At 76.2% G+C, this 113,925-nt stretch carries 110 protein-coding genes, 5 tRNA genes and 1 other RNA gene (2 of these 116 only partly in view); 55 read left to right on the top strand and 61 right to left on the bottom strand.

The features are described 5' to 3' along the window. The 6 genes in view from cobC to BUE37_RS01590 are tightly spaced (at most 59 nt apart) and all read left to right on the top strand, a layout consistent with a single transcriptional unit that may run on beyond the window. Positions 1-247, top strand: partial view of an Rv2231c family histidinol phosphate aminotransferase CobC gene (gene cobC, locus BUE37_RS01615; RefSeq protein WP_073418212.1) — the end only. The gene continues 1,274 nt to the left of window position 1, outside the view; 247 of the gene's 1,521 nt are visible here — the last part of the coding sequence; the start codon falls outside the window, past its left edge; it ends in the stop codon at positions 245-247. A 29-nt stretch (positions 248-276) separates the two neighbouring features. Further along, on the top strand, positions 277-1,506 hold the full coding sequence (gene cobA, locus BUE37_RS01610; RefSeq protein ID WP_245794234.1) for a uroporphyrinogen-III C-methyltransferase: 1,230 nt from the start codon (positions 277-279) through the stop codon (positions 1,504-1,506). A gap of 10 nt (positions 1,507-1,516) precedes the next feature. After that, entirely contained in the window at positions 1,517-2,236 is a 720-nt protein-coding gene (locus BUE37_RS01605) for an SGNH/GDSL hydrolase family protein (RefSeq protein WP_073418208.1), read from the top strand. A gap of 59 nt (positions 2,237-2,295) precedes the next feature. Next, on the top strand, positions 2,296-3,228 hold the full coding sequence (locus BUE37_RS01600) for an ABC transporter ATP-binding protein (RefSeq protein WP_073418206.1): 933 nt from the start codon (positions 2,296-2,298) through the stop codon (positions 3,226-3,228). Further along, positions 3,225-4,079, top strand: coding sequence for an ABC transporter permease (locus tag BUE37_RS01595; RefSeq protein ID WP_073418204.1), 855 nt, complete (start codon positions 3,225-3,227; stop codon positions 4,077-4,079). Before BUE37_RS01600 ends, BUE37_RS01595 begins: the two co-directional genes overlap by 4 nt. Continuing rightward, positions 4,076-4,345 carry a helix-turn-helix transcriptional regulator gene (locus BUE37_RS01590; protein ID WP_073419454.1) on the top strand — a complete coding sequence of 90 codons (270 nt, stop codon included), beginning with the start codon at positions 4,076-4,078 and terminating at the stop codon, positions 4,343-4,345. The genes BUE37_RS01595 and BUE37_RS01590 overlap by 4 nt, the downstream gene beginning before the upstream one ends. Positions 4,346-4,348: 3 nt before the next feature. Here BUE37_RS01590 and BUE37_RS01585 read toward each other — a convergent pair whose 3' ends face one another. From BUE37_RS01585 to soxR, 4 genes are all read right to left on the bottom strand, one after another. After that, positions 4,349-5,026, bottom strand: coding sequence for a class F sortase (locus tag BUE37_RS01585; RefSeq protein WP_083628158.1), 678 nt, complete (start codon positions 5,024-5,026; stop codon positions 4,349-4,351). Continuing rightward, positions 5,007-5,780, bottom strand: a complete 774-nt coding sequence (locus tag BUE37_RS23595) for a hypothetical protein (RefSeq protein WP_175562771.1) — start codon at positions 5,778-5,780, stop codon at positions 5,007-5,009. The genes BUE37_RS01585 and BUE37_RS23595 overlap by 20 nt, the downstream gene beginning before the upstream one ends. 262 nt (positions 5,781-6,042) lie before the next feature. After that, positions 6,043-6,885 carry a 4,5-DOPA-extradiol-dioxygenase gene (gene ygiD, locus BUE37_RS01575; RefSeq protein WP_073419452.1) on the bottom strand — a complete coding sequence of 281 codons (843 nt, stop codon included), beginning with the start codon at positions 6,883-6,885 and terminating at the stop codon, positions 6,043-6,045. Between the two features lie 49 nt (positions 6,886-6,934). Beyond that, positions 6,935-7,441, bottom strand: coding sequence for a redox-sensitive transcriptional activator SoxR (soxR, locus tag BUE37_RS01570; RefSeq protein WP_073418201.1), 507 nt, complete (start codon positions 7,439-7,441; stop codon positions 6,935-6,937). A 46-nt stretch (positions 7,442-7,487) separates the two neighbouring features. Here soxR and BUE37_RS01565 point away from each other — a divergent pair, with 46 nt between their 5' ends. Further along, positions 7,488-8,183, top strand: a complete 696-nt coding sequence (locus tag BUE37_RS01565) for an SDR family NAD(P)-dependent oxidoreductase (RefSeq protein WP_073418199.1) — start codon at positions 7,488-7,490, stop codon at positions 8,181-8,183. Then, positions 8,180-9,220 carry an S-adenosylmethionine:tRNA ribosyltransferase-isomerase gene (locus BUE37_RS01560; protein ID WP_245794233.1) on the top strand — a complete coding sequence of 347 codons (1,041 nt, stop codon included), beginning with the start codon at positions 8,180-8,182 and terminating at the stop codon, positions 9,218-9,220. Before BUE37_RS01565 ends, BUE37_RS01560 begins: the two co-directional genes overlap by 4 nt. Before the next feature lie 3 nt (positions 9,221-9,223). Here BUE37_RS01560 and BUE37_RS01555 read toward each other — a convergent pair whose 3' ends face one another. Next, positions 9,224-9,928, bottom strand: coding sequence for a (2Fe-2S)-binding protein (locus BUE37_RS01555; RefSeq protein ID WP_245794232.1), 705 nt, complete (start codon positions 9,926-9,928; stop codon positions 9,224-9,226). Positions 9,929-10,063: 135 nt separating this feature from the next. Here BUE37_RS01555 and acs point away from each other — a divergent pair, with 135 nt between their 5' ends. The 3 genes from acs (at position 10,064) to BUE37_RS01540 (ending at position 13,610) form a co-directional block, all read left to right on the top strand. Next, positions 10,064-12,016 (top strand): acetate--CoA ligase, encoded by a 1,953-nt coding sequence (acs, locus tag BUE37_RS01550; protein ID WP_073418197.1) that lies wholly within the window; start codon positions 10,064-10,066, stop codon positions 12,014-12,016. Between the two features lie 134 nt (positions 12,017-12,150). Then, positions 12,151-12,663 carry a phage holin family protein gene (locus BUE37_RS01545; protein WP_073418195.1) on the top strand — a complete coding sequence of 171 codons (513 nt, stop codon included), beginning with the start codon at positions 12,151-12,153 and terminating at the stop codon, positions 12,661-12,663. Next, entirely contained in the window at positions 12,660-13,610 is a 951-nt protein-coding gene (locus BUE37_RS01540; protein WP_083628154.1) for an alpha/beta fold hydrolase, read from the top strand. The genes BUE37_RS01545 and BUE37_RS01540 overlap by 4 nt, the downstream gene beginning before the upstream one ends. Here the strand turns inward: BUE37_RS01540 and BUE37_RS01535 are convergent, their stop codons facing one another. The 5 genes from BUE37_RS01535 to nth are packed head-to-tail and all read right to left on the bottom strand — an operon-like array spanning position 13,611 to position 17,399. Further along, positions 13,611-14,792 (bottom strand): MarP family serine protease, encoded by a 1,182-nt coding sequence (locus tag BUE37_RS01535; RefSeq protein WP_073418192.1) that lies wholly within the window; start codon positions 14,790-14,792, stop codon positions 13,611-13,613. Between the two features lie 3 nt (positions 14,793-14,795). Next, entirely contained in the window at positions 14,796-15,260 is a 465-nt protein-coding gene (locus tag BUE37_RS01530) for a cupredoxin domain-containing protein (protein ID WP_139252785.1), read from the bottom strand. Further along, positions 15,257-16,027: an NUDIX hydrolase gene (locus BUE37_RS01525; RefSeq protein WP_245794231.1), complete on the bottom strand. Its 771-nt coding sequence runs from the start codon at positions 16,025-16,027 to the stop codon at positions 15,257-15,259. The genes BUE37_RS01530 and BUE37_RS01525 overlap by 4 nt, the downstream gene beginning before the upstream one ends. Further along, positions 16,024-16,608 carry a TlpA family protein disulfide reductase gene (locus BUE37_RS01520; protein WP_073418190.1) on the bottom strand — a complete coding sequence of 195 codons (585 nt, stop codon included), beginning with the start codon at positions 16,606-16,608 and terminating at the stop codon, positions 16,024-16,026. The genes BUE37_RS01525 and BUE37_RS01520 overlap by 4 nt, the downstream gene beginning before the upstream one ends. Continuing rightward, positions 16,605-17,399 (bottom strand): endonuclease III, encoded by a 795-nt coding sequence (gene nth, locus BUE37_RS01515; protein WP_073418188.1) that lies wholly within the window; start codon positions 17,397-17,399, stop codon positions 16,605-16,607. The genes BUE37_RS01520 and nth overlap by 4 nt, the downstream gene beginning before the upstream one ends. Positions 17,400-17,492: 93 nt before the next feature. Between nth and BUE37_RS01510 the strand changes: the two genes are divergently transcribed. Both BUE37_RS01510 and BUE37_RS01505 read left to right on the top strand, forming a co-directional pair. Further along, positions 17,493-17,732 (top strand): hypothetical protein, encoded by a 240-nt coding sequence (locus BUE37_RS01510; protein ID WP_083628424.1) that lies wholly within the window; start codon positions 17,493-17,495, stop codon positions 17,730-17,732. A 173-nt stretch (positions 17,733-17,905) separates the two neighbouring features. Further along, positions 17,906-18,580, top strand: coding sequence for a Crp/Fnr family transcriptional regulator (locus tag BUE37_RS01505; protein ID WP_073418184.1), 675 nt, complete (start codon positions 17,906-17,908; stop codon positions 18,578-18,580). Between the two features lie 160 nt (positions 18,581-18,740). Here BUE37_RS01505 and BUE37_RS01500 read toward each other — a convergent pair whose 3' ends face one another. The 3 genes from BUE37_RS01500 to sp36 are packed head-to-tail and all read right to left on the bottom strand — an operon-like array spanning position 18,741 to position 20,189. Then, positions 18,741-19,532: an NUDIX hydrolase gene (locus tag BUE37_RS01500; RefSeq protein WP_073418183.1), complete on the bottom strand. Its 792-nt coding sequence runs from the start codon at positions 19,530-19,532 to the stop codon at positions 18,741-18,743. Beyond that, the gene (locus BUE37_RS01495) at positions 19,529-20,005 is read right to left on the bottom strand and encodes a RidA family protein (protein ID WP_073418181.1); all 477 of its coding nucleotides are present in this window, start codon (positions 20,003-20,005) and stop codon (positions 19,529-19,531) included. The genes BUE37_RS01500 and BUE37_RS01495 overlap by 4 nt, the downstream gene beginning before the upstream one ends. A 10-nt stretch (positions 20,006-20,015) precedes the next feature. Further along, positions 20,016-20,189: a Sp36 family protein gene (gene sp36, locus BUE37_RS23205; protein ID WP_139252784.1), complete on the bottom strand. Its 174-nt coding sequence runs from the start codon at positions 20,187-20,189 to the stop codon at positions 20,016-20,018. Between the two features lie 115 nt (positions 20,190-20,304). Here sp36 and bagA point away from each other — a divergent pair, with 115 nt between their 5' ends. Genes bagA through BUE37_RS01480 form a run of 3 tightly spaced genes read left to right on the top strand, consistent with a single transcriptional unit; the run spans position 20,305 to position 24,856 of the window. Then, on the top strand, positions 20,305-21,261 hold the full coding sequence (gene bagA / locus BUE37_RS01490; RefSeq protein WP_245794230.1) for an ATPase BagA: 957 nt from the start codon (positions 20,305-20,307) through the stop codon (positions 21,259-21,261). Beyond that, positions 21,258-22,484, top strand: a complete 1,227-nt coding sequence (gene bagB, locus BUE37_RS01485) for an ATPase BagB (RefSeq protein WP_073418177.1) — start codon at positions 21,258-21,260, stop codon at positions 22,482-22,484. Before bagA ends, bagB begins: the two co-directional genes overlap by 4 nt. Positions 22,485-22,525: 41 nt before the next feature. Further along, on the top strand, positions 22,526-24,856 hold the full coding sequence (locus BUE37_RS01480; protein ID WP_083628421.1) for a transglycosylase domain-containing protein: 2,331 nt from the start codon (positions 22,526-22,528) through the stop codon (positions 24,854-24,856). Between the two features lie 21 nt (positions 24,857-24,877). Here BUE37_RS01480 and BUE37_RS01475 read toward each other — a convergent pair whose 3' ends face one another. Continuing rightward, on the bottom strand, positions 24,878-25,330 hold the full coding sequence (locus BUE37_RS01475; protein ID WP_073418173.1) for a GatB/YqeY domain-containing protein: 453 nt from the start codon (positions 25,328-25,330) through the stop codon (positions 24,878-24,880). A gap of 70 nt (positions 25,331-25,400) precedes the next feature. On the opposite strand from BUE37_RS01475, the gene BUE37_RS01470 reads away from it, so the two are divergent. The 5 genes from BUE37_RS01470 (at position 25,401) to BUE37_RS01450 (ending at position 30,858) form a co-directional block, all read left to right on the top strand. Then, a complete protein-coding gene (locus BUE37_RS01470) occupies positions 25,401-26,312 on the top strand; it encodes a metallophosphoesterase (RefSeq protein WP_073418171.1) in 912 nt (303 codons plus the stop codon). A 93-nt stretch (positions 26,313-26,405) separates the two neighbouring features. Further along, positions 26,406-26,479: transfer RNA gene (locus tag BUE37_RS01465), tRNA-Pro, on the top strand. A gap of 104 nt (positions 26,480-26,583) precedes the next feature. After that, entirely contained in the window at positions 26,584-27,936 is a 1,353-nt protein-coding gene (locus tag BUE37_RS01460; RefSeq protein ID WP_073418169.1) for a hemolysin family protein, read from the top strand. Further along, complete coding sequence (locus BUE37_RS01455) at positions 27,933-29,057, top strand: hemolysin family protein (protein WP_073418167.1); 1,125 nt, start codon at positions 27,933-27,935, stop codon at positions 29,055-29,057. The genes BUE37_RS01460 and BUE37_RS01455 overlap by 4 nt, the downstream gene beginning before the upstream one ends. A gap of 4 nt (positions 29,058-29,061) precedes the next feature. Next, a complete protein-coding gene (locus BUE37_RS01450; protein ID WP_073419447.1) occupies positions 29,062-30,858 on the top strand; it encodes a S9 family peptidase in 1,797 nt (598 codons plus the stop codon). On the opposite strand, the gene BUE37_RS01445 is transcribed toward BUE37_RS01450, so the two are convergent. From BUE37_RS01445 to BUE37_RS01435, 3 genes are read right to left on the bottom strand one after another with little or no spacing between them, the layout of a single operon-like run. Next, complete coding sequence (locus BUE37_RS01445) at positions 30,791-32,077, bottom strand: glycosyltransferase 87 family protein (protein ID WP_073418165.1); 1,287 nt, start codon at positions 32,075-32,077, stop codon at positions 30,791-30,793. The two genes, BUE37_RS01450 and BUE37_RS01445, sit on opposite strands and share 68 nt — an antisense overlap. Before the next feature lie 7 nt (positions 32,078-32,084). Next, positions 32,085-33,155: an aspartate-semialdehyde dehydrogenase gene (locus BUE37_RS01440; protein WP_073418163.1), complete on the bottom strand. Its 1,071-nt coding sequence runs from the start codon at positions 33,153-33,155 to the stop codon at positions 32,085-32,087. Continuing rightward, positions 33,152-34,420 carry an aspartate kinase gene (locus BUE37_RS01435; RefSeq protein ID WP_073418161.1) on the bottom strand — a complete coding sequence of 423 codons (1,269 nt, stop codon included), beginning with the start codon at positions 34,418-34,420 and terminating at the stop codon, positions 33,152-33,154. The genes BUE37_RS01440 and BUE37_RS01435 overlap by 4 nt, the downstream gene beginning before the upstream one ends. 94 nt (positions 34,421-34,514) lie before the next feature. On the opposite strand from BUE37_RS01435, the gene BUE37_RS01430 reads away from it, so the two are divergent. From BUE37_RS01430 to leuA, 3 genes are all read left to right on the top strand, one after another. Beyond that, positions 34,515-36,107 (top strand): phospholipase D family protein, encoded by a 1,593-nt coding sequence (locus tag BUE37_RS01430; protein ID WP_073418159.1) that lies wholly within the window; start codon positions 34,515-34,517, stop codon positions 36,105-36,107. A 307-nt stretch (positions 36,108-36,414) separates the two neighbouring features. After that, on the top strand, positions 36,415-37,059 hold the full coding sequence (locus tag BUE37_RS23590; RefSeq protein WP_073418157.1) for a helix-turn-helix domain-containing protein: 645 nt from the start codon (positions 36,415-36,417) through the stop codon (positions 37,057-37,059). A gap of 165 nt (positions 37,060-37,224) precedes the next feature. Beyond that, the gene (gene leuA, locus BUE37_RS01420) at positions 37,225-38,961 is read left to right on the top strand and encodes a 2-isopropylmalate synthase (protein WP_175562770.1); all 1,737 of its coding nucleotides are present in this window, start codon (positions 37,225-37,227) and stop codon (positions 38,959-38,961) included. 25 nt (positions 38,962-38,986) lie between these two features. Here leuA and mnhG read toward each other — a convergent pair whose 3' ends face one another. The 8 genes from mnhG to BUE37_RS01380 all read right to left on the bottom strand — a co-directional run bounded on the left by mnhG (position 38,987) and on the right by BUE37_RS01380 (position 47,404). Continuing rightward, positions 38,987-39,397, bottom strand: a complete 411-nt coding sequence (gene mnhG, locus BUE37_RS01415) for a monovalent cation/H(+) antiporter subunit G (protein WP_073418155.1) — start codon at positions 39,395-39,397, stop codon at positions 38,987-38,989. Beyond that, complete coding sequence (locus BUE37_RS01410; RefSeq protein WP_073418153.1) at positions 39,394-39,723, bottom strand: MrpF/PhaF family protein; 330 nt, start codon at positions 39,721-39,723, stop codon at positions 39,394-39,396. The genes mnhG and BUE37_RS01410 overlap by 4 nt, the downstream gene beginning before the upstream one ends. Continuing rightward, complete coding sequence (locus BUE37_RS01405) at positions 39,720-40,295, bottom strand: Na+/H+ antiporter subunit E (protein ID WP_073418151.1); 576 nt, start codon at positions 40,293-40,295, stop codon at positions 39,720-39,722. Before BUE37_RS01405 ends, BUE37_RS01410 begins: the two co-directional genes overlap by 4 nt. Then, entirely contained in the window at positions 40,292-42,007 is a 1,716-nt protein-coding gene (locus BUE37_RS01400) for a Na+/H+ antiporter subunit D (RefSeq protein ID WP_073418149.1), read from the bottom strand. The genes BUE37_RS01405 and BUE37_RS01400 overlap by 4 nt, the downstream gene beginning before the upstream one ends. After that, positions 42,004-42,495, bottom strand: coding sequence for a Na(+)/H(+) antiporter subunit C (locus tag BUE37_RS01395; protein WP_073418147.1), 492 nt, complete (start codon positions 42,493-42,495; stop codon positions 42,004-42,006). The genes BUE37_RS01400 and BUE37_RS01395 overlap by 4 nt, the downstream gene beginning before the upstream one ends. Next, a complete protein-coding gene (locus BUE37_RS01390) occupies positions 42,492-45,368 on the bottom strand; it encodes a Na+/H+ antiporter subunit A (protein WP_073418145.1) in 2,877 nt (958 codons plus the stop codon). The genes BUE37_RS01395 and BUE37_RS01390 overlap by 4 nt, the downstream gene beginning before the upstream one ends. A gap of 204 nt (positions 45,369-45,572) precedes the next feature. Beyond that, positions 45,573-46,232 carry a response regulator gene (locus BUE37_RS01385; protein ID WP_073418143.1) on the bottom strand — a complete coding sequence of 220 codons (660 nt, stop codon included), beginning with the start codon at positions 46,230-46,232 and terminating at the stop codon, positions 45,573-45,575. Further along, the gene (locus tag BUE37_RS01380) at positions 46,229-47,404 is read right to left on the bottom strand and encodes a sensor histidine kinase (RefSeq protein WP_139252783.1); all 1,176 of its coding nucleotides are present in this window, start codon (positions 47,402-47,404) and stop codon (positions 46,229-46,231) included. The genes BUE37_RS01385 and BUE37_RS01380 overlap by 4 nt, the downstream gene beginning before the upstream one ends. 186 nt (positions 47,405-47,590) lie before the next feature. On the opposite strand from BUE37_RS01380, the gene BUE37_RS01375 reads away from it, so the two are divergent. Further along, a complete protein-coding gene (locus BUE37_RS01375) occupies positions 47,591-48,289 on the top strand; it encodes a hypothetical protein (protein ID WP_073418139.1) in 699 nt (232 codons plus the stop codon). An 85-nt stretch (positions 48,290-48,374) separates the two neighbouring features. Here BUE37_RS01375 and BUE37_RS01370 read toward each other — a convergent pair whose 3' ends face one another. Then, a complete protein-coding gene (locus tag BUE37_RS01370; protein WP_073418137.1) occupies positions 48,375-50,195 on the bottom strand; it encodes an ABC-F family ATP-binding cassette domain-containing protein in 1,821 nt (606 codons plus the stop codon). Positions 50,196-50,357: 162 nt separating this feature from the next. On the opposite strand from BUE37_RS01370, the gene BUE37_RS01365 reads away from it, so the two are divergent. From BUE37_RS01365 to BUE37_RS01340, 6 genes are all read left to right on the top strand, one after another. After that, a complete protein-coding gene (locus BUE37_RS01365) occupies positions 50,358-51,113 on the top strand; it encodes a hypothetical protein (RefSeq protein WP_073418135.1) in 756 nt (251 codons plus the stop codon). A gap of 56 nt (positions 51,114-51,169) precedes the next feature. Further along, positions 51,170-52,705, top strand: a complete 1,536-nt coding sequence (locus tag BUE37_RS01360; protein ID WP_073418133.1) for a Mur ligase family protein — start codon at positions 51,170-51,172, stop codon at positions 52,703-52,705. An 83-nt stretch (positions 52,706-52,788) separates the two neighbouring features. Then, complete coding sequence (locus BUE37_RS01355; RefSeq protein ID WP_073418131.1) at positions 52,789-53,793, top strand: pirin family protein; 1,005 nt, start codon at positions 52,789-52,791, stop codon at positions 53,791-53,793. A gap of 79 nt (positions 53,794-53,872) precedes the next feature. Beyond that, positions 53,873-54,784, top strand: a complete 912-nt coding sequence (locus tag BUE37_RS01350; RefSeq protein ID WP_073419445.1) for a DUF5996 family protein — start codon at positions 53,873-53,875, stop codon at positions 54,782-54,784. A 20-nt stretch (positions 54,785-54,804) separates the two neighbouring features. Then, complete coding sequence (locus tag BUE37_RS01345; RefSeq protein WP_073418130.1) at positions 54,805-55,776, top strand: pirin family protein; 972 nt, start codon at positions 54,805-54,807, stop codon at positions 55,774-55,776. Then, positions 55,773-56,198, top strand: coding sequence for a PPOX class F420-dependent oxidoreductase (locus BUE37_RS01340; RefSeq protein ID WP_073418128.1), 426 nt, complete (start codon positions 55,773-55,775; stop codon positions 56,196-56,198). Before BUE37_RS01345 ends, BUE37_RS01340 begins: the two co-directional genes overlap by 4 nt. Before the next feature lie 45 nt (positions 56,199-56,243). On the opposite strand, the gene BUE37_RS01335 is transcribed toward BUE37_RS01340, so the two are convergent. Both BUE37_RS01335 and BUE37_RS01330 read right to left on the bottom strand, forming a co-directional pair. Then, positions 56,244-57,005, bottom strand: coding sequence for a VOC family protein (locus BUE37_RS01335; RefSeq protein WP_073418126.1), 762 nt, complete (start codon positions 57,003-57,005; stop codon positions 56,244-56,246). A 178-nt stretch (positions 57,006-57,183) separates the two neighbouring features. Beyond that, positions 57,184-59,256 carry a TPM domain-containing protein gene (locus tag BUE37_RS01330; protein ID WP_083628150.1) on the bottom strand — a complete coding sequence of 691 codons (2,073 nt, stop codon included), beginning with the start codon at positions 59,254-59,256 and terminating at the stop codon, positions 57,184-57,186. Positions 59,257-59,355: 99 nt separating this feature from the next. Between BUE37_RS01330 and BUE37_RS01325 the strand changes: the two genes are divergently transcribed. Further along, complete coding sequence (locus tag BUE37_RS01325) at positions 59,356-59,712, top strand: Rieske (2Fe-2S) protein (protein WP_073418122.1); 357 nt, start codon at positions 59,356-59,358, stop codon at positions 59,710-59,712. 4 nt (positions 59,713-59,716) lie between these two features. On the opposite strand, the gene BUE37_RS01320 is transcribed toward BUE37_RS01325, so the two are convergent. From BUE37_RS01320 to ffs, 10 genes are all read right to left on the bottom strand, one after another. After that, entirely contained in the window at positions 59,717-60,856 is a 1,140-nt protein-coding gene (locus BUE37_RS01320) for an ABC transporter ATP-binding protein (protein WP_073418120.1), read from the bottom strand. Beyond that, a complete protein-coding gene (locus BUE37_RS01315) occupies positions 60,853-61,932 on the bottom strand; it encodes an ABC transporter ATP-binding protein (protein WP_245794229.1) in 1,080 nt (359 codons plus the stop codon). The genes BUE37_RS01320 and BUE37_RS01315 overlap by 4 nt, the downstream gene beginning before the upstream one ends. After that, positions 61,929-62,870 (bottom strand): ABC transporter permease, encoded by a 942-nt coding sequence (locus tag BUE37_RS01310; RefSeq protein WP_073418118.1) that lies wholly within the window; start codon positions 62,868-62,870, stop codon positions 61,929-61,931. Before BUE37_RS01310 ends, BUE37_RS01315 begins: the two co-directional genes overlap by 4 nt. Then, complete coding sequence (locus BUE37_RS01305) at positions 62,867-63,871, bottom strand: ABC transporter permease (RefSeq protein ID WP_073418116.1); 1,005 nt, start codon at positions 63,869-63,871, stop codon at positions 62,867-62,869. Before BUE37_RS01305 ends, BUE37_RS01310 begins: the two co-directional genes overlap by 4 nt. Before the next feature lie 138 nt (positions 63,872-64,009). Beyond that, positions 64,010-65,716: an ABC transporter substrate-binding protein gene (locus tag BUE37_RS01300; protein ID WP_073418114.1), complete on the bottom strand. Its 1,707-nt coding sequence runs from the start codon at positions 65,714-65,716 to the stop codon at positions 64,010-64,012. A 205-nt stretch (positions 65,717-65,921) separates the two neighbouring features. Next, positions 65,922-66,521, bottom strand: coding sequence for a recombination mediator RecR (gene recR, locus BUE37_RS01295; RefSeq protein WP_073418111.1), 600 nt, complete (start codon positions 66,519-66,521; stop codon positions 65,922-65,924). 50 nt (positions 66,522-66,571) lie between these two features. After that, positions 66,572-66,913 (bottom strand): YbaB/EbfC family nucleoid-associated protein, encoded by a 342-nt coding sequence (locus BUE37_RS01290; RefSeq protein WP_073418109.1) that lies wholly within the window; start codon positions 66,911-66,913, stop codon positions 66,572-66,574. A gap of 56 nt (positions 66,914-66,969) precedes the next feature. Then, positions 66,970-69,351 carry a DNA polymerase III subunit gamma and tau gene (locus BUE37_RS01285; protein WP_073418107.1) on the bottom strand — a complete coding sequence of 794 codons (2,382 nt, stop codon included), beginning with the start codon at positions 69,349-69,351 and terminating at the stop codon, positions 66,970-66,972. Between the two features lie 50 nt (positions 69,352-69,401). Beyond that, on the bottom strand, positions 69,402-70,073 hold the full coding sequence (locus tag BUE37_RS01280; protein WP_073418105.1) for a YceI family protein: 672 nt from the start codon (positions 70,071-70,073) through the stop codon (positions 69,402-69,404). A gap of 118 nt (positions 70,074-70,191) precedes the next feature. After that, positions 70,192-70,287, bottom strand: an RNA gene (gene ffs / locus BUE37_RS01275) — signal recognition particle sRNA small type. A 190-nt stretch (positions 70,288-70,477) separates the two neighbouring features. On the opposite strand from ffs, the gene BUE37_RS01270 reads away from it, so the two are divergent. Then, positions 70,478-71,452 carry a DMT family transporter gene (locus BUE37_RS01270; protein ID WP_073418103.1) on the top strand — a complete coding sequence of 325 codons (975 nt, stop codon included), beginning with the start codon at positions 70,478-70,480 and terminating at the stop codon, positions 71,450-71,452. Between the two features lie 54 nt (positions 71,453-71,506). Here BUE37_RS01270 and BUE37_RS01265 read toward each other — a convergent pair. After that, positions 71,507-71,591, bottom strand: a tRNA-Ser gene (locus BUE37_RS01265). A gap of 140 nt (positions 71,592-71,731) precedes the next feature. On the opposite strand from BUE37_RS01265, the gene BUE37_RS01260 reads away from it, so the two are divergent. Both BUE37_RS01260 and BUE37_RS01255 read left to right on the top strand, forming a co-directional pair. Further along, a complete protein-coding gene (locus BUE37_RS01260) occupies positions 71,732-72,079 on the top strand; it encodes a hypothetical protein (RefSeq protein WP_073418101.1) in 348 nt (115 codons plus the stop codon). Positions 72,080-72,122: 43 nt separating this feature from the next. Further along, on the top strand, positions 72,123-73,859 hold the full coding sequence (locus tag BUE37_RS01255; RefSeq protein WP_073418099.1) for a serine/threonine-protein kinase: 1,737 nt from the start codon (positions 72,123-72,125) through the stop codon (positions 73,857-73,859). Between the two features lie 73 nt (positions 73,860-73,932). Here the strand turns inward: BUE37_RS01255 and BUE37_RS01250 are convergent. From BUE37_RS01250 to BUE37_RS01230, 5 genes are all read right to left on the bottom strand, one after another. Beyond that, positions 73,933-74,020 (bottom strand) — tRNA-Ser (locus tag BUE37_RS01250). 10 nt (positions 74,021-74,030) lie between these two features. Then, complete coding sequence (locus BUE37_RS01245) at positions 74,031-74,534, bottom strand: nucleoside deaminase (protein WP_245794228.1); 504 nt, start codon at positions 74,532-74,534, stop codon at positions 74,031-74,033. Next, positions 74,531-75,169 (bottom strand): HAD-IA family hydrolase, encoded by a 639-nt coding sequence (locus BUE37_RS01240; protein WP_073418097.1) that lies wholly within the window; start codon positions 75,167-75,169, stop codon positions 74,531-74,533. The genes BUE37_RS01245 and BUE37_RS01240 overlap by 4 nt, the downstream gene beginning before the upstream one ends. Further along, positions 75,166-75,672, bottom strand: a complete 507-nt coding sequence (locus BUE37_RS01235) for a tRNA adenosine deaminase-associated protein (protein ID WP_073418095.1) — start codon at positions 75,670-75,672, stop codon at positions 75,166-75,168. Before BUE37_RS01235 ends, BUE37_RS01240 begins: the two co-directional genes overlap by 4 nt. Continuing rightward, positions 75,669-76,331, bottom strand: a complete 663-nt coding sequence (locus tag BUE37_RS01230) for an O-methyltransferase (protein ID WP_073418093.1) — start codon at positions 76,329-76,331, stop codon at positions 75,669-75,671. The genes BUE37_RS01235 and BUE37_RS01230 overlap by 4 nt, the downstream gene beginning before the upstream one ends. A 40-nt stretch (positions 76,332-76,371) precedes the next feature. Between BUE37_RS01230 and BUE37_RS01225 the strand changes: the two genes are divergently transcribed. Genes BUE37_RS01225 through BUE37_RS01215 form a run of 3 tightly spaced genes read left to right on the top strand, consistent with a single transcriptional unit; the run spans position 76,372 to position 78,007 of the window. Beyond that, positions 76,372-76,815, top strand: coding sequence for a PaaI family thioesterase (locus BUE37_RS01225; RefSeq protein WP_073418091.1), 444 nt, complete (start codon positions 76,372-76,374; stop codon positions 76,813-76,815). Then, positions 76,812-77,735: a prephenate dehydrogenase/arogenate dehydrogenase family protein gene (locus tag BUE37_RS01220; RefSeq protein ID WP_245794227.1), complete on the top strand. Its 924-nt coding sequence runs from the start codon at positions 76,812-76,814 to the stop codon at positions 77,733-77,735. The genes BUE37_RS01225 and BUE37_RS01220 overlap by 4 nt, the downstream gene beginning before the upstream one ends. Positions 77,736-77,773: 38 nt before the next feature. Continuing rightward, a complete protein-coding gene (locus tag BUE37_RS01215; RefSeq protein ID WP_073418089.1) occupies positions 77,774-78,007 on the top strand; it encodes a DUF2630 family protein in 234 nt (77 codons plus the stop codon). A gap of 23 nt (positions 78,008-78,030) precedes the next feature. Here the strand turns inward: BUE37_RS01215 and BUE37_RS01210 are convergent, their stop codons facing one another. After that, a complete protein-coding gene (locus BUE37_RS01210; protein ID WP_245794226.1) occupies positions 78,031-79,266 on the bottom strand; it encodes a PucR family transcriptional regulator in 1,236 nt (411 codons plus the stop codon). A gap of 175 nt (positions 79,267-79,441) precedes the next feature. Here BUE37_RS01210 and BUE37_RS01205 point away from each other — a divergent pair, with 175 nt between their 5' ends. From BUE37_RS01205 to BUE37_RS01175, 7 genes are all read left to right on the top strand, one after another. Further along, entirely contained in the window at positions 79,442-80,323 is an 882-nt protein-coding gene (locus BUE37_RS01205) for an ABC transporter ATP-binding protein (protein WP_139252782.1), read from the top strand. After that, complete coding sequence (locus BUE37_RS01200) at positions 80,316-81,107, top strand: ABC transporter ATP-binding protein (RefSeq protein ID WP_073418085.1); 792 nt, start codon at positions 80,316-80,318, stop codon at positions 81,105-81,107. The genes BUE37_RS01205 and BUE37_RS01200 overlap by 8 nt, the downstream gene beginning before the upstream one ends. A gap of 42 nt (positions 81,108-81,149) precedes the next feature. Further along, on the top strand, positions 81,150-82,034 hold the full coding sequence (locus BUE37_RS01195) for a branched-chain amino acid ABC transporter permease (RefSeq protein WP_073418073.1): 885 nt from the start codon (positions 81,150-81,152) through the stop codon (positions 82,032-82,034). Between the two features lie 5 nt (positions 82,035-82,039). After that, entirely contained in the window at positions 82,040-83,203 is a 1,164-nt protein-coding gene (locus BUE37_RS01190) for a branched-chain amino acid ABC transporter permease (protein ID WP_083628417.1), read from the top strand. 94 nt (positions 83,204-83,297) lie between these two features. After that, a complete protein-coding gene (locus BUE37_RS01185; protein WP_073418071.1) occupies positions 83,298-84,641 on the top strand; it encodes an ABC transporter substrate-binding protein in 1,344 nt (447 codons plus the stop codon). Between the two features lie 186 nt (positions 84,642-84,827). Further along, positions 84,828-85,805 carry a UDP-glucuronic acid decarboxylase family protein gene (locus BUE37_RS01180; RefSeq protein WP_073418069.1) on the top strand — a complete coding sequence of 326 codons (978 nt, stop codon included), beginning with the start codon at positions 84,828-84,830 and terminating at the stop codon, positions 85,803-85,805. 131 nt (positions 85,806-85,936) lie between these two features. Beyond that, a complete protein-coding gene (locus tag BUE37_RS01175; RefSeq protein WP_073418066.1) occupies positions 85,937-87,583 on the top strand; it encodes a VWA domain-containing protein in 1,647 nt (548 codons plus the stop codon). Between the two features lie 118 nt (positions 87,584-87,701). Here BUE37_RS01175 and BUE37_RS01170 read toward each other — a convergent pair whose 3' ends face one another. From BUE37_RS01170 to BUE37_RS01130, 9 genes are all read right to left on the bottom strand, one after another. Continuing rightward, positions 87,702-88,538, bottom strand: coding sequence for a glycosyltransferase family 9 protein (locus tag BUE37_RS01170; RefSeq protein ID WP_245794225.1), 837 nt, complete (start codon positions 88,536-88,538; stop codon positions 87,702-87,704). Positions 88,539-88,687: 149 nt separating this feature from the next. Next, positions 88,688-90,052: a D-glycero-beta-D-manno-heptose 1-phosphate adenylyltransferase gene (rfaE2, locus tag BUE37_RS01165; protein ID WP_073418064.1), complete on the bottom strand. Its 1,365-nt coding sequence runs from the start codon at positions 90,050-90,052 to the stop codon at positions 88,688-88,690. After that, on the bottom strand, positions 90,049-90,729 hold the full coding sequence (locus tag BUE37_RS01160) for a D-sedoheptulose-7-phosphate isomerase (protein ID WP_073418062.1): 681 nt from the start codon (positions 90,727-90,729) through the stop codon (positions 90,049-90,051). The genes rfaE2 and BUE37_RS01160 overlap by 4 nt, the downstream gene beginning before the upstream one ends. A 20-nt stretch (positions 90,730-90,749) precedes the next feature. Further along, positions 90,750-91,994, bottom strand: a complete 1,245-nt coding sequence (locus BUE37_RS01155) for a glycosyltransferase (protein ID WP_083628146.1) — start codon at positions 91,992-91,994, stop codon at positions 90,750-90,752. Next, complete coding sequence (locus BUE37_RS01150) at positions 91,991-92,983, bottom strand: glycosyltransferase (RefSeq protein ID WP_073418060.1); 993 nt, start codon at positions 92,981-92,983, stop codon at positions 91,991-91,993. Before BUE37_RS01150 ends, BUE37_RS01155 begins: the two co-directional genes overlap by 4 nt. After that, positions 92,980-94,014: a glycosyltransferase family 9 protein gene (locus BUE37_RS01145; RefSeq protein ID WP_073419438.1), complete on the bottom strand. Its 1,035-nt coding sequence runs from the start codon at positions 94,012-94,014 to the stop codon at positions 92,980-92,982. Before BUE37_RS01145 ends, BUE37_RS01150 begins: the two co-directional genes overlap by 4 nt. Beyond that, positions 94,011-95,501, bottom strand: coding sequence for an HAD-IIIA family hydrolase (locus BUE37_RS01140; RefSeq protein ID WP_073419436.1), 1,491 nt, complete (start codon positions 95,499-95,501; stop codon positions 94,011-94,013). Before BUE37_RS01140 ends, BUE37_RS01145 begins: the two co-directional genes overlap by 4 nt. A 131-nt stretch (positions 95,502-95,632) precedes the next feature. Further along, positions 95,633-96,130 (bottom strand): MarR family winged helix-turn-helix transcriptional regulator, encoded by a 498-nt coding sequence (locus tag BUE37_RS24685; RefSeq protein ID WP_073418059.1) that lies wholly within the window; start codon positions 96,128-96,130, stop codon positions 95,633-95,635. 25 nt (positions 96,131-96,155) lie between these two features. Next, positions 96,156-97,124, bottom strand: a complete 969-nt coding sequence (locus BUE37_RS01130) for a hypothetical protein (protein WP_073418057.1) — start codon at positions 97,122-97,124, stop codon at positions 96,156-96,158. Between the two features lie 299 nt (positions 97,125-97,423). On the opposite strand from BUE37_RS01130, the gene BUE37_RS01125 reads away from it, so the two are divergent. The 3 genes from BUE37_RS01125 to BUE37_RS01115 are packed head-to-tail and all read left to right on the top strand — an operon-like array spanning position 97,424 to position 101,047. Further along, complete coding sequence (locus tag BUE37_RS01125; RefSeq protein ID WP_073419435.1) at positions 97,424-98,740, top strand: alpha-hydroxy-acid oxidizing protein; 1,317 nt, start codon at positions 97,424-97,426, stop codon at positions 98,738-98,740. A 25-nt stretch (positions 98,741-98,765) separates the two neighbouring features. Next, positions 98,766-100,190, top strand: coding sequence for an amino acid permease (locus BUE37_RS01120; protein ID WP_217651093.1), 1,425 nt, complete (start codon positions 98,766-98,768; stop codon positions 100,188-100,190). Further along, complete coding sequence (locus tag BUE37_RS01115) at positions 100,187-101,047, top strand: universal stress protein (RefSeq protein WP_073418055.1); 861 nt, start codon at positions 100,187-100,189, stop codon at positions 101,045-101,047. Before BUE37_RS01120 ends, BUE37_RS01115 begins: the two co-directional genes overlap by 4 nt. Positions 101,048-101,188: 141 nt before the next feature. Here BUE37_RS01115 and BUE37_RS01110 read toward each other — a convergent pair whose 3' ends face one another. Continuing rightward, on the bottom strand, positions 101,189-101,890 hold the full coding sequence (locus BUE37_RS01110) for a MerR family transcriptional regulator (protein ID WP_073418053.1): 702 nt from the start codon (positions 101,888-101,890) through the stop codon (positions 101,189-101,191). A gap of 62 nt (positions 101,891-101,952) precedes the next feature. Between BUE37_RS01110 and BUE37_RS01105 the strand changes: the two genes are divergently transcribed. Continuing rightward, a complete protein-coding gene (locus tag BUE37_RS01105; protein WP_073418051.1) occupies positions 101,953-102,432 on the top strand; it encodes a DUF6194 family protein in 480 nt (159 codons plus the stop codon). Here BUE37_RS01105 and BUE37_RS01100 read toward each other — a convergent pair. The 4 genes from BUE37_RS01100 to BUE37_RS01085 form a co-directional block, all read right to left on the bottom strand. Further along, complete coding sequence (locus BUE37_RS01100; RefSeq protein WP_083628144.1) at positions 102,418-104,943, bottom strand: AMP-binding protein; 2,526 nt, start codon at positions 104,941-104,943, stop codon at positions 102,418-102,420. The two genes, BUE37_RS01105 and BUE37_RS01100, sit on opposite strands and share 15 nt — an antisense overlap. Positions 104,944-105,135: 192 nt before the next feature. Beyond that, positions 105,136-105,208 (bottom strand) — tRNA-Arg (locus BUE37_RS01095). Positions 105,209-105,229: 21 nt separating this feature from the next. Next, a tRNA-Ser gene (locus BUE37_RS01090) sits at positions 105,230-105,318 on the bottom strand. A 96-nt stretch (positions 105,319-105,414) separates the two neighbouring features. Further along, positions 105,415-106,614, bottom strand: a complete 1,200-nt coding sequence (locus BUE37_RS01085; RefSeq protein ID WP_083628142.1) for an MFS transporter — start codon at positions 106,612-106,614, stop codon at positions 105,415-105,417. A 94-nt stretch (positions 106,615-106,708) separates the two neighbouring features. Between BUE37_RS01085 and BUE37_RS01080 the strand changes: the two genes are divergently transcribed. The 6 genes from BUE37_RS01080 (at position 106,709) to BUE37_RS01055 (ending at position 112,458) form a co-directional block, all read left to right on the top strand. Continuing rightward, complete coding sequence (locus BUE37_RS01080; protein WP_073418047.1) at positions 106,709-107,236, top strand: CGNR zinc finger domain-containing protein; 528 nt, start codon at positions 106,709-106,711, stop codon at positions 107,234-107,236. A 34-nt stretch (positions 107,237-107,270) separates the two neighbouring features. Next, the gene (locus BUE37_RS01075) at positions 107,271-108,524 is read left to right on the top strand and encodes a phosphatase PAP2 family protein (protein ID WP_083628140.1); all 1,254 of its coding nucleotides are present in this window, start codon (positions 107,271-107,273) and stop codon (positions 108,522-108,524) included. A gap of 109 nt (positions 108,525-108,633) precedes the next feature. After that, positions 108,634-109,179 carry a DoxX family protein gene (locus BUE37_RS01070; protein WP_083628138.1) on the top strand — a complete coding sequence of 182 codons (546 nt, stop codon included), beginning with the start codon at positions 108,634-108,636 and terminating at the stop codon, positions 109,177-109,179. Further along, positions 109,176-110,228: a PHP domain-containing protein gene (locus BUE37_RS01065; protein WP_217651146.1), complete on the top strand. Its 1,053-nt coding sequence runs from the start codon at positions 109,176-109,178 to the stop codon at positions 110,226-110,228. The genes BUE37_RS01070 and BUE37_RS01065 overlap by 4 nt, the downstream gene beginning before the upstream one ends. A gap of 133 nt (positions 110,229-110,361) precedes the next feature. Continuing rightward, positions 110,362-111,267: a hypothetical protein gene (locus BUE37_RS01060; protein WP_073418045.1), complete on the top strand. Its 906-nt coding sequence runs from the start codon at positions 110,362-110,364 to the stop codon at positions 111,265-111,267. Positions 111,268-111,369: 102 nt separating this feature from the next. After that, on the top strand, positions 111,370-112,458 hold the full coding sequence (locus tag BUE37_RS01055) for a glycosyltransferase family 4 protein (protein ID WP_073418043.1): 1,089 nt from the start codon (positions 111,370-111,372) through the stop codon (positions 112,456-112,458). Here the strand turns inward: BUE37_RS01055 and BUE37_RS01050 are convergent. After that, positions 112,431-113,579, bottom strand: coding sequence for a glycosyltransferase family 4 protein (locus BUE37_RS01050; protein WP_073418041.1), 1,149 nt, complete (start codon positions 113,577-113,579; stop codon positions 112,431-112,433). The two genes, BUE37_RS01055 and BUE37_RS01050, sit on opposite strands and share 28 nt — an antisense overlap. Before the next feature lie 112 nt (positions 113,580-113,691). Then, a protein-coding gene (locus tag BUE37_RS01045; protein WP_139252781.1) for an MATE family efflux transporter crosses the window boundary here: on the bottom strand, positions 113,692-113,925 show its 3' end. Its footprint extends 1,128 nt past the window's final position; the window shows 234 of its 1,362 coding nt (coding positions 1,129-1,362); its start codon lies off the right edge, out of view; it ends in the stop codon at positions 113,692-113,694.

Here is a 113,925-nt window from a genome sequence, read left to right as displayed (position 1 = left end):
CGTCCTGCTGCGCGTGCCCGGCGGGGAGCGGGTGCGCGCCGCGCTGCGCGGGCGCGGCTGGGCGGTGCGCCGCGGGGACACCTTCCCCGGCCTGTCCCCCGACCACCTGCGGGTGGCCGTGCGCGACCCGGGGACCTCGCGTGCGTTCGCCGCGGACCTCGCTGCGATCCTTGACGACGCCGAGCAGTCCCCGGTCCCGACGACGACGACGTCGCAGCAGGCCGCCGTCCCGGAGGAGCACCGCTGAGCGCCACGCCCGTCGACCCCGCGAGCGGGGTGGTCTACCCCGTCGGCCTGCGCCTGCTCGACCGCCGCGTCGTCGTGGTCGGCGGCGGCTCGGTCGCCCACCGCCGGGTGGCCGGGTTGCTCGAGGCCCGCGCCCGGGTGACCGTCGTCAGCCCCGAGGTCACCCCGGCGCTCGAGGCGCTGGTGGAGCCGGGCTCGCTGACCTGGGTGCGCCGCCGCTACGAGCCCGGCGACCTCGACGGCGCCTGGTACGCGGTGGCCGCCACCGACGACCCCGCCGTCAACGCCGCGGTGGCCGAGGAGGCCGAGCGGCTGCGGGTGTTCTGCGCCCGCGCCGACGACCGGTCGGCCTCCAGCGTGTGGACCCCGGCGGTCGGCCGGCAGGGCGACCTGGTGGTCGGCGTGCACGGCGGCGGCGACCCGCAGCGCGCGGTCGGCGTGCGCGACGCCGTCGTCGCCGGCCTCACCGACGGCAGCATCCGTGATCGCGCCGCCCGCGAGCCCGAGGGCGGGCGCACCGGCAGCGTCGTCCTCGTCGGCGGCGGTCCGGGCGACCCCGGGCTGGTCACCGTGCGCGGGCAGCAGGCGGTCGCCCAGGCCGACGTCGTCCTCGCCGACCACCTCGCGCCGCAGGGGCTGCTCGCCTCGCTGCCGCCGGAGGTCGAGGTCATCGACGCCTCGAAGCTGCCCCGCGGCCGGTCGATGGCGCAGGAGCAGATCAACGCGCTGCTCGTGGAGCACGCGCTGGCCGGCAAGCGGGTGGTGCGGCTCAAGGGCGGCGACCCGTTCGTCTTCGGCCGCGGCATGGAGGAGCTCGAGGCCTGCGTCGCCGCGGGCGTGCCGGTGGAGGTCGTGCCCGGCGTGACCAGCGCGATCGGCGTCCCGGGCCTCGCCGGCATCCCGGTCACCCACCGCGGGCTGACCCACGAGTTCGTCGTCGTGTCCGGGCACGTGCCGCCGGGGCACCCGCAGTCGCTGGTCGACTGGCCGGCGCTGGGCCGGCTGCGCGGCACGGTCGTCGTGCTGATGGGCGTCGACACCGCGCCGGCGATCGCCGCGGCGCTGGTCGAGCACGGCCGCGCCCCCGGCACGCCGGTCGCCGTGGTCGCCGACGGCTCGACGCCCACCCAGCGCGTCGTGCGCACGACGCTGGCCGGCCTGGCGCGCACGCTCGCCGACGAGGGCATCCGCCCGCCGGCGGTGTGGGTGGTCGGCGACGTCGTCGGGCTGGCGCCGCGGCTGGACCCGCCGACGGCGTGAGGGCGGCTGCGTGAGGGGCACGGCGCTCGCGCTCGCCCCGCTCCTGCTCGCGCAGGGCGCCGGGGTGCGGCGGCGGACGCCGGTGCTCCCGGAGGCGGCGGGCCCCCGCGCGGGCAGCGTCCCCGGCAGCGTCCCCGGGGAGGGGCCGCCGCTCACCGCGGCGGTGCTCGGCGAGTCCACCGCCGCGGGCGTCGGGGTGGCCCGGCAGGAGGACGCGCTGGCCGGCCGGTTCGCCGCGGCGCTGGCCGCGGCGAGCGGGCGGGAGGTGCGCTGGCGGCTGTCGGCCCGCACCGGCACGACGGCGGCGCAGGCGACGCCGCGGCTGGTGCCGGGGCTCGCCGGGCCGCCGGCCGACGTCGTCCTGGTGGCGCTCGGCGTCAACGACACACTGCGGCTGCGCTCCCCCGCCGCCTGGCTCCGCGACGTCACCGCCCTGCTCGACGCGCTCGCCCCGCTCACCGCACCCGGCGGGGTCACCGTGCTCGCCGGGCTGCCCGACCTCGGCCGCTTCCCCACCCTGCCGCAGCCGCTGCGCGGCGTCCTCGCCCGGCAGGCCCGCGACCTCGACGCCGCGCTGGCCGGGCTGTCGCGGCCCGGGGTCCGGCACGCGCCGGCGCCGCCGCTGGACGGGCCGGGCCTGTTCGCCGACGACGGCTTCCACCCCGGCGCGGCCGCCTGCCGGCTGTGGGCCGACGCGCTGGCGCGGGTCGCGCTCGCCGCGCCGTCGTAGCGTTGCCACTGCGGATGTAGCAGTCCTACTATCTCGCCACCGACAGATCGGAGGCGACGATGCCCCGTCCCGACAGTCCCGACGACCCGGTGGTCGACGTCCGCGGCCTGCGGATGGCCTACGGCACGAACGAGGTGCTGACCGGCGTCGACCTCACCGTCTCCGCGGGCGAGGTGGTCTGCCTGCTCGGCCCCAACGGCGCGGGCAAGACCACGACGATCGAGATCCTGGAGGGCTTCCGCGCCCCCTCGGCGGGCACCGTCCGGGTGCTCGGCAAGGACCCGATGCGGGCCGGCGACGCCTGGCGGGCCCGGGTGGGGGTGGTGCTGCAGTCCTGGCGCGACCACGCCCGCTGGACCCCGCGCCGCCTGCTCACCCAGCTCGGCGACTACTACGCGCCGTACTCCACGCCCGAGCGGCCGCGGCCCTACGAGGTCGGCTGGCTGCTGGACACCGTCGGGCTCACCGAGCACGCCGACCGCAAGATCGTCGGGCTCTCCGGCGGCCAGCGGCGCCGGCTCGACGTCGCGGTGGGCATCATCGGCCGCCCCGAGCTGCTCTTCCTCGACGAGCCGACGGCGGGCTTCGACCCGCAGGCCCGGCGCGACTTCCACGACCTGGTGCACCGGCTGTCCGACCTCGAGGGCACCACGATCCTGCTGACCACGCACGACCTCGCCGAGGCGGAGAAGCTGGCCGACCGGATCCTCATCCTGGCCGGCGGCCGGATCGTCGCCGACGGCAGCGCCGACGAGCTGGGCCGCCAGGTCGCCGGCAGGTCGGAGGTGCGCTGGGCCTGCGGCGCCGAGCGCTTCGTGCACCCGACCGACGACGTCGTCGCCTTCGTCCGGCGCCTGTTCGAGCAGCACGGCGGGGAGCTCACCGACCTCGAGGTGCGGCGGGCGAGCCTCGAGGACACCTACCTGGCCATGGTGCAGCGGTTCGAGTCCGGCGCCCGGACCCGGCCGGTGCTCGAGGAGGTCGTGCGATGAACCCGACCCGGCACGCCATCGGCCTGGGCCTGCGCCGCGGCTGGACGGAGTTCCTGCAGAGCGTCCGCAGCCCGCAGGACCAGGGCTTCTACCTGTTCACGGCGGTCGGCACGGTGCTGCTGCTGTGGTTCAACCGGGACAACGAGATCGGCGACTCGGGGATCTTCTACCCGACCTACGCACTGCCGAGCATCCTCGGCGCCCTGGTGGCCTTCGGGGTGGTCATCGGCCCGGCGTTCGCCCTGGCGATGGAGCGCGAGGACGGCACGCTGCTGCGGCACAAGGCGCTGCCGCACGGCATGCAGGGCTACGTGACCGGGCAGCTCACCTACCACTCGCTGAGCCTGCTGCCCTCGCTGCTGACCATCCTCGTGCCGAGCCTGCTGCTGTTCGACGGGCTCATGTCCGGCGGGGCCGCCGGCTGGCTGACCGTGGCGTGGGTCGTCGTCCTGGGTCTGCTGGCCACGCTGCCGCTCGGCATGGTGCTCGGCTCGGTCGTGCCCGGCACGCAGAAGGTGGGCACCTGGGGGATGCTGCCCATCCTCGTGCTGACCGCGATCTCGGGGATCTTCTTCCCGCTGCAGGCGCTGTGGGGCTGGGTGCAGGGCCTCGCGCAGGTCTTCCCCGTCTACTGGATCGGCCTGGGCCTGCGGTCGGCCTTCCTCCCCGACGCGGCGGTGACCCTCGAGGTGGGCGACTCCTGGCGCACCGGGCTGACGGTGCTGGTGCTCGCCGCCTGGGCCGTGGCCGGCGCGCTGGTCACCCCGCGGGTGCTGCGCCGGATGGCCCGCCGGCAGTCCGGCTCCACGGTCGAGGCGGCCCGCGAGGCGTCGCTGCAGTGGGTGCGGTGAGCGGCGACCGCGACGCGGTCTACAACCGGATCGCCCTCCTGCGCGCCGAGCAGGGGGTGACCCGGCGCGACCTGGCCGACGCGCTCGGCGTGCACTACCAAACGGTCGGCTACCTGGAGCGCGGCGAGTACAACCCCAGCCTGCACCTGGCGCTGCGCATCGCGGAGTTCTTCGGGCTGCCGGTGGAGGTCGTCTTCTCCACCCGGCCGTTCCCGCGGATCAGCGACGCCGCCCGCCCGGCCGATCCCCCCGCCGCGGCCGGCTGACGCTCAGACGACGTCGGCGAAGACGACGGTGTTGTCCTCGCTGGCGCCGGCCTCCTCGTCGTACTCCCCGCCGCAGGTGACCAGCGCGAGGTCGGCGCCCTCCGGATGGCCGTTGAGCGCCTCGGCCAGCGCGGGCGTGGCCTTGTCCAGGCCGGTCACCGGCTCGCCGAGGACCCGCAACCGGAGCACCGCGCCGCCCGCGTCGACGAGCACCACCTCGTCGCCGGCGGCGAGCCCGGGCAGCGGGTCGAAGACGGCGCCGCCGTCCGCCCCGGCGTGGCCGAGCAGGACGGCCATCCGCCCGGAGCCGGGCGCGGGCCCGTCGGACCACCACGACGTCGTCCGCATCGACGCCGGGACCCCGTAGCCGTCGACGGCCTCCCCGGTGAAGGGGTTCTCGTACCGCACGGTGCCGCGGGTCTCGACGGCGGTGTCGACGCCGATGGCCGGAATGGCGATGCGCGCCGGGACGACGGGCCCGTCGGCCGGGGCGCCCGCGGCGGGGAGGGCGGGCACCTCCCCGGTCGCCGGGACGGCCGGGAGGGAGACCGCCGGCGGCGCCGCGGCGTCGGCGGCCGGGCGCCCGGTCCAGACGAACACCCCGGCCCCGGCGAGCAGCACGACGAGGAAGGCCAGCAGCGGCAGCCGCTGGCCGGAGAGCTCACGGGCGACGGACCGCACGGGACCGCACCCGGGAGACGGCGGCGCCGGTGGTGCCGGCGACCAGCACGCCGCCGCCGAGCAGCGCGAGCGGCACGCCGCCGGCGTCGTCGGACCGGGAGGCCGTGACGGTCTCCACGGCCCCGTCGCCGCCGGTCGGTGCGTAGCCCAGGTACCGCACGGGGTGCTCGCCCACCGGCGCCGCGGCGGGCGCGGCCGGTGGCGGCGCCTCGTGCGCCGGCTCCGGCGCGGGCGTCCCGGGAGCGGCCGGCAGCGCGGGCAGGCAGGCCTGGAAGGCGGCGAGCAGCTCCTCGACGTCGGTGGCCACCTGCCCGGCGGCGGGGCCGAGGGGAGCCGGGTCGAGCGCCGCCGGCTGCCCGGACGCGAGCCCGGTCAGCGCGCCCTGCAGCCCCGCGACCAGGTCCTGCACCGCCGCCGCCGGGTCCTGCGACAGCACCCCGTTCAACAGGCCCCGGACGCCGTCGGCCACGCCCTGGACGCAGTGCTCCGGCACGCCGAGGGGGGTGAGCGCGGACTGCAGGCCGGACACGAGCTCCTGCGGGAGGGGCGGCACCGGGCCCTCCTCCTCCGCGGGGGCCGGTCCGGCGGGCGGCTGCTCGCCGGCACCGGCACCGGCGCCGGCGCCGGGCAGCGGCAGCGGCAGGGCGTCGGCGCCGGGGGCCGGCGGCGGGGCGGCGTCGTCCCCGCCCTGCTCCTCCCCGCCCTGCCCGGTGACCGCCTGCTCGAGCGTGGTCCCGACCTCCTCGAGCGGCACGGGAGCGTCTCCGGGTGCGGCCGCGGCCACGCCGGGCACCGCGACGACCGCGGCGGCCAGACCGGTGACGAGCAGCGCCCGGCGGCCGCGCGGCCTGCGGGTCGGGGAGCGGTGCGAGGACGGCGACAACGGGACCCCCAGGGGACGTCAGGACAGGAGCGGCGCTCCCGTCCCGGGGGCAACGACCGTGACATCGATCGGTGACGGACCCCTCCGTCATGCCGGTCCACCGTCACGCTCCGGAGCGAACCGGTGACTCCGCTCAGATGTTGGCGCCGGCCGGCGGTGGCTCGTCCGGCAGCGGCGCGGCGAAGCCGGTGCCCCCGGCTGGGGTCGCGGGCATGCCGACCGTGTACGAGGTCATCGACAGCGAGCCGTACGCGTAGCCGCCCACGAGGACGTCCGCCGTCGTGCCCGTGGCGGCCGCGATGCCGGCCAGGTACAGCAGCGGCAGGAAGTGGTCGGGTGTGGGGACGGCGAGGTCGAAGTCGCGGTGCCCGTCGAGCCGGGTCACCGACGCGGGGTCGGTGAGCAGGCACTCGCGGGCGGCGTCGTCGAAGCGCCGGGCCCAGTCGAAGCCGGCGTCGGGCATGGCCCGGCTGACCCCGCCGAGGTTGTGCACGACGTTGCCGCTGCCGACGACCAGCACGCCGTCCTCGCGCAGCGGCGCGAGCGCCGCGCCCATCTGGAAGTGGTGGTCGGCGCCCTTGAGGGCGTTGATCGACAGCTGCGCCACCGGGACGTCGGCGTCGGGGAAGGCGTGCCGCAGCACCGACCAGGCGCCGTGGTCGATGCCCCAGCTGTCGACGTCGGCGCCCACCCAGGTGGGGGCGACGACGTCGGCCACCTGCTCCTGCAGCTCGGGCAGGCCGGGCGCCGGGTACTCGACGTCGAAGAGCTCCGGCGGGAAGCCGAAGAAGTCGTGGATGGTGCGCGGCTGCGGCATCGCGGTCACCGCCGTGGCGTGCACGTACCAGTGCGCCGACACGACCAGGATCGCGCGCGGGCGCGGGACGGCGCGGCCGAGCGCCGCCCAGGCCTCGGTGTAGCGGTTGCGCTCGAGCGCGTTCATCGGGTTGCCGTGGCCGATGAAGGCAGCGGGCATGACGGTCACTCGGCTCTCCCCCTCCGTCGACGGCGCGCTCCCGACCGGATCATCGCCTCCCCGCCTCCGGAGCGCGAGGGGCGGCCGGGAGGGCGGCCCGCCCGGCCGGGGGCAGTCGGCGCAGCAGCGGGGACAGCCGGCGGGCACCCGGGCCCTCGCGGCCGGCGACGTCGCCGGGGTTGGACAGCGCGCAGGAGCCCAGCGACAGGCAGCCGCAGCCGATGCACGACGTCAGCCCGTCGCGCAACTGCTCCAGCGCGGCGATCTGCGCGTCGAGCCGGTCGCGCCAGTCGCGCGAGAGCCGCTCCCAGTCGCGAGCCGACGGGGTGCGCCCGTCGGGCAGCGAGGCCAGCGCCGCGCGGATCTCCGGCAGCGACAACCCGACGTTCTGGGCCGCGCGGACGAAGGCCAGGCGGCGCAGCACCGAGCGCCGGTAGCGGCGCGCGCCGCCCGGTGTCCGCTCGGCACTGATCAGGCCCTCGGCCTCGTAGTGGCGCAGGGCCGAGTGGGCCAGGCCCGAGCGGGCGGCCACCTCCCCGATCGCGAGCAGCTCCACGGCGCCCCCTTGACCTCAAGTCGACTTCAGGTCAGAGCGTAGCCCCATGACGCCCACCGCCCTGGTCACCGGCGCCTCCCGCGGGCTCGGCCTGGCCCTCACCGCCGCCCTGACGCGCCGCGGCACGCGCGTCGTCGTCGACGCCCGCGACGCCGCCCGGCTCGCGGCCGCCGTCGGCGCCCTCCCCCACCGCGACCTGGTGACCGCGCTGCCCGGCGACATCACCGACCCCGCCCACCGCGCCGCCCTCGCCCGCGCCGCCGGCGACCGGCTCGACCTGCTGGTGCTCAACGCCTCCGCCCTCGGCCCGGCGCCGCTGCCGCGCCTCGCCGACCTCCCGCCCGCCGCGTTCGAGGAGGTGCTGCGGGTGAACGCCGTCGCCCCGCTCGCGCTGGTGCAGGCCGCGCTGCCGGCCCTCGAGCCTGCCTGCGGCACCGTCGTGTCGGTGAGCAGCGACGCCGCCGTCGAGGCCTACGAGGGCTGGGGCGGCTACGGCGCCGGCAAGGCCGCGCTGGACCTGCTCACCGCCGTCCTCGCCGTCGAGCACCCCGGCCTGCGCGTGCTCGCCGTCGACCCCGGCGACATGGCCACCGACATGCACGCCGCCGCCGATCCCGGCGCCGACCCGGCCGATCTGGCCGATCCGGCCGACGTCGCGGCCGCGCTGCTGGACCTGCTCGACGGCGACGTCGCGGGCCCGCGGGTACGGCTGGCCGACCTGACGCCGGCGGCGCGGCCGTGACCGCCGCGGCCGCGTCGCACGCACCGGTGCCGATGGGCTCGGTGGCCACCGGGCCGCCGGAGCGCCGGGGCCTGACCCGCGACGGCGTGCGGCTGCTGGCCGTCCGCCCCGGCAGCCTCACCTCGGCCCGCTTCCGCGACCTGCCCGACCTGCTGGAGCCCGGCGACCTGCTGGTCGTGAACACGTCCGCGACGCTGCCCGCCCGGCTGACCGCCCGCCGCGCCGACGGCTCGCCGACGCCGCTGCACGTGTCGACGACGCTCGACGACGGCTCGTGGGTGGTCGAGGTGCGCCGCCCGGACGACGACGGCCCCGAGACGCGGCTGGAGCCCGGCACCGCGCTCTACCTGCCCGGCGGGGTGCGCCTGGTGCTGCGCGCGGGCTTCCCCGACCCGGGGACGCCCGAGCGGCTGTGGCGTGCGCACGCGACCCCCGCGGTGGCGGTGCCCGCGTACCTGGCGCGGCACGGCGAGCCGGTGCGCTACGGGTACCTGACGGCGCCGGTGGCCCTCGCCGACGTCCGCAACGTCTACGCCACCGAGCCCGGCAGCGCGGAGAACGCCAGCGCCGGGCGCCCGTTCACGGACCGGCTGCTCGTCCGGCTGATGGCCCGCGGCGTCCCGGTGGTCCCGCTGGTGCTGCACGCCGGCGTCTCCAGCCCCGAGGTGTACGAGCCGTCGGCGCCCGAGCGCTACCGCGTCCCGGAGGTCACCGCCCGGCTGGTGACGGCGACGCGGGACGCCGGGCGGCGGGTGGTCGCCGTCGGCACCACCGTCACCCGGGCGCTGGAGACCGTCACCGGCGAGGACGGCGTGACCCGCCCCGGCGAGGGCTGGACCGACCTCGTCCTCGGCCCGGAGCGGCCGGCGCGCGCGGTGACCGGCCTGCTCACCGGGCTGCACGCGCCGGAGGCGAGCCACCTGCAGCTGCTGCGGTCGGTGGCCGGCGGGGACCTGGTGGCCCGCGCCTACCGCGCCGCGGCCGAGGGCGGGTACCTGTGGCACGAGTTCGGCGACTCGATGCTGTTCCTGCCCTGAGCCTCACCAGAGGCCGGCGGCGTCCTCCAGCAGCAGGCGGCGGTGCTCCGGGGCCCGGGCCGGGCAGGCGGTGCACATCGGCTGCCCGGGCAGCCGGACCAGCAGGCAGCAGGAGGCCCGCCGCACGAACCGGGTGCCGCCGACGTCGGTGTACCGCGGCGCGGGCATCGGGTGCCCGACGGCGCCGGCGACGGGCGCGGCCAGCGCGGTCACCGCCGCGACGTCGCCCAGCGCCCGGCCGAGGGCGAGCAGCCGGCCGGCCAGCGAGTCGGTGGCCACCGCCCACAGCGGCCGCTCCCGCATCCCGCCCGCCTCGGCCACCGCCGCGACCGCCGACCCGAGCGAGGCGCGCAGCTCCCCGGCGGGGTCGTCCCCGGCCGGCGCCGACGACACCCCGCCCAGCAGCACGCCGCCGACCTCGTACAGCGTCGTGTCGGCCAGCCGCGCCGACAGCGGGCGCCCGGTGGCCAGGCCCGCGGCCACCGGCGTCAGCAGCACCGCCGACGCCGAGTACCACCACACCGTGGCGAGGGCCCGCCGGTCGGCGCTGCGGTGCCGGGCGCCCAGCGCGGCCACCCGCTCCGCCGTCCACCCGGGGTCGGCCAGCAGGGCCGCCGGGACCCGGCGCGCGGCGGGTGGCGCGAGCAGGCCGAGGCCGGCCGCGCCGGGCACCCGGGCCGCCACCGCCGCCTGCGGTCCGCCGTCCACCGGGCCAGTGTCCGCGAGACCGCCACAGCCCGGCCGCACAGGGCCGCGCCGCGCGGTCCCGGGGGCCCTACGGTGTGTGCTGGCACACGCCGCCCTCCCGGCGGCGGACCAGACCCGAGACGGAGGGAGCCCCACGTGAGCGAGTCGACCGGGCCGGAGGGCCGCCGCTTCCCGGCGCCGCAGCAGCTGGCCGCCGCCGCGAACGTCGGCCCGGACGTGTACGCCGAGGCCGACCGCGACCGCCTGGCCTTCTGGGAGACCCAGGCGCGCCGGCTGAGCTGGGCGCAGGAGTGGGACGAGGTGCTCGACTGGAGCAAGCCGCCGTTCGCCAAGTGGTTCGTCGGCGGGAAGCTCAACGTCGCCTACAACTGCCTCGACCGGCACGTGGAGGCCGGCCACGGCGACCAGGTGGCCTACCACTGGGAGGGCGAGCCCGGCGACACCCGCACGCTCACCTACGCCCAGCTCACCGAGGACGTCTGCCGGGCCGCGAACGCGCTGCTCGAGCTCGGCGTGCAGGCCGGTGACCGCGTCGCCATCTACATGCCGATGATCCCCGAGACGGTCGTCGCGATGCTGGCCTGCGCCCGCATCGGCGCCGTGCACATGGTCGTCTTCGGCGGCTTCTCCGCCGACGCGCTGGCCAGCCGGCTCGACGACGCCGGCGCCGTCCTGGTCATCACCGCCGACGGCGGCTACCGCCGCGGGGCGCCGAGCGCGCTCAAGCCCGCCGTCGACGACGCCGTCGGCCGCAGCCCGGGCGTCCGCAACGTGCTGGTGGTCAAGCGGACCGAGCAGGACGTCGAGTGGACCGAGGGCCGCGACCTGTGGTGGCACGACGTCGTCGACCGGCAGTCGCCGCGGCACACGCCCGAGGCGTTCGACGCCGAGCACCCGCTCTACATCATGTACACCTCGGGCACGACGGCGAAGCCCAAGGGCATCCTGCACACCTCCGGCGGCTACCTCACCCAGGTCGCGTTCACGCACTGGGCGACGTTCGACCTCAAGCCCGACACCGACGTCTACTGGACCGCCGCCGACGTCGGCTGGGTCACCGGCCACAGCTACATCGTCTACGGGCCGCTGGCCAACCGGGCGACGTCGGTGATGTACGAGGGGACGCCGGAGACGCCGCACCGCGGCCGCTGGTTCGAGCTGATCCAGAAGTACGGCGTGACGATCCTCTACACCGCCCCCACGGTGATCCGGACGGTCATGAAGTGGGGCGAGGACATCCCTGCCGGCTTCGACCTGACCTCGCTGCGCCTGCTGGGCTCGGTCGGCGAGCCGATCAACCCCGAGGCGTGGCTCTGGTACCACCAGAACATCGGCGGCGGCCGCTGCCCGATCATGGACACCTGGTGGCAGACCGAGACCGGCGCGCACATGATCACCCCGCTGCCCGGCGTCACCGACCTCGTCCCCGGCTCCGCGCAGCACCCGTTCCCCGGCATCTCCGCGAAGGTCGTCGACGACGAGGGCAACGAGCTCGGCGACGACTCGACCGGCCTGCTGGTGCTCACCGAGCCGTGGCCGTCGATGCTGCGCACCATCTGGGGCGACGACGACCGCTACGTCGACACCTACTGGTCGCGGTTCGGGACGAACGTCTACTTCGCCGGCGACGGCGCCAAGAAGGACGCCGACGGCAACATCTGGCTGCTCGGCCGGGTCGACGACGTCATGAACGTCTCGGGGCACCGCATCTCGACCACCGAGGTCGAGTCCTCGCTGGTGGGCCACCCGACCGTGGCCGAGGCCGCCGTCGTCGGCGCGTCGGACCCGACGACCGGGCAGGGCATCGTCGCCTTCGTGATCCTGCGCGGGTCGGCCGAGGACTCCGGCGAGGACCTCGTGCAGACGCTGCGCAACCACGTCGCCCGGGACATCGGCCCGATCGCCAAGCCGCGGCAGATCATGGTCGTCCAGGAGCTGCCCAAGACGCGGTCCGGGAAGATCATGCGGCGCCTGCTGCGCGACGTCGCGGAGAACCGCGAGCTCGGTGACGTCACCACGCTCACCGACTCCTCGGTCATGAACCTGATCAAGGAGAAGCTCCCCGCGAGCAGCGGCTCCGACGACTGAGCGGGCACCTCGCCGCCCCGGCCTCCCCGCACGATCAGGGGAGGCCGGGGCGCGCGTCCGGCGATCATGGGGGACGATCACCCGCAAGCCGTCGCGAGCGGCCGCCCGCCGAGCCCCACCAGGGAGGAGCCCCCGTGGCCCACAGCGCGTCGTCCACCCAGCCCGCCGGGCGGCATGCCGGCTCCGCCGCCGCCGACGACCCCTCGGTGGGCGCGCTCGTGCAGAGCGCCATGGCCGACGTCTCCACGCTGATCCGCGCGGAGATCGAGCTGGCGAAGTCGGAGATCGGCCGCTCGGCGAAGAAGGCCGGCGTGAGCGTCGGGCTCTTCGCCGCCGCCGGGGTGCTCCTGGCCTTCGCCGGGATCTACCTGTTCGTCACCATCGCCGAGTTCCTGACCTGGCTGGGCCTGCCCCGCTGGGTGTCCTACCTGATCGTCACCGTCGGGCTGCTGCTCGTCGCCGGGGTGGCCGCGCTCATCGGGCTGCGGATGCTCAAGAAGATCGACAAGCCCGAGCGGACGATGGAGTCGCTGCGCGAGCTGCCCGACGTCATGCACCGCGAGGCGCCCGGCGCCCGCCGCCGCGCGCTGCCGACGGTCAGCAACGGGCGCGTCGAGCGGCGCTCCCCCGACACCTACCTGGTCTGAGCGCGGCCGGCGGGCGGCCGGGCGGCGTCCCGGCCGACGAGCGGCCCGACGCCACCAGCGTCCTGCTGCCCGGCCCCTGGCTGCACCGCGACGCCTCGGCCAACGGCGTCCGGCTGCACCTCGCCGAGGCGGGGTCCGGCCCGCTGGTCCTGCTGCTGCACGGGTTCCCGCAGTTCTGGTGGACCTGGCGGGCGCAGCTACCCGCCCTCGCCGACGCCGGCTTCCGCGCCGTCGCGCCCGACCTGCGCGGCTACGGCGCCAGCGACAAACCGCCGCGCGGCTACGACCTGCCCACCGCGGCCGGCGACGTCGCGGCGCTGGTGCGCGCGCTCGGCGAGAAGGACGCCGTCGTCGTCGGCCACGACTGGGGCGGGCTCGTGGCCTGGACGATGGCCGCGCTGCACCCGCGGGTGGTGCGCCGGCTCGTCGTCGTCTCGATGGCCCACCCGCGGCTGCTGCGGGCGGGCCTGCGCGACCGCGCCCAGCGGCGGGCGCTGCGGCACGTGCTCGGCTTCCAGCTGCCGCGGCTGCCCGAGCGGCGGCTCACCCGCGCCGACGACGACCCGGTGGCGGAGTTCCTGCGCAACTGGGCGGGGCCCGGGTGGACGCACACCGCCGACTTCGCCGAGGCCGTCGAGCGCTACCGCTCGGCGGCGCGCATCCCGCAGGCGGCCTACGGGTCGATGGAGTACTTCCGCTGGGCCGGCCGCTCCCAGGTGCGCCCCGACGGTCTGCGCTACGCCCGCCGGATGGCCGCGCCGGTGACCGCGCCGACCCTGCAGCTGCACGGGTCGGCCGACCCGCTGGTGCTGCCGGGCACCGCGCGCGGCTCGGGCCGGTACGTGGCCGGCGCCTACGAGTGGCGGGAGCTGCCGGGCGTCGGCCACTTCCCGCCCGAGGAGGCGGCGGCCGACGTCACCCGCGCGGTCCGCGACTGGGCGCGCTAGTCACTCGCAGGGGCCGGTGTCGGCGGCCGCGGTGGCCGCCGCACCCGCCGTCGCGGCCGGGGCGACCTGCTGCGCGGTGAGCGCGTAGCCGGTGGTCGGGTCGTCGATCGCCGAGGCGAACACGACGCCGATGACCTGGCCGGCCGGGTCGAACAGCGGGCCGCCGGAGTTACCCGAGCGCACGTCGCCGAACAGCGCGTAGACGTCGCGCTGCACCGTCCGGGTGTTGCGGAAGTCGGGGCCGCTGATCGGGCCCTGGTCGCGCACCCGGGCGGCGCCGACGAACAACGGGCCGCCGCCGGGGTAGCCCATGATGATCGCGTCGTCGCCGGTGTCCGAGACGCCCGCGGCGAAGGCCAGCGGCACCTGCGGCAGGTCGGGGACGGCGAGCACGGCGACGTCGACCTCCTCGTCGACGTACACCGGGGTCGCCTCGTACTCCTCGCCCTCCGCCTCGACCACCGGGTCGCTGACGCCGGCGAGCACGTGGGCGTTGGTCATCACCCGGCCCGGCGCGTAGACGAAGCCCGACCCGTCGATCTGCCGCGAGCACGACGGCGCGATGCCGCTGATCTTCACGACCGAGCCGCTGACCTGGCCGACCACCGGGCTGCCGGCCAGCGCCGGGTCGGGCGCGTCGACCTCGCGGGCCTGGGTCGGGGTGAGCGGGTCGAGCACGTCGGGCAGCCCGCGCCGGTCGATGGCCTCGCGCAGCGAGTCGTAGACCGAGCGCACGCTGTCGGGCACCGCCCGGTCCACGGCCTGCACCAGCGCCGACTGGCGCACCTGCCCGGCCACCTGGGGGAACGGCGCGGTGGCCAGCGGGCTGGCCACCATCCACGCGACCAGCAGCACGGCCACCGCCGAGACGACGGCGCCGGCCACCGAGTCGAGCACCTCGGCCGGCTCCCAGGTGACCCGCCGCCGCACGGCCCGGCCGACCGCGCCCGCCAGCACCTGCCCGAGCAGCGCCCCGGCGAGCACCACGACCAGCGCGGCGAACACGCGGGTGACCGGCGTGCTGTCGAGCCGGTCGGCCACCGGGCCGGAGAGCTGGGCGCCGAGCACCGCACCGCCGAGGAACCCGAGGAACGACGTCGCGGAGACCACCAGCCCCTGGCGGAACCCGGAGAAGGCGAAGACCAGGGCGAGGGCGATGAGGAGCAGGTCGACCAGCGACATGGCTCAGCCGCGCACGGTCATGACGCCGACCTGGCCGAGCTGCACGTGGAAGCTGCACTCGAAGGGGTGCTCGCCGGGCGCGGCGACCTCGAACTCGATCGTCTCGGTGGCCCCCGCCGCGAGCAGCGGGATCTCCTCGGCGATCTCCTCGGGGCCCCGGCCGGGCGTGAAGCGGAAGTTGTGCGTGGCCTGGGTGGCGGTGCTCTCGACGGTCAACCGCACCCGCCCCGGCGCCACGGTGAAGGTGTCGGGCACGAAGACGTAGTCGTCCGGCGTCTGGATGGTGACCTCCTGGACGCCGTCCTCGGCGACGGTCACCTGCCCGAGCGAGGCGTCCGGGGTCGACGACGGCGCGGCGGCGCCGCCGTCGTCGGAACCGCAGCCGGCCAGCACGCCGGCGGCGAGCACCGCGCCGGCCAGTGCCGCGGGGGCGCGGCGCGTCCAGATCGCGGTCGTCGGCGTCCTCATCGCCGCGGAACCGTACTTGCCGGGGGCCCGTCCGCCGCGACGTCGGCGACGCTCGGCGCGGCGGCGTCCTCCGCCCCGCCCTCCCCCAGCGAGCCCGGCGCGGCCTCGGGGCGCGGCGCGACGGCCTCCAATGGCCGCACGTCGCGCACGTCCCACGGCCGGGCCAGGCCGGTGGCCTCGAGGATCGCCTCCATCAGCCCGCCGGTGAAGCCCCACACGACCATCCCGGCGACGTCGAACGCCGGGCCGACGTAGCCCGCCGGGTGGCGCACGCGGAACCGGTTGGCCGGGTCGGTGAGGTCGGCGAGCGGCACGCGGGCGACCCGCGCCACCTCGCGCGGGTCGCCGACCACGACGTCGGCGGGCTCGTCCCACCACGCCACCACCGGGACGACGAGGTTGTCGGAGTAGGGCAGGAAGAGCTCGGGCAGCGTGGCGAGCACCCGCACGCCCGCCGGGTCGACGCCGGCCTCCTCCTGGGCCTCGCGCAGCGCCGTGGTGACGGGGTAGTCCTCCCCCGCGTCGGCGCCGCCGCCGGGGAAGGCGGGCTGGCCCGCGTGCGTGCGCAGCCGGGCGGACTTCTCGATGAGCAGGACGTCGGGGCCGCGCGGGCCCTCGCCGAACAGCACGAGGACCGCCGAGCGGCGCGGCGTTCCGGTGACCGACGGGAAGCGGTGGCGCAGCGGCAGGTCGGCGGAGGCGGCCAGGAGCCGCTGCAGCCACCCGGGGAGGTCGGAGGTGTCGGCGCCGGGCAGCACGCCGGTCACAGCTGCACCCCGAGGTGCTCGGCGACCAGCGCCCGCAGCTCGTCGGTCGACGCGACCGGGCCCAGCTTCACGAAGGCCACCGATCCGTCCGCCGCGAGGAACACCGTGTGCGGCAGCCCCTGCAGGCCCAGCGCCGCCGCGACCTCGCCGTCGCGGTCGAAGGCGCCGGGCAGCGTGACGCCCGAGTCGTCGGCGAACGACGCCGCCTGCGGCACGCCGTCCTGGCTGATGACGCCGAGCACGCGGACGCGGTCGCCGCCGAGGTCGGCGAGCTCCTGCACCAGCGGGAGCTCCTCGCGGCAGGGGCCGCACCAGCTGGCCCAGAGGTTCAGCACGGTGGGCACGCCCTGGCCGCGGCCGAGGTCGAGCGTCCCGCCGCTGAAGCACTCGAGGGGTGCGACCCCGGCCAGGTCCCCGGTCGCGGGCTCGTCGGGCTGCTCCGGGCAGGGCGCCAGGTCGGTCTCGGTCGAGGCGACCGTCGCCCGCTGCTCCGGGGCCGGCTCGTCGGCGGAGGCGGTGCAGGCCGACAGGAGGGCGACCGCCCCGAGCAGCAGCGCGGCCGCACGCCGCCCGGCGCTCACTCGGTGTCCGACGCCGCGGGCGTCTTGACCAGCTTCAGCGCCAGCTCCGGGTCGGTGGGGCCGATGCCGTAGGAGGGGCACCAGCGGGCCAGGCCGCACGCCCCGCAGGCCGCCTTCTTGGCGTGGCAGACCCGCCGGCCGTGGAAGATCACGCGGTGGCTGAACATCGTCCAGTCGCGCTTGGGGACCAGCTCGGCGATCTCGGCCTCGACCTTGACCGGGTCCTCCTCGGCGGTCCAGCCGAAGCGGCGCACGAGCCGGCCGAAGTGGGTGTCGACCGTGAGCCCGGGGACGTCGAAGGCGTTGCCCAGGACGACGTTCGCCGTCTTGCGGCCGACGCCGGGCAGCGTCACCAGGTCGGCCATGCGGCCGGGCACCTCGCCGTCGAAGCGCTCGACCAGCGCCTGCGCGAGCCCGAGCACCGAGTTCGCCTTGGCGCGGAAGAAGCCGGTGGGCTTGAGGATCTCCTCGACCTCGGCCCGGTCGGCCGCGGCCAGCGCCACCGGGTCGGGGTAGCGCGCGAACAGCGCCGGCGTCACCTTGTTCACCGTCTTGTCGGTGGTCTGCGCCGACAGGACGGTGGCGACCAGCAGCTCGAAGGCGTTGGTGAAGTCGAGCTCGCAGTGCGCGTCGGGGTGGATGACGGCGAGCTCGCGGGCCATGCGGCGGGCGCGGCGGGTGCGCGCCAGCGGCGTCTCGTCGGGGTCGAACGGCACGGCGGCCGGACGGCGGGCGGGAGCGCGACGCGCCGCGGGGCGCGCGTAGGGCTGCTCGGATACCGGCGAGGACACGCGGTCGAGGGTAGGCGTCACCGGCGACGGTCCCGGGCGCGTGCCACCATGGCGGTGCAGGCCGAAAGCCGGCGACCCGATCGGGAGGTGACCGTGGTCGCACTGATCGTCATCCTGTTCCCGCCGATGGTCATCGCGTTCCTGCTGGTGATGGAGCGCGTGGAGGAACCGCTGCGCCGGCCCACGTCGCCGCGCGAGGTGGCCGAGTTCCTGCAGTCGGCGACGCCGGGTGAGGTCGACACGCTGGCCGCCTCCGGCATCCGCCGGGCCATGGCGCGCTGGCGCCGTCGTCGCCGCTCGCGGGTGCAGAAGAGCACCGAACCGCTGGTCTGAGGGCCGGTCCGGCCCGCGCGGGCGGGGACCGCCGGCCGCCGTCCTCCCCCCGACGGGTCACGTCGCGTCACACCGAACGGGTGACGAGTCGCACAGCCGCCTAGACTCCTCGTGGATGCGGGTGCCTTCGCCCCGCAGGTGGAGCGCGAGACGGTGGGGTGGGACGACACGTGGTGGACGAGGTACTGGCTCAGTCGGGGCTCTTCCAGGGGCTCTCGGAGGAGGCCGTCGACCCGGTCGCCAGCCGTCTGGAGACGATCACGCTGCCCCGCGGCCGGGTGGTGTTCAACGAGGGCGAGCCGGGCGACAGCCTCTACATCGTGTTGAGCGGCAAGATCAAGCTGTCCCGCCGCTCCCCCGACGGCCGCGAGAACGTGCTCGCGGTCATGGGCCCGTCCGACCAGTTCGGTGAGCTGTCGGTCTTCGACCCCGGCCCGCGCACGGCCACGGCCACCGCGGTCACCGACGTGAAGCTGGCCAAGATGCCGCAGTCGGTGCTGCGCCCGTGGATCGAGGCGCACCCGGAGGTCGGCGAGCGGCTCCTGCACGTGCTGGCCCGCCGGCTGCGCCGCACCAACGACTCGGTCGCCGACCTGATCTTCACCGACGTGCCCGGCCGCGTGGCCAAGGCCCTGCTGCAGATGGCCGACCGCTTCGGCAGCCGCGAGGCCGACGGCCTGCGCGTCAAGCACGACCTGACGCAGGAGGAGCTGGCCCAGCTGGTCGGCGCCTCCCGCGAGACGGTGAACAAGGCGCTGGCCGACTTCGTGCACCGCGGCTGGATCCAGCTGCAGGGCAAGTCCGTCGTCGTCCTGGACGAGGACCGCCTCCGCCGCCGCGCGCGATGACACCGCGGTCCTACCGGACCGCACCGCGGCCAGGTGCCGTCCCGGCCTGAGCTGAGCCGCTGCCCGTGTCCCGGTCGGGAGGCCCTCCGGGCCCCCGCGACCGGTCCACACACGAGAGCCCCCGATCCGACAGGACCGGGGGCTCTCGCGTTCGACCGTCCTAGGACGGGAGCGGCACGACCAGGCCGATCCGCGTGCCGTCGGGGAGCTCGGCGAAGCGGCCCTCCGGGGTGCGCACCAGCTCCGGCATGATCGGGTGCAGCGGCTCTGGCGGGCTGCCCGCCAGCGCCGCCGCCACGTCCGCGAACGGGGCGAGCTGGCCGAGCGTGTGGATCGTCGGCGGCAGCATCGGCCGCGTGCCGGCCCGCATCTCCGCCAGCGCGGCCTCCGGCGTCAGCCAGCTGGCCTCGTCGGCCTCGCCGGAGACGTCGCGCGCCTCCTGGCCGACCGGCAGCGCCGCCGCGAAGAAGCGGGTGTCGTAGCGCCGCGGCTCCGCCGGCGGGGTGATCCAGTGCGCGAAGGGCCGCAGCAGGTCCGCGCGCAGCGCGAGGCCGCGGGCCGCCAGCAGCTCGGCGAGCGACAGCTCACGGGTGAGCAGCGCCTGCCGCTGCGTCTCCCACTCGTCGCCCGACACGTCCGGGACGACGTCGCCGCCGGGCTCGCCGGCGAGCAGGACGCCGGCCTCCTCGAACGTCTCGCGCACCGCCGCGCAGACCAGCTCGCGGGCCACCCGCTCGTCGCAGCCGAGCGCCACCGCCCACTCCGCCGGCGAGGGACCGGTCCAGGCGACGTCGGTGTCGCCGTCGCGCGGGTCGACACCGCCGCCCGGGTAGGCGGTCATCCCGCCGGCGAACGGCATGCCGCGGGTGCGCCGCAGCAGGTGGACCTCCAGGCCCGCCCCGCCGTCGCGCAGCAGCAGGACCGTGGCCGCCGGGCGGACCGCCGCGGTCATCCCCTCAGCTCGACGGTCAGCTCGACCTCGACCGGGGCGCCCAGCGGCAGCTCCGCGACACCGACGGCGCTGCGCGCGTGCCGGCCGGCCTCGCCGAACACCTTGCCGAGCAGCTCGCTGGCGCCGTTCACCACGCGCGGCTGGCCGCTGAAGCCCTCCGCGCTGGCCACGTAGCCGACGACGCGGATGACCCGGGCCACCTGGTCGAGGCCGACCAGGTCGTCGACGGCGGCCAGGGCGTTGAGCGCGCAGAGCTTCGCGTCGGCGGCGGCGTCCTCGGGGTCGACCGACCCGCCGACCTTGCCGGTGCGGCGCAGGCCGCCGTCGACGAAGGGCAGCTGGCCGGAGGTGAACACCAGCTGGCCGCAGCGCACGGCCGGGACGTAGGAGGCGACCGGCGCGGCGACCGGGGGCAGCCGGATGCCGAGCTCGGCCAGCCGGGCGTGCCAGCTCTGGGGCTGCGCGGAGGTCATCGCGGCGGCCTCAGGACAGCGGGCGCTTGAGGTACGCGACCGGCTGCTCGGAGCCGGACGGGCCGGGCAGCACGGTGACCAGCTCCCACCCGTCGGTCCCCCACGAGTCGAGGATCGCCTTGGTGTTGTGGATCAGCAGCGGGATGGTGGCGTACTCCCACCTGCGGCGGGCCGGTTCGCTCATGGGGCCCGACGCTAGCGCAGCGGCGGGGGTCCGTCGGCCCGCGGGCGGGCCGACGTTGCGCGGGGCTCCTAGTCTGGACCGGGTGAGCCCCGACCTGCCCGTCCGCTGTCACGTCGTGACCGGGAAGGGCGGGACCGGCAAGACGACGGTCGCCGCCGCCCTGGCCCTGGCCCTGGCCGCCGAGGGGCGGACCGTCCTGCTGGTCGAGTGCGAGGGCCGCCAGGGCATCGCCCAGCTCTTCGACACCCCGCCGCTGCCCTACGAGGAGCGCCGCGTCGCCGTCACCCGCGGCGGCGGGGAGGTGCGCGCGCTGGCGATCGACGTCGAGGAGGCGCTCCTCGAGTACCTCGAGATGTTCTACAACCTCCGCCGCGCCGGCCGGGCGCTGCGCAAGATGGGCGCGGTCGACTTCGCCACCACCATCGCCCCGGGCCTGCGCGACGTGCTGATCACCGGGAAGGTCAAGGAGGCGGTCACCCGCCGGGTCGACGGGCAGCGGGTCTACGACGCCGTCGTCGTCGACGCCCCGCCCACCGGCCGGATCACCCGGTTCCTCAACGTCACCAGCGAGATGGCCGGGCTCGCCCGCTCCGGCCCGATCAAGACCCAGAGCGACGGCGTCATGGCCGTGCTGCGCTCCCCGCAGACGGCGGTGCACCTGGTCACCCTGCTCGAGGACATGCCGGTGCAGGAGACCGCCGACGCCATCGCCGAGCTCGCCGACGCCCAGCTGCCGGTCGGCTCGGTGATCGTGAACATGGCCACGGAGCCCGTCCTGCCGGAGCCGGAGCTCGTCCGGGCCGCCGAGGGCCGGCTCACCGGGGCCGACCTCGTGCCCGGCCTGACGGCCGCCGGCCTGCCCGCCGACGCCGACCTCGCCGACGCGCTGGCCGCCGAGACGGTCGAGCACGCCCGCCGCTGGGCCGCGCAGGACGCGCTGCGCGCCCGCGTCGAGGGCCTGGGCCGCCCGACCGTGGAGCTGCCGCTGCTGCCCGGCCCGATGGACCTCGGCTGCCTGTTCGAGCTGGCCGGCCGCCTCGAGGAGTCCCTCGGCGCGGAGGTGGCCGCGTGAGCGCCGCCCCCGCCGACGGCGCCCGCGCCGGCCGCGCGGCCGGCACACCGCGGCAGGCCCCGGCGATGGACCTGTCGGCCCTCGTCGACGACCCGGACACCCGGATCGTCGTCTGCTGCGGCTCCGGCGGCGTCGGCAAGACGACGACGTCGGCCGCGCTCGCCCTGGCCGCCGCCGAGGCCGGCCGCCGCGTCGTCGTCCTGACCATCGACCCGGCCCGCCGGCTGGCCCAGTCGCTGGGTCTCGTGGAGCTCGACAACGAGCCGCGGCGGGTCGACGTCCCGGGGGCCCCGGGCGAGCTGCACGCGATGATGCTGGACATGAAGCGGACGTTCGACGACATCGTGTCCGCGCACTCGACGCCCGAGCGGGCCGAGCAGATCCTGGCCAACCCCTTCTACCAGACCCTGTCCTCGTCGTTCTCCGGGACGCAGGAGTACATGGCGATGGAGAAGCTCGGCCAGCTGCGGGCGGCCGACACCTGGGACCTGATCGTCGTCGACACGCCCCCGTCGCGGTCCGCGCTGGACTTCCTCGACGCCCCGAACCGGATGAGCCGCTTCCTCGACGGCACGATGATCCGGGTGCTCACCGCGCCCGCGCGGGCCGGCGGGCGGGCCGGGTTCAAGTTCGCGAGCGCCGGGTTCATGCTCTTCACCCGCATCATCAGCAAGGTGCTCGGCGGCCAGCTGCTGCGCGACATCTCCGCGTTCGTCAGCGCCCTGGACACCATGTTCGGCGGGTTCCGCGAGCGGGCCACGGCCACCTACGAGCTGCTGCGCCGGCCCGGCACCTACTTCGTCGTCGTGGCGACGCCGGAGCCCGACGCGCTGCGCGAGGCCTCCTACTTCGTCGACCGGCTCTCGGCCGAGGGCATGCCGCTGGCCGGCCTCGTGCTCAACCGCACCCACCCGCCGGCGGACACGCGGCTGTCGGCCACCCGCGCCGAGGCGGCGGCCGAGGCGGCCGAGGACGACGGGCTGGTGTCCGGCGCGCTGCGGGTGCACGCCGAGCGGATGGCCCTCGCCGCGCGCGAGCAGCGGCTGGCCGACCGGTTCACCAGCGCCCACCCCGAGGTGGCCCTGCGGACCGTCCCGGCGGCGGCCGGCGACGTCCACGACCTCGAGGGCCTGCGGGTCATGGGCGAGGCGCTGACCGGCGCCGACGGCGACACGCCGACGGGCGTGCCGCGCACCCGGGTGCTGCCCGCGCGCCGCGGCTGATCACCGGTCCGGGGGCGGCGCGGCACGTACCCTTCCGGGTGATGTCCGAGGTGTCCCGTGGCCGGGTGCTGGCCAAGCTCGTCGCGATGATCGTGGTGGCCGGCGCGCTGGTCGCCGGCCTGATGCTGCCCTTCGTGGGCGGCACCGGGGTGGTGGCCCGCAACTCCGCCTCGCTGCTCGACGCGCTGCCGGTCGAGCTCACCGACGCGACGCCGGCGGGCAACTCCCGGGTGCTGGCCTCCGACGGGTCGCTGATCACGAACTTCTACGCCAACAACCGCACGGTGGTCACCTCCGACCAGATCGCCGACGTGATGAAGCAGGCCCTCGTCGACATCGAGGACTCCCGCTTCTACGAGCACAACGGCCTCGACGTGCAGGGCACGCTGCGCGCCGCGGTGACCAACCTGTCGGCCGGGTCGGTGCAGGAGGGCGGCTCGACGATCACCCAGCAGCTGGTCAAGCAGACCCTGCTGGAGACCGCCGACAGCGCCGAGGAGCGGACGGCCGCGACCGAGCAGGACGGCGTCGAGGGCCTGTCGCGCAAGCTGCGCGAGGCCCGTCTCGCCCTCGCCCTGGAGGAGACCTATCCCAAGGACGAGATCCTCACCCGCTACCTGAACATCGTGTACTTCGGGCAGGGCGCCTACGGCATCCAGGCCGCCGCCCAGCAGTACTTCAGCGTCAACGCCGTCGACCTCACCCTCCCCCAGGCCGCCATGCTGGCCGGGCTGGTGCAGAGCCCGGCCAACGACGACCCGATCACCAACCCGGAGAACGCCCAGACGCGGCGCAACCAGGTGCTGCAGCGGATGTTCGACCTCGGCCACATCTCCGAGGCCGAGCTGACCGAGATCTCCGCCCAGCCGGTCGCCGTCGCCCCCGGCGTCCGCCCGGCCAACGGCTGCATCGACGCCGCCGTCGGCGGGTTCTTCTGCTCCTACATGCAGGGCTACCTCACCGGCGTCCTCGGGATCACCCAGGAGCAGCTGGACAACGGCGGCCTGACCATCCAGACGACGCTGGACCCGCAGCTGCAGGTGCTCGGCGACCAGGCCGTCCTCAACACCCTGCCGATGGGCGCCGAGCTCGCCGGCATGTTCACCGCCGTGCAGCCGGGCACCGGCGCGGTCCTGGCGATGAGCGTCAACCGCCGCTTCGGCTGCTCCGACCCCGACTGCGAGTCCGTCGTCCTGCACACGGCCGCCAGCAAGGGCGCCGGGTCCACCTACAAGGTCTTCACCGCCGCGGCGGCGCTGGAGGCCGGCATCCCGGCCAACACCGTCATCACGACGCCGGGCAACCAGTACACCTCGCGGGTCTTCCGCGGCCCGGGCTGCAACGACGACGACCGCAACACCACCACCGCGCGCGGCATGTACTGCGTGCAGAACGCCGGCAACTACCCCGACACCCTGGACATGGTCGGCGCGCTGGTCCGCTCCTCCAACACCTACTTCCTCGCCCTGGAGGACCGCCTCGGCAGCGTCGAGGGCCCGGTGCGGATGGCCGAGCGGATGGGCATGACGTTCGACCAGCCCACCCAGAACTCCGCCGACACGATCATCGACGGCAACTTCGGCTCCTTCACCCTCGGCGCCGAGGCCACCAGCCCGCTGGACCTGGCCAACTCCTATGCCACGCTCGGCGCCCAGGGCACCCGCTGCACCCCGGTCCCGGTGGTCCAGGTGCTCGACCGCGCCGGCCAGCCGCTCACCGGGGACGACGGCCAGCCGCTGGTGCGCGGCGACAACTGCACCGCGAACGCGATCCCGGCCAACGTCGCCAACACGCTGAGCCAGATCCTCGTCGGCGACGTCGCCACCCCCGCCGGCACCGGCACCCGGGCCGCCATCGCCGGCCACCAGATCGCCGGCAAGACCGGTACCGCCCAGGGCCGCGACTCCGTCGCCTTCGTCGGGTTCATGCCCGAGTACTCCGCGAGCGTCATGGTCTTCAACCCGAAGGCCCAGCAGGACGTCGGCGGCTACGGCGGCAACTTCCCGGCGACCATCTGGCGCAACGCCATGGCGCCCTACCTCGAGACCCGGCCGACCTCGACGTTCCCGCCGGCCGACCCGGCGCTGATGAACGGCGGCCGCGGGGCCGCCACCCCCGCGCCGGACGCGGGGCAGGTGCCGACCGACCCGGGCGTGGTCGCGCCGGGCACGGCGACCGACGGCGCCCCCGCCGACGGCGGCCCCCAGGGCACCGGCGCGCAGGGCGGCGTCCCCCAGGGCGGGCCCCAGGGCGGCGCCGGCACCGACGGCGGGCGCGACGGCGGTCCCGGTGGGGGCGCGGGCGGCGGGTTCGGCGGAGGTCCCGGCGGGGGTCCCGGCGGCGGTGGTCCCGGCGGTGGCGGCGGGGGCTGACCCCGCCGCGCGGCCGGTCCGTCAGCCGAGCTGGCGGCGGACCTCCGCGGCCACCCGGCCACCCTCGGCCCGGCCCGCGACCGCGGCGTTGGCCGCGCCCATGACCCGGCCCATGTCCTTCATGCCGGTGGCCCCGGTGCGGGTGACCACGTCGGCGACGATCGCGGCGAGGTCGGCGTCGTCGAGCTGGGCCGGCAGGTAGCCGGCGACGACCTCGCCCTCGGCCCGCTCGCGGCCGGCCTGCTCGGCGCGGCCTGCGGAGTCGAACGCCTCGGCGGCCTCCCTGCGGCGCTTGGCCTCGCGGCGCAGCACGCCGAGCACCTCGTCGTCGGACAGCTCCCGGGCCTCCTTGCCGGCGACCTCCTCCGCACTGACCGCGGCGAGCACCATGCGCAGCGTGGCGGTGCGCAGCTCGTCGCGGGACTTCATGGCGGCGGTCAGGTCGGCGCGCAGCTGATCCTTGAGGTCGGACACGCCTCCAGCCTGGCACGACGCCCCCGTCCGCTCGGCGCGGGCCGGTGATCGCCACCCGTACGCTCGGCCCGTGCGCTGGTACACCGCCCTCCCCACGGCCGCCGTCGCGGCGGGTGCCTCGACCGTCGCCTACGCCTCGCTCTACGAGCGCACCCGCTGGACGCTGCGCCGCTTCGACGTCCCGGTGCTCGCCCCCGGCTCGGCGCCGCTGACCGTGTTGCACCTGTCGGACCTGCACATGACCGCCGGGCAGCGCTCGAAGCAGGACTGGGTCGCCGCGCTCGACGGGCTCGAGCCCGACCTCGTCGTCGACACCGGCGACAACCTCGCCGGCCACGACGCCGTCCCGGCCGTGCTGCGCTCGCTGGACCCGCTGCTCGACCGGCCCGGCGTGTTCGTCACCTCGTCCAACGACTACTACGCGCCGCGGCCGAAGAACCCGTTCAGCTACTTCACCCGCACCACGAAGCGGGTGCACGGCGACGAGCTGCCCTGGCGCGGCATGCGCGACGCGTTCACCGGCCGCGGCTGGCTCGACCTGACCAACGCCCGCGGCGAGCTGACCGTCGCCGGGCGGCGGATCTCCTTCGCCGGCCTGGACGACCCGCACCTGAGGCGGGACCGGTACGACGACGTCGCCGGGCCGGCCGACCGCACGGCCGACCTCCGCATCGGCGTCGTCCACTCCCCCGAGCCGCGGGTGCTCGACCGCTTCGTCGCCGACGGCTACGACCTGCTGCTGTGCGGCCACACGCACGGCGGCCAGCTGCGGGTGCCGTTCTACGGGGCGCTGGTCACCAACTGCGGCATCGACCGCGACCGCGCCCGGTGGCTGCACCGGTGGGCCGGCCCCGCGCCGGAGCGCCCGGCGGGCACCTGGCTGCACGTGTCGGCGGGCCTGGGCACCAGTCCCTACGCGCCGGCGCGCTTCGCCTGCCCGCCGGAGGCGACGCTGCTCACGCTGACCGCGCGGGAGCCGTGACGAAGGACCCCGTTGCCCCCCACCCCTCGCACGCTCGGCGCGGGACCCTGCAGCGGGGCCGCCTGAGCTGACAGGTACAGTTCTCCTCACAGCCGGGGTGTGGCGCAGCTTGGTAGCGCGCGTCGTTCGGGACGACGAGGCCGCAGGTTCAAATCCTGTCACCCCGACCCACCACCGAGGGGCCGCCGGAAGGCGGCCCCTCGGTGCGTTCCGGGCCACGTTCCGGGTGCGTTCCGGTTGAGTCCGGGCCGCAGCGGGCACCCGTGCCCTGATGACCGAGTGGTTGCTCCTCCTCGCCGCCGTGGTGCTCACCGCGCTGACCGGCTTCTTCGTCGCCGCCGAGTTCTCGCTCACCACCGTCGACCGCGGCCGCGCCGAGGAGGCCGCCCGCGGTGGGGACACCGGCGCGGCCGGCGTGGTGACCGCGCTGCGCTCCCTGTCCACGCAGCTGTCGGCCGCCCAGCTGGGCATCACGCTCACCACGCTGGTCGTCGGCTACCTCGCCGAGCCGGCGATCGGCCAGCTGCTGCACGGCCCGCTCGAGGCGCTGGGACTGTCGCAGGCCGCGGCCACCGGCGTCTCCTACGGCCTGGCCCTGGCGCTGGCCACGACGCTCCAGATGCTGCTCGGTGAGCTCGGGCCGAAGAACCTGGCGATCGCCAACCCGCTCGGCGTGGCCCGCGTCGTCGCGCCGGGCATGCGCCTGTTCACCGCCGCCACCGGTGTCCTCCTCCACGCCCTGCAGCGGCTGGCCAACGCGATCGTGCGGCGGCTGGGCTTCGAGCCGCGCGAGGAGCTGGACTCCGCCCGTGGGGCCGACGAGCTGGCCGCCGTCGCCCGCCGGTCGGCCGAGGAGGGCGACCTCTCCCCCGTCGCCGCCCGCCTGCTGCAGCGCTCGCTGGGCCTGCGCGCCAAGTACGCCACCGACGTCATGACCCCGCGGACCCGGCTGTGGACGCTGCGGGCCAGCGCCACGGCGGCCGACGTCATCGCCGCGGCCACCCAGTCCGGCAACTCGCGGTTCCCCGTGTACGGCTCCGACCTGGACGAGGTGACCGGCGTGGTGCACGTCAAGCGCGCTGTCGCCGTCCCCGAGGCGGAGCGCTCGTCCCGCACCGCCGGCGAGCTCGCCGACCCGGTGCTCGCCGTCCCGTCGTCCCTGCGCCTGGAGCGGCTGATGGACCTCCTGCGCGAGCAGGGCCTGCAGATCGCCCTCGTCGTCGACGAGTGGGGCGCCACGCACGGCGTCGTGACGCTGGAGGACATCGTCGAGGAGCTCGTCGGCGAGATCACCGACGAGACCGACCGGCCGCTGCGCACGCTGCGCCGGGTCGACGACCGCCGCTGGGTGCTCTCGGGCCTGCTGCGCCCCGACGAGGTGCTCGAGCGCACCGGCATCGCGGTGCCGGAGGGCCGGTGGGAGACGCTGGCCGGCTGGCTGGCCGAGCACCTGCAGCGGCTGCCGGAGGTCGGCGACACCGTCGAGCTGGACAGCGCGCGGCTCACCGTCGAGTCGCTGGACGGCCGCCGGGTCGCCCGGATCGCCGCCGAGCGGACCGTGGAACCCCAGTACGGCGCGACGGCGGCCTCCCGGCTGCGCGCGGAGCGGGAGGTCGCGGCGTGAGCGACGTGATCAGCCTGCTGATCCTGGTGGCGCTGCTGCTCGGCAACGCCTTCTTCGTGGCCGCCGAGTTCGCGCTGGTGTCGGCCCGGGTGGACCAGATCGAGCCCCGCGTCGACGCCGGGTCCGCCCGGGCGGCGAAGACCCTGGCCGCGATGCGCAACGTCTCGCAGAACATGGCCGGCGCCCAGCTCGGCATCACGCTGTGCTCGCTGGGCCTGGGCGCCGTCGGCGAGCCGGCCGTCGCCCACCTCATCGAGGCGCCGCTGCACGCCGCCGGCGTCCCCGACGCGCTGCTGCACCCGATCGCGCTGGTGATCGCGCTGTCGCTGGTCACCGTGCTGCACATGGTGCTCGGCGAGATGGTGCCGAAGAACATCACCATCGCCGGGCCCGACCGGGCGGCGCTCGCGCTCGGCCCGCCGCTGGCCGCCTTCACCCGGCTGCTCAAGCCGGTGATCTGGTTCTTCAACACCACGGCCAACGCGTTCGTCCGGCTGTTCGGCGCCACCCCGACCGACGAGGTGGCGGCGAGCTTCGACGAGACCGAGATCCGCTCGATGATCACCCAGTCGCGGCGGGAGGGCCTGCTCGGCACCGAGGTGAGCGAGCTGGCCGCGGGCGCGCTGACCTTCGAGCAGCACGCCGTCGAGGACGTGCTGCTGCCGATGGACACCGTCGTCACGGTGCCGCGCTCGACCACGCCCCGGCAGCTGGAGGCCGTCGTCGCCGAGCACGGCTTCAGCCGCTACCCGGTGCAGGGCGAGGACGGCAGCCTGCTGGGCTTCGTGCACGTCAAGGACGCCCTCGGCGTCACCGGCGCCGACCGCGACCGCCCGATGCCCGACGAGCACGTGACGCCGCTGGTGCCGATCGCGCCGGGGACGAAGCTGCCCGAGGTGCTGTCGGAGATGCGCGCCCAGGGCGCCCACCTCGGCGGCGTGGTGGCCCAGGAGGACGGCCGGCGGCGCACCGTGGGCCTGGTGGCGCTGGAGGACGTCCTGGAGCTGCTGATCGGTGACGTCCGCGACGCCGCCGCCGAGCACACCCGCCAGCTCGCCGACCGCGCCGCCCGCGGCCGCCGGACCGGTGCCGAGGCGGGAGCGGGCGCCGGGGGAAGATGACCGGGTGAGTGCACCCGCCCTCCCCCCGGAGGTCACCGCCCGCTGGCAGGCCCGCTTCCGCGCCCCGCGGGTGAGCCTGCCCGACTGGGCGCTGCGGGCGCCGGACCGCTCGCTGTACGCCTCCGACGTCAGCGGCGTCGTCGAGCAGTACGCCTGGGACCGCGGCACCGACGCCCACCGGCAGGCCACCGACCGGCCCAACGGCACGCTCATCGGCACGCTGTCCCCCGACGGCGAGCAGATCTGGTGGTTCGCCGACACCGACGGCGACGAGTTCGGCGTGTGGATGGTGCAGCCCTTCGCCGGCGGCGAGGACCGGGTCGCCGTGCCCGAGGTGGGCCCGGCCTACCCCGCCGGGCTGGAGATCGGCGCCTCGCTCGTGGCGATCGGCCGCTCCACCGACGACGGCAGCGAGCTGTGGCTGGCGCCCGCCGGCGGGACGCCGCGGGTGGTCTACCGGCACGAGGACCCGGCGTCGGTCGACGCGCTCACCCTCGACGACGAGCTGCTGGTGGTGTCGCACTCCGAGCACGGCGACCCGCGCTACCCGGCGCTGCGCGTGCTCCGGACGGCCGACACCACCGAGGACGCGCCCGCCGTCGTCGCCGAGAAGTGGGACGGCGAGGGCCGCGGCCTGCACGCGCTGGAGTTCGCCCCGCTGCCCGGCGACCGGCGGCTGCTCGTCGGCCACGAGCGCCGCGGCCGCGAGGAGCTGCTGGTCTGGGACGTCGCCGCCGACACCGAGACCGAGATCGTCCTCGACCTGCCCGGCGACGTGACCGCCGGCTGGTACCCCGACGGCTCGGCGCTGCTCGTGGGCCACGACCACGCCGCCCGCAGCGAGCTGTACCGCTACGACCTCGGCACCGGGACGCTCGAGCGGCTGGACACCCCGCCCGGCGTCGTCCGCGGGGCCACCGCCCGGCCCGACGGAAGCGTGGAGCTGGCCTGGTCGTCGTCGGAGCGCCCGCCGGTGATCCGCCGGGCCGACGGCCCCGTGGTGCTCGCCGCGCCCGGCGAGGAGCCGCCCGCGGCCCACCCGGTGGAGGACCGCTGGGTGCCCGGCCCGGGCGGCGACGTGCACGCGCTGCTGGTCCGCCCGGCCGGCGAGCCGCCGTACGCGACGGCGTTCCTCGTGCACGGCGGCCCCGAGTCCGCCGACGACGACAGCTACCGCGCGCGGCGGGCGGCCTACGTCGACGCCGGGTACGCGGTCGTGCACGTCAACTACCGGGGCTCCACGGGCTACGGCAGCGCCTGGCGCGACGCGCTGACCGGCTGCCCGGGCCCGACCGAGCTCGAGGACGTCGCCGCCGTCTACGACGCGCTGGTCGCCGAGGGCCTGCTCGACCCGGCGCGCGCGCTGATCACGGGCGGCTCGTGGGGCGGCTTCCTCACCCTGCTGGCGCTGGGCACCCAGCCCGAGCGCTGGGCGGCCGGCATCGCCGAGGTGCCGGTGGCCGACTACCTGGCCGCCTACGAGGACGAGATGGAGGGCCTGCGGGCCTACGACCGGGCGCTGTTCGGCGGCTCGCCGGAGGAGGTCCGGGAGCGGTACGAGCGCTCGTCGCCGATCACCTACGTCGAGCAGGTGCGCGCGCCGGTGCTGGTGGTGGCCGGCGCCAACGACCCGCGCTGCCCCATCCGGCAGATCGAGAACTACCTGGGCCGGCTCGAGGAGCTCGGCCGGCCGCACGAGGTGTACCGCTTCGACGCCGGGCACGGCTCCCTGGTCATCGAGGAGACGATCCGCCAGGTGGAGACGGCGCTGTCGTTCGCTCTGAGGCACGTACGGCCCTGACCCCCCGGGCGGGGAGCACGGCCACCACGACCAGCGTCACCAGCAGGTAGAGGTCCTCGACGACGATGCCGGCCACCCCGCGCTCGTGGTGGTGGCCCGTGGTCGCGAAGGCGAACCAGATCGCCGACGACGCCAGCACGCCCGCGGCCACCGCCGCCAGCGACCCGGCGAGCACCCGGGGCCGGTCGCGCCACCACCGCGGGGCGGGCACGGCGGGCGGCGTGCCGGCGGCGACGTCGACCAGCACGACCAGCGCCGGCACCAGCCAGACGAAGTGGTGCGACCAGCTGATCGGGCTCACCAGGCAGGCGGCCAGGCCGGTGAGCGCGACCCCGGCCAGGTCGTCACCGGCCCGCGCGGCGCGCACCGCCCGGGTCAGGACGAACGCCAGCGCCGCAGCGGCGAGCAGCGCCCAGACCAGCCGCGGCGGCTCGGCGGGGTCGGTGAGCCGCGCCAGCGCACCGAGCAGCGACTGGTTGGACGTCTTGTCCAGCTTGCCCACGCGCTCGGTCTGCCACAGCGTCTCGGTCCAGAAGCGCCACGACGTGCCGGGCACGACCGCGAACGCCAGCAGCGTGGCCGCGGCGGCGGTGCCGATCGCCACGGCGGCGGCGCGGGTGCGACGGGTGAGCAGCAGCCAGACGACGAACAGGCCGGGGGTGAGCTTGACCGCGGCGGCCAGCCCGATGCCGACGCCGGCCCACCGCGAGCCGCGCCGCAGCGCCGCGACGTCGGCGAGCACCAGCGCCATCAGGAACAGGTTGACCTGGCCGAAGCCCATCGTCTCGCGCACCGGCTCGAGCACGAACAGCAGCGGCAGCGCGAGCACCCACGCCCACGGCAGCGGCCAGCCGTGCCGCCGGGCGAGCGGCGTGAGCAGCCACCACGCCAGCCCGCCCAGCACGACGACGTTGAGCAGCACGTGGCCGGCCGCGACCACCGGGTAGGGCAGCAGCGCCATCGGCAGCACCAGCAGCGCCGCGAACGGCGGGTAGGTGAAGCCGTAGGGGCTGCGGCCGTAGGTGAAGTCGTAGAGCGGCTGCCCGTCGAGCCACCAGGCCACCGCGCCGCGGTAGACGCGCAGGTCGAAGAAGTCGTGCCAGGGGTCGTTGGGGACGACCACCGACACCCAGGCGACGACGCCGACCAGTGCGGCGAACAGCCCGACGCCGGCGGCGACGCGCCGCCGGCTCGTCGCGCCGGCCCGGGTGCCGGCCACGGGAGCGCTAGGCCTGGCCCCGGCGGGCGAGCAGCAGCTCGGCGATCTGCACGGTGTTGAGCGCCGCGCCCTTGCGCAGGTTGTCGTTGCTGATGAACAGCGCCAGCCCGCGGTCGCCGTCGACGCTCTGGTCCTGCCGGATGCGCCCGACGTAGCTCGGGTCCCGGCCGGCGGCCTGCAGCGGCGTCGGGACGTCGGTGAGCTCCACGCCGGGGGCCCCGCCGAGCAGCTCGGTGGCCCGCGCGACGGTGAGCGGCCGGGCGAACTCGACGTTGAGCGACAGCGAGTGCCCGGTGAAGACCGGCACGCGCACGCAGGTGCCCGAGACCCGGAGGTCGGGGATGCCGAGGATCTTGCGGCTCTCGTTGCGGAGCTTCTGCTCCTCGTCGGTCTCGAACGAGCCGTCGTCGACGACGCTGCCGGCCATGGGCAGCACGTTGTAGGCGATCGGGCGCACGTACTTCTGCGGCTCGGGGAAGCTCACCGCCGACCCGTCGTGGGTGAGCGCGGCGGCCTTGTCGACGACGGCCTTCACCTGCCCGTCGAGCTCCTCCACGCCGGCCACCCCGCTGCCGGAGACGGCCTGGTAGGTGCTGGCGACCATGCGGACGAGCTGGGCCTCGTCGTGCAGCGGCCGGAGCACCGGCATCGCGGCCATGGTGGTGCAGTTCGGGTTGGCGATGATCCCGCGCGGGACCTCGTCGAGCGCCTGCGGGTTGACCTCGGCGACCACGAGCGGCACGTCGGCGTCGCGCCGGAAGGCCGAGCTGTTGTCGATGACCGTGACGCCGGCCGCGGCGAACCGCGGCGCCTGGGCGCGGGAGGTGCTCGCGCCGGCGGAGAAGATCGCGACGTCGAGGCCGGCGGGGTCCGCGGTGGCGGCGTCCTCGACGGTGATCTCGACGGCATCCGGGCCACTGCCCCACGGCAGGGTGCGGCCGGCGCTGCGGGCGCTGGCGAACAGCCGCAGCTCGGCGAGGGGGAAGCGGCGCTCGGCGAGGACCTGGCGCACGACGGCGCCGACCTGCCCGGTGGCGCCGACGATCCCGACGCGGAGCCCGTCGCTGGTGAAGGTCATCGTCCGGTCCCTCCGTAGACCACGGCCTGCTCCTCGTCGGTGCCGAGGTCGAAGGCGTCGTGCACCGCGCGGACCGCGAGGTCGACGTCGGTGTCGCGGCAGACCACGGAGATGCGGATCTCCGAGGTGCTGATGAGCTCGAGGTTCACGCCGGCGTCGGCGAGCGCGCCGAAGAAGCGGGCCGAGACGCCGGGGTGGCTGCGCATGCCGGCGCCGACCAGGCTGACCTTGCCGATGTGCTGGTCGAAGCGGACGTCGCTGTAGCCGACGGTGTGCTTGACCTTCTCCAGCGCGGCGATCGCGGTGGGCCCGTCGCTCTTGGGCAGCGTGAAGGAGATGTCGGCGAGCTTGCTGGTCTCGGCCGACACGTTCTGCACGATCATGTCGATGTTGATCTCGGCGTCGGCCAGGACGCGGAAGATCTGCGCGGCCTCCCCCGGCCGGTCCGGCACGCCGTAGACGGTGATCTTGCCCTCGCTGCGGTCGTGCGCGACGCCGGTGATGATCGCCTGTTCCACGCTGAGGTCCTCCATCGAGCCGGTCACCACGGTGCCGGGGAGCTGTGAGTAGGAGCTGCGGACGTGCACCGGGATGCCGTAGCGGCGGGCGTACTCGACGCAACGGAGCATGAGCACCTTCGCGCCGGACGCGGCCAGCTCGAGCATCTCCTCGTAGGTGACGGTCTCGAGCCGGCGGGCGTTGGGGACGATCCGCGGGTCGGCGGTGAACACGCCGTCGACGTCGGTGTAGATCTCGCAGACGTCGGCGCGCAGGGCCGCCGCGACGGCGACGGCGGTGGTGTCGGAGCCGCCGCGGCCGAGCGTGGTGATGTCCTTGGTGTCCTGGCTGACGCCCTGGAAGCCGGCGACGATGACGATCGAGCCCTCGTCGAGCGCCGAGCGCAGGCGGCCGGGCGTGACGTCGATGATCCGGGCCTTGCCGTGGCTCGACGTCGTGATGACGCCGGCCTGCGAGCCGGTGAACGACCGCGCCTCGTAGCCGTGGGTGTTGATGGCGATGGCGAGCAGCGCCATGGAGATGCGCTCGCCCGCGGTGAGCAGCATGTCGAGCTCGCGGCCGGGCGGCTCGTCGGTGATCTGCGCCGCCTGGTCGAGCAGTTCGTCGGTGGTGTCGCCCATGGCGGAGACGACCACGACGACGTCGTTGCCGGCCTTCTTCTCGGCCACGATCCGCTCGGCGACACGCTTGATGTGGGCGGGGGAGGCGACGGAGGAGCCACCGTACTTCTGCACGACGAGGGCCACGGGTCCACAGGCTACCGATCCCGGGCCGGTCCTCCGTGATCCAGCCCGGTCCCGTCCCGTTGCGCCGCGCCGGGGCGGGCGTTGTGATCATGGGGTGACCGACCCCGTGGAGTGGCTGCTCAGCCCCGAGGAACGGGGCAACCCCGCCACCGACCTGCCGCCGTGGACCGAGGGCAACCTCGCTGTCCCGCTGGTGCACGGGGCCGCGTACTTCGACGCGCTGGTGGAGGCGGTCGAGGTGCTCGACGAGGGCGACCACCTGTTCTTCACCGACTGGCGCGGCGACCCCGACGAGGAGCTGCGGCCCGGCGGGCCCACGGTGGCGCAGCTGTTCACCGAGGCCGTGCAGCGCGGTGTGACCGTGCGCGGGCTGGTGTGGCGCTCGCACGTGGACTGGTTGTCGTTCAGCGCCCGGGAGAACCGCGCGCTCGACCGCGAGGTCGAGGACGGCGGCGGTCTCGTGGTGCTCGACCAGCGCGTGCGCCGCGGCGGCAGCCACCACCAGAAGCTCGTCGTCTGCCGGCACGACCAGGACGCCACCAAGGACGTCGCCTTCGTCGGCGGCATCGACCTGTGCCACAGCCGCCGCGACGACGCCGACCACCGCGGCGACCCGCAGACGCTGCCCATGGCGGCGGCGTACGGGCCGACGCCGCCGTGGCACGACGTCCAGCTCATGATCCGGGGACCGGCCGTGGGCGCGCTCGACACGGTGTTCCGGGAGCGCTGGGACGACCCGATGGACCCCGACGAGGGCAACCCGATCGCCCACCTCATCGACCGGTTCAGCCGCAGCCGGATGTACGGCGACCCGCTGCCGCCCCAGCTGCCGCCCCCTCCCCCGGCGGGGCCGCACCTGGTGCAGAACCTGCGGACCTATCCGGCGATCCGCCCGCCCTACAGTTTCGCGCCCGACGGCGAGCGGTCGGTGGCGCGCGGGTACTCCAAGGCGATCAAGCGGGCGCGGCGGCTCATCTACCTCGAGGACCAGTACATGTGGTCGGGCGAGGTGGCCGAGCTGTTCGCCGACGCGCTGCGCGAGCACCCCGACCTGCACCTGGTCGTCGTCGTGCCGCGGGTGCCCGACCAGGACGGCGCGATCGCCGAGCGACCGCAGTACGTGGGCCGCTGGCAGGCGCTGGAGATGTGCCGGCGGGCCGGCCGCGACCGCGTGCACGTCTACGACGTGGAGAACCACGAGGGCACGCCGGTGTACGTGCACGCGAAGGTGTGCGTGGTCGACGACGTGTGGGCCAGCGTCGGGAGCGACAACTTCAACCGGCGCTCGTGGACGCACGACAGCGAGCTGTCCTCGGCGGTCCTCGACACCACGCTCGACCCGCGGGAGCCGCGCGACCCGGCCGGCACCGGTGACGGCGCCCGCACCTTCGCCCGCGACCTGCGGCTGGTGCTCGCCCGCGAGCACACCGACCGGGCCGACGACGGCAGCGAGGACGCCGACCTGCTCGACCCCGAGGCGTTCGTCGCCACCCTCGACGCGGCCGCCGACGCCCTCGACGCCTGGCACGCCGGCGGCCGGCAGGGGCCGCGTCCGCGCGGCCGGCTGCGCCACCACCAGCCGGAACAGTTGTCCTTCCCCACGCGCCTCTGGGCGACGCCGCTGTACCGCCTGGTCGACGACCCCGACGGCCGCCCGCTCCGCCTCCGCCGCCGCCGCGAGTTCTGAGCGGCCGGGCCGCACCCGGTCGGCCCGGCCGTACCGATCCCCCGGGAGACCGCTCCCCGGGGGCACATGTCCTCCCGAGCCGAGTCGTGCTCTGCACACCCCCGCGTGCAGAGCACGACCGCACACCAGCCCCCACCCCGGCTCACCTTCGTGCTCTGCACACCCCTGCGTGCAGAGCACGACCGCGCCCGCGGGGACGTACCACAGCTCACCTTCGTGCTCTGCACACTCCTGTGGGCAGAGCACGACCGTCCCCAGGAGGACACACGCCCTCCCGAGGCCGGCCACCGCGGGCGACCCTCAGGCCGTGTCCGCCTTCGACCTCCCCGGCCTGGTGCGGCGCATCCGCCGTACGGCCGACCTGTCGCAGCGCGAACTGGGACGGGCCACGGGGGTATCCGGCACGACCATCGCCGCCGCCGAGGCCGGCTCCCGGGGACTCGACGCGCGCGTGCTCGCCCGGCTCGCGGACACGGCCGGGTTGCGGCTGGCGCTGCTCGACGGCGAGGGGCACGAGGTGGCGCCGATGGACGGTGGGGCCGTGCGCGACGAGGGCGGCCGCCGCTACCCGGCGCACCTCGACGTCCGGCACGGCGACGACGGGTGGTGGCACGGCCCGCACCGCTACGACCGCGACCCGGTGACCTACACCTTCGACCGCGACCGCCGGTGGCGTGACCTCCGGCGCGTCCGCCGCGGCGTCCCGGACGACCACCAGCGCCCGCAGCCGGGGGACGGCCTGCGCGACCGTGCCGAGGCCCGGCGGCGCGCCGCGCTGCGGGCGTGGCGGGAGCGAGTCGACGAGGCCCGGGCGGCCGCCGCGTCCCGCCCGGATCCCGTCTGCACCTGCCCGCCGGCCTGCGACGACGTCTTCCTCGACGACCGGCCGCCCACCCCCGGACGGCTGCGGCCGCACGCGCCGGACTGCGCGTGTGGCTGCAGCCTCGACTGACCCGCTGCTACCGTGGGCCCGTGCGCGGCAGCCTCCTGCTTACCCGCCGCGGCGAGGCCCTCTCCTAGGTCGGCCCCCTCGCCGCGGAGTCCCGCGCGTCCCCGGCGCCTGCTGACCGCCCCACCGGAGCGACAGTCCAGCCCGCGCCAGAGGAGTCAGACCACCGTGAGCAGCCCGCAGCACCCGCACGCCCGCAACCCCCAGCGCCCCTCGGGGATGCCGGTCTCCCGCTACGCCCCCTTCCAGCCGGTCGACCTGCCCGACCGCACCTGGCCCGACACCGTCACCACGGCCGCGCCGCGCTGGTGCGCCGTCGACCTGCGGGACGGCAACCAGGCACTGATCGACCCCATGTCGCCCGACCGCAAGCGGCGGATGTTCGACCTGCTGGTCCGCATGGGCTACAAGGAGATCGAGGTCGGCTTCCCGGCCGCCAGCCAGACCGACTTCGACTTCGTCCGGCAGCTGGTCGAGGAGGACCTGGTACCCGACGACGTCACCATCCAGGTCCTCACCCAGGCCCGCGACGAGCTGATCGAGCGCACCTTCGAGTCCCTCCGCGGCGCCCGGCAGGCGATCGTGCACCTGTACAACTCGACGAGCACCCTGCAGCGCCGGGTCGTCTTCGGCTCCGACCGCGCCGGCATCGTCGACATCGCCGTCCACGGCGCCCAGCTGGTCCGCAAGCTGACCGAGCAGATGGGCGACACCGAGATCCGCTACCAGTACAGCCCGGAGTCCTTCACCGGCACCGAGCTGGACTTCGCCGTCGAGATCTGCAACGCCGTCACCGACGTCTGGGAGCCCACCCCCGACCGGCCGACGATCCTCAACCTGCCGGCCACCGTCGAGATGGCCGAGCCCACGGTCTACGCCGACCAGATCGAGTGGATGCACCGCAATCTGGGCCGGCGCGACGCCGTCGTCCTCAGCCTGCACCCGCACAACGACCGCGGCACCGCCGTCGCCGCCGCCGAGCTCGGCTACCGCGCCGGCGCCGACCGCATCGAGGGCTGCCTGTTCGGCAACGGCGAGCGCACCGGCAACGTCGACCTGGTCACCCTCGGCCTGAACCTGTTCAGCCAGGGCATCGACCCGCAGATCGACTTCTCCGACATCGACGAGATCCGCCGCACCGTCGAGTACTGCAACCAGCTGGGCGTGCACGAGCGGCACCCCTACGGCGGCGACCTCGTCTACACCGCCTTCTCCGGCTCCCACCAGGACGCCATCAACAAGGGCTTCAAGGCCCTGGAGGCCGACGCGCAGGCCGCCGGGAAGACCGTCGACGAGATGACCTGGGCGGTCCCCTACCTGCCGATCGACCCCAAGGACGTCGGCCGCAGCTACGAGGCGGTCATCCGGGTCAACAGCCAGTCCGGCAAGGGCGGCGTCGCCTACATCATGAAGACCGAGAACCACCTCGACCTGCCGCGCCGGCTGCAGATCGAGTTCAGCGCGGTCATCCAGCGGCACACCGACGACGAGGGCGGTGAGGTCACCGCCGCGCAGATGTGGACCGCCTTCAGCAGCGAGTACCTGCCCGACCCCGACGCCCCGTGGGGCCGGTTCGCGCTGGCCGGCCACCGGCACACCACCCACGGCGGCACCCTCGACGAGATGGTCGTGGAGCTGACCGACGGCGGCGTCCCCGTCACCGTGCAGGGCCGCGGCAACGGCCCGATCGCCGCCTTCGTCGACGCGCTGAAGACCCTCGACGTCGACGTCCGGGTGCTCGACTACGCCGAGCACGCGCTGTCCGCCGGCGGCGACGCCCGCGCCGCCGCCTACGTCGAGTGCGCCGTGGGCGACCGGGTGCTGTGGGGCGTGGGCATCGACCCGAACATCGTCAGCGCGTCGCTGCGCGCCGTCGTCTCCGCGGTCAACCGCGCCCAGCGGTAGGCCGGGGCAGGGCCGGGCGGGCGCCTCAGACGCCCGCCCGGCCCGCCCCGTCGCGCTCGGGCGGGGCGTCGCCGGGCTCGTCGCCGCGGTGGGCGTCGTCCTGCGCCTCGGCGCCACGCAGCTCGTCGACCAGCAGCAGGTCGCGCCGGACGTGGCGGCGGCGGTAGGCCACCCGGCTGATCAGGTGTGCGCTGACCGGCGCGGTGAGCAGCTGGAACGCCGCCACGAGCAGCAGCATCCAGGCGTTCGCCCAGCCGTCGAGGCGGATCGCCGCGCCCACCATCACCAGCAGCACGCCGAGCACCTGCGGCTTGGTGCCGGCGTGCATCCGGGACAGCACGTCCGGGAAGCGCACCAGGCCCAACCCGGCGGTCAGGCACAGCGTGGCGCCGGCCACCAGGCAGGCGTAGGCGAGCACGTCGGCGAACGCGGTCACGACCGGCCCTCCCGCTCCTCCGCGGCCACCGGCAGGCCGACGTCCCGCCCGTCGTCGGTGCTCGCCCGCAGCAGCATGCCGCCGACGTAGCGCGCCACCGAGACCGAGCCGACGAAGGCCAGCAGCGACACCACCACCAGCACGGGCACGAGCGTCGGGTCGCGCACCAGGGCCGCGTGCACCGCGAGCCCCGCCGCGATGATCACCAGCAACGTGTCGGTGGCGACCACCCGGTCGAGCAGGGACGGCCCGCGCACCAGCCGCACCAGGCACAGCAGCGCGCCCCCACCGATCAGCGCGTACAGCACCGCGTCCACGGCGATCACGGAGCCCGCACCTCCTCGCGCGCGTCCGACCCGGCCCGCTCCAGCGCCTCCAGGTCCTCCGGCGCCCCGAACGCCCGCACCAGCCGCTCCTCGACCACCAGCACGTGGGCGCGCTTGCGCTCCACGTCGGCGCGGTCGCGGACGGGCAGCAGGTGCAGGGTCATCACCCGCCGCTCCCGGTCGAGGTCGAGCACCAGCGAACCCGGCACCAGGGAGATCGCCTCGGCGACCATCGTGAGCAGCAGATCGGAGTCGACGCGCAGCTGCACCCGCACGATCGCCGTGCGGCGCACCCCCGCCGGGCGCAGGGTCTGCCAGGCCACCTCGGCCCCCGACACGAACAGGTCGACGACGAAGTGGCCGAGGAAGACCAGCAGCGGCACCGGCCGCACCCGCACCCCGCCGACGACGTGCGGCAGCGGCAGCAGGACCAGCACGACCAGCGCGACGACCAGGCCGGACAGCAGGTTGGCCCACGACCAGCTGCCCCACAGCAGCATCCAGACGAGCACCAGCCAGACGACGAGCGGGACCTGGTGGCGCAGCCGCGTGGCGGCCGGTTCCACGGTCACGGCACCTCCTCCTCCCCGAACACCGACGAGACGTAGGGCGAGCGGTCGTACAGGTCGGTCGAGGCCCGGTCGGCCAGGCCGTAGAGCGGGCCGGCCAGCCCGGTGAGCGCCACCGTGAGGGTCACCAGCGCCGCGGTCGCGCCGACCATCGTGCGCGGCAGCGGGCGCAGCGCCCGCACCGCGCCGGCCGCCGGCGGCAGGTCCGGCTCGGACGCCGTCGCCACCGCGGTGTGCCGGCGCCAGGCGTCGCTGAACGCGGTGCGCGGCCGGCCGTCGCCGTCCCCGTCGCCGGACCCCGGGGTGCCGGAGGACTCGGGCGCCTCGTCCACGGGCCGCCGGCGGGAGGTGGCGTCGGCCGCCGCGGCCGCGGCGGTCTCCTCGGCCGGGGCCTGGCTCGGCGACCGCCAGAAGGCCCGGGTCCACACGCGGGCGACGGCGAGCAGCGTGAGCAGGCTGGTGACGACCCCGCCGGCCACGAGGGTGTACGCCGCGGTGCTCCCCTGCGCGACGCCGGCCTCCAGCAGCCCGAGCTTGCCGATGAACCCCGACAGCGGCGGGATGCCGGCCAGGTTCATCGCCGGCACGAAGAACAGCACCGCCAGCAGCGGCGAGCGCCGGGCGAGCCCGCCCAGCCGGTTGACCGACGTCGTCCCGCCCTGCCGCTCGACGAGCCCCGCGACCAGGAACAGCGTCGTCTGGATGGCGATGTGGTGGGCGACGTAGAAGACCGCGCCGGCCAGGCCCGCCGCCGTGCCCAGGGCGATGCCGAAGACCATGTAGCCGATGTGGCTGACCAGCGTGAACGAGAGCATCCGGCGCAGGTCGCTCTGCGCGACGGCGCCGAGGATGCCGACGACCATCGTCGCCAGCGCCGCCCAGATCAGCACGTCGTCCAGCGCGCCGCCGGGGAACAGCAGCGTCTGGGTGCGGATGAGCGCGTAGACGCCGACCTTGGTGAGCAGCCCGGCGAACACGGCGGTGACCGGGGCGGGCGCCGTCGGGTAGCTGTCGGGCAGCCAGGCCGACAGCGGGAAGACCGCGGCCTTGATGCCGAACGCGACGAGCAGCATCGACTGCAGCAGCACCTGGGTGCCCTCGGGCAGCTCGCCGAGGCGCACCGCCAGCTGGGCCATGTTCACGGTGCCGGTGGCGGCGTAGACCAGGCCGATCGCGGCGAGGAACAGCAGCGAGCTGGTCAGGCTGACCACGATGTAGGTCACGCCGCCGCGGATGCGCGGGGCCGTGCCGCCGAGGGTCAGCAGCACGTAGGACGCCATCAGCAGGATCTCGAAGCCGACGTAGAGGTTGAACAGGTCACCGGCGAGGAACGCGTTGCTCACGCCCGCGACCAGCACCAGGAACGTCGGGTGGAAGATCGACAGCGGCGTCTCCTCCGACCCGTCGGCCGCGCCCTGCCCGACGGCGAAGACCAGCACGCCGAGCGCCACGGTCGAGGCGACCACCAGCATCAGCGCCGACAGCCGGTCGACGACGAGCACGACGCCCAGCGGGACCGGCCAGCCGCCCACCGACACCGCCCCGGCACCCTCCGCGTCCGCGACGAGCAGCAGCACCACCGAGACGGCGAGCACCGCGGTGAGCACCAGCACGCTGAGCGTGCGCTGGAACGTCGGGTGCCGGGCGACCAGCAGGGCGCCGGCCGCGCCGAGCAGCGGCAGCAGGACCGGCAGCGGCGCGAGGACCCCGATCACGAGGGGCCCCGGCCGGCCGGCACGTCGACGTCGTCGGCCAGCTCCTCGAGGTCGGCCCGCAGCGAGTCGGCGTGCATGGCCGCGCGGTCCTCGGGGGCGAGGTCGTCCGGGTCGAGCTCGTCGGCGTCGGTGTCGCGGCGGGCGGCGACCCGGCGGTCCTCCTCGTCGGTGCCGACGGCCTCGTTGCGGGCCAGCCGCCACGAGCGGTGGATGAGCGCCAGCACGAACGCCGAGATGCCGAAGGTGATCACGATCGCGGTGAGCACCAGCGCCTGGGGCAGCGGGTCGTTGATCTCCTCGGCGTCGGAGTAGCCGAGGATCGGCGCCAGCCCCGCCGGGCCGCCGGTGGACAGCAGCAGCAGGTTCGTGGCGTTGCCCAGCAGCAGGAAGCCCAGCAGGACGCGGGTGAGGCTGCGGTCGAGCAGCAGGTAGACACCCGCCGCGTACAGCCCGCCGATCATCACCGGCAGCACGATCGTGGGGGTCATCGCAGCACCACCTCCCCGGGGGCGAGTTCGATCGGGTCCTCCTGGTCCTCCTGGCGGTCGAGCTCCGCGCCGAGGCTGCGCAGCACGTCGAGCACCAGGCCGACGACGATCAGGTAGACGCCGCAGTCGAAGAACAGCGAGGTCACGAGCTTGACGTCGCCGAGGACCGGCAGCGTCGTCTGCAGGATCGCCGTCTGCAGCACGTCGCCGCCGACCAGCAGCCCGGCGACGCCGGTGGCACCCGCGAACAGCAGGCCGCTGCCCAGCAGCAGGCCGGGGGCCACCGGCGCGGCCTCGCCCAGCTCGTACCGGCCGCCGGCGAGGTAGCGCAGCACCAGCGCCAGCCCCGCGACCAGGCCGCCGGCAAAGCCGCCGCCGGGCTCGTTGTGGCCGCTGAAGAGCAGGTACAGCGAGAACACGGTGATCGTGTGGAACAGCAGCCGGGTAACCACCTCGAGCACGACCGAGCGCCGGGCGGGGTCGAGGGTGGCGGTGGCGGCCAGCCAGCGGTCGCGCGGCGCCCGGCGGCTGCGCTCGGCGGAGCCGGTCAGCTCGGCGCGGGTCACCCGGTCCACCCCGCCGGTGCGGCCGCGGAGGAACACCAGGCTGGCCACGCCGGTCGCGGCGACGACGAGCAGCGAGACCTCGCCGATGGTGTCCCAGGCGCGGATGTCGACCAGCGTCACGTTGACGACGTTCTTACCGCCGCCGAAGTCGTAGGCCGGGCCCGGCCAGCCCGCCGACACCGGCGGCGCCGTGCGCACCGCCATCGCCACGGCGCCCACCGCGCCCATGAACGCGCCCACCCCGACGGCGATCACGCCGCGCACCGCCCGCTCGCGGGGCCGGTGCCGCTCGGAGATGTCCTTGGGCAGCTTGCGCAGCACCAGCACGAACACGACGAGGGTGAGCGTCTCGACGAGGAACTGGGTGAGCGCCAGGTCGGGCGCGCCCTGCAGCGCGAAGACGACGGCGATGCCGTAGCCGGTGACGCCGACGACGAGCACCGCGGACAGCCGCTGCCGGATCCGCAGGGTGAGCGCGGCGGCGGTCACCACGACGACGCCGACGACGGCCTGCACCGGGGTGTCCCAGGCCCGCCACTCCCCCGGCCACGGCGCCTGCGTGAGCAGCAGCGTGCCGGGCAGCGCGAGGACGACGACGAGGATCGTGCCGAGGTAGGCCGGCAGCGACCCGCGCTGGGTGGTGCCGGTGACCAGGACGGAGAGCCGGTCGACGCCCTGCAGGACGTTCCAGTAGCCCTCGTCCGCCGAGGCGCCCACGGCCACCCGGCCCTGCAGGCGCTGCACCGGCCCCCGGAGGGCGAACAGCGCGGCGCCGCCGAGCACGGTGAGCGCCGACAGCGCCAGCGCCGGCTGCCAGCCGTGCCACAGCGCCAGGTGCTCGGCCTCGGGGGCGAGCAGCGGCAGCGTCTCGGCGTACGCGGCGACCAGCGGGTCCAGCACCGGGCTCAGCGGCCCGAGCACCAGCCCGGTGAGCGCGAGGACGGCGGGCGCGGCGAGGAACAGCGCGCCCGGCGGGTGCTCGACCGCGGTGTCGGGGACGCCGGGCTTGCGGGCGAACGCGCCCCACACGAACCGGGCGGTGTAGGCCGCGGTGAGCACGGAGCCGAGGACCAGGCCGGCGAGCACGACCAGGGCCACCGTGCGGTCGGGCAGGCCGCCGTCGAGCAGGGCGGTGAAGGCCGCCTCCTTGCCGACGAAGCCCAGCAGCGGCGGCAGCCCCGCCATCGACGCCGCGGCGGCGCCGCCGATCGCGGCCAGGACGGGCAGCCGGCGGCCGAGGCCGGACAGCCTGCGCAGGTCGCGGGTGCCGGTGGCGTGGTCGACGACGCCGACGGTGAGGAACAGCGTGGACTTGAACAGCCCGTGCGCGAGCGTCATGGCCAGGCCCGCGGCGGCGAGCTCGGCGCTGCCGGCGCCGACCAGCACCACGAGGAAGCCGAGCTGGCTGACGGTGCCGAAGGCCAGCAGCAGCTTGACGTCCTTCTGCCGCAGCGCTCGGTAGCCGCCGAGCAGCATGGTGGCCACGCCCAGGCCGAGCACCACCGGCCGCCAGCCGGGGACGTCGGCCAGGCCGGGCGCCAGCCGGGCGACCAGGTACACGCCGGCCTTCACCATCGCCGCGGCGTGCAGGTAGGCGCTGACCGGCGTCGGCGCCTCCATGGCCGCGGGCAGCCAGAAGTGGAACGGGACGAGGGCGGACTTGGTGACCGCGCCGGCGAGCACCAGGGCCACGCCGGCCGTCATCGCGGTGCCGCTGCCGGGGGCGGCGACGACCTCCGAGAGCAGGTACGAGCCGCTCGCCTGGCCGATGACGATCAGGCCGACGAGCATCGCCAGGCCGCCGGCGGTGGTCAGGACCAGCGCCTGCGACGCCGCCCGCCGCGCGGCCAGCCGCCGTCCCGAGCCGCCGATGAGCAGGAACGAGAAGACGGTGGTGAGCTCCCAGAACACGTAGAGCAGGAGCATGTCGTCGGCGAGGACGAGCCCGAGCATCGAACCCGCGAAGGCGGTGAGGCACCCGGCGAAGCGGCCGGTCCCCTCCTCGCCGGGCTCGAAGTAGCGGGCGCAGTAGACGAGCACCAGCGCCCCGACGCCGGTGACCAGCGCCGCGAAGGTGAGCGACAGGGCGTCCAGGCGCAGGGCGACGTCGAGGTCGAGCGCCGGGATCCAGGGCACCGTCTCGCGCTGCTCCTCGCCGGCCAGCACCGGGCCGAGGCGGGACAGCACCCAGCCGAACCCGGCCGCGGGCACCAGGGCCAGGGCGAGGAAGGCCTGCCTCCCCCACCACCGCACGAGCACGGGCGCCAGCAGTCCGGCGGACAGGTGGAGGAACAGCAGAACGAGCACGTGTCTCCGGGAGTCGTGGGCGGCTCGGGGACACCAGGAACGTCGGTCGACGCGGCCGGCGGTGACAGCGAGTCTACCCGTGAGGTCCGTTCGGCCCGGCCGCGCTGCAGGGGCCCGCGCCGAGCGGAGCGAGGTGTGGGGGGCAGCGGGGTCCTTCTGCTACCCGTCCGCGCCGAACGCCCTGCTCGCGACGGCGGGGACGCCTCACCGGCCGGGCGTCACCAGGCCGGACTCGTAGGCGAACGCGACCGCCTGCACGCGGTCCCGCAGACCCAGCTTCAGCAGTACCCGGCTCACGTGCGTCTTGACCGTCGCCTCGCCCAGGTACAGCCGGGCGGCGATCTCGGCGTTGGACAGCCCGGCGGCGACCAGCGCCAGCACGTCGGTCTCCCGCTCGGTGAGCTGCGCGAGCTCGGCGGCGCGGCCGGGGTCGGGCGCGGGCGCGGCGGCGAAGGAGCGGATCACCCGCAGGGTCACCGCCGGGTCGAGCAGGCCCTGCCCGGCCGCGACGGTGCGCACCGCGGCCACCAGGTCCTCCGGCGGGGCCACCTTGAGCAGGAAGCCGCTGACCCCGGCGCGCAGGGCGGCGGCCACGTACTCGTCCTCGTCGAACGTGGTGAGGACGACGACCCGCGTGCGCGCGCCCGACCCGACGATGCGCCGCGCGGCCTCCAGCCCGTCCATGCCGGGCATCCGCACGTCGAGCAGGACGACGTCGGGCTCGAGCTCGGCGACCACGCGGACGCCCGACGCGCCGTCGCCGGCCTCGCCGACCACCTCGATGTCGGGCTCGGCGGCCAGCACCATCCGCAGCCCCGTGCGGATCATCGACTGGTCGTCGACCAGCACCACCCGGATCGTCACGCGCCCACCGCCGCGGGCGGGACGGCGGCCGGCGCGGGGACGGGGAACCCGGCGCGCACGCGGTAGCCGCCGCCGCGGACGGGGCCGACGTCGAGGTCGCCGCCGGCGACGGCGACCCGCTCGCGCATGTGCAGCTGCCCGTGGCCCCCCGGCGCGTGCGGGGTGGGCTCGACGCGCGGGCGGCCGTCGTCGGTGACCGTGACGGTCACCCGGCCCGGCGTCCAGGCGACCTCGACGCGGGTGGCGGCCGCGCCCGCGTGCCGGACCACGTTGGACAGCGCCTCCTGCACCACCCGCACGGCCGCGACGTCGACCAGCTGCGGCAGCTCGGCCGGCTCCCCGGTGACCACCAGCTCCACCGGCATCCCGCCGGCCCGCAGCTCGGCGAGGACGGCGTCCAGACGCGACAGCGACGGCTGCGGCACCGGGTCGCCGGCGCCGGACTCGCGGAGGATGCCGACCACGCGGCGCATCTCGTCGACCGACTCCCGGCCCAGCCGCTCCAGCCCCAGCAGCACGTCCTGGGCCTCGGGGTGGTCGGGCAGCAGCCGCCGCAGCCCGCCCATCTGCAGCACCATCACGCTGACCGCGTGCGCGACCGAGTCGTGCACCTCGCGGGCGATGCGGGCGCGCTCGGCCACGACGGCGGCGCCGGCCACGGCCTCCTGCTGCTCGGCCAGCCGGGCGGCGAGCACCTGCAGCTCCCGGGCCCGCTCGCGGGACCGGCGCACCAGCAGGCCGACGCCCCAGGCGGTCCCGGTGACGACGAGGTAGAAGACGCTCTCCCAGGTGGAGGGGCCGAACACCAGCCCGGCGACCACCACGACGAGCGTCGCCGAGACCGCCGCGCGCAGCCCGCGCCGCACCGGCAGGACCGCGGCCGCGTGCCCGACGAGGACGGCCATCCCGATGAGCTGGGCGCCGCCGGGTCCGGGCGTCCCGAGCGCGTAGTTGCCGAGCACGCTGAGCGCCCCGGCGACCGCGGCCGCCTCCGGCCACCGCGCGCCCAGAGCCACGACCGCGCCGACGGCGACGCCCGGCAGCGCGGTGACCAGCGGGAAGCGGAACGTCTCGTCGATCGCCGTCTCCACCCCCGAGAGCACCGCGAGCAGCGCGCCGAGGGCCGGCCACACGAGCCGGCGGGCGGAGGGGGACGAGGTCCAGCGGGGCACGGCGAGCACGGTAGGGGCGGCCGGGCGCGGACGGGATCCCCCGCGCGGCCGATCGACGGGGGCCTGTCCATCCGCCGTGCGGCGGAGCCCGGTCGGTCCGCGACGGCGGACGTGCCGGGTGCCCCGCCGGCCGGAGAGTCCTCGCCGACGCACCGACCGATGCGGTGCCCGACCCGACGAGGACCGATGACCACCTCCCTGTCCCCCGCCCCCACCGCCGCCACCCCGCAGCGCCCGGCCCGCAGCGCCGGTGCCACGATGCTGACCCTCGCCGGCGGCGCGATGGTCGCGGGCTCGCTGCTCTACGTGGCGGGCCTGGCCACCTCGCCGCCGCAGGCCTCCCCCGCCGACGCCGACTACATCGCCTCGCTGGCCGCCGACGAGGGGCAGACGGCGCTCTCGGCGCTGCTGCTGCACTACGGCAACATGGCGCTGGCCCTGGCCTGGCTGGCCGCTCCGGCGCTGGTCCGCGGCCGCCGCGGGCGCATCCCGACGATCGTCGGCGCCCTGCTGTCGGCGATCGGCCTGGTCACGGTGACCGGGATGGTGCTCTACGACTTCTGGACCGGCGGGATCGGCCAGGAGCTGCCGGCCGACACCGCGCTGGCGCTAGTCGAGTCGGTGCAGGGCCAGGCGGCCGTGGGCGTCGTCGGCACGGTGACGCTGCTCGGGCTGCTCGGCCCGCTGGTCGGTCTCGCCGGCCTGGCGCGCGCCGGCGTGATCACCTGGTGGCTGCTGGTCCCGGCCGTGGCCTGCCTGGTCGCCTCGGCGGCGCTCAGCTTCACCCCGCTGCTCTACGCCGGCTTCGCGCTCGTCGGCGCCGTCCCCACGGTCGCCGTCGGGCTGCGGATGATCGCCCGCACCCGGGCCGAGGCCGCCGCCTGAGCCGGGATCAGGTGACCTGATCGTGGCGCCTCCTCCCCCACGTCCCACCGTGAGGGAGGAGGCGCTGCCGTGCAGGAGGACCCGCTCAGCCCTCGGCGAGCTCCGCGGCGGCCAGCCAGTCGCTCTCCACCTGGTCCTTCTCGGCCAGCAGGGTCCGCAGCCGGCCGTCGAGCTCCATGACCCGCGCGTGGTCGGTGGCTGCGGCGGCGAGGTCGGCGTGCAGCCGCTCCTCCTCCGCGGTGAGCTTCTCCAGCCGCCGCTCGAGGCGGGCCGCCTCCTTGCGGGCGGCGCGCACCTCCGCCGCCGACGGGCCGGCCGGGGCGGGCGTCGCGGTCGCGCCGCCGGCGGGCGCGGGACCGGAGCCGGCCGAGGGCAGCGCGGCCTCCCCGGCGGCCCGGCGGGCGAGGTACTCCTCCACCCCGCCGGGCAGCGCGGCGAGCGACCCGTCGCCCATGAGCGCCACCACTGAGTCGCAGACCCGGTCGACGAAGTAGCGGTCGTGGCTGACCACCAGCACCGTGCCGGGGAACCCGTCGAGCAGGTCCTCGAGCTGGGTGAGCGTGTCGATGTCGAGGTCGTTGGTCGGCTCGTCGAGCAGCAACACGTTCGGCTCGGCCATGAGCAGCCGGAGCAGCTGCAGCCGGCGCCGCTCGCCGCCGGAGAGATCGCCGACCGGCGTCCACTGCCGCGACGCCGGGAAGCCGAAGCGCTCGGCCAGCGAGGACGCCGAGATCTCCTGGTTGCCGATCCGCGCGATCCGGGCGACCTCCTGCACCGCCTCGAGCACCCGCAGCCGAGCCGGCAGCTCGGTGACGTGCTGGGACAGGTAGGCCGGCGCCACCGTCTGCCCGCGCACCACGGAGCCGCGGTCGGGCTCGACCTCGCCCACGAGCATCCGCAGCAGCGACGTCTTGCCCGCGCCGTTCACCCCGACGACGCCGATCCGGTCGCCCGGGCCGACGTGCCAGGTCAGGTCGGCGAACAGCGTCCGTGGGCCGGCCTCCGACCGCACCGCGTAGTCGACGTCCTCGACGTCGTACACCGTCCTGCCGAGCCGGCGCGCGGCGAAGCCCTTGAGCTGCATCGTCTCGCGCGGCGGCGGCTCGTCGGCGATGAGCGCCTCGGCGGCCTCGATGCGGAAGCGCGGCTTGCTGGTGCGCGCCGGCGGGCCCCGGCGCAGCCAGGCGAGCTCCTTGCGCACCAGGTTGAGGCGGCGTTCCTCGGTGGCCGCCGCGACGCGGGCCCGCTCGGCGCGGGCCAGCGTGTAGGCCGCGTAACCGCCCTCGTAGGAGTGCACCGCGCCGTCGGCGACCTCCCACGTCTGCGTGCACACCTCGTCGAGGAACCACCGGTCGTGGGTGACGACCACCAGCGCCCCGACCCGCCGCTTCACGAAGTCGGCGAGCCAGGCGACGCCCTCGACGTCGAGGTGGTTGGTCGGCTCGTCGAGGACGAGCAGGTCCAGCGGGCGGATCAGCTGCGCGGCCAGCGCCACCCGCCGCCGCTCCCCGCCGGACATCGGCGCGACGGGCGAGTCGAGGCCCAGCCGGTCGAGCTCCAGGCCGGTGAGGACGCTGCGGACGGCCGGGTCGGCGGCCCACTCGTGCTCGGCGGCGAACAGCGTCGGGGGCAGGACGACGTCGCGGACCGTCGCGCCCGGCGGCAGCGTCCCGGACTGGTCGAGGACGCCGACGGCGAGGTCGCCGCGCTGCGTGACCCGCCCGCTGTCGGGCTCCTCCCGGCCGGTGAGGACGCCGAGCAGCGTGGACTTGCCGCTGCCGTTGCGGCCGACGACGCCGATGCGCTCGCCGGACGCGACGCCGAGGGAGACGTCGTCGAGCAGCACGGTGGTGCCGTGCGCCTTGGACACCCGCTCCAGGTTGAGCAGGTTCAGCGGGGCGCTCACGACCGGGCCTGCGTCGTCGGGGGCGTCGTGGAGTGCGTCATCGGGAGACCAGTATCGCCGGGCCGCGCTAGTGGACCCCAAGGCGGCCACAAGTGCGGTCCGGAGAGTCGTCCCCGGAACACCCCGGGTCCACGGGGGCGAGGACTGGAGGACGAGATGAGCATGACGGCAGCGGCCCACGACGCGGCGGTCCCGGCGCCGGCGGCGCCGCGCCTGCGGGCAGTCCCGCCCCTGGCGGAGCCGGCCCCCACCTCGACGGCGCTGTGGTGGGCGCGGCTGCTGCGCCGCGGCCCCGGCCCGCTCGAGTACTCGCTGGTCGGCGTCAACTCCGACCGGTTCGACGACGGCACCCCGGTGGACATGACCGCCCTCGACGCCCGCGGCCGCCGGCCCGCCGGCTGGCTGGTCGACGTCCGCTACCGCGCCGCCGACCGCCGCGTCGTCCGGGTCGACGTGGTCGAGGACGTCGCCGACCGCTGCCCGCCGATGTGGTTCGCCGAGGTCACCCACGCCACCAGCGCGGTGCCGGCGGCCTCGCTGCTCGCCTTCCGGGGCTCGGCCTTCCGGCCGGGCTCGGTCGTCGCGCCCCACCAGGTCGCCGCCGCGGGCGTCCGGATCACCGACCGGATCGGCGAGGTCCGCTGGTGGATCCGCTCGGGCCTGGTCGACACCGTCTCGGTGGAGCAGGTCTACCGGGGACGGGGCGTGGCCCGCACGCTGGTCACCGTCGCCGAGGGGCTGCGCTCGCTGCGCGGCTGGGCGCCGCTGCGGTCCGACGGCCGGCTCACCGACGCCGGCGCCGCCTGGCTGGAGACCGCGCCCGCGGCGTGGGCCCCGCGCCTGTCGGCCCGCACCGAGGTGCTGCCCGACGCCGACGCCGAGCAGGGCCCGACCGGGGTCGCGCGGCTGCTCCGCTGAGCCGGCGGGGTGCGGCCGACCTGCGGATCGGTCGTGCCCCGCCTACCGTCGGGCGAGTGCCAGTGCCCGCGGTGACCTGGTCCGACGTCGAGGCCCGGGCGCGGACCGTCCCGCTCGGCCCCGTGCTGCGCCGCGGCGGCACCGACGACCTGCTCCTGCGCGGCCTGGTCACCGACTCGCGCCGCGTCGTCCCCGGCTCGCTGTTCGCCTGCGTGCGCGGCGCGTCCAGCGACGGGCACCGGCACGCGGGGGCCGCTGCCGCCGCGGGTGCCGCGGCGCTGCTGGCCGACCGGCCGGTCGACGTCGCGCTGCCGGTGCTGCAGGTCCCGTCGGTGCGCGCCTGCCTGGGCCCGCTCGGCGCGCTGCTGGCCGGCGACCCGGCCGCGGCGCTGCGCCTGGTCGGGGTGACCGGCAGCAACGGCAAGACGACGACGAGCACGCTGGTCCGCGGCGTCCTCGAGGCGGCCGGGACGCCCACCGGCGTCGTCGGCACGCTCGGCGCGGCGGTCGGGCGCCGGTCCCGCGGCACGGCGCTGACCACGCCGGAGGCGCCGGAGCTGCACGAGCTGCTGCGCTGGATGGTCGACGCCGGCGCGCGGCGGGCCGTCGTCGAGGCCTCCTCCATCGCGCTGGACATGGGCCGCATCGACGGCCTGCGCTTCGACGTCGCCGTCTTCACCGGGTTCGAGGAGGACCACCTCGACCACCACGGCACGATCGAGCACTACTGGGCGAGCAAGGCGCGGCTGTTCGGGTCCGACCGGGCGGCGGCCGGCGTCGTGGTCGTCGACGACCCCTGGGGACGGCGGCTGGCCGACCAGGCGCCGGTGCCGGTGACCCGGGTGGGCGCGGCGGAGGACGCCGACGTGCGCGTGCTCGGCTGGCGCACCGGCGCGGCCGGCACCGAGGTGCTCCTGGCCGACGACACCGGCGGGCACCGCGTCACCAGCCGGCTCGTCGGGCGGGTGCACGTGTCGAACCTGGCCGCCGCGTGGGCCACCGGCCGGGTGCTCGGCGTGCCGGCCGAGGAGATCGCGGCCGGGCTCGCGGCGGTCGCCCCGCCGCGCGGGCGCAACACGGTGCTGGGCGGGGACGGGCGGCCGGTGGTCGTCGTCGACTACGCGCACACCCCGCGCGCCCTCGCCGCCGCGCTCGCCACCGCCCGCGACCTGCGCGGCCCCGGCGGCCGGGTGCACCTGGTCCTCGGCGCCCGCGGCCGGCGCGACCGGTACAAGCGGCAGGGCCTGGGCGAGTCCGCCCGGGCGGCCGACGTCGTCTGGCTGACCAACGAGGGCAGCCACGGCGAGGACCCGGCGGCGATCATCGCCGAGCTGCGGGTCGGCCTGCTCGGCGGCGGCGCGGCGGTGCGCACGGTGCCCGACCGGCGGGCCGCCATCTCCGCCGCGGTGCGCGCCTCCGGGCCGGCCGACGTCGTCCTGGTCGTGGGCCGCGGGCACGAGACGCGGATGCTCGACACCACCGACCCGCGCGACGCGGTCCACCTCGATGACGCCGAGGTGGCCAACACGGCGCTCATCGCCGAGCACGGCCCGCCGGCCGCCGTCGCGGCGCGGGCCGAGCGCGCCTCCTGACCGGGGCGCGGCGGAGGGAAGACAGCGGGGCCCCGCGGCGCTACAGTCGCCACCAGTTGAGAGTTCAACGAAGGAGGCCGGCCATGCCCGCCGTCACCGTCGAGGACACCACCACCCTCCCCCGGGTCCCGCTGCCCGCCCCGCGGACGGTGCGCCGCCGCACGCGGTCGGTGACCACGGCCCCCTCCGGCTTCGAGGGCGAGGGCTTCCCGGTCCGCCGGGCGTTCGCCGGGGTCGACCTGCGCGACCTCGACCCGTTCATCCACATGGACCAGATGGGCGAGGTCGAGTACGCCCCGGGCGAGCCCAAGGGCACCTCGTGGCACCCGCACCGCGGCTTCGAGACCGTCACCTACATCATCGACGGCACCTTCGAGCACGCCGACTCCCACGGCGGCGGCGGCACGATCAGCAACGGCGACACCCAGTGGATGACCGCGGGCGGCGGCGTCCTGCACATCGAGCGGCCGCCGGAGGCGCTCGTCGTCAGCGGCGGGGTCTTCCACGGCCTGCAGCTGTGGGTGAACCTGCCGCGCGCGCAGAAGTGGGTGGAGCCGCGCTACCAGGACCTGCGGGCCCGCGAGTCGGTGCTGCTGGCCAGCCCGGACGCCGGCGCGCTGGTGCGGGTGATCGCCGGCGACGTCGGCGGGCACACCGGCCCGGGCTCCACGTACACGCCGATGGCGATGGTGCACGCGACGGTGGCGCCCGGCGCCTCGCTCGACCTGCCCTGGCGGCCGGACTTCAACGCCCTGGTCTACGTGCTCTCCGGCGCCGGCTCCGTCGGCATCGACGGCGCGCCGGTGCGCACGGGCCAGCTGGCCGTGCTCGGCCCCGGCGACACCGTGACCGTCCGCGGCGCGGTGCACCAGGAGTCGCGCACGCCGGCCCTCGACGTCGTCGTCCTGGGCGGGCTGCCGATCCGCGAGCCGATCGCCATGTACGGGCCGTTCGTGATGAACAGCCGGCAGGAGGTCGTGCAGGCCTTCGACGACTTCCGCGCCGGGCGCCTGGGCTCGATCCCGGCCGTGCACCTGCCGTCCCCCGCGGTCCCGCACGCCGCGGTCCGCGGCGAGTCCGGCCAGTGACCGGCACCCCCGGCGGAGGCCTCCACGCCTCCGCCGGGGGTGCATGCTGACGTCGACCCGGACCATCGAGGAGCCGAACGTGCCCGTCTTCCCGCCCGTCCCGCTGACCGAGTGGGCCGACACCAAGGAGACCGTGCACCGGTTCCTGCAGGTGGTCGGCAAGCTCCGCCTGGCCAACGCCCCGCGGCGCAACCACTGGTGGCACGTCCCGTTCCACCTCACCGGCCGGGGCCTGACCACCCGGCCGATGGGCTTCGACCCCGTCTTCGCCGTCGACCTCGACCTGGTCGACCACCGGCTCGAGGTCAGCGTCGCCGACGGCAGGCGGGCGTCCTTCCCGCTGCCCGGGCTCAGCGTCGCCGGCTTCTACCGGCAGCTGCAGGCGACGCTCACCGGGCTCGGGCTGCCGGCCCACATCGACCGGCCGGTGCCCTTCGACCTGCCCGACCGGACCCCGTTCGCCGAGGACGAGCACCACGCCGCCTACGACCCGGCGCACGTGACCCGCTACTGGGTGGTGCTGGGGCAGGTCGCGCAGGTGCTCGAGGAGTTCGCGGGCCGCAGCTACGCGAAGACGAGCCCGGTGCACCACTTCTGGCACACCTTCGACGTCGCCGTCACCCGCTTCTCCGACCGGCGGGTGGAGCAGCCCGACGCCGTCGACCCGGTCACCCGCGAGGCCTACTCGCACGAGGTGATCAGCGCCGGGTTCTGGTTCGGCGACGACCAGGTGCCCGAGCCGGCGTTCTACTGCTACACCGCGCCGGAACCGGCGGGCCTCACCGAGGAGCCGCTGCGCCCCGCGGCCGCGCGCTGGGTCCCCAGCCGCGGCGCCCACCTCGCGCTGCTCACCTACGAGGACGTGCGGACGGCGGCCGACCCCCGCGCCGCCGTGCTGGACTTCCTCGAGAGCGCCCACGCCGCCGGGGCCCGCCGCGCCGGCTGGGACGTCGGCGCACTCCGCTGCCCGTCCGCCCCCGAGCCCCGCTGACACACCCTCGTGGAGGTCCCGTGAGCACGTCCGAACCCCGGCCGACCGCGCGCACCGTCGGCGGCCTCGACGACACCGCCGCGGGCCCGGCCCTCGACCTGCTGCCGGCGAAGGAGGTCGTGCTCGGCCCCGGCACCCCCGTCCGGCGGCTGCTGCCCACGCTCGGCCGCCGGATGGTGGGCGCCTGGGCGTTCGTCGACCACTACGGCCCCGACGACGTCGCCGCCACCACCGGGATGCAGGTCACGCCGCACCCGCACACCGGCCTGCAGACGGTGTCCTGGCTGATCGAGGGCAGCGTCCACCACCGCGACTCCCTCGGCAGCGACGTCACCTTCGGCCCGCGGCAGCTCGCGCTGATGACCGCCGGGCACGGCATCGCGCACTCCGAGCAGTCGCCGGTGCCGCACCCGCGGTTCCTGCACGGCGCCCAGCTGTGGGTGGCGCTGCCCGACGGCGCCCGCGACACCGCGCCGGCCTTCGAGCACCACGCGGCGCTGCCGGGCTTCGCCTCCGACGGGCTCACCGCCACGGTGCTCATGGGCTCCTTCGGCGGGGCGACGTCCCCGGGCACCGCGTACTCGCCGCTGGTGGGGGTCGACCTCGACCTCGCCGCCGGTGCCGACGTCGAGGTGCCGCTGGAGCCGGACTTCGAGCACGCGCTGCTCGGCGCCGCGGGCGGGGCCGACGTCGAGGGCGCGCCGCTGGCCCACGGCGCGATGGTCTACCTGGGCACCGGCCGCCGCTCGGTGCGGATCCGGACCGACGCCCCCACCCGGCTGCTCCTGCTCGGCGGCGAGCCGTTCGAGGAGCGGCTGGTCATGTGGTGGAACTTCGTCGGCCGGTCGGGCGAGGAGATCACGGAGTACGCCGAGCGGTGGAACGACGGCGACGCGCGCTTCGGCGCCGTCCCGGGGTTCGGCGAGGACGAGCGCCAGCTCGCGCCGGCCCTGCCGCCCGTCCCGCTCAAGGCCCGCGGGAGGGTCCGGTGACCGTCGACGACCGCCTGCTGGGGTTCGTGGCCGGGCGCCGCTGGGGCGTGCTGGCCACCGTCAAGCGCGACGGACGGCCGCAGCTGTCCAACGTCGGCTACGCGTACGACCCGGAGCAGCGGCTGTTCCGGGTGTCGGTGACCGCCGACCGCGCGAAGACCCGCAACCTGCAGGCCGACCCGCGGGTGACCCTGCACGTGTCCTCGGACGACTTCTGGTCCTGGGCCGCCGTGGAGGGCACCGCCGAGCTGACGCCGGTGGCCGCCGACCCGTCCGACGCGACGGTGGACGAGCTGGTCGCCTACTACCGGGCGATCTCCGGCGAGCACGAGGACTGGGACGACTACCGGCGGGCGATGGTCGCCGACCGCCGCCTCGTCGTCCGCTTCACCCCCGACCACACCTACGGCCAGGTCCGCTGACGGCCGGGCCGGCGCGCCCCGTCCGCGCCGGCCCGCCCCGTCCGCTCAGCCCTCGGGCGGCAGCTGCATGACCGAGAAGGACGCGCCCCACGGGTCGGTGACCACGGCGAACCGGCCGAACTCGGTGTCCTCGGCGGGGTGGGTGACCTTGCCGCCCGCGGCCTCGACCGCGGCCACCGTGTCGTCGGCGGAGGTCACCGCGAAGCAGGTCGACCACCCCTTCGGCGCACCGGGGCCGACCGGCCCGAGGCCGCCGAGCGGGCGCCCGTCCGTGCTGAAGGTGGCGTAGCCGCCCATGTCGGGGATCTCGTCCCAGGAGAACCCGAAGACGGCGCCGTAGAACGCGCGGGCCGCGGGGACGTCGTCGACGGCGGCCTCGTTCCACACCTGCGCGCCGTGCTCGTTGACCACCTCCGCGCCGGTGTGCGTGCCGGCCTGCCACAGCCCGAAGCCGTTCCCCTGCGGGTCCAGGGCGATGGCCATCGTGCCCATCGGCCCGACCGCCATCGGCTCCACGACGACGGTGCCGCCGGCCTCGCGGATCCGGTCGCAGGTGGCCGCCGCGTCGCCCGTCGCGAAGTACGTCGTCCAGGCCGGCGGGTCGTCCGGGCCGGTCAGCGGCCCGAGGCCGGCGGCCTGCGCGCCGCCCTTCAGCGCGTTGACGTAGCCGCCGTACTCCGGGCTGTCGGCCGTCCAGTCCCAGCCGAACAGGCGGCCGTAGAACTCCTTCGCCGCGGCGGGGTCGGCGGCGCCGTAGTCGACCCAGCAGGGCGTGCCGTCGGGCCAGGGGGTGTTCCGCGTGGGCATGGCTCCTCCTCGGATGCTCGGGGAGGGCACCGTCCCACCGGGGACCGACACTCCGGGAGCCCCGGGCGCGTCCTGGCTCACCTCCGCGCGTCCTGGCTCACCTCCGCGCGTCCTGGCTCACCGCCGGCGGTGAGCCAGGACGCAGCACGATCAGGCGGCCTGATCGTGCCGCGGGGCGTCAGAAGCGGCCGCCGCCGGAGCGGCCCCGGCTGCCCGAGCCGCCGAAGCCGCCGCCCCGCGGCCGGCCGCCACCGCCACCCAGACCGCCGCTGCCGCCGAAGCCCCCGTAGCCGCCGCGCATGCCGCCGGCGAGGATGCCGCCGAGCACGAGGCTGCCCAGGTCGACGCCGCCGCGGCCGCCGCCGTAGCCCGGTCCGTACCCGCCTCGTCCGTACCCGCCGCCGTACCCGCCCCCGCCGTAGCCGCCCCCGCCGTAGCCGGAGGACCAGGTGGCGACGTCGGACTGCGCGTACTGCAGCGCCTGCTGGGCGAGCTGGTCGGCCAACTGGGCCTCGCGCAGTGCTCCCTCGGGGTCGCGCGGCCCCGTCCCGACCGCCGCGTCGAGGTGCCGCTGCGCCTCCGCCAGCCGGGTGCGCGCCTCCGGCCCGACCGCGCCGCGGCGGGTGGCGACGAAGTCGGACGCCGCCGCCACCGACGAGCGGGCGCGCAGCAGCGTCTGGTCCAGCGCGGCGGCGGCGCGGCGGGCGCGGGTCTGCGCGTCGCGGGCCACCGACAGCGCCTGCTCGAGCGCGAGGTCGGCCTCCTCCAGCCGGCGCAGCGCGGTGAGCGGGTCGGGCAAGCCGCCGTCCCCACGCAGCGCCTCGTCGGCGGCGGCCAGCCCCGCCTCGGCGCGGGCCACCTGCGGCCGCAGCCCACCGGCGTCGGGCGTGGAGGCGACCAGCGTGCGGGCCTCGGCGAGGTCCTGCTCGGTCTCCGCGCGCACCGCGGGCAGCCGCGCGGCGGCGTCCTCGAGGTCGCGCTCGAGCCGGGCGACGGCGTCGAGCAGCGTGCCCACCTGGGCCACCGCGTCCTCGGCGGCGCGCAGGTCGCCCACCGCCTCCCCGGACCGGCCGTCGGCGAGCGCCGCGCGCGCCTCGCCGGCCTCGTGCTCGGCGGCGGCCAGGGCCGACCGCGCCTGCTCGAGGTTGCCCGCCACCGGCGCGAGCGCCGAGGCCGCGTACCGGCGCTGCAGCCGCGCCATCCGCTCCTCGTCCTGCGGCAGCCGGCCGTGCAGCGCGGTGATCCGCGGGCCGAGGCCGTCGAGCACCTGCGGGGCGTTGCGCTCGAGGTCGCGCAGCTGCCCGAAGGCCTCCGCCTGCTCGTCGAGGCGCGCGTCGGCGGCGCCGGTCAGCTGCAGCATCTCGGTGAGCACGCGGCGCTGGGTCGGCTCGTCCTCGGGCACCTCGTCGTCGAGCTGCTGGCGCAGCGTGAAGGCGCGGGTCAGCTCCTGCCGCGACTGCGCCAGCGCCTCGGTGAACCCCGCGACGGCGGCCTCGCCGTACTGCAGCCGGGCGAAGTCGAGGTCGAGCTGCGAGGTCTTCACCGCCTCGTCGAGGTCGAGCAGGGCGGCGCTGGCCCGGCCCTGCAGCTCCTCGGTGGGCACGCCCGCGTACGGGTCGGGGCGCTCGATGCGGGTGGACGCCGGCGGCTGCACGGCCGCCCGGCGCCGGCGCGACCGGGAGACCAGGTACGCGCCGCCCCCGACGACGGCGATGCCGCCGACCACCGCCAGGGTGGCCGCACCCGACCCGCCGCCGGAGCCGTCCCCGGTCCCGGAGCCGGTCCCCGCGGCCGCCCCGGCGCCGATCCCGTCGGCGAAGGCCACCGCGGCCGCGCCCCAGTCGCCCGCGGACAGCTCGGGCTCGACGTCCTGCGCGAGGAAGGCGTCGAGGTCGGCGGTCGACTGCGGGAAGGCGTCGTCCACCCAGTAGCCGTACTGCCGGTCGTCGACCGCGACGGCGAGCAGCACGTCGGTGCGGCCGAGCCCGGAGAACTGTGCGGTCCGCGCCGCCCACTCACCGGAGGCGAGCCCGTCGAAGGAGGACACGTAGACGACGAAGGCCTGCGTGCCGTCCTCGGCCTGCCGGTCGTCGACGGCCTGCTGCACCCGGGACAGGGCGCCGGGGTCGAGCGCCCCGACGAGGTCGGTCACCTCGTCGGGCACCTCGAACGGCTGCTCGGCCAGCGCCGGCCCGCTCCCGGCCAGCAGCAGGACCGCCGCGACGGCGAGGACCCCCATCAGTCGGCGCACGGACCGACCCTAGGTCGGCGGCCGCGACCCGGCCGGGTAGGACGGGCACGACCGGGTAGGGGGCTCTCGACCCAGCACCGGCACCCCAGGAGGACCCCCGTGAGCGACCCCGACCGCATCCCCGCCGCCCAGTTGCCCCCGGGGACGGTGGGCCGGGCCGGGAAGTGGGCCGTCGGCAACCGCGACGGGGAGTACTTCGCCGTGTCGCGGCGCTGCCGGCACCAGCTCGCCGACCTGTCGAAGGGCAGCCTCGACGAGAACGGCTGCCTCGTCTGCCCCTGGCACCAGGCGAGGTACGACGTCCGCAGCGGCGCCATGGTCGAGGGCCCGCGCGGCCTCCTCGGTTACCACGGGCCCACGCCGGGCTACACGCAGCTCGTCCGCGGCTACGCCCAGGTGCTCAAGCTGAAGGTGAAGAAGGTGCTGCGCCGCGGGGACGACGTCGTGGTGGAGTGACCCGTCACGTCCGCTCGATCGGGGCGTCCAGGCCCTGCACGAGCGCGTCGCTCTCCGGGTTGTCGGCGCCCGTCGGGCGGACCGAGACGCCCTGCGTGGCGGCGACCTCCTCGGCCGAGCGCGGGGCGAGCAGCCCGTCGCGGATCTCCTCGGCCCAGTGGCAGCTGACCAGGTGCCCGGGCCCGAGCTCGCGCAGCACCGGCACCTCGTCGTCGCAGCGCGTCTCCTGCCGCCACGGGCAGCGGGTGTGGAACCGGCAGCCGCTCGGCGGGTTCGCCGGCGACGGGAGGTCGCCGGCGAGCAGGATCCGCTCGCGGTCAGCCTCGACCACCGGGTCGGGCACCGGGACGGCGCTCATCAGCGCCCGGCTGTAGGGGTGCAGCGGCTGCTCGTAGAGGACGTCGGAGGGCGCCTGCTCCACCAGCGACCCGAGGTACATGACCCCGACGACGTCGCTGATGTGCCGGACCACCGCGAGGTCGTGCGCGATGACCAGGTAGGTGAGGCCCAGGCGCTCCTGCAGCTCCTCGAGCAGGTTGACCACCTGCGCCTGGACGCTGACGTCGAGGGCGGACACCGGCTCGTCGGCGATGAGCAGGTCGGGCTCCAGCGAGATGGCGCGGGCGATCCCGATGCGCTGCCGCTGCCCGCCGGAGAACTCGTGCGGGTAGCGGCGCAGCGCCGCCGACGGGAGGCCGACGGCGTCGAGCAGCGTCCGGATGCGCGTGGCCACGCCCTGCCGGCCCCCGCCCATCCCGTGGGCGAGCAGCGGCTCGGACAGCAGCGACTCGACGTTCTGCCGCGGGTCGAGGCTGCCCAGCGGGTCCTGGAAGACCATCTGCATGCGGCGGCGCAGGGTCCGCAGCGGCTCGCCGGACAGCGTCGACACGTCGGTGCCGTCGAAGACGACCCGCCCGCCGGTGGGCTCGACCAGCCGCAGCACGGCGCGGCCGAGGGTGGACTTGCCGCAGCCGGACTCCCCCACCAGCCCGTAGGTGGTGCCGCGGTCGATGGCCAGGTCGACGCCGTCGACGGCGCGCACGTGGCCCACCGTCCGGTCGACGAACACGCCGCGCTTGATCGGGAAGTGCACCTGCAGGCCCTCGACCCGCAGCAGCGGCTCGGCGGACGGGACGGCGGTCATCGGGCGGCTCCGGACGCGGTGGCCCCGGCCGGGGTCCGCGGGTACTCGAGGGGGTGGCGGCAGCGCAGCTCGCGGCCCGGGCCGTCGTACTCCAGCGGCACGGTGCTGCCGGCCACCTCGGTGAGGCAGTCGTCCTGGGCGTTGTCGCAGCGGGGCGCGAAGGCGCAGCCCTCGGCCCACGGGATGACGTCGCGGGCGGAGCCGCGGATCGGGTGCAGCGGCGCGCCGCGGGCGCCGTCGAGCCGGGGCACCGACGCCAGCAGCCCGCCGGTGTAGGGCTGGCGCGGCCGGGCGAACAGGTCGTGCCGGTCGGCGGACTCGATGATCCGGCCGCTGTACATGACGTGCACCCGGTCGCACAGCCCGGCGACGACGCCGAGGTCGTGGGTGATCATCACCAGCGCCGTCCCCGTGTCGACGACGAGCTCGCGCAGCAGCTCCAGGATCTGCGCCTGGATCGTCACGTCGAGGGCGGTCGTCGGCTCGTCGGCGATGAGCAGCCGCGGCGAGCAGGCCAGCGCCATCGCGATGAGCGCCCGCTGCCGCATGCCGCCGGAGAGCTGGTGCGGGTACTCCTTGAGCCGGCGCGAGGGGTCGGGGATGCCGACGCGGTCGAGCAGCCGGGTGGCCTCGGCGACGGCGTCCTTCTTCGACATCTCGCGGTGCTCGAGCAGGACCTCGGTGACCTGGACGCCGATGGGCACCGTCGGGTTCAGCGAGGACAGCGGGTCCTGGAAGACCATGGCCATGTCGGCGCCGCGGAGCCCCCGCAGCTCGCGGTCCGGGGCGCCGATGAGCTCCTGGCCGTGCAGGCGCACCGAGCCGCCGACCTCGACCCCGCGGCGGGGCAGCAGCCCCATGATCGCCAGCGAGGTGACCGACTTGCCGCAGCCGGACTCGCCGACCAGGCCGACGGTCTCCCCCGGCGCCACGCTGAAGCTGACCCCGTCGACGGCGCGGGTGGGCTGCTCGCCCCGGCGCGTGAAGGTGACCGACAGGTCCTCGACCTCGAGGACGGGCCGCCCGTCCTGGCCGGCGTCCCTCGGGGGCAGTTCCTCGATGGTCAGCGGGCTCACCTCCGGAACTTCGGGTCGAGGGCCTCGCGCAGCGCCTCACCGAGCAGGGTGAAGCCGAGCGCGACGACGATGATGCAGACGGCTGGGTAGATGGCCAGCTCCGGCCGGACGGACAGGAAGTCCTGGGCGTTGGACAGCATCGCGCCCCACTCCGGCCGGGCGAGGTCGGGGTCGCCGAGGCCGAGGAACGACAGCGCCGCGGCCTCGATGATCGCCGTCGCCAGCGACAGCGTGGCCTGCACGATCACCGGCGACAGCGAGTTGGGCAGCACGTGGCCGAACACGATGCGCCGTCGCCGGATGCCCAGCGCCTGCGCGGCCAGGACGTAGTCGCTGCCACGCTGGGCGAGCATCGAGCCGCGCAGCAGCCGGGCGAAGACCGGCACCTGGGTGACCGCGATGGCGATCATCAGCGACCACTGGTTCTGCCCGAGCAGCACCGAGATGCTGATCGCCATCAGCAGGCTGGGGATCGACAGGATGATGTCGACGAACCGCATCACCACGGTGTCGACCCACCCGCCGAACGCGCCGGCGAGGACGCCGAGCGCCATGCCGACGACGACGCCGAGCAGCGTGGACACCACGCCGATGAGCAGCGACTGCCGCGACCCGACGATCAGCCGGGACAGCAGGTCGCGGCCGAGCTCGTCCACCCCGAGCGGGAAGCCCGGCTGGGAGCCCGGGATGAAGCCGGGCCGGATCTCCGACAGCAGCGTCTGCGCCAGCGGGTCGCGCGGGGCCAGCAGCGGCGCGAAGGCCGCCACCACCAGGAAGACCACGACGATGACCGCGCCGAGGATCGCCACCGGGTTGCGCCGCAGCCGGCGGAAGGCGCTGCGGGTGAGCGAGACGCCGCCCTCGCCCTCGGGCACCTGCCCGGCGCGGGCGGCCAGCTCGTCGATCCGCCGCCGCCGGACGTCACCGACGGCGCTCATCGGACCCTCACCCGCGGGTCGAGGAGGCCGTACGAGATGTCGACCAGCAGGTTCACCAGCACGTACACCACCGCCAGCATGAGGATGAAGCCCTGCAGGACGGCGAAGTCCCGGGCGAAGATCGCGTCGAATATCGCCGAGCCCACCCCGCCGAACGCGAAGACGGTCTCGGTGAGCACCGCGCCGGACAGCAGCAGTCCGGTCTGCAGGCCGATCGTCGTCGACACCGGCAGCAGGGCGTTGCGGATGACGTGCCGCCGCCGCACGGTCGCCGTCGCGAGGCCCTTGGCGTTCGCCGTCCGGACGTAGTCCTCGTTGACGACGTCGAGCACCGAGGCACGGGTGATCCGGACGATGATCGCCAGCGGGATGGTGCCGAGCGCGATACCGGGCAGCACGAGGTGGAGGAAGGCGTCCCAGGCGGCGTCCCACTCGCGGGTCAGCAGGCCGTCGAGGACGTAGAAGTTCGTGATGCGGGTGGCGTCGATGCGCACCTCCTGCCGGCCGGAGCCGGGCAGCCAGCCCAGCTCGACGGCGAACAGCAGGCGCAGCAGGTAGGCCAGGAAGAAGACGGGGGTGGCGACGCCGAGCAGCGACCCGACCACCGACGTCGAGTCCAGCCAGCTGCCGTGCCGGCGGGCGGCGAGGTAGCCCAGCGGGATGCCGACGCCGATGGCGAAGACCATCGCGAAGAGGGTCAGCTCGATCGTGCCGGGCATCCGCTCGAGGAACTCCTCGGTGACCGGCCGGCCGGTCCGGGCGGAGTTGCCGAAGTCCAGCTGCACGGCCCGGCCGAGGAAGCGCAGGTACTGGACGTAGAGCGGCTGGTCGAGCCCGAAGAGCTCGTTGTACCGGGCGATGGCCTCGGGGGTGGCGCGCTCACCGAGCGCGGCCTGGGCCGGGCCGCCGGGCAGGGCGCGCAGCCAGGCGAAGAGCAGGACCGACAGCCCCAGCAGGATCGGGATCAGCTGCAGGAGCCGCCGGACGACGAAGCGGAGCACGCGGTCGGGTCACCTCTCCGGGTTCCGGGTCGACGTCCCGGGTCGACGTCGGGTGTCGATCATCGGGGTCGACAGGGCACGGACACGGGTCCGGCCGCGCCGGGACAGGTCCTGTCCCGGCGCGGCCGGAGGGGTGGGTCAGTCGGTGATCGACACCGTCGAGAACACCTCGGCGGTCAGCGGGCTGGGCTCGAGGCCCTCCACGTTGTCCGCCACCACGAGCGCCGGCGGCGAGTGCGAGATCGGGACACCGGGCAGGTAGTCCATGATCAGCCGGTTGGCCTCCTGGTACTGCTCGGTGCGGGCACTCGCGTCGGGCTCCGCGTCGGCCTCGGCGAGGGCGGCGAAGATCTCCGGGTTGCTGAACGCCCCGAACTCCGCGGACGCCTGGCCGTTGGACGCCTCGGCGAAGAACGTGCCGATGAAGTTGTAGGCGTCGTTGTAGTCACCGGTCCACCCGAGCAGGTGGATGTCCGCCTGACCGGCCTGGACGGCGTTCAGGTAGTCCGGGTTCCACGGCAGGGCCACCGGCTCGATGGTGAAGCCGGCGTCGGTCAGGTTCTGGCTGATGACCTGGAACATCGCGGCCGGGTCCGGCAGGTAGGGCCGGCTGACCTCGGTCGGGTAGTAGAACCGCAGCGTCGTCCCCTCGGCGCCGGCCTCCTGCAGCAGCTGGCGGGCGCGGTCGGGGTCGTAGTCGTACGTGGTGACGTCGTCGGCCCAGCCGTCGACCGTCGGCGGCATGAACTGCGTGGCCGCCTCGGCGCCCTCGGGGAGCAGCGAGTTGACGATCGTCTCGCGGTCGATCGCGTGGGCGATCGCCTGCCGCACCTGCGGGTTCTGCAGCGCCGGGTTGGCCTGCGTGCCGGGCACGTTCCCGCCGTTGAAGCCCAGGTACAGGATGTTGAACGGGTCGCGGACGAGCACCTGGAAGCCGTCGTCCTCCAGGGACTGGTAGTCCGCCGGCGCGACGAAGTCGTAGCCGTCGATGGCGCCGGACTGCAGCTCCTGACGGCGGGTGTTCCCGTCGGGGATGGTGCGGAAGATGATCTCGTCGAGGAGCGGGGCGTCGCCCCAGTAGTCCTCGTTGCGGACGAGGGTGACCTCGCCGTTGCCGCGGTCCCAGCTCTCGAAGCGGAAGGGACCGGTGCCGGTCGGGTGCTCCAGGGCGTACTCGGAGTAGCTGAGCGCGTCCTCGCTGCCCGACAGGTTGTCGGCGTCGTACTGCTGCAGCGCCTCGGGGCTCTGGATGGAGAACGCCGGGAGCGCGAGCGCGGACGGGAACTTCGAGGTGACCTGCGTCAGCCGGATCACCGCGGTGCTCTCGTCGGTGGCCTCGCAGGACTCGTAGATGCTCGGGGTGTCCGGCGTGCTGGCGAAGCCGCCGAAGACCGCCTGGTAGTAGTACGAGGCGCTCGGGCTGGTGGCCAGGCCCTCGAAGTTGTACCAGCGGTCGAAGTTGAAGCAGACCGCCTCGGCGTTGAAGTCCGTGCCGTCGTGGAACGTCACGCCCTGGCGGAGGTTGAAGGTGTACTCGAGGCCGTCCTCGCTCACCTCGTAGTCCTCGGCCAGCTCGGGGACCGGCTCGGTGCCGCCGAGCTCGTTGCCCAGCAGGCCCTCGTGGATCTGACGGGCGACCCGGAAGGTCTCGCCGTCGCTGCCGAAGGCCGGGTCGAGCATCGCCGGGTCGCCGGCCGCCCCGAAGACGAGCGTGCCGCCGGACTGGGCCTCCCCGCCCTCCCCGCCCTCGCCGGAGTCGCGGTCACTGGACGCGCAGGCGGCCAGGGTGACGGCGGTCAGCGCGGCCGCGGAGGCGGCCAGCACACGTTGGGGTCGACGCTGCATCGCAGGAGACCTGCCTTCTCGGCCCGCTCCGGGCCGGATGAGATCCGAGGTGGACCGCCGGTGGACGCAAGACGTCCGGACGGCGTGCTCACGGACCCTAGGTCGCGAGGAGGCGGGCGCCAGAGCCGAGCGGCCCCATCGACACCATCCTGTGACCTTGCCGGGGCCGGGCCGCGGGCCCGCGTCGCGGCCGTGCCAGGTCGTGCTAGGCGTCGATGCGGCGGCGGCCCTCGAAGGCCCGGCCGAGGGTGATCTCGTCGGCGTACTCGAGGTCGCCGCCGACGGGCAGGCCGCTGGCCAGCCGCGAGACCGCGAGCCCCAGCGGGCCGACCAGGCGGGCCAGGTACGCCGCGGTGGCCTCGCCCTCGAGGTTGGGGTCGGTGGCGATGATCAGCTCGGTGACCGTGCCGTCCATCAGGCGGGTCATGAGCTCCTTGACCCGCAGGTCGTCGGGGCCGACGCCCTCGATGGGGCTGATCGCGCCGCCGAGCACGTGGTAGCGCCCGCGGAACTCGCGGGTGCGCTCGATGGCGACGACGTCCTTGGGCTCCTCGACGACGCAGATGACGTCGTCGGAGCGGCGCGGGTCCTTGCAGATCCGGCACTGCTCGCCCTCGGCGACGTTGTAGCAGGTCACGCAGAAGCGCACCTCGGCCTGCACGCGCTGCAGGGCGGCGACGAGCCGGCCGACGTCGGCGGACTCGGCGGCCAGCAGGTGGAAGGCGATGCGCTGGGCGCTCTTGGGCCCGACGCCGGGCAGGCGGCCGAGCTCGTCGATGAGGTCCTGGACGGCCCCCTCGTACACGGTGCTCCTAGGGGAAGAGGTGGTCGGGCGCGATGCCGGTCAGGTGCCGGTCAGGCGCCGGGGAGCCCGGGGAAGCCGCCACCGAGGCCGCCGGCCAGCGGGCCCATGCGGTCGGCGGTCAGCTCGGAGGCCAGCCGCGAGGCGTCGCGGACCGCCGCGACGACGAGGTCCTGCAGGGTCTCGACGTCGTCGGGGTCGACCGCCGACGGCGCGATGGTGACCGACCGCAGCTCGCCGGCACCGGTCATCGTGGCGGTGACGAGGCCGCCGCCGGCCGAGCCGGTGACCTCCTCCTTGGCCAGCTGGTCCTGCGCGGCGGCCAGCGCCTGCTGCATCTGCTGGGCCTGCTGCAGGATCGCGGACAGGTCGGGCTGGCCACCACCGGGGAACATGACCCGAGCGTAGGCCGCGGGGGCGACATCCGGCGGACGACGGCCCGGCCGGCCGGTCAGCTCTCCAGCGGCTGCGCCCCCAGCTGCGCGCGCAGCAGCGCCAGCGCCGCCTGCTCGGGGTCGACGGCCGGCACGTGCTCGCGGGCGCCGGCGGTCTCGTCCTCCGCGGCCCGCTGCGCCATGAGCTCGCGGGCCTCGGCGGCCTCCGCGACGCGCGCGGCCTCCTGGGCCGCCTCGCGGGAGCCCTCGGCGCCGCCGCCGGCCGCGGGCGAGCGGCCCGCGGCCCCCTCGACGACGGCCTCGATCTTCCAGCGCACGCCCAGCAGCTCGTTGAGCGCCTCGCGCAGCACGTCCTTGTTGAGGTCGTCACCGATCCGCCGGGCCAGCGCCGGCGAGGACGTGGACAGCGTGAGCACGCCGGCCCGCAGCTCGTGCACCTGGGCGTTCTTGAGCAGCGCCTCGGTGGTGCGCTTGTGCCGCTTGACGACGGCGAGCAGCTCCGGCCAGACCCGCCGGACGTCGGAGGTGGCCAGGTCGCCGTCCCCTCCCCCGTCGGGCGCGCCGGGCGGGTTGGCGGTGACGACCGGGGTCGGCTCGCCGCCGCGCGGGGCGGGCGTGGACTCGGCGGCCGCCCGCGGGGGCGAGGCCGGCGGGCGCGGCTCGGCGACCCGGGCGGCGGCCGCGCGGGCCGCGGCGGGCTGCGGCGTGTGCGGCCAGTCCTCGTCGTCGGTGGGCTCGGGCGGCAGCGGGATGTCGGGCTCGCCCGTGGCCACCCGCACGCCCTGCCGCGGCCCGGCCGGCGGGGGCGACGCCGGGGCCGCCGGCGCCCGCTCCGGGGCGGGCGCGGCCTTCGGGGCGGAGGCGGCGGGGGCGCCGCTGCCGGGCTGCGTGGTCTCCGGCCAGTCGTCGCCGGCCGCGGCCGCTGCGGGTGCCGGCGCCGGGCGGGCGCCGGAGCCCGGCCGGGCGGTCTCCGGCCAGTCGTCCCCGCCGGACGCGGGGGACGACGACGCGGGCGCGGGCGCGGGCGCCGGTGCCGAGGCGGGCGGCGGTGCCGGGGCGGCGGCGGGTGTGGGAGCGGGGGCCTGCGGGGCGGCGGCGCGCTGGGAGGGGCGGACGTACTCCTTGCGCGGCGGCCCGGAGCGCTCCTCCGGGGCGGGCGCCGGCTCCTCGCGGGCCGGGACGGGCCGCGGCGCCTCGCGGACCGGCGCCTCCCGGACCGGAGCCTCGCGCACCGGGACGTCGTGCAGGGGCGCGTCGGTGACCGCCTCGCCGCCGGCGATGGACAGCCGGCGCTCGAGCCGCTCGAGGCGCTGCAGGGTGGCGGCGGCCGAGCCGTCGGTGGCCGGCAGCAGCATCCGGGCACACACCAGCTCGAGCAGCAGCCGCGGCGCGGTGGTGCCGCGCATCTCGCTCAGCCCGGCGTGCACGGTGTCGGCCAGGCGCGAGAGCGTGGCCGACCCCAGCGCACGCGCCTGGGAGACCATCAGGTCGAGCCGGTCGGGCGGGCAGTCGAGCAGGCCGTTGCCGCCGGCCTCGGGCACCGCGTCGAGCACGATGAGGTCGCGCAGCCGGTCGAGCAGGTCGGTGGCGAAGCGGCGCGGGTCGTGGCCGGCCTCGACCACCCGGTCGACGGCGCGGAAGACGCCGGGCGCGTCCTGCGCGGCCAGCGCGTCGATGGCCTCGTCGAGCAGCGCGTCGTCGGTGACGCCGAGCAGGCTCACCGCACTCGCGTAGGTGACGCCCTCGGACCCCGCGCCGGCGAGCAGCTGGTCGAGGATCGACAGCGAGTCGCGCACCGAGCCGCCGCCGGCCCGCACCACCAGCGGGAACACCGTGGGCTCGACCTGCACGCCCTCGGCGGCGCAGGTCTTCTCCAGCAGGCCGCGCAGCGTCGTCGGCGGGACCAGCCGGAACGGGTAGTGGTGCGTGCGCGAGCGGATGGTGGGCAGCACCTTGTCGGGCTCGGTGGTGGCGAAGACGAAGACGAGGAACTCCGGCGGCTCCTCGACCACCTTGAGCAGGGCGTTGAAGCCCTGCGTGGTGACCATGTGCGCCTCGTCGACGATGTAGACCTTGTAGCGGCTGTTCACCGGCGCGAAGAACGCGCGCTCCCGCAGGTCACGGGCGTCGTCGACACCACCGTGGCTGGCCGCGTCGATCTCGATGACGTCGAGCGAGCCGGGGCCGTCGGGGGCCAGCGCGACGCACGAGGCGCACACGCCGCACGGCGTCGACGTCGGGCCCTGCTCGCAGTTGAGCGAGCGGGCGAGGATGCGCGCCGACGACGTCTTGCCGCAGCCGCGCGGGCCGCTGAACAGGTAGGCGTGGTTGATCCGCCCGCCGTCGACGGCGTTGACCAGCGGGGTGGTCACGTGCTCCTGGCCGACCACCTCGGCGAAGGTCGCCGGGCGGTACTTCCGGTAGAGCGCCAGAGCCACGCGGCGAGGTTACGTGCCGGGACCGACGAGCCGGGAGCACCGGCCGTGTCTCACATCGTGAGCTTGAGCAGGAACTCCACCTGGCCGCGGTCCTCGACCCGGACGAAGCCCAGGTTCGGCGGGGTGATGCCGAAGTCGCCGAAGACGACCGGGACCACCCCGGAGACCTCGACGCCCTCGGCGGTGCGCACGACCGACAGCTCGGCCTGCACCTGCCGGGTCGTGCCGCGGAGCGTGAGGTCGCCGGTGACCGGGACGGTCACCGGGGTGCCGGACAGCTCGGGCAGGTCGACCGGCCCGCGGACGGCGAAGGTCGCCGTCGGGTGCGTGCCGACGTCCATGACGTTGTCGCGGAAGTACCCGTCGCGCTGGTTGCTGTCGGTGCGCACGCTCGCCACGTCCACGGTGACCTGGGCGGTGCTGAGGTCACCGTCCTGGACGACGACGTCGCCGGTGACCTGGTCGGTGGTGCCGGCGACGGTGACGTCGGCGCCGTTGAGCACCTCGTCGACGCGGTAGCCGGCCGAGGAGCCCGGCGAGACGGTCCAGGTGCCGTCGGTGTCGGGGGCGAGCTCGACGTCGGAGGGCTGTGCCTGCACGGTGGGCGCCGCGGCGGCGTCCTCCTGCGTGGCGGCGTAGAGCAGCGGGCCCACGCCGAGGCCGAGCGCGAGGAGGGCGACGACCCCTCCGACGATCCACCAGGTGCGACGGCGACGGGCCATGGCGAGCTCCTCTCCTCGGGCTCCGAGGATGCTGGCCGACCGAGCTGGCAGCCAGCTGTGAGACGCGCCGCGGCCCGCCGGAGTGCCCGGGACGGTCGCCCGGGGGAGGACCGGGGAAGAAAGGGACCCCCCGCGCACCCGCCAGAGCCCGCTTATCCTTGCTGCCTTCCGGCCCTGGGGAGGTTCACAGGGTGACGCCACACGAGGGGTCTGCGCACCACTGTAGAGGACGCCGCTCGCTAGGCTCCCGCCCCATGACGCCCCGGCGCGCCCTCGTCCTGCCCCCGCCGCGCTCCTGACCCGGAGCACCGCGGGCTGACCCGCGCGGCCGCGACCTCGCCGGCCGCGCTCGCGCCGTGCTCCGGACCCGCCCGTCCCGTCCGGAACCAGCGCCCAGGAGCGTCATGTCCACCCCCTCCCCCCGCGGCTCGAGCCGCGGGTCCCCCGGGTCCCGCCCCCACACCTCGTCCTCTGCACGCGGCTTCGGGTTCGTCGTGCTCGCCGCCCTCTGCTGGGGCACGTCGGGGATCAGCGGCCGCGTCGTCGCCGACCGCAGCGACCTCTCCGCCCTCGACATCGCCTGGTACCGCCTCGCCATCGGCGCGCTCGCGCTGCTGGCGGCGTGGGCCGCCACGTCCCGCCGCCGCGGCCCCGCGGTGCGCGTTCCCCGTCCCGTCGCCGTCCGCCTCGGGCTCATCGCCGCGGGGCTGGCCGGCTACCAGCTGGCCTACTTCACCGCGGTCGAGCGGGCCGGGGTGAGCATCGCCACGCTGGTCGCCCTCGGTCTCGCGCCGCTGCTCGTCGCCGTCGGCGGCGCACTGCTCGGGCACGGCCGGCCGCAGCGGGCCACGCTCGTCGCGCTCGGCGTCGCCCTCGTGGGGCTGACCCTGCTCGTGGGCGTCTCGGTCGGCGCGGACAGCGGGACGGCGGTCCTGCTCGGCGCCCTCGTGGCCACCGGCTCGGCGCTCGGCTACGCCGTCGTCACCGTGGCCGGCGGCGGCGTGCCGGCCGGGGTGCCGGTGACCCTCGTCGGGTTCGCCGGCGGCGCACTGCTGCTCACCCCGGTCGTGCTGGCGCAGGGGGTGTCGGTGCCCGACGACGGCACGGCGCTGGCGGTGCTGCTCTACCTGGGCCTGGTGCCGAGCGCGCTGGCCTACGGGCTGTTCTTCACCGGGGTGCGCACCGTCCCGGGCGCGGTGGCCTCGATCGTCACGCTGCTGGAGCCGCTGACGGCGACCGCGCTGGCCACGGCGTTCCTCGGCGAGCGGCTCGAGCCGGCCGCGGTGGCGGGCGGGGCGCTGCTGCTGGCCGCCGTCGCCGGGCTCTACCTGCGGGAGCTCGGCCGGCGGGCGGAGCGCGTGGCGGCTCCCGGCGCCTGAGCGGCCCCGGGAACGGCGACGGGCCCCGGCGCACTGCCGGGGCCCGTCGTGGTGCGGAGGATGGGAGATTCGAACTCCCGAGGGGTTGCCCCCAACCCGCTTTCCAAGCGAGCGCCATAGGCCACTAGGCGAATCCTCCCGGTGCCCGTCGATCGTACCGGCACGCCCGGCGGCGGTCAGCCGCCGCCCCGCAGCACGCCGCCCCGGGTGGTCCGGCGCGGGCACACCAGGCAGGCTTGCGGGGTCGGGGGGACGCATGCGAGGGACGGGAGCAGGACGATGAGCGAGCCGGGCCAGGTCCGACCGGAGGTCGTGGACGAGATCGTGGCCGTGCTGCGCGGCGCCGACCCGGCGGGCCTCCCGCCGTCGGCCACCGCGGAGGAGAAGGCCGCCGCGAAGGACCGCTACCTGTCGGAGTTCGCCGCCGAGCGCAGCAAGCGCGACCGGCAGACCCAGGCGTGGGAGCTGCTGCTGACCCGCAGCTACGACGAGCCGCCGACGTGGGAGCGGCTGTTCGACGACCTCGCCCCCGACGCCGTCGAGGAGCTCGGCGGGCTCTACGACGTGCTGCCCGAGGGGGCGCAGGAGGAGTACGCCCGCCGCTTCGGCGTCCCCAGCACCGTCTGACGCCCCCGGTGCCGCGCGCGGCCGCGCTGGGTAGGGACGGCCGGTGACCACGACCGTCCCGGGCCGCCTCGTGGCCGGCCGCTACCGCCTGGTGTCGCGCATCGCCGGCGGCGGCATGGGCGCGGTCTGGCTCGGCCGCGACGAGCTGCTCGGGCGCGAGGTCGCCGTCAAGCAGGTGCTCCTGCCCGCCGGCGTCGACCCGGAGCTCGCCGGCCAGCAGCGCGAGCGGGCGATGCGCGAGGGCCGCATCGCCGCGCGGCTCTCCCACCCGCACGCGGTCTCGGTGTTCGACGTCGCCCTCGAGGACGGCGTCCCGTGGTTGGTCATGGAGTACCTGCCCTCGCGCAGCCTGGCCGTGGTGCTGCACGAGGACGGCGTGCTGCGCCCCGACCAGGTGGCCCAGGTGGGCGCCCAGCTCGCCGACGCGCTGGTGGCGGTGCACGAGGCGGGGATCGTGCACCGCGACGTCAAGCCGGGGAACGTCCTGGTGGGCCGCGGCGGGCGGGTCGAGGGCCTGGTGAAGATCACCGACTTCGGCATCGCGCACGCCAGCGGCGATGTCACCCTCACCCAGACCGGCCAGATCACCGGGACGCCGGCCTTCCTGGCGCCCGAGGTGGCTCGCGGCACGGACATGACGCCGGCCAGCGACGTGTTCTCCCTCGGCGCCACCCTCTACACCTGCCTGGAGGGCGAGCCGCCGTTCGGGATGGACGACAACGCGCTGCGCCTGCTGCACCGCGTGGCCGCCGGCGAGTTCCGCCCGCCGCGGCGGGCCGGGTCGCTGGAGCGGCCGCTGATGCGGATGCTCGACGCCGACCCCGCGCGGCGGCCGTCGATGACCGAGATGCGCGACGAGCTGGCCCGCCTGGCCGCCGGCCGCGACGGCGACCCGACCACCGTGCTGCTCGCCCGCACCGCCCTCGGCCCCGCGCCCGACCGCGCCCGGACGGCGACGCCCCCCGTCCCCGAGGCCGCGCCCGACGCCGGGCCGCCGACCCCGGTCGTGCCCTCCCCCGACGCCGTCGACCCGCCGACCGCCACCTCGCCGCCGACCCTGACGCAGCCGCCGGGGTCCGGGCCGCCGCCGGGGACGCAGGACCCGGACCGCCGGCCGCCCGCCCCGCCGCTGGTGGGCGCCCGCCCGCGGCGCCGCCGCCCGCTGGTCGTGGCGCTGCTGGCCGCGCTGGCGGTGGCCGCCGTCGCGCTCGGCACCTGGCTGGCGGTGCGCGGCGACGGCGACCCGCAGGCCGGCGCGGCGGACCCGTCGTCGTCCTCGGGGGCGACCCAGCCGACCACGGACGCACCGGAGACGGGCGACGGCACGGACGGCGGCACGGACGGCGGCACGGACGGCGGGCAGGCGCCCGGCACCGGCGGGGAGGAGCCGACGTCGGAGGAGCCGTCCCCGACGGGGGACGCGGAGCCCCCGACGTCGTCGGCCGAGCCCCCGCCGGCGGACGACCCGGCCGCCGAGGCGCGCGACACGCTCGAGCAGTACTACACGCTGCTGCCCGGCGACACCGCGGCCGCCTACGAGCTCACCGGGCCGACGCTGCAGTCGCGGGCGAGCTACGGCTACTACGAGGACTTCTTCAGCCGCTGGTCGGACATCAACCTGCTGGACGTCCGCGACGTCGTCGACCGCGGGGACGTCATCACCGCGACGACGGACGTCGAGTTCCTCGCGCCCGGCGACCGGCTGGTGGAGACGCACGCGGTGACGTTCGTGCGGGCCGACGACGGCCGGCTGCTCATCGACCTCGACGTCGTCGCCTGACCCGCCGCCGCCGCCCGACCCCGCAGACGACGACGGCGGCGCCCCTGCACGGGGCGCCGCCGTCGGTTCCTGCTGGCGGTGGCGGTGGGATTTGAACCCACGGAGGCTTGCACCTCACACGCTTTCGAGGCGTGCTCCTTCGGCCGCTCGGACACGCCACCGTCGGACAGACTACAGGCCCCGCTTCCGGCGGAAGAACGCGCGTAGGAGTGTCGCGCTCTCCTCGGCCCGGACCCCGCCGGTGACCTGCGGGCGGTGGTTGAGCCGGCGGTCGCGGACGACGTCCCAGAGCGACCCGGCGGCGCCGGCCTTGGGGTCGTCGGCGCCGTAGACGACGTGCGCCACCCGGGCCAGCACGCTCGCGCCCGCGCACATCGTGCAGGGCTCGAGCGTGACCACGAGCGTGGCGCCGGTCAGCCGCCACCCGTCGCCGTGCACCCGCGCGGCGGCGCGCAGGGCGAGCACCTCCGCGTGCGCCGTCGGGTCGCCCTGCTTCTCCCGCTCGTTGGCGGCCTCGGCGAGCACGGCGCCGTCGGGCCCGAGGACGACGGCCCCGATCGGGGTGTCGCCCCACTCCTGCGCGGCGGCGGCGAGCTCCAGCGCGCGGGCCATGGCGGCGTCGACGGCGTCCGGCCCCGGACCGGCCCCGACGGCGGCCCCGTCCTCGGTGGTCACGGCAGCGGGAAGCCGACCAGCGCCGACAGCTCGTCCAGCGCTCCCCGCGGGTCGGCGACCTTGACGGTGTGCATGCCCAGCGCCCGCGCCGGCTTGAGGTTGATGCCCAGGTCGTCGAGGTAGGCGCAGTCGGCGAAGTCGAGGTCGCGGCCGACCGCCTCGTTCAGCCGCGCCAGCGCCCGCCGGTAGATCTCCGGCTCGGGCTTGCGCACGCCCTCCACCGAGGACTCGACGACGGCGTCGAACAGGCCCAGCAGCTCCGCCAGGGGGCCCGTGCGCTCCATGGGCGCCACGTTGTTCGACAGCATCGCCAGCGGCAGGCCGGCCGCCCGCAGCCGGCGCACCGCGGCGACCATCTCCGGGCGGACCTCGCCGTGTAGCGCGGCGAGCACGCGGCGGGCGTCGACCCGGTGCCCGGCGGCCAGCGCCTCGGCCTCGAAGGTGTCGACGAACCCCTCGACGTCGAGCTCGTTGCGCTCGTACCGGGCCCAGGCGTTCGTGTCGGGGTCGGTGCTGTTGAGCCGGCGGATGAGCCCCTCGGGCAGACCGGCCTCGGCCTCGTAGGCGGCGAAGGCGAGCATCGGGCTCTCGGTGATGACCCCGCCGAGGTCGAACACCACCGCGGCGACGCTCACCGGCCCACCGCCGCGGCCAGCTCGTCGGCGAAGCCGAGGCGGGCGGCGACCCTGGCGACCATCTCGTCGGCCCACAGGTCGTCGGCGGTCACGATCGGCCGCAACTCGTCGGCGGGCAGGCCGTCGTCGGCGAACACGTCCAGGTCACCTCCGGGCCAGCCGGTCTCGTCGTCGTCGAAGGCGCCGTCCTCGTCGACGCCGATGCCGTACCGCTCGACCACCTCGGCGCCGAGCACCCACTCCTGCATCGTCGCGTCGGAGATCAGCGCGCGGACCATGCCGCCGGGGCCGTGCCGCAGCACGACGAAGTACAGCCGCGAGTCGACGACGACCACGAACGGCGGCGGCCACGCGCCCGCACCCGGCTCGCCGAGCGCGCGCTCGAGCACCGGCAGCTCGTCGCCGGCGTCGTCGGCCAGCAGCTCCACCCGCCAGCGCCCGCCCGGGCGGTCGACCCGCACGGCCCAGCTGGCGCCCTCCTGCCCCGCCACCGGCCCGCTCACCGCTTGCGCAGCACGGTCAGGCCGTCGGCGAGCGGCAGCAGCACGGTCTCCCAGCGCGGGTCGCGGGCCAGCGCGGCGTTGAGCGCGACGACGGCGCGGTCGTCGTCGGTCCGCGGGTCGAGCACCCGCCCGCCGCGCAGCGTGTTGTCCAGCAGGACCAGCCCGTCGGGCCGCATCCGCGGGTACAGCTCCTCGACGTAGGCCGGGTAGCCGGTCTTGTCCGCGTCGACGAAGGCGAGGTCGAGCACCGGGTCGGCCGGCAGCGCGCGCAGCTCCTCCAGCGCCTCGCCCAGCCGCAGCTCGATCCGGCCGGCGACGCCCGCCCGCTCCCAGTACCGGCGGGCGACCGCCGTCCACTCCTCGCTGCGGTCGAGGCAGACGAGCGAGCCGTCCTCGGGCATCCCGCGGGCGATGCACAGCGCGGAGAAGCCGGTGAACGTGCCGATCTCGACCGCCCGCCGCACGCCGAGCGCGCGGGTGAGCAGCTGCATGAGCACGCCCTGCTCGACGGCGATCTGGAAGGTCGCCGGCGCCTCGCCGCGGTCGGCCAGCGCCGCGGTCTCGGCGACCAGGTCGGCGGCCACGTCGTCGAGCGGCTCGGAGCTCGCCCGCACGTGCTCGGCGAGCTCCGGGGTGAGCAGGAACGACCGCGGCGTCATGCGGCGCGGACCGGGAGCGCGGAGGCCATAGCCTCTGATCATGGCCGATCCCGCCCCGGACGACCTCGCCCAGGTCGCCCCCGCCCTGGCCGCGCGGCTCGCCGCCGACCCGCTCGCCGAGCTGCTGGGCATCGCGCTCGAGGAGGTCCGGCCCGGGTACGCCCGCGCGGCGATGACCGTCGGCCCGCGGCTGCTCAACGCCGTCGGCACCGCGCACGGCGGTGCCACCATGGCGCTGCTCGACGTCGTCCACGCGGTGGTGAGCAACAGCCACGGCGTCGTGGCGGTGGCCCAGGACGTGCACACCGAGTTCCTCGCCCCCGGCCGGCCCGGCGAGCGGCTGGTCGCCGAGGGCAGCGAGCTCTACCGCAGCCGGCGCACCGCCGTGTACCGGATCGAGGCGCGCGGGGAGGACGGCCGGCCGGTGGCCACCGCCCTGGCGCGGGTGTTCCGCACCGACCGCAGCTGGGAGGACGCCGAGTGAGCCTGCCGGTGCCCACCATGGAGGCCCCGCCGGTGGGCGTCGTCGGGCTCGGCCAGCTCGGCGGGTCGCTCGCCGCGGCGCTGGTGGCGGCCGGCCGCGACGTGCGCGGGTGGGACGTCGACCCCGCCGCCCGGGAGGCCGCCGCCGCCCGGGGCGTGCGGGTCACCCGCGAGCTCGGCGGCGTCGTCGTGCTGGCGGTGCCGCTGCCCGCGATGGCCGCCGCCCTCGACGGCCTCGACGTCGACCCCGCCGCCACGGTCACCGACCTCGGCTCGGTGAAGGTGCCGGTGCTCGGGTCGGTGGGCGCGGCGCTGGGCGGCCGGTTCGTCGGCGGGCACCCGATGGCCGGCACCGAGCGCTCGGGCCACGCGGCCACCGACCCGGAGCTCTTCCGCGGCGCCCGCTGGGCGCTGTGCCTGGAGCCGGGCACCGAGCTGCCGCGCTGGCTGCGCGCCGCCGAGGTGGCCCTCGACGCGGGCGCCGAGGTGGTGCCGGTGACCGCCGCCGAGCACGACGACGCCGTCGCCGCCGTGAGCCACGTGCCGCACCTGCTGGCCGCCGCCCTGGCCGCCGCGGCGGGGTCGGCCGGGCCGCTGGCGCTCGCGCTGGCCGCGGGCAGCTTCCGCGACGGCACCCGGGTGATCGGCAGCGACCCGGCGTTCGTCACCGCGATGGTCGAGGGCAACGCCGGGCCCACCGCGGCCGCGCTGGCCCGGGTGCTCGCCCAGCTGGAACGGCCCTGGCCCGAGCTCGTCTCCGCCGGGCACGGGGTGCGCAGCGCTCAGGCCGGAGAGGGAGCCGGGCGGCGGGCCGTGCGCGTGCCTCTCGACCGGGCCGCCCTGCTGTCGCTCGGCCGCGCCGGCGGGGCGGTCACCCGGCGGCTGGCCGCCTTCGTCGAGGGCTGGGTGCCGGAGGGCTGAGCCCGGCACCCGGTCCGGCGATGGGGCAGAGTGGCCGCATGGACGACAGCGAGATCCGCAGCCGCATCGACGCCCTGGTCGAGGAGGAGCACCGGCTCCGCGACAGCGCCGAGCACACCGAGGAGCAGCGGGCCCGACTCCGGGCGATCGAGGAGGAGCGCGACCAGCTCTGGGACCTCGTGCGCCAGCGGGACGCCAAGCGCCAGTACGACGAGGACCCCGACACCGCCCAGGTGCGGCCGAAGTCCGAGGTCGAGGGCTACCTGCAGTAGCCGGCGGCGCGTCGCGGCCCGGTCTACGCCGAGTCGCGGACCGGCCGCCGGGTGCCGGCGTCGTGGTGCCCGGTGGCCAGCAGCGCGAGCTGCCAGAGCAGCCGGGCCCGCGGGTCGGTGGGCTTGCGGCCGGTCACCGACTCGATCCGCCGCAGCCGGTGCATGACCGTGTTGCGGTGGCAGTAGAGGAGGTCGGCGGCGCGGGTCGGTGAGCCGTCGGCGTCGAGGAACGCCGACAGCGTCTCCAGCAGCACCTCGCGCTCGTCCTCGGGCAGCTCCAGCAGCCGGCCCAGCGTCTGCCCGACCAGCCGCTCGGCGATCTCCGGCGAGTCCGACAGCAGCGCCTCGGGCAGCCGGTCGTCGGTGGTGACGACGCGCGCCGTCCCGGGCGGGAGCGTGCGGGCCGCGGTCTCGGCCAGCCGGTAGGCGCCGGCGACGGCGGCCGCGCCCTCGACCACCGGCGACACCCCGACCGGGCCGGTGGCCAGCAGCCCCAGCCAGCCCAGCAGCTCGGGCAGCCGCCGGGTGCCGAGCGCCACCACGCCCACCTGCGCCTGCGCCCGGGTGCCCCAGGCCGAGCGGATGCCGCGCTTGAGCAGCGCCTGCGCCGGGTCGGCCGCCTCGGGCCGGTCCTCGGCCGGGTGCGCGACGACGACGGCCAGCCGCCCGCCCAGCGGGACGGCGAGCAGCTCGGAGGCCTGCCGGACGAACGCCGGGTCGCCGCCGCGGCCGTCGAGCAGGCCGTCGACGAGCCGGCGGCGCTCGGCGACGTCGAGGCCGGCGCGGCGGCGCTCCTCGGCCCGGTAGCCCTCGGCGGCGGCGCTGCACCCGCGGTCGTTGGTGCGCCACAGGGAGCCCGCGACCTCCAGCAGCAGGCCGTCGTCGTGCCGGCCGCTGTTCCGGGACAGCGCGACCAGCGCCTCCCAGGTGATCTGCCCGCCGAGGCGGTAGGCGCGCAGCACCGCCTCCAGAGGGATGCCCTGCGCGGCGCGCAGCCGGCCGACGGCGCGGGCGCCCTCGGCGTGGCTGGCGTAGTAGGCCGCGGGGACGTCGGGCAGCAGCCCGCGGATGCCCACCTCGAGGTTGCGGCGCAGCGTGGTGCGCAGCAGCGGGTCGCCCGACTGCATCGCCTCCCGGTAGGGCGGCTCGGTCTCCACGAGGACCTCGACCATCCGGTCGGTCATCGCGTCGAGCTGCTCGAGCAGCGCGGGGACCATCTCGGCCAGCCGCTCGGTGACGCCTCCGGGGGCCGTGTGCACGCCATCACCTCCGGTTCCCATCGCACAGAGCACAACACGGCGGGGGCATCACTGTGCGCTGCGCCCATTGTGACGGCCCTCACCGGACCGCAGAGTCATCGGGTACCGAGCTGTGACCCAATCGACGCCGTGCGGCGTCGGCTGGAGCGCGGCTCCTCCCCGATGAAGAGGAGACGTGGGCACCTTGGCGCAGCCGCCGGACACCACAGGCAGCAGCACCCGGCACCAGGACCGATCGCCCACCGCCCGGCTCGAGATGACCGGGATCAGCGTCGCCTTCGGCGGCGTGAAGGCCCTCACCGACGTGTCGCTGACCGTCGAGCCGGGGCAGGTGCACGGGCTCATCGGCCCCAACGGCGCCGGCAAGACGACGATGTTCAACGTGGCCTGCGGCCTGGTCCGCGCCACCGAGGGCCGGATCGTCTGGCGCGGCCAGGAGCTGCGCCGCCTGCGGCCCGCCCAGCTCGCGGGGCTGGGCATCGCCCGCACCCTGCAGGGCGTGGGCCTCTTCCCGGGCCTGACCGTGCTCGAGAACGTCATGGTCGGCGCGCACAAGCACGCGAAGGCGGGCTTCTTCTCGGCGCTGTTCGCGATCCCCACCGCCGACAAGGACGACGCCCGGCTGCGGGAGCGCGCGATGGGCGCGCTCACCGAGCTCGACGCCGAGGGCTACGCCGCGCGCTACCCCGGCAGCCTCCCCTACCCGGTGCAGAAGCGGGTCGCGCTGGCCCGCGCGCTGGTCTCCGAGCCCGAGCTGCTGCTGCTCGACGAGCCGGCCAGCGGCCTGTCCGAGGACGAGATGCACGAGCTCGGCGAGCTCATCCGCCTGCTGTCGGGCCGGATGAGCGTGCTGCTCGTCGAGCACCACATGGACCTCGTCATGCGGGTCTGCGACCAGATCACCGTGCTCGACTCCGGCCGCCAGATCGCCGCCGGCACCCCGCAGCAGGTCCAGAACGACCCGGCGGTCACCGAGGCCTACCTCGGCGACGCCGTCGACGACACCACCGACGTCAGCGAGCTGGCGGGCACCGACGGGGGGACCCACCGTGGCTGAGACCGGCGCGCACGGCAGCACCGCGGCCTCGGCCGCCGGCGTCGGCCTCTCGAAGGGCGGCGGGACCGCCACCGCCCCGGCCGTCCTCGAGGTCGAGGGCCTGTCGGCCGCCTACGGCCCGGTCCGGGCGCTCGACGGCGTGACGCTGCGCGCGGAGTCCGGCCGGATCACCGCCGTCCTCGGCGCGAACGGCGCCGGGAAGACGACGCTGCTGCGCACCATCAGCGGCCTGGTCCGCCCGACCGCGGGGCGGGTCGTCCTGAACGGGGAGGACGTGACCCGGTCGCCGGTCGAGGCCATGGTCACCAAGGGCATGTCGCACGTGCCCGAGGGCCGCGGCGTCATCGCCGAGCTGACCGTCGACGAGAACCTGCGAGTGGGCTCGCTGTTCCGCGGGAAGGTCGGCCAGGACGAGTTCGACCGGGTCTACGACCTCTTCCCCCGCATCGCCGAGCGCCGCGGCCAGACGGCGCACACGCTCTCGGGCGGTGAGCGGCAGATGCTCGTCATCGGCCGCGCGCTCCTGGCCCGCCCGAAGGTGCTGCTGCTCGACGAGCCCTCGCTGGGCCTCGCGCCGCGGATCGTGGCGCAGATCTTCGCCCTGCTGCGCAAGCTCGTCGACACCGAGGGCCTGTCGGTGCTGCTGGTGGAGCAGAACGCCCGCAGCGCGCTGTCGGTGGCCGACACCGGCGTGGTGCTCAACCTCGGCCGCGTGGTCGTCACCGACGACGCCGCCCGGCTCGCCGGCGACGAGGACCTCCGGCACGCCTACCTCGGCTTCTAGCCGCTCCCCGCTCCTCCGCACGCCAGGAAGGCAGCCCCCCACGTGCAAGAGTTCGTCAACCTCACCCTCGGCGGGGTGATCACCGGGTCGGTCTACGCGGCCTTCGCCCTCGCCCTGGTGCTGATCTGGCGCTCCACCCGGATCGTCAACTTCGCGCAGGGCGCCATGGCCGCCCTGACGACCTTCATCGCGATCGCCCTCATCGACGCCGGCCAGTCCTACTGGGTGGGCCTGGTCGTCGCCCTGCTGTCGGGCCTGGTGATCGGCGCGGTCGTCGAGCGCGTCGTCATCCGGCCGGTCGAGGGCGGGCCCGAGCTCAACGCCGTCATCGTCACCCTGGGTCTGTTCATCGCGATCCAGGCGCTGATCTCGGTGCTCTTCGGCGTCAACCAGCGCGCGTTCGTGCCGCCGTTCTCCAACATCGGCTTCCGGATCGGCGACACCACGCTCGGGTCGCTCAGCCCCAACACCGTCTACACGCTCATCGCGGTGCTGCTGGTGATGGTCGCGCTCATCGCGCTGTTCCGCTTCACCCGCCTGGGCCTCGCCATGCGCGCCTCGGCCTTCGGCCAGGAGGTCGCCCGGCTGCTCGGCGTCCGCGTCGGCCGGATGCTCACCCTCGGCTGGGCGCTGGCCGCCGTCGTCGGCTCGCTGGCCGGCATGCTGATCGCCGCCGAGACCGCCTTCGTGGCGCCGACGTTCATGGACTCGCTGATCGTCTTCGGCTTCGTCGCCGCGGTGCTCGGCGGCCTGGACTCCCCGATCGGCGCCGTCGTCGGCGGGCTGGTCCTCGGCGTCGCCCTCAGCTACGTGCGCGGCTACCTCGGCGACACCCTCGTCGGCCTCGCCGCCCTCGTCATCCTCGTCGTGGTCCTGCTCGTCCGGCCCGGCGGCCTGTTCTCGACGACCCAGACGCGGAGGGCGTGACCGCCATGAGCGACCTGCAGACCCCCGCCTCCGCCTCGGCCGCCGGCGCGGCCACCTCCGAGGCGCCCACCACCGCCACCGCGGCGAGCAACGCCAGCTCGGCGCAGGCCACCGGCGGGCGCTCGTTCCTGCCGCGCAACACGCTGCTGCGCCACCTGCTCGTCCTGGTGCTGTGCGCGGTCGGGGCGGTGCTCCTGCTCGAGTCGACCGACCTCGGCTTCAACGCGCAGGTCGGCTACGTCGCCTTCTACGCGATCGCCGCGGGCGGGCTGACCCTGCTCACCGGCCTCAACGGGCAGATCTCCCTAGGCCACGGCGCGCTCATGGCCGTCGGCGGCTACACCACCGCACTGCTGCTCGACGTCGAGGAGCCGCTGCCGCTGGTCGTGGTCTTCCTGATCGCGGTGGCGCTCACCTCGGTCGTCGGCGCGATCGTCGGCGTGGCCGCGGCCCGGCTGCACGGCCCGTACCTCGCCGGCGCCACCCTCGCCCTGGCCGTCGGCCTGCCGGGCCTGGCGCTGCACTTCGACGACCTGCTCGGTGGCGAGCAGGGCCTCACGGTCTCCACGCCCGACCGCCCGGACTGGTTCACCGAGATCATCCGGACGCTGTCGGGCAACCCCGCCTCGGGCGTCAAGTGGATCGCCTACATCAGCGTCGCCTGCCTGCTGGTCACCTACTTCCTGCTGGCCAACCTGATGCGCAGCCGGGTCGGCCGCACCTGGCGCGCGGTGCGCGACCAGGAGGTCGCCGCCGAGCTGTCCGGCATCAACCTCGGCGCGTGGCGGGTCGTCGCCTTCGTCGTCAGCGCCGCCGCGGCGGGCCTCGCCGGCGCCGTCCTCGCCCTCGTCGTCCGGCTCACCGCGCCGACGGCCTTCACGATCGTGCTGTCCCTGTCGCTGCTCACCGCCATCGTCATCGGCGGTCTGGGCAGCCTGCTCGGGGCGCTCATCGGCTCGGCGCTGCTGGTCTTCCTGCCGCGCCTGCTCCGGGACGCCGGCGAGTCGCTGGACATGGACGCCGCCCAGGCCGCCGAGATCTCCTACGTCGTCTACGGCGTGATCCTCGTGCTGGTCATGCTCTTCGCCCCCGCGGGCCTGGTCGGGTCGGTCCGGCTGGCCCTGATGAAGCAGCGCGCCCGGCGGGCAGCCGGCCGCGCCCGGGGGTGAGGGCCCGCCCTCCCGGCCGCCGGCCACCCCGACTCCCCCACCCCCACCAGAACCCCCCGGGCACAGGCGCCCGGGTCCCTCCAGAGGAGAACCGTTGACAAGTTCCTCACGACGCCTCGTCAGCTTCGTGGCCGCGGCGACCGTCGCCACCACCCTGGCCGCCTGCGGCGGCGGGGACTCCGGTGGCGGTGGCGGCGGCGGTGGCAGCGAGGAGAACGAGGCCTCGGACATCGGCATCACCGAGGACACCATCAAGCTCGGTGCCCACTACCCGCTGACCGGCGTCGCGGCGCCCGGCTACAGCGAGATCCCCACCGGGGTCGAGGCCTACTTCGACTACGTCAACGCCAACGGCGGGGTCAACGGCCGGCAGATCGAGTTCGTCTACCGCGACGACGCCTACAACCCGACCAACACCAGCCAGATCGTGAACCAGCTCGTCCTCGAGGACGAGGTCTTCGCGATCATGTCGGGCCTCGGCACGCCGACCCACAACGCGGTCACCGACTTCCTCAACAGCGAGAACGTCCCCGACCTGTTCGTGTCGTCGGGCTCGCGCCTGTGGGACGACGTCGAGGAGAAGCCCTACACCTTCGGCTGGCAGCCCGACTACGAGATCGAGGGCAAGATCATCGGCCAGTACGTGGCCGAGAACTTCCCCGACGCCAAGGTCGGCCTGTTCCTCCAGGGCGACGACTTCGGCGAGGACGGCGCGGCCGGCGCCCGCCAGTACCTCGAGGACCAGATCGTCGCCGAGGAGACCTACGTCCCCGGCAACACCGACGTCGTCCCGCAGATCTCCGCGCTGCAGGCCGCCGGCGCCGACCTCGTGCTCGGCTTCAACGTGCCGAGCTACACGGCGCTCTCGCAGCTGACCGCCCTGCGCCTGGGCTACCAGCCGCAGTGGTTCTACTCGAACGTCGGCTCGGACCCGGCGCTGGTCGGCTCGCTGCTGGCCCGCTTCTCCGAGGGCGCGGTCAGCGACGCCAGCCTGCTCGACGGCGTGCTGACCACCGAGTACATCCCCGGCCTCGACGCCCCCGACAACCCGTGGGTGCAGCTGTGGCAGCAGGTGTGGGAGGAGTCCGGCCAGGAGGGCGAGCTCACCAACTACCGCATCTACGGCATGTCGCAGGCCTACACGATGGTCCAGGCGCTGCAGTCGGCCGGCCAGAACCCGACGCGTGACGACCTCGTCGCCGCCGTCGAGCAGGCCGGCTCCGAGTGGGAGGGCCCCGGCTTCACGCCCTTCCGCTACTCGGAGGACCGCCACGCGGGCTACAGCGGCATGCTCGTCAGCCGCCTGCAGGGCGAGGGCTCGGAGGACCTGACGCCGATCCTCGTCACCGACAACGGCGACGCCGAGATCGAGGAGCTCGACGGCGAGCCGGCCAGCCCGCCGGAGAACGGCATCCCGGAGGAGGAGCCGATCAACTGAGGCCCTGACCCCAGAGCCTCCAGCGCACGACGGCGGGCCGCCGGTTCCCTCGGGGACCGGCGGCCCGTCGCCGTCCCGGGTGACCGGGAGGCGGACACTCAGCCCTCGAAGTGTCGGCAGTTGATCTCCGGGTAGGGCAGCCGCGGACCCTGCGCGACGGGGCGGCGGAACAGGACGGAGCAGGGCATGGTGCACGCGGCACGGACGATCCGGCGGGCGGTGGTGACCGGCGGCGCCGGCTTCCTCGGCTCCCACCTCTGCGAGCACCTGCTCGACCGCGGCGTCGAGGTCGTCTGCCTCGACAACTTCCTCACCGGCTCACCGGAGAACGTCGTCCACCTCATGGAGCACCCCGGCTTCCGGCTGGTGCGCTGCGACGTCACCGACTTCGTGCACGTCCCCGGCGACGTCGACCTGGTGCTGCACTTCGCCTCGCCGGCCAGCCCGCTGGACTACCTGAGGATGCCGATCGAGACGCTCAAGGTCGGCAGCCTCGGCACCCTGCACACCCTCGGCCTGGCGCACGAGAAGGGCGCCCGGTACGTGCTCGCCTCCACCTCCGAGGTCTACGGCGACCCGCTGGTGCACCCGCAGCCCGAGGAGTACTGGGGCAACGTCAACCCGGTCGGCCCGCGCGGGGTCTACGACGAGGCGAAGCGCTTCAGCGAGGCCATGACCACCGCCTACCGGACGTCGAAGGGCACCGACACCGGGATCGTGCGGATCTTCAACACCTACGGCCCCCGCATGCGCGCCGACGACGGCCGCGCCATCCCCGCCTTCGTGGGCCAGGCGCTGGCCGGGCGCCCGCTGACCGTCGCCGGCGACGGCTCGCAGACCCGGTCGATCTGCTACGTCGACGACACCGTGCGCGGCATCCTCGCGCTGGCCTTCTCCGACCAGCCCGGCCCGGTCAACATCGGCAACCCCGACGAGCTGTCGATGCTCCGGCTGGCCGAGTGGATCCGCGAGCTCACCGGCTCCACGTCCGACGTCGAGTTCGTCGACCTGCCCGTCGACGACCCGAAGGTCCGCCGACCGGACACCCGCCGCGCCGAGGAGCTGCTCGGCTGGCGGCCGACGGTCCCCTCCGAGGAGGGGCTGCGCCGCACGGTTGACTGGTTCGCCGCCCGGCTCCAGGAGTCCGCGACCCGCGTCGGCTGACCGGCGGGAGGGCCCGGACCCGGTCGCGACGGCGTCGCGACCGGGCCTCCACTGTGGCGGAGTTCGCACCTACAGTGGTTCCGGCGGTCGGGGGACACGCCAGAGAACCGGACTCTGACCGAGAGTGAGCAATGGGCCGCCACGCCGACACGACCGCGCAGCGCCGCACGACCCGTCCCGCACCCCTCGCGATCGGCGCGGCACTGCTCGTCCTGGCCCTGGTGGCCGGCGGGCTGGTGTGGTGGCTGTCCTCCGGCTCGGACGCCGGCGCCGACTGCGACGAGACCCGCACCGTCCGTGTCACCGTCGCGCCGGAGATGGGCGTGGTCGCCCAGGGCCTGCTCGACGAGAGCCAGGACCTCGGCGGCGGCACGTGCGCGCTGGCCGAGGTGACCGCGCAGGAGCCGCTGCAGACCGTCGGCGACCTCACCGCGCTGGAGGGCAGCGCCCTGCCGCAGGTGTGGGTGCCCGACAGCTCCCTGTGGGCCGTCCGCGCCGGGGACGACGCGGGCCTGGACCCCTCCGGCTCGATGGCCCGCTCCCCCGTCGTCCTGGGCACCAGCCGCGCCGCCGCCGACCAGCTCGGCTGGAGCGCGCAGCCCCCGGGCTGGCGGGCCGCGCTCAGCGGCGAGCGCCCGGTCGCCGTCCCCGACCTCGCCACCAGCGCCGAGGGCGTGGCCGCGCTGGCCGCCGTCCAGACCTCCCTCGGCGGCGGCGACCAGGCCGACAACGCCGTCGTGCAGGCCGTGCTCGCCGCCCGCCGCGGCCCGGCCGTCACGCCCGCCGACGCGCTGACCGCCGCGGCCGCCGACGACGCCGGGGCCCCGCTGGTGCCGGTGAGCGAGCAGGAGGTCATCTCGCTCAACCGCGCGACGCAGGACTCCGCGCTCGTGGCCGTCTACCCGGCGGAGGGCTCGCCGCAGCTGGACTACCCGGTGCTGCGGGTCGGCAGCGCCTCCGACGAGGACCGCGCCGCCGTCGACGCCGTCATCCGCACCCTGACCTCCGAGGCCGCGCGCACCGCCGTCCTCGACGCCGGCTTCCGCGACGCCGAGGGCAACCCGCCGACCGAGCCCGGCCCGGGCGTGCAGGAGCAGGCGCCGCAGGCGCTGGACGTCGACACCGAGCAGGTGCAGGGGCTGCTCGACGAGCTGGCCCGGCTCGCGGCGCCGTCGCGGCTGCTGACCGTCTTCGACGTCTCGCAGTCGATGGAGGCGCCCGCCGGCGACGGCACCCGCGCCACCCTGGCCCGCGACGCGGCCCGCAGCGCGCTGTCCCTGATCCCCGGCACCTCCTCGATCGGCCTGTGGTTCTTCGCCTACCAGCTGGAGGGCGAGCAGGACTGGGTCGAGCTCGAGCCGATCCGGGGACTGCAGGAGGAGGTCGGGGGCAGCACCCAGCGCGACCTGCTCGACGCCGCGCTCGACACCATCCCCGAGCGGCTCTCCCGCGGCGGCACCGGCCTGTTCGACACGACGCTGGGCGCCGTCCGGGCCGCGCGCGAGCAGTACGACCCCGGGGCCGTGAGCAGCGTCGTGATCGTCACCGACGGCACGAACGAGGACAGCACGGGCATCGGCCTGGACCAGCTGCTGCAGACGCTGCAGGACGAGGCCGACCCGTCGCGGCCGGTGAAGGTCATCGGCGTCGCGCTCGGCCCGGACGCCGACATCGCGGCCCTGGAGCAGATCGCCGCGGCCACCGGGGGCGCGGCCTACTCCGCCGTCGACCCGACCGACCTGCAGGACGTCCTCTTCGACGCGCTGCGCCAGCGCTAGGCACACCGTCGGCCTACCGGCCGACACCGCGGCCACGTGCCGTCCCCCGGTACCGACGAGCCGCTGCCCGTGTCCCGATCGGGGGGCCTCCGGCCCCCGCGATCGGTCCACCCGGCCCTCAGCGCTGGAGGACCTGCTCCAGGGCGGCGGTCACCTCGCCGACGGTGATCCGCGCGAGGGCCGGGTCCAGCTCGGTGCCCCACGGGTCGCCGGTGCCGTCGCCGTGCCACAGCACCACGTGGTGGGGCCGCGGCGGCGGGCCCCACAGCGCCGGCGACACCGGCCCGAACAGCACCACCGACGGGCGGCGGTAGGCGGTCGCGAGGTGCGCGACGCCGGTGTCGCCGCACACGACCACCCGGGCGGCGGCGACGGTGGCGGCCAGCTCCAGCGTGGACGTGCGCCCGGCGAGGACGGCGTCCTCCCCCAGCCCGGCCGCCTCGGCCACGGCGCAGGCCAGCTCGCGCTCGGCCGGCCCGCCGGTGACCCGCACGTCGTGGCCGGCGGCGGCCAGCTCCCGCGCGACGGCGGCGAAGCGGTCCGGCGGCCAGCGCCGCCCGGGGAACGCCGCGCCCGGGTGCACGAGCGCCGCCCCGCGCACCGCCGGGGGCACGGGCGGGACGGCGAGGTCGAGCGCGTCGGGGTCCGCGTCGACCCCGAGGCCCTCGGACACCAGCCGGCACCAGCGCCGGACCTCGTGCTCGTCGGGGTACCACGTCGGGCCGGGGTAGCCGGGGCTGGCGAAGGTCAGCAGCCGCGCCGGGTCCAGGCCCGCGACGACGACGTGCGACGCCGGCCCCTTGCCGTGCAGGTCGACGGCGAGCTCCGGCGGCGGCCCGGGCCAGTCCAGCGGCTCGAGCTCGCGCGCGGGCAGCACCTCGTCGACGGCGTCGACCAGCCCGGCCAGCGGCGCGAGCGCGGCCGTCGTGGCCAGCACCAGCCGGTGGCCGGGCACGGCCGCCCGCACCGCGCGGATCGCCGGGACGCCGGTGAGCAGGTCACCGAGCCCCAGCGGCCGCAGGACGACCGCAGTGGCACGGCCGGAACGGCCCCCTCGCAGGGGCCCGTCGCGAGCCTGCGAGCGGTGGGGGGCGAGGGGGTCCTTCACCACACGCGGGAGCGCTCGACCAGGGCGGTGGTCGAGTGGCCGTCCAGGTACGGCAGGACGACGGCCTGCCCGCCCCACTGCCGCAGCACCGCGGCCTCGGGCAGGTCGGCGCCGGCGTAGTCGCCGCCCTTGGCCCACACGTCGGGCCGCAGCCGGTCGAGCACCTGCGCGGGGGTGTCCTCGCCGAAGACCACGACGGCGTCGACGAACTCCAGCGCCTCGAGCACCCGCGCGCGGTCGGCGGCGGTCACCAGCGGCCGGGAGGGGCCCTTGAGCCGGCGCACCGAGTCGTCGGAGTTGATGCACACGACGAGGCAGTCGCCGAGCCCGCGGGCGGCGCGCAGCGTGGCCACGTGCCCGGCGTGCAGCAGGTCGAAGCAGCCGCCGGTGGCCACCACGGTGCCGCCCGCGTTGCGCACGCGCGCCAGCAGCGCCGAGACGCCGTCCTCCGCGGCCACGTTGGGCTCGCGCACCGGGGAGGCGTCCCAGGCGGTGGCCCCGCCGGCGGCGACGAAGCGCCCGGCGAACGCGACGGCCGCGGCCACCGCCTCCCCGGTCACCGCGCCGTCGGCCAGCGCGAGGGCGGCCGCGGCGGCGAAGGAGTCGCCGGCGCCACACGGGTCGCCGCCGGTCACGGGCACCGCGGGCACGACCATCGGCGCGCCCTCGCCGTAGGACAGCAGCGCGCCGCGCGCGCCGAGGGTGACCACGACCGCGCCCACGCCCCAGTGCCGGATGAGCGCCTCGGCGCGGGCGCCGACCGCGGCCAGCCCGTCGCCCTCGACGCCCGGCGCGACCCGGGCGGCCTCGGCGCCGTTCGGCGTCACCAGCCGGACGCTCGGCACCGGGTCGGCGCCGCGCGGGTGCGGGTCCCAGACCACCGGCCCGCCGGCCTCGGCCAGCGCCGCCCGCACCGCCCCGTCCGACGTCGTGCCGCGGCCGTAGTCGGCGACCAGCACGGCCGCCGCGCCGCGGATGGCCTCGCGGGCCTCGTCCGGCAGCTCGCCGAGGGAGACCGCCGGCGCGCCGCTGTCGATGCGCACGACCGAGTGGTCGCCCACCCGCACGCGCTGCTTGACCGCGGTGCCGCCGGTCGCGGGCACGGCGACCAGCCGGACCCGGCCGGCCAGCAGCGCCCGCAGCCGCGCGGCGCCCTCGTCGTCGGCCAGCGGCGCGACGAGCACGACCTCCCGGCCGGTGGCCTGCGCGGCGATGACGGCGGCCAGCGCGGCGCCGCCGGGGCGCTCGCGGGTCTCGACGTCCTCGACGACCGGCACCGGCGCGTCGGGCGTCAGCCGGGTGGAGGTGCCGACCAGGTCGACGTCGAGGAGGGCGTCCCCCACGACCACCAGCGGCTTCACCGGGCGACCCCGAGCCGGCTCTGCGGCACCCGGGCGGGCTCGGCCAGCACCGCGGCGTCGAAGGCGGCGCACAGCAGGTGCAGCGCCACCAGGTGGCACTCCTGCACGGTCGCCGTCCACGGGGAGTCGATGCACACCGCCTCGTCGGAGGCCGCGGCCAGCGGGTTGGGCGCGGGGCCGGTGATCGACAGGACCGTGATGCCGCACTCGCGGGCGCGGCGCGCGGCGGCGACGGCGTTGGGCGAGCGGCCCGACGTCGACAGCAGCACCAGGACGTCGCCGGCCCGGCCGTGCGCCTCGACCTGGCGGGCGAACAGCTCGTCGGCCGGGTAGTCGTTGGCGATCGCGGTGAGCGACGACGTCTCGGCGGTCAGGCAGATCGCGGAGAACGGCGGCCGGTCGGCCCGGTAGCGGCCCACGAGCTCGGCGGTGAGGTGCTGCGCCTGCGCGGCGCTGCCCCCGTTGCCGGCCGCCAGCAGCCGCCCGCGGGACTCGCCGCACAGCACGTCGGCCAGCAGCGCGCCCCAGCGGTCGAGGGTGTCGACCGAGTCGTCGAGGCTGCGCAGGGCGTGCGTCAGCGAGGCGACGTGGTCGCGGCCGGTCAGGTGCGTGCACGAGTCGGGCGAGACGACCTCGCCGGCCGAATGCGGGGCCTCGGACAACGGGGCGGAGCTCATCGGGACGCCTCCTGGGGCGCTCATCGGACGGCCTCGACGGGACGCCGGGTGGAGAGGACCGACCGGTAGACGGCCTCGGTGTCGGCGGCCACGCGGGCCCACCGGTAGCGGGCGCGGGCCCGCCGGACGCCGGCCGCGCCGTAGGCGGCGCGCCGGGCGTCGTCGGCCAGCAGCGCGGCGAGGACCGCGCCGAGCCGGGCCGGGTCACGCGGCGGCACGAGGTCGCCGGTGACACCGTCGGCGACGGAGTCCTGCAGCCCGCCGACGGCCGTGGCCACGACCGGGCGGCCGCAGGCCATCGCCTCCAGCGGGGTGATGCCGAATGGCTCGTACCAGGGCACGGCCAGGACGACGTCGGCCGAGCGGATCCAGGCCGGGACGTCGTCGCGCGCCACCGACCCGGCGAAGACGACGCGGTCGGCGACACCGAGGGAGCCGGCGAGCTCGCGCAGCCGGCGCACCTCCGGGTCCGCGTCGACGGCGCCGGGCGGCGGGCCGCCGACGACGACGAGCTCCGCGTCGGGCACCGCGGCCAGCGCGCGGACGGCGTCCTCCTGGCCCTTGCGCTCGACCAGCCGGCCGAGCACCAGCAACCGCGGCCGGCCGCTGCGCGGCGCCACCGGCCCGCGCGGGGTGAAGACGGTGGTGTCGACGCCGCAGGGGACGACCGAGACGCGGTCGCGGGAGAGGCCCAGGCGGCGCAGCTCGAACACCTCGTCGCTGCAGGTGGCCACCACGTGGCCGACCGCCTCGCACAGGCCCCGCTCCAGCTCCACGCGCTGCGCCGGCGAGGTGTCGGCGTCGCCCTGGTGGCGTCGCTTGACCGAGCCGAGCGCGTGGAAGGTCTGCAGCACCGGCACGGGGGTGAGCAGGCTCCCGGCGGCCTCGACCGCGGCCAGTCCGCTCATCCAGAAGTGCGCGTGGACGACGTCGGGCGGCCGCACCGCCCAGCGCGCCCGCAGCGCAGCGGCCAGCGCGGGCATGTGCCCGAGCAGGTCGTCCTTGGGCAGCGCCTCGGCGGGGCCGGCGGTGAGGTGCGAGACGACGTAGCCGTCGTCGGTGGTCACCTCGTCGGGCAGGCCGGGGTCGTCGCGGCGGGTGTGCACGGTGACCTCGTGGCCGCGGGCGGCCAGGCCCGCCGCCAGCGCGGCGACGTGCACGTTCTGCCCGCCGGCGTCGACCCCGCCGATCGCGGCCAGCGGCGAGGCGTGCTCGCTGACCATGTCGATGCGCAGCGGCGCGCCGGGATGCCGATGCGTCCTCATCGGGTGACCTCCTCGAGGAGCCGGTCCCAGTCGGCGAGGAAGCGGGCCAGGCCGTAGCGCTCCAGCGCGGCGGCGCGGGCCGCCTTGCCGGCCAGCCGGGCGGCGTCCTCGTCGTCCAGGTAGGTGCGGACCGCGTCCCACAGGACCTCGGGCCGGGTGGAGACGACGCCCGCGCCGGCCGGCACCGCCTCGACCACCTCGGTGGTGGCCAGCGCGACCACCGGCATGCCCAGGTGCATCGCCTCGAGCAGGGACAACCCGAGGGAGGTCCAGCGCACCGGGTGCACGTAGACGCGCCGGCGGGCCAGCTCGGTGTGCATGGCGGCCTGCGGCGGGTCGTCGTACAGGGTGACCCGGTCGGGGTCGAGGCCGTGCCGCTCGTGCAGCCCGGACAGCCCCATGCCGAAGACGTCGACCGGCGCGGCCGCGGCGAGCCCCGGCAGCAGGTCCGCGCCGACGGTGCGGCCCCGGCGGACCGGCTCGTTGGTGACGACGGCGGCCCGCGCGAGCTCGCCGGTCCAGCGCTCGCCGGGGTCGACGATGCCGTGCTCGATCACCGTCGTCGGGGCGCGGCCGTTGTCGTAGAAGAGCCGGTTGAAGTGCGTGACGTGCGCGATCGGGATGTCGTCGCGGTCGGCCAGCGGGTGGCGGGTGTGCGGCACCGGGCCGTCCCCGGGCTCCAGGCCCGGCGCGTTGTGCTCGAGGAACACCGCGGGCAGGTCGTGCCCGGGCTCGCGGCCGAGCCACTCGCGGACCAGCTCGAGGTCGCGCACCCGCTGGAGCACGACGACGTCGACGTCCTCCTCGCGCAGCTGCTCCGGGGTCACCTCGCGGGCCGACGCCGGCCAGTCCCAGGTGCGGGCGCGGCCCAGCCCGTCGGGACTGCGCCTCCCGTCGGGGCCGTCCACGACGGGCAGCAGGTACTCGTGCCGGCCCTCGAGGAACGCGGTCGTCCAGGAGCCGTGCACGTGCCAGACGAGGACCTTCACACGCTTCCCTTCTCGATGCGCACCTTCTCGACGGCGGCCACGACGTCGGCGGCGGTGACCGACGAGAGGCAGGGGTGGCCCGGCACCGGGCAGGCGCGGGCCCGGGTGCCGCGGCAGGGGGCGTCCTGGTCACCCAGCAGCACGGTGGGCACGCCGTAGGGCGCCCAGCGGGCGGCGGGCACGACCGGGCTGAACAGTGAGACGACGGGCGTGCCGACGGCGGCGGCGAGGTGCGCCGGGCCGGTGTTGCCGACGACGACGGCCGCGGCGCCGTTGAGCAGGGCGGCCATCTCCGGCAGCGTCGTGGCGCCGCCGAGGTCGGTGCCGCGGCTGCCGGCGACGGCGGCGGTGAGTGCCCGCTCCCCCGGCCCGCCGGTGACCAGCACCCGGTGGCCGGCGTCGGCGAGCGCCTCGACCGCCTCCGCGCAGCGCTCGGCGGGCCAGGTGCGGGCGGGCACCGAGGCGCCGGGGTGCAGGACGACGTAGCCGGGCTCGTGCGGCGGAGGCGGCAGCGGGCGGCGGACGGCGAGCCGGCCGTCGTCGCCCTCGGGCAGGTCGAACCCGGCCGCGCGGGCCAGCGACAGCGCCCGCTCGGGCTCGGGCAGGTCGACCTCGTCGTCCTGCCCGACCCGGTGGCGGACGTCGAGCAGCGAGCCGGGGTAGTCGACGCTGGTGCCGCTGATCCGCGGCACGCCGGCCGCGCGCAGCAGCAGAGCCAGCGGGAGCGGCGACTGGTGGAAGGACGTGGAGACGACGGCCTCGTCGGGGGCGAGCGCCCGCACGCGCGCGGTGAACGCGGCGAGGTCGGCGGCGTCGACCGGCGGCGGGTCGCCGAGGATCCACGGGCAGGCCCAGCTCACCACCTCGTCGACCCCGGGCAGCAGCGCCGCGGCGTCGGCCCCGGCCGGCCCGGCGAGGAACACCACCCGGTCGGCGGACGCGGCGACCGCCCGCACCAGCGGGCCCTGCAGGAGGACGTCGCCGGCGTTGTCGAGCCGGGCGACGAGGACCGTGCCGCGGCCGGCGCTCACCACTCGCCGGCCAGGACGTCGTCGACCGCGGCGGTCAGGGTCGCGGCGCGGCGGGGCGCGGCCGCGACCTCCTGCCGCCGCGTCACCGGCGTCGGGACCATGATCCCGGACGCGCCGGCCGCCGCGGCGGCCTCGACGTCGGCGCCGATGTCGCCGATCACCACCGTGCGCGCGGGCTCGACGCCGAGCTCGGCGCAGGCCGCCTTCACCATCCCCGGGGCGGGCTTGCGGCAGATGCAGCCGTCGTCGGGGCCGTGCGGGCAGACCTGCACGGTCTCGAACGGGCCGAGCAGCTCCTCCAGGCGCGCCATGCAGGCGTCGACCTGCTCGCGCGTGATGATCCCGCGGGCGACGCCGGACTGGTTGCTCACGACCCCCACCCGGACGCCGCGGGCGCGCAGGGCGTCGAGGGCCTCCCGCGCGCCGTCGACCGGGCGGACCCACGCGGGGTCGCCGTTGTAGGGGAAGTCGTGCACGAGGGTGCCGTCGCGGTCGAACAGGACCAGGTCGGGCAGGCCGCGCCACGGCGCGACCCGCCGGTGCCGCACGACGCCGCGCAGCCAGTGCCAGGTGGCCAGCGGGGGGATGGCGGCGCTGGTCAGCGCCATCGTGGTGACCTCCGCGCGGTCGCGCGGGCCGGGCGCGACGCGCGCCCAGGCGAACTCCGCGGTGCCGGCGGCCCAGGCCAGCGCCGCGGCGGTGACCGCGCGGGGACGGCGGGCGGCGGCCAGCCCGACGGCGGCGAGCGCCGCGGCGGTGACCGCGAGGTGCTGCGGACGGCGGCCGAGCGCCGCGTCGGCCCGCTCCCGCCAGTCCGGGCCGTGCAGGCGGCGCATGAGGACGTCGTCGGCGTTGCCGGCCTGCACCCGCACGCTCACCCAGCGGTCGACCGGGCGCACGGGGTGGGTGATCCAGCGCTCGCCGCGCACCAGCCGGGCGCCGGTGTCCATCACCCGCAGCGCGAGGTCGGAGTCCTCGCGGAAGGCGCGGGGGAAGCGCTCGTCGAACCCGCCGACGGCGGCCAGCGCGGCGCGGCGGTAGGCGAGGTCGGCGGTGATCCAGGAGCTGGTGGCCAGGCCCGCGGTGCCGCGCTCCCAGTCGGTGGGCCGGCGGTCCTCCGGCAGGGGCACCCGCACCCGGCCCTGGCTGCCGGCGACGTCGGCGGGCAGGCCGGCCAGGTCGGCGTCGAGCCGGGCGTACCAGTCGGCGTCGGGGACGACGTCGTCGTCGAGGAAGGCGACCCACTCGGTGCGCGCGGTGCGCCAGCCCAGGTTGCGGGCGCGGGCGGGCCCGCCCCCGCCGGTGCGGACCACCCGGACCGGCGGCAGGCCGGGCCGGTCGACGTCGAGCGGCGGGCCGTCGGGGCGGTCGTCGACCACCACCAGCCCGGCCGGGCGCGGCCCCTCGGCGGTGGCGAGCACGTCGAGCAGCACACCCAGCGACGGCCGGCCGATGGTCGGCACGACGACGGTGCAGCTCACGGGCATGATCGCGCCCTGCCCGGGCGCGACGACCCGCAAACACTACGGGCTTGAAGTGCCTCCGGAAGTGCTGGAACGGCCCCTCCGCAGGGGCCCGCCGCGAGCCTGCGAGCGGTGGGGGGCGGAGGGGTCCTTCGTCAGCGGCGTATGCGGGTGGCCGCGGAGACCCGGGCCAGGGCGTCGGTGACGACGGGCGCCTCGTCACCCAGGAGGATGAGCAGGCGGGCGACGAGGTCGTCGTGGAGCACCGCGGCGGCCCGGACGCGCTCCCGGCCGGCCTCGGTGAGCCGGGCGTGCAGCAGCCGGCGGTCGCCCGGGCGGCGCTCGCGGACCACCAGGCCCTGGTCGACGAGCCGGCCCACCGTGCTGGTGACGCCGGCCCGCGACAGCCCCAGCGCCTCGGCCACCTCGCCCATCGTGGCCCGCTCCCCCGGCGCCTCGGCGATCCGGCGCAGCGCCTCGAAGCCGGTCAGCGAGAGGTCGTGCTCGCGGTGCAGCGCGGAGTCGACCCGGTGGGTGATCTGGTCGTGCACCTGCACGATGCGCAGCCACGTCTCCGCGGCGCGGGGCTGCGCCCCGGCGAGCGCCGCGGGGTCGGCCGGGATCCCGGGGGCGAGCACGTCCTCGGAGCGCATCGCCCCATCGTCGCCGATGACGGCCTCAGGCGCTCCCGGGCGGACCGGACGGCACCGTCCGCTCGCGGCGCCCCGCGGCGACGAGCACGAGGCCGGTCGCGGTGACCACGAGCGCCAGCCCCGCCGCGACCAGCGGGACCGGCACCGGGTCGCGGTCGACCGGGGCCGCCGCCGCGGCCACCCGCAGCTGCACCTCGGCGACCGTCTCCGACTCCGCGCCCACCAGCGCCAGCGTCGTCGCCCCGGCGGCCGCGCCGCCCGGGATGCGCACCGTGGCCAGCACCTGGCCGTCGGGCCCGGCCGGGACGGCGGTGAGCTCGGTGCCGTCGGCCAGCCGCACCCGGACCACCTCGCCGGGGGTGAACCCGGCGCCGGTGAGGGTGACCGCGTCGCCGGCGGCGACCAGGGCCGACGACGCCACGACGGCGCCGCCGGGCGACACCCCGCCGTCGACCGGGGAGCCCGGGGCCGGCTCCGGCAGGCCGGGGACCGGCAGCGCGTCGGGGGCGGCACCGGCCGGCGCGGAGGGGGTTCCCGGCTCCTCCGCCGGTCCCTCCCCGGGCGTCGGCTCCCCCGGCGACGACGGCGCGGCCGTCGCGGGGGGCGCGGGGGACGCGGGCGGGACGTCGCCGGCGCCGGGCGGGGCGGCGATCGCCGCGCAGTCCTCCTCGGAGGGCCGGGTGAAGACGAAGCCGTCGAGCTCGTCGGTGTAGGCGGTGCCGGAGTCGTCGAGCGCGGTGTACTCCAGCCGGCTGTCGACCACCTCGCCCCAGGCGACGTCGCCGGTGCGCAGGACGACGGTCTCGCCGGCCGCGACCTCCGCGGAGTCCTCGCCGGCGGGCCGGCGGGTGGTGGCCAGCGTGACGGCGTAGGCGACGGTGCCCGCGGTCACCTCGACCACCACCCCGCCGGGCCGGCAGCTCGGCCCGTGCGTCACGCGCGCGTCGGGCCGGGCCGGGTCGTCGACGGCGGCGGCCGGGGCGGCCAGGACCACCCCGCCGGCCAGCAGTCCGGCGACGGAGAACAGCAGAGCGAGCCCTGTCGCGGTGACAGGGCGGGGAGCGTGCCGCGGCCTGTGCCTGGGCAGGGTCCCGACCGGCACGGTGTCCCCCTCGAGCGGTCGTGCACACCACCCGCGGTGGTTCCACCGGCGGCGCGGGACCATTCTGCGGCCCGTGACCCCATGTGGACGATGGTTCGACGGCGCGTCGTTCCCTCCTGACGGCGTGTCGCGGTCCGGGCGTGTCGCGGACCCCGGCCGGGGCCGGTGAGGCGGGTCACTACGGTGGCCGCGTGGACTCAGCAGCCGGGACCGGTCGCCGCCGCCAGAACGAGGTCTACCGGGCCGGCGTGTACGGCCGGACGCCGCGGGTGCCGACCACCGCGGTGCCGCTGCAGCGCCGGGCCAAGGCCCGGCTGACCGCCCGCGCGTACGCCTACGTGGCCGGCGGCGCGGGCGAGGAGAACACGCAGCGGGCCAACCGCGCCGCGTTCGACCGCTGGGCCGTCGTCCCCCGGGTGCTGCGCGACGTCAGCGCCCGTGACACGTCCGTCGAGCTGTTCGGCCGGCGGCTGCCCGCCCCGCTGCTGCTCGGCCCCGTCGGCGCGCTGGAGCTGGTGCACCGGGAGGCCGACCTCGCGGTGGCCCGCGCGGCGGCGTCGCTGGGCGTGCCGTTCGTGTTCTCCAACCAGGCGTCGGTGCCCATGGAGACCTGCGCGGAGGCGATGGGGGACGCGCCGCGCTGGTTCCAGCTGTACTGGTCGACCTCCGACGAGCTGGTGGAGAGCCTGGTCGGGCGCGCCGAGGCGGCCGGCTGCGAGGCGCTGGTCGTCACCCTCGACACCACGATGCTCGGCTGGCGCCCGCGCGACCTCGACCTCGGCCACCTGCCCTTCGCGCTCGGCAAGGGCATCGCGCAGTACACCTCCGACCCGGTCTTCCGGCGGCTGGCTGAGCAGCGGGTCGCCGAGGCCGGCGACGCCGCGCCCGCGCAGGCCGCCGACGCCGCCGGCCGCGACCGCCAGCCCCGGCCGACGCTCGCCGCGGTGCTGGCGATGGTCGGGATGGCCCGCGCGTGGCCGGGGCCGCTGCGGGAGAACCTGCGCTCCCCGCTGCCGCGGGCCGCCGTCGAGACCTTCCAGGCCATCTACTCGCGGCCCTCGATCACCTGGGCCGACCTCGCGTGGCTGCGCGCCCGCACCCGGCTGCCGATCCTGCTCAAGGGCGTCCTGCACCCCGACGACGCCCGCCGCGCGCTCGACGAGGGCGTCGACGGCGTGGTGGTGAGCACCCACGGCGGCCGGCAGGTCGACCGGTCGATCTCCGCGCTGGACGCGCTGCCCGACGTCGTGGCCGCCGTCGGCGACCGCGCGCCGGTGCTGCTCGACAGCGGCATCCGCAGCGGCGCCGACGTGCTCGTCGCCGTGGCGCTCGGCGCCCGGGCCGTGCTGCTCGGCCGGCCCTACGCGTGGGGCCTCGGGCTCGCCGGCGAGGAGGGGGTGCGCCAGGTCGTCTCCGACGTGCTCGGCGAGTTCGACCTCTCCCTCGGACTGACCGGCCACACCTCGGTGGCCGAGCTGACCCCCGAGGTCCTGCGCCGCATCCCCTGACCCGGCCGTCGCCGAGGAGGTCCCCGTGAGTGCTCCGTCCACCGGCAGCCAGCTGTTCCGGCGCAAGCCGGTGTCGGCGATGGTCGAGGAGACCGGCGCCGAGCAGCCGGACGGCGGCGCGCTGGCCCGCCGGATGGGCGTCGGCCAGCTCATGGGGCTCGGCATCGGCGCCACCATCGGCACCGGGATCTTCTTCGTGATGAGCACGGCGGTGCCCGAGGCCGGCCCCGCGGTGATCGTCTCGTTCGTGCTGGCCGCGGTCACCGCCGGCTTCACCGCGCTGTGCTACGCCGAGCTGGCCTCCACCATCCCGGTGGCCGGCTCCTCCTACTCCTACGCCTACGCGACGCTGGGCGAGGTCGTCGCCTACGTCGTCGGCTGGTGCCTGGTGCTCGAGTACGCGGTCAGCTCGGCCGCGGTGTCGGTGGGTTGGAGCGAGTACCTCAACGAGCTGCTCGACGACACGGTCGGCCTGCGCATCCCCGACGCGCTCTCGTTCGCGCCCGGCGCCGGCGGGGTGGTCAACCTCCCGGCCGTCGTGCTCGTGACGCTGTGCGCGCTGCTGCTGGTGCGCGGCGCCAGCGAGTCGGCGCGGGCGAACGCGGTGATGGTGGTCCTCAAGATCGCCGTCCTGCTGTTCTTCGCCGCGGTCGCCCTCACCGCCTTCGACGCCGGCAACCTGACGCCGTTCGCGCCGCTGGGCGCGGCCGGCGTCGGCGTCGCGGCGTCGTCGATCTTCTTCAGCTTCATCGGCCTCGACGCCGTCTCGACGGCAGGCGAGGAGGTGCGCGACCCGCGGCGGACGCTGCCGCGGGCGATCATCGGCTCGCTGGTCGTGGTGACCGTCGTGTACCTGCTGGTGGCCGTCGCCGCGGTGGGCGCACAGGCCGCCGGGGCCTTCGAGGGCCAGGAGGCGGGCCTGGCGGTGATCCTCGAGGACGTGACCGGCTCCCGGTGGCCGGCGATCGTGCTGGCCGCCGGGGCGGTGGTCTCGATCTTCTCCGTGACGCTGGTGACGATGTACGGCCAGACCCGGATCCTGTTCGCGATGAGCCGCGACGGCATGGTCCCGTCGCTGTTCAGCCGGGTCGACCGTCGCACGCTGACCCCGGTCCGCGGCACGGTCGCCGTCGCGCTGTTCGTCGGGGCACTGGCGGGGTTCGTGCCGCTGGACTTCCTCATCGACCTGACCAGCATGGGCACGCTCGTCGCCTTCCTCGTCGTCTCGGTGGGGGTGGTGGTGCTCCGGTCGACCCGCCCCGACCTGCCGCGCGGCTTCCGGGTGCCCGGCTACCCCGTCGTGCCCGCCCTCTCGGTGCTGTTCTGCCTCTACCTCCTCTACGGGCTCCCCGGGATCACCTGGCTGCTGTTCGCCGGCTGGCTGGCGCTCGCCGCGGTCGTCTACGTGACCTACGCGCGCACCCACTCGCGGCTGCGGGACCCGCGGTGACGCTCGTCGTCGGGCACCCCGCCGACCTCGAGGAGCGCGGCGACGCCCACCTGCTGCTGGCCGCAGTGCTCGCCCGCACGGCCGGGGACGACGTCGTCGTCGCCACGGTCACCGCCCGCGGGTTCCCCGACCCGCGCGCGGACCGGGAGTACCGGACGTGGGTCGCCGAGGTCGCCCGCGCGCGCCAGGGCCGGGCGGCGCACGCGCTACGGACGGCGGGCGTCGGCGAGGTGCGCACGGTCGCCGTCGAGGCGCCGTCGGTGCCCGCCGGGCTGGTCAGCGTGGTGACGCAGGTGGGCGGCTCACTGCTCGTGCTCGGCCGCGACGGCGCGGTGCCCGAGCACCTGCTGCGCTCCTCCCCCGTGCCGCTCGCGCTGGCCGCGCGCGCCGGCTCGCCGGGCGAGCGGGTGACCCGGGTGACCTGTACGTGGGCCGGCACCGACCGCTCGCGGGCGGCGCTGGCCTGGGCGACCCGCACCGCCGCGGCGTGGGGCGTGCCGCTGCGGCTGGTCACCTTCGCGCCCGACCGCGACCCACTGCTGCCGTCGGAGACGGGCCTGCACGTCGAGCGGGAGGTCAGCAGCGCGTGGGCGCGCCAGGCGCAGGCCGAGCTCGACGCCGTCGCCGCGCGCCTGCCGGGGACGACGGACACGCGGGTGGCCCGGGGCTCGGGCTGGCCAGGGGCGGTGGCGGCGGCCGGATGGTCCGACGGCGACCTGCTGGTGGTCGGCTCGTCGCGCCTCGGCCCGCTGGCCAGGGTGTTCCTCGGGTCGACCGCGACCCGGATCGTGCGGGCCGCGCCGGTGCCGGTGGTGGTCGTCCCGCGCGGCACGGAGGACACGCCCGGGCGGGGTTGACGCCCGCTGTGACGGCGCTCACAGTGGTGTCGGGCGGGGGAGCCGGCAATCGAGTGGCCTCCCACTGCTGGGAGGATCGACCAACGCGGCCAGACCGCCAGGACCGGCCCCCCGCCCCACTCCCTCAGCTGCCCCACTGCCTCAGCGCAGCAGCCCGGCCAGGGCGGCGCCGCCCTCGAGCAGCGCCCGCGAGCGGGCGTCGACGCTCGCGTCCCGGGCGGCGAGCGCGCCCCGCACGTCCCCGAGGCGACGTGCCGCGCGCAGCCCGGGCAGCAGCTCCCGCAGCGGACCGATGCCGTACCCGGCGAGGCGGAGCTGGTGGACGACCCGCGCGTCCCGCACGTCCGCGGGGGCGTAGCGGCGGGCGCCGGTGGCGTCGCGGCCCGGGACGACCAGCCCCTCGGCGTCCCAGTGGTGCAGCGTCGAGGGCCGCACCCCGAGGGCGCCGGCGAGCTCGGCCACGCCCATCGCGTCGGTGGGCCGGACGTCGGCCACGGGCTCCGCGGTGATCGCGGCGGCCGCCTCGCGGGCGAGCGCGAGGTCGCGCCGCTCGGCGGCGAGGGCCGCGTGGGCGGCGTCGAGCAGGCGCAGCACGGCCGGGTCGGGCCAGCGGTGCGCGGCGCGGACGAGGTCCCCGGCGCCGCGCGGCCCGACGGCGGCGGCCAGCAGGCGGTGGGCGAGGGCGGCCCGCGCGTGCGCCTCGGTGAACACCCGGCGCCCCGAGGCGGTGCGTGCGGCGGGGAGCAGGACGCCCTCGGCCTCGAGGTCGCGCACCTGCTGCACCGAGCACCCGGCCCGGCGGGCGACGTCGACCGTCCGCAGCGGCCCGTGGAGAGTCGTCACGGGTCCTCCCAGGTCATCCGGGCCCAGGCCTCCACAGGGACCCGGACCTGACACTCGAGGCCATGAGCATCGACGAGATCCTGGCGGCCGTCACCCCGTTGGACGGCGTCCTCGTGCTGCGGCCGGGTCCGGGCGACGGGTCCCCCGAGGAGGCGGAGGGCGACGTCTTCCTGTACGTCGCCCCGGACGGCGTCGTCCCGCGGACCCAGCCGTTCGCCACCGTGGTCACGAAGGACGTCCCCGGCGACCGGTCCTCGCGGCTGGACCGGTCGCCGGACACGTTCCGGGTCAACGTGGCCGCGGGCACCGCGGGCTTCACCGCGCTGGTCGGCCGCGGGCCGCGCGAGGAGCCGGCCGCCGGCGAGCCCGCGCCGGACGCCGTCGACACCGTCCTCGCCCACCCCGTCTACGGGTCGCTGGGCTGGGTGTCTGTGGTGGACCCGGGCCCCCGGACGGAGGCGACGGTGCGCGACCTGCTGCGCGACGCCCACGCGCGGGCCCTCGCCCGGGCCGCGCGGCGGGCGGGCTCAGCCCCGCTCTGAGACGGCGGCCGCGTCGAGACCCGGGACGGCGGCGCCGAGGGCGGCGAGCTCCGCGGTCAGCGCCTCGGCGAGCGCCCCGACGTGCGGCTCGTGCAGCATCCCGACGTGGTCGCCGGCGACGTGCACGGTCACCGACGGGCCGGCCAGCCAGGGCCCCCAGGCCGCCCGCGCCTGCGCCGACGGGTCGTCCGAGGCCACCACGACCAGTGTCCGCCCCGCCCAGGGGCGGCCTCGGTACCGGCGGGCGACGGCCATGCCGTGCAGGTGGAAGCGCGAGTAGTTGCCGACCCGGTCGGGGACGACGCCCGCGGTGGCGATGGCGACGGCCCGCTTGAGCCGGCGCAGCGGGCCGCCCTCAAAGGGGGACGGGGAGGACGACGGGTCGGGCGGGAAGCTGTCCAGGACCGCCAGGAGCTCGACGTCCTCACCCTCCGCCCGCAGCCGGTGCGCCACCTCCAGCGCCACCAGGGCACCCAGTGAGTGCCCGGCGAGCCGGTACGGGCCGTGCGGCCGGACGTCGCGCAGGGTCCGCAGCGCGCGGGCCGCCATCTCCTCGACCGATCCGTCCGGGCGCCCGCTGCCCTCGAGGCCGTGCGCCTGCAGCGCGTACACCGGCTGGTCGGCCGGCAGGCGCTGCGCGAGCGGCCGGAACCCGACGGCGACCGCTCCCGCCCCGGCCAGGCAGAACAGCGGCGGGCGGTCCCCGTGCTCGCGGAGTCGCACCAGCGTCGGGTGCGCCGGCCTCCGGTGCCGCCGGACGGCCTCCGCGAACGCCTCGACGGTCGGCGCCTCGGCCAGCAGGGCGGTGGACAGGGTCGCCCCGGGGACGTCGAGCTCGGAGGCGACGGCGGCCAGCAGCTCCTCCGCCGCGAGGGAGTCGCCGCCGAGGGCGAAGAAGTCCGCGTCGCGGCCGACCCGCTCGAGACCGAGGACCCGCGCGAAGACCCCGGCCACCACCCGCTCCCAGTCGGTGAGGGGCGGGCACGCACCGGGGTCGAGGACCGGTGCCGGCGGCAGCGCGGCCCGGTCGAGCTTGCCGCGCTCGGTCCGGGGCAGCGCCGGCAGAAGGACCACCTGCTCGGGGACCATGAACGCCGGCAGCCCGGCGCGCACGACCCGGCGGACCGAGGACGCCTCGAGCCGGCCCCCGGCGGGCACGACGTAGGAGACCAGCCGCGCCCGGCCCGTGTCCTCGGACACGACGCCGACCGTGACCGCCTCGCGGATCTCGGGCTGCGCGAACAGGAGGGCGTCCACCTCGCCGGGCTCGACGAGGTGCCCGCGGATCTTCACGCTGTGGTCGGTGCGTCCCAGCAGCCGCACGGTCCCGTCGTCGGAGATCACGGCGGCGTCGCTGGTGAGGAACTCGCGGACGCCGTCGCCGAGGTCGCGGAAGACCTCGGCGGTGGCCTCGGGCGCCCGCCAGTAGCCGTCGGTCAGCCACCGCGACTGCACCACCAGGCGTCCGGTGCCGGTGGCTGCGTCGGAGCCGTGCTCGTCCCGGACCAGCAGGCGGACGCCGGCGACGGGCCGGCCCACCGGCGTCGCGCCCGGGGGGAGCGGCTCGCCGGGCCCCATGACGTGCTCGCAGATCAGCCCGGTCTCCGTGGAGCCGTACCGGTTGCGGATCACGCAGGCGGGTCCCACCAGCCGCCGCACGGCCTCCAGCTCGGCGGCGTGGACCGTCTCGCCGGCCATCGTGAGCTGGGCCAGACCGTCCAGCGTGGTCCCGGGCGGGCTGGAGGCGACGATGCCGCGCAGGATGGCCGGGCTCGCCACGAGCACCGTGGCACCCACCTCGCGCAGCCACCCGGACAGCTCCCGCACGGGCCGGGTGCGCGGGTCGAAGAGCTGCTGTGTCGCCCCGCTGACCAGCCCGGCGATCGTCAGCCCGAGGCCCGCGCTGAAGGCCATGGGGAGCAGGGCGGCCACGGTGTCGCCGGGGCCGTAGCAGCCGGTCGCGGTGGCGTTGGTGTACGCGTCGTGGAGGTACCAGGCCGACCCGGACGCGACACCCTTGGGCCGGCCGGTGGAGCCGGAGGTGAAGGCGAGTGCGGTGGGCTGCCCCGGCCGGGGCGGGACCACGCGCAGGTCGGCGCGCCGGCCGTCGAGGACGACGACGTCGCCGCAGACCTCGCGCGCCACCGCCACGCGCGGCTCGTCCGCGACGCACAGGACCGCGCCGGCGGAGTCCACGTAGGAGCGCAGGCGGGCCGCGGGCGTGGTCGGGTCGAGCACCACGACCGGGGACCCCGAGACGACGACGCCGACGATCGCCACCACGGCCCCGACGCCGTGGCCGCAGAGGACCCCGACCGGATGGCGGTCCGGGTTCCGTCGGGCGACGGCGTCGGACACCGCCGCGGCCTCGGCGAGCAGGCCGGAGTACGTGAGCTGCCGGACGGCATCCCCCACCGCCACCGCCCCGGGCTGCGCGGCCGCCACCTCGAGCAGCCGGCCGACCACGGTCGTCGCGTGTCCGTCATCGGTCAGCGGCGGCAGGGCGGGCATGGCGGGGACCTCTCGGCGCAGGGCGATACCCGCAGGTCACGGGCTCGCTGCACCGTAGGCGACATGGGGGCAACAGGTGTAGCGCCCCGGACGTCCCGGACCCGATCTCACCCGGTCGGGCGGGTGTCCCCGGACACACAGCAGCCCCGCACTCCGGGGAGTGCGGGGCCGCTGTGCTGTCTCAACCAGACGTGCACCCGAAGGGATTCGAACCCCTAACCTTCTGATCCGTAGTCAGATGCTCTATCCGTTGAGCTACGGGTGCGGAGTGTTCAGTTGTCGTGCGCGGAGGCTCCGGGATTTGAACCCGGGATGGGGATTAACCCAAACCGCATTAGCAGTGCGGCGCCATAGACCGGACTAGGCGAAGCCTCCCGGGGTCCGAGTTCCCCCGGTACCACCGAGAGAAGAGACTACCAGCGCCTCCGGAGCGACTCCCAGCCCGGGGGGTCCCCGGGCCGGGAGCGCAGGTCAGGCGGCCACCCGCTCCCGCGGCCGGGCCGGCGCGGCCCGGCCGGGCACCAGCGTGACGACGACGGCGGCCGCGGCGCCCGCGACGGCCAGGAGCAGGCTCCCGGTGACGCCGGAGGAGTCGATCAGCGCGCCGCCGAACGCCGCGCCCAGCGCGGAGGCACCGGTGGCCATGGTCGACAGCCAGGTGAACGCCTCCGTGGTGGCGTGCGCCGGGGCCAGCGAACCCACCAGCGAGCTCTGCACGGTGAGCGTCGGCGCGATGGCTGTGCCGCCGAGGAACAGCAGGGCGCCCAGCACCCAGGGGCTCGACGCCGCGACGAGCGGCGCCAGGCCGATCGTCACGCCGAGCAGCAGCCACCGGTACTGGCGCGGGAGCGAGGCGCTGACCACGCGGGCGCCGAACCAGAGCCCGCCGGCCACCGAGCCGAGCGACCACAGCGCCAGCAGCAGGCCCGACAGGCCCGGCGAGCCGGACTCGTCGGCGAACGCCGGGATGGCGACCTCGAGCGCGCCGAAGCCGAGCATCAGCGCCGAGCCGCTGACGAGCACCCGCGGCATGCCGGGGGCGAGCACGGTGGCGAAGGGGCTGGTGCGCTCGACGGCCGGCACGGGCACCCAGCGGCGCATGGCACCCGACGTCGCGATGGCGAGGGCGCCGCAGACGGCGAGGGTGCCGGCGACGGCGAGCGCCCACGCGGGACTCGCCAGCACGGCCAGCGCGGCGACGACCGTGGGACCGGCGACGAAGACCAGCTCGGTGGCGGTGGCGTCGAGGGCGTAGGCGGTGCCGCGGACGGCGGGGTCGACCCGCGACCACAGCGCCCGGACGGTGCCCGACACCAGCGGCGTCGCGGCGCCGGCGGCGGCCGCGGCGGCGACGACGGCCGGCGTGGGCGCGCCGCCCAGGACGACGGCGACGAGCAGGACCAGCAGCAGCGGGTAGGCGGCGGCCTGGGCCAGCAGGACCGGCCGCGGGGTGCGGCGGTCGGCCAGCCGGCCGAGGACGGGCGCCATCGCGGCCATCGCGAGGCCGTAGGTGGCCGACGCGAGGCCGGCGACGGCGTAGGACCCCGTCTGCTGCTGCACCATGAGCAGCAGCGCCAGCGGGACCATCGCCGAGGGCAACCGGCCGGCGAAGCCGGCGAGCAGCAGGACGGGGGCCGACGGCAGGCGCCAGACGGACAGGTACGAACGCACGGCAGAGCTCACTTCAGTACACGCGGAAACCGGAACAGTAGGCGGTCAAGTCACGTTGACCCCCTACGACAGTAGCAGGGCGGTAGGGAGTCACATGGACTACGACACCTACGGGTCGAACGCCGTGGAGCTGGCCATCCACCTGGCCAACGTCGAGCGCGACGGCGAGTGGGCCCCCGCGTTCCTGCGCGCCCACGACGAGTGGTTCACGCCACAGACCGCGCTGGACCTCTCCCCCGCCGAGGCCCGGCGCGCCGCGGCCACCGCCGACCTCGTCCGCGCGGTCGCCCTGGCGGGCTCGCAGGCGGAGGTCCTCGAGCGGCTCAACGAGCTGCTCGCCCTCGCCCGTCCGCACCCCTACGCCACCGACCACGACGGCGAGCTGCACCTGCACTACGCCCGCCCCGACGCCCCGGCGCTCGAGCAGCTGACGACGACGGTCGCCATGGGCCTGTCCCAGGTCGTCGTGCAGCACGGGTGGCAGCGACTGGGCGTCTGCTCGGCCGAGGGCTGCGACGACGTCTACGTCGACACCTCCCGCAACGCCAGCCGGCGGTACTGCTCCAACACCTGCGCCAGCCGCTCCACCGTCGCGGCTTACCGGGCACGCCGGAAGGCCTGAGCGCCCATCCGGACGGGGCCGTAACGTCCCGCCCGTGACCCCGCTGCGGCTCCGCTACTGGGACGCGCGGCTGCACGCCGCCGTCGGGGCGCTGCCGGAGTCCCCCGCCGACCGGTGGCTGCGCCGGCTCACCCGCAGCGCCGACCACGGGCGGCTGTGGTTCGCCGTCGCGCTGCTGCTGGCGCTGCGCCGGGGCCCCTCGCGCCGGGCGGCGCTGCGCGGCCTCGGCTCGCTGACGGTCGCCAGCACCGTCGTGAACACCGTCCTCAAGCGCGTCTTCGGCCGGGTGCGGCCGGACATGGCCAACCTGTCGGCCGGCCGCGCGCTGCCGCGGGCGCCGCACACCTTCTCCTTCCCGAGCGGCCACTCCGCCTCCGCCGGCGCCTTCGCCACCGGGGTGGTCCTGGAGAGCCCGATGGCCGGGGCCGCCGTCGGCCCGCTGGCCCTCGCCGTCGGCTACTCGCGGGTGCACGTGGGCGTGCACTACCCGGGCGACGTCGTCTCCGGCCTGGCGATCGGAGCAGGTCTGGCGCTGGCCGGGCGGCGGCTCCGCCCGCCGCCGACGCCGCCCGCGGCGGCCCCCGAGGCGCCCGCGCTGCCCCGCGGGGGCGGCCTGGTCGTCGTGGCCACGCCCGCCGCCGCGGCGGACGTCCGACGGCTGCTGCCGGACGCCGAGGTGCTCGACCGCGGGCCGGACGCGCTCCGCGACGCCGCCCGCGGCGGCCGTGCCCGGGCGCTCGGCGTGGCCGGCGACGAGGACGCCGTCGCCGCGGCCGCCGCCGTCGCCGCGGAGCACGGGCTGCCGCTGGCCGTGTTCGGCGGCACGGGGCCCCTCGGCGGGGCGCCGGAGGGGACCGCGGCCGCGGTCGCGGCGGGCTCCGCGGCGGCGGTGGACGTCGCGGAGGTGGACGGCGCGCTCGTCACCGGTCCCGCCGTCGTCGGCCTGCGCCTCCCGCCCGGCTCCCGGGCGGCGGCGCGGGCGCTCCGGGACGCGACGCCGGTGGGCGTGGTCGTCGACGGCCGGCCGGCGGAGGTGTGGGCCCTGTCCGTCGCCCCCGGGCGGTCGGGCGGCCCGCTCGACGTCCGGTGCGTGCGCGCCGACGTGCCGTTCGCCCGCCTCCGCGCGGTGCTCGCGCCCGGCGGCCGGCCGGTCCTCGCCGGCCGGGAGGTGCGGGTGCACCTGTGGTCGGGCCCGCGGCCGGTGCACCTCGGCGGCCGCGCCCGGGAGGCGGCGACGGCGTTCACCGTCCGGGCCCGGCCGCCGCTGGTCGTCTACCGCCCGCGCTGACCACCGAGCGGGACGCGACGCCGGTCACTAGGTTCCGGAGCAGGGTGTCCCGGCGCGCCGCACGGGCATGAGGGGACACACGGTCAGCCCATCGACGGAAGAGGTCCCCATGTTGGTCCGCCGGATCGCCCGGCCCCTGCTCGCCGCATCGTTCGTCTACGGCGGCGTCGACACCCTCCGGAACCCGCAGACGCGGGTCCCGGGCGCGCAGCCGGTCGTCGACACGATCACCAAGACCGCCGACGAGCAGCTCCCGGTCCAGGTCCCGCGCGACGTCGAGCAGTGGGTGAGGATCGACGCCGGCATCAAGGTGGGCGCGGGCGCGCTGTTCGCCCTCGGCAAGCTCCCCCGCCTCAGCGCCCTCGCGCTGGCCGGCAGCATCGTCCCCACGACCCTCGCGGGGCACCGCTTCTGGGAGCACGAGGACCCGGAGGAGCGCTTCGGCCAGCTGTCGAACTTCCTCAAGAACGCCGGACTCCTCGGCGGCCTGCTCATCGCCGCCGTCGACACCGAGGGCCGCCCGTCGGTGGGCTACCGGGCCAAGCGCGCCGCCAAGCGCGCCGGCGCCGCCACCGAGAAGAGCCTCGAGCAGGCCCAGAAGCGCGCCGCCAAGGCGGAGAAGAAGGCCCAGAAGCAGCTGAAGAAGGCCAGCTGAGCACGCTCCTGACGCCCGCGGCCGCGCTCCGGAGGATCGCCTTCCTCCTGGAGCGCGCCCGCGAGCCCACGCACCGGGTGGCGGCGTTCCGCACCGCCGCCGCCGTCGTCGACGCGCTGCCCGAGGGCGAGCTCGAGCGGCGGATCGCCACCCGGACGCTGACCGACCTGCGCGGCATCGGCCCCAAGACCGGCGCCGCGATCGTGCAGGCGCACGCCGGCGAGGTGCCCGAGTACCTGGCCCGCCTCGAGGACGCGTACGCCGAGCTGGTCCCGCTCGCCGACGACGTCGCGGAGTTCCGCGCCGCCCTGCGCGGCGACCTGCACACCCACTCCGACTGGTCCGACGGCGGCAGCCCGATCCGCGAGATGGCCGAGGCCGCGATCGCCCTCGGCCACGAGTACATGGCGCTCACCGACCACTCGCCGCGCCTGACCGTCGCCAACGGGCTGACGGCGGAGCGCCTGGAGCGCCAGCTCGACGTCGTCGCCGCGCTCAACGAGGAACTCGCCCCGTTCCGGCTGCTCACCGGCATCGAGTGCGACATCCACACCGACGGCAGCCTCGACCAGACCGACGAGCTGCTCGGCCGCCTCGACGTCGTCGTCGCGAGCGTGCACTCCGACCTGCGCGCCGAGTCGGCCGCGATGACCGAGCGCATGCTCGCCGCCGTCGAGAACCCGCACACCGACGTCCTCGGCCACTGCACCGGCCGGCTGCTGATCCCGCGCGAACAGCGGGAGGGCCGGCGCCAGCGCCCGCGCCCCGAGAGCGCCTTCGACGCCGAGGCGGTGTTCTCCGCCTGCGTCGAGCACGGCACCGCCGTCGAGATCAACTCCCGGCCCGAGCGGCTCGACCCGCCGCTGCGCCTGCTGTCGCTCGCCGTCGAGCTGGGCTGCTCGTTCGCCGTCGACACCGACGCCCACGCACCCGGCCAGCTCGACTGGCAGGGCAACGGCTGCGAGCGGGCCGTGGAGACCGGCGTCGACCCCGACCGGGTGGTCAACACCTGGACGGCCGACGAGCTGCTGGAGTGGACGACCTCCTGACCCGCCGGACACCCGTTCGGTCACAGCGGGGAAACGGGGGTTGCGGCTACGGCCCGTTTCCGGTGTAGAACGTTCTCTGCCGTTCCGTTGCGCGGCGCAACGGACATGGGTACCCGAGGGAGTGCTGGGCAGGGTGGCGCTGCGTCTGATCTACCGCTCCTACGGCGGCGACAACCGGAAGGGCCGGCCGGAGTACTTCGACAAGAAGGCCTGCCTCTGGTCGTTCCTGCGGGCCGCGGAGCAGGTCGCCGGGGACGTCGAGGTCGTCTTCGTCAACAACGGCCCGATCGCCGAGGACCGCGTGGCCGTCATGCGCGAGCACGGCACGATCGTGGAGCTGCCCGGCGTCGGCGTGCACGAGTCCTACGCCGCGGCGCTCGACCTCGCCCTCGACGGGCGCTGGCCCGACACCGACGTCGTCTGGTTCAGCGAGGACGACTTCCTCTACCGGCCCGAGGCGTTCGCCGCGCTCGAGCAGGCCGCCGCGGAGCTGCCGGAGGCCGACTACCTGGGCCTCTACGGCAGCAGCCCCGACGCGCCGCACACGCAGCCCGACCCGTCGCTGCACCACCCGCGCACCTGGACGAGCCTCCCGCCGTGGCGGGTGGGCGACCACGAGTGGATCCGCTTCTACAGCACCACCGCCACCTTCGGCGCCCGCATCGGGTCGCTGCGCGCCGACCGCGGCATCTTCCGCTGGTGCACGGTGCCGCACCGGAACATGTTCCGCGACCACGACACCTGCCTCGTCTACCAGGGCTTCGAGCCGTACTCCTACCGGCGGCTGGCGCGCGACCTCGTGGGCGGGGCGCCCGGCACGCCCCGCGAGAGGCTGCGCGAGGCGTTCATGGCCCCGTTCATGCTGGCCACCAACCTCCGCTCGCACCGGCGCGCGGGCAACCGCCGGCTCCTGGTGGGCCCCTCGCCCAACCTGGCCACGCACGTCGAGACCGGCTACGTGGCCTCCGGCACCGACTGGGCCGAGGTCGCCCGCGGCGCCCGGCTCTGGGGCGGGCAGCCGGCCGACGTCCCCGCCTGACCCACCCGGGAGAGGGTGGCAACCCGCCGTTGCCCCCTGGCATGATCCGGACGCATGAGCTCCTCCCGGGAACCCTCACGGGCGTCGGACGGTTGTCCAGGGGTGACGCGTCCCCACGTCCTCGTCGACGGGTTCTTCCTGGGCAAGCCCTACGGGTTCGGCCGGTTCGCCGGTGAGCTGGTGCGGGCGCTGTCCCTGCACGCCCCCGACGTCGACGTCTCCGTGGCGGTCCCCGAGGACACCGCGTGGGTGTCGGAGGGCACGCCGGAGCACGTGACGCTGCACCGGCTGCCCCCGCGCAACCTCATCGTGTGGGAGCAGGTCGCGATCCCGGCGCTGGCCAGGCGCCTGGGCTGCCACGTCATCCACTTCCCGTACAACACCCGGGCGGTGCACACCCGCGGCCTGCCGTCCGTCACCACCGTGCACGACCTGGTGTTCCTCGAGCCGGACGCGGCGGCGGGGCTCACGCCGAAGGAGCGCGTCGCCTTCGGCTACGCGCGCTGGGCGTTCAAGTACGCCACGCTGCGGTCGGAGGCGGTGGTCAGCGTCAGCGAGACGACCGCGCGGCTGCTCGACGAGCGCGGCGTGGCCTCCTCCGTCGTCTACAACACCGTCGACGGGTTCGCCGCCTCGCTCCCCGAGCGCCCGGCCGGCGGCAGCGGGCGGCGCTACGTGCTGCACCGCGGCGGCACGGCCGCCCACCGCAACACCGGACGGGTGATCGAGGCGTTCCGGCAGGTCCGGCGCGAGCACCCCGACGTCGACCTGAAGGTCATCGGCGTCCCCGACGGCGCCGCGGTCTGGGACGTCGGCCCCGACGAGGGCATCACGTTCCTCCCGCGCCAGACCGACGCCGAGCTCGCCGCCCTCTACGCCGACAGCGCCTGCGTGCTGGCCACCAGCCTCGAGGAGGGCTTCGGCCTGCCGATCATCGAGGGCTTCGTGTTCGGCGCGCCGGTCGTCACCTCCGACCGCGACCCCATGCGCGAGGTCGCCGGGGGTGCCGCCCGACTGGTCGACCCCACGGAGGCCGACGAGATCGCCGACGCGCTGGGCGGGGTGCTCGCCGACCCGTCGCTCGCCGCCGCGCTGCGCGCCCGGGGCGCCGAGCGCTACCGCGACTTCACGGCCGAGCAGGTCGCCGGCCGGATGCGCGAGGTCTACCGCGAGGTCGCCGCGGCGCCCTGAGCGACCCCGCTGCGGACGGCGTCGGCGATGCGGCCGACGTAGTCCTGCACGCGGTGGACCTCCTCGACCACGACCCGCCCGCGGGCGCCGATGGCGGCCGCCTCCTCGGGGTGGTCGATCACCCAGCGCAGGACCGAGTGCAGCTCGTCGGCGTCGCCGACCGGGAAGTACAGGCCGGTCTGCCCCTGCGCGGACGGGGAGCCGAACCGCCCGGCGTAGGTGGCCGACGTCGCCCGCAGCGGACCGCGCCGCAGCACCCGCCGCCGGTCGGCGACCACGTCGCCGGCGCCCTCGGAGCGGGCGGCCACGACCGGCTTGCCCATGGCCATCGCCTCGAGCACCGACGTCGTCCCGGCGGGGAAGTCGGTCTCCACGACCGGGGCGACGACGGCAAGCGCGCCCGCGTAGGCGTCGCGCAGCTCGGCCAGGGACGGCGACTCGACGCGCACCCAGTCCGGCTGCGGCGTCCCGCTCATCTGGTCGGCGCTCTTGCTCCACGGGCTCGCCGCCGCGATGAGCAGGTCGACGCCGAGGCCCTCGGCCGCGCGGACCAGCGTGGCGTAGTCGCGGTGCTGCAACCCGGCGGCCATGACGTAGGGGCGGGGCCCCTCCGGCACGGTGGCGCGGTCGGGGTGCCAGTAGTCGGTGTCGATGCCGTAGGGCAGCACCTCGACCTTCTCCCGCGGCAGGCCCAGTGCGTGCAGCCGCTCGGCCTGCACGGTGCCCAGCGGCAGGAGGCGGTGGATGTGGGTGTGCACCTTGGCCAGCCGCCAGGCCGCCCACTTCTGCCGCTTCGCGGGGTACTGCCCGACCGCGACGACGGGGATGCGGCGGCGGGTGAGCTTGAGCAGCAGGCCGATGATGATGGCCTCGTTCTCGGAGTTGCTGACGAACGCCGTCGCCGAGTCCCGCCGGCGGAAGGCGGTGACCGACAGGGCCGCGTAGGTGCCGGCGACGCGGCGGACGAGCCGGGCGAGCCGGCTCGCCTCCACGTCGGCGAGGTCGAGGATGCGCGCGTCCAGCTCGTCACGGAGCAGCACGTAGTCGACGGCGCGCTCCGCCGGGGCGCCGTCGGGCCGGGCGGCCGCCGCCCCGGCGGTGTGGCCCCGGACGATCAGCACGGGACGTGCGTCGTCCGCTCCCCGACCGGCCATCCCCGTCCTCCGCTCCCTCGCCCCCGTCTGCGGCGCCGACCCTACGGTCGCCGCGCCCGCACCGGGCGATCGAGACGTGTCAGTTCTCCCGTCCGGGCGACACGGCCACGGCCGCGGCCCCCGGGCCGGCACCGGCGTCCGGGGTCCCGGCGACCGCCGTGTCCCCCGCCGTGTCCCCCGCGGCGTCCGGCCGGTGCACCAGCCGCCACATGGCGCGGAACGACAGCGGCATGACGAGCCAGTACGCGGCCATGAAGCCCCACGCCGCGCCGACCGCCCCGCCGAGCAGCAGCCCGCCGACACCGAGGACGAC

The sequence above is a fragment of the Geodermatophilus nigrescens genome (assembly GCF_900129495.1).
GTDB classification, from domain to species: Bacteria; Actinomycetota; Actinomycetes; order Mycobacteriales; family Geodermatophilaceae; genus Geodermatophilus; species Geodermatophilus nigrescens.
The sequence above is the reverse complement of the archived record's forward strand: the minus strand, read 5'-3'. Positions and strand labels throughout refer to the sequence as shown.

Coding starts and splice junctions, on each gene's coding strand:
- BUE37_RS01355 (WP_073418131.1), top strand. CDS start 52,789: ATGCCCGCCGTCACCGTCGAGGACACCACCACCCTCCCCCGGGTCCCG.
- sp36 (WP_139252784.1), bottom strand. CDS start 20,189: ATGAGCGAACCGGCCCGCCGCAGGTGGGAGTACGCCACCATCCCGCTG.
- BUE37_RS01080 (WP_073418047.1), top strand. CDS start 106,709: ATGGACTACGACACCTACGGGTCGAACGCCGTGGAGCTGGCCATCCAC.
- BUE37_RS01530 (WP_139252785.1), bottom strand. CDS start 15,260: ATGAGGACGCCGACGACCGCGATCTGGACGCGCCGCGCCCCCGCGGCA.
- BUE37_RS01155 (WP_083628146.1), bottom strand. CDS start 91,994: ATGAGGACGCATCGGCATCCCGGCGCGCCGCTGCGCATCGACATGGTC.
- BUE37_RS01215 (WP_073418089.1), top strand. CDS start 77,774: ATGGACGACAGCGAGATCCGCAGCCGCATCGACGCCCTGGTCGAGGAG.
- BUE37_RS01595 (WP_073418204.1), top strand. CDS start 3,225: ATGAACCCGACCCGGCACGCCATCGGCCTGGGCCTGCGCCGCGGCTGG.
- BUE37_RS01105 (WP_073418051.1), top strand. CDS start 101,953: ATGAGCATCGACGAGATCCTGGCGGCCGTCACCCCGTTGGACGGCGTC.
- BUE37_RS01100 (WP_083628144.1), bottom strand. CDS start 104,943: ATGCCCGCCCTGCCGCCGCTGACCGATGACGGACACGCGACGACCGTG.
- BUE37_RS01500 (WP_073418183.1), bottom strand. CDS start 19,532: ATGACCGCGGCGGTCCGCCCGGCGGCCACGGTCCTGCTGCTGCGCGAC.
- BUE37_RS01365 (WP_073418135.1), top strand. CDS start 50,358: ATGACGGCAGCGGCCCACGACGCGGCGGTCCCGGCGCCGGCGGCGCCG.
- BUE37_RS01495 (WP_073418181.1), bottom strand. CDS start 20,005: ATGACCTCCGCGCAGCCCCAGAGCTGGCACGCCCGGCTGGCCGAGCTC.
- BUE37_RS01375 (WP_073418139.1), top strand. CDS start 47,591: ATGACCACCTCCCTGTCCCCCGCCCCCACCGCCGCCACCCCGCAGCGC.
- BUE37_RS01270 (WP_073418103.1), top strand. CDS start 70,478: ATGTCCACCCCCTCCCCCCGCGGCTCGAGCCGCGGGTCCCCCGGGTCC.
- BUE37_RS01335 (WP_073418126.1), bottom strand. CDS start 57,005: ATGCCCACGCGGAACACCCCCTGGCCCGACGGCACGCCCTGCTGGGTC.
- BUE37_RS01175 (WP_073418066.1), top strand. CDS start 85,937: ATGGGCCGCCACGCCGACACGACCGCGCAGCGCCGCACGACCCGTCCC.
- BUE37_RS01300 (WP_073418114.1), bottom strand. CDS start 65,716: ATGCAGCGTCGACCCCAACGTGTGCTGGCCGCCTCCGCGGCCGCGCTG.
- BUE37_RS24685 (WP_073418059.1), bottom strand. CDS start 96,130: ATGCGCTCCGAGGACGTGCTCGCCCCCGGGATCCCGGCCGACCCCGCG.
- BUE37_RS01310 (WP_073418118.1), bottom strand. CDS start 62,870: ATGAGCGCCGTCGGTGACGTCCGGCGGCGGCGGATCGACGAGCTGGCC.
- BUE37_RS01260 (WP_073418101.1), top strand. CDS start 71,732: ATGAGCGAGCCGGGCCAGGTCCGACCGGAGGTCGTGGACGAGATCGTG.
- BUE37_RS01440 (WP_073418163.1), bottom strand. CDS start 33,155: ATGACCTTCACCAGCGACGGGCTCCGCGTCGGGATCGTCGGCGCCACC.
- BUE37_RS01280 (WP_073418105.1), bottom strand. CDS start 70,073: ATGGCCCGTCGCCGTCGCACCTGGTGGATCGTCGGAGGGGTCGTCGCC.
- BUE37_RS01180 (WP_073418069.1), top strand. CDS start 84,828: ATGGTGCACGCGGCACGGACGATCCGGCGGGCGGTGGTGACCGGCGGC.
- BUE37_RS01070 (WP_083628138.1), top strand. CDS start 108,634: ATGTTGGTCCGCCGGATCGCCCGGCCCCTGCTCGCCGCATCGTTCGTC.
- BUE37_RS01535 (WP_073418192.1), bottom strand. CDS start 14,792: ATGTCGCTGGTCGACCTGCTCCTCATCGCCCTCGCCCTGGTCTTCGCC.
- BUE37_RS01600 (WP_073418206.1), top strand. CDS start 2,296: ATGCCCCGTCCCGACAGTCCCGACGACCCGGTGGTCGACGTCCGCGGC.
- BUE37_RS01395 (WP_073418147.1), bottom strand. CDS start 42,495: ATGACCCCCACGATCGTGCTGCCGGTGATGATCGGCGGGCTGTACGCG.
- BUE37_RS01290 (WP_073418109.1), bottom strand. CDS start 66,913: ATGTTCCCCGGTGGTGGCCAGCCCGACCTGTCCGCGATCCTGCAGCAG.
- BUE37_RS01190 (WP_083628417.1), top strand. CDS start 82,040: ATGAGCGACCTGCAGACCCCCGCCTCCGCCTCGGCCGCCGGCGCGGCC.
- BUE37_RS01225 (WP_073418091.1), top strand. CDS start 76,372: ATGGCCGATCCCGCCCCGGACGACCTCGCCCAGGTCGCCCCCGCCCTG.
- BUE37_RS01320 (WP_073418120.1), bottom strand. CDS start 60,856: ATGACCGCCGTCCCGTCCGCCGAGCCGCTGCTGCGGGTCGAGGGCCTG.
- BUE37_RS01230 (WP_073418093.1), bottom strand. CDS start 76,331: ATGACGCCGCGGTCGTTCCTGCTCACCCCGGAGCTCGCCGAGCACGTG.
- BUE37_RS01565 (WP_073418199.1), top strand. CDS start 7,488: ATGACGCCCACCGCCCTGGTCACCGGCGCCTCCCGCGGGCTCGGCCTG.
- BUE37_RS01160 (WP_073418062.1), bottom strand. CDS start 90,729: ATGAGCTCCGCCCCGTTGTCCGAGGCCCCGCATTCGGCCGGCGAGGTC.
- BUE37_RS01460 (WP_073418169.1), top strand. CDS start 26,584: ATGACCGAGTGGTTGCTCCTCCTCGCCGCCGTGGTGCTCACCGCGCTG.
- BUE37_RS01480 (WP_083628421.1), top strand. CDS start 22,526: ATGTCCGAGGTGTCCCGTGGCCGGGTGCTGGCCAAGCTCGTCGCGATG.
- BUE37_RS01140 (WP_073419436.1), bottom strand. CDS start 95,501: ATGCCCGTGAGCTGCACCGTCGTCGTGCCGACCATCGGCCGGCCGTCG.
- ygiD (WP_073419452.1), bottom strand. CDS start 6,885: ATGCCCGCTGCCTTCATCGGCCACGGCAACCCGATGAACGCGCTCGAG.